This is a genomic window from Mesorhizobium sp. BHscii (assembly GCF_053848065.1).
In genome coordinates this window covers 107587-200131 of record NZ_JBSPKW010000013.1, presented here as the reverse complement: position 1 = coordinate 200131, position 92545 = coordinate 107587, and the positions used below count along the sequence as shown (strand labels likewise).

Below are 92545 nucleotides of genomic sequence, written 5' to 3'. Positions count from 1 at the left end.
CAGCAACTGCAAAACGCTCAAATAAACCCTTGCCAACGGAGAGCCGTCCATACACGGCCCCATCAACGACGTTCGAGACCTTGATGCTAGGCGAGGGGGAGGCGGGTCCCCCATCACCCCCCAGCCAACCTTGGCAGCAGAAAAATCTCCGCCCCCTCGGGTAGTTCCTTCGACCACGTATCGCGATAAATCGTCCCGTCGATAGCGACTGCGATGCCGCGGTCGATGTAGGGCTCGAAGCCGGGATACTGCTCAGCCAGCTTCCTGAACAGCTCCCTTATGTCCTTGGCCTCGATCTCGATCTTGCTCGTTGCCTCCGGCGATTGCGCCGAGCGATCCCCAGAGCGTTACTTCGACCATCAGCCTCCCCGTTCCGCCTCGATCGCCGCGAGAATCCGCGGCGGCGACATCGGGATATGCGTCATGCGCACGCCCGCGGCGTTCGACACCGCATTGGCGATCGCCGCCAGCGGCGGCACGATCGAGGTCTCGCCGACGCCGCGCACCCCGTAAGGATGGTTGGGATTGGGGATCTCGAGGATCTGCGTGTCGATCATCGGCAGGTCCGAGCAGACCGGGATCCGGTAGTCGAGGAAGCCGGGGTTCTGCAGCCGCCCGTCCTTGCCGTAGATGTACTCCTCATTGAGCGCCCAGCCGATGCCTTGCGCAGCGCCCCCCTGGTACTGCCCCTCGACATAGGTCGGGTGCACCGCCTTGCCGGCATCTTGCACGACTGTGTAGCGCAGGACCCTCGTGGTGCCGGTCTCCGGATCGACCTCGATATCGCAGATATGGGTGGCGAAGGAGACGCCGGCGCCGTCGGCGACGAGCTCGCTGTGGCCGGCGATCGGCCCGCCCGTTTTTCCTGACGCCGCCGCGATCTCCTTCAGCGACAGCGCCGCAAGGTTGCCGTACTTCTCGCCTTTGGCGATGGCGTGGCCCTTTTCCCAGACCACGTCGTCGACGGGAATGTCCCACATCTGCGCGGCGCGTTCCCGCAGGATCTTGATGGTGTTGCGGGCGGCCGAGATTGTCGCCATCGAGGAGGAGAAGGTGCCGCGGCTGCCGTCCGTCATGTCGTTGTAGCCGAGGCTGGATGTGTCAGCCACCACCGCCTTGACCTGCTCATAGGCGATGCCGAGTTCCTCCGCCGCCACCAGCGACAGCGACGCGCGGGAACCACCCACATCGACCGTGCCGACGGCAAGCGAAACCGAGCCGTCCATGCCGATGTTGAGGTCGGTGCAGGTCTGGCCGCCGAAGTTGAACCAGAAGCCGCAAGCCATGCCACGGCCCTGGTTCTTGCCCAGCGGAGCCTTCATGTGCGGATGGTTCTTCGCCGCTTCCAGCGTCGGGCCGATGCCGATCGGGCCATATACCGGGCCGTAGGAAGATCTGGTGCCTTCCTGTGCGGCGTTTCTGATCCGGAATTCGACCGGGTCCATGCCGATCTCCTTGGCCAGTTCGTCGATCGCACTTTCCACCGCAAACGCCGCCATCGGCGCCGACGGCGCCCGATAGGCGGCGGTCTTCGGCCGGTTGACCAGAACTTCGTAGCCAACCGTCCTGACGTTATCGAGCCTGTAGCAGGCGAACGCCGTCATGGCGCCCATCTCGGCCCACATGCCGGCATAGGGGCCGCAGGAATAGCGCAGCGTCGCCTCGGCCGCGGTGATCGTGCCGTCCTTGCGGGCGCCGATCTTGACGTCGATCGAGGTGGCGCTGGTTGGGCCGGAGGCGCGGAACACCTCGTCACGCGTCATCACCAGCTTGACCGGCCGTCCGGCCTTGCGCGACAGCGCCAGCGCCACCGGCTCGGCCCAGACATGGGTCTTGCCGCCGAAACCGCCGCCGATCTCCGACGAGGTGACGCGCAGCTTCGAGGCTTCCATGCCAAGCAGTTGGGCGCAGTGCTGGCGGTAGACGAAATGGCCTTGCGTGCAGACCCAAAGGTCGGCGGTGCCGTCGGAGCTGACGCTCGCCACGCAGGCATGCGGCTCGATATAGCCCTGGTGCGTCTGCTCGGTCTTGAAGGAGCGTTCGACGACGAAGTCGGCCTGGCCGAAACCTTCATGGATGTCGCCATGCCCAAACTGCGTGCGCTTGGTGACGTTGGAAGGCTTGACGGGCTTTTCCTCGAGGCCCTCGGTGAAGATGGCGTCGTTAAGTAGGGGTGCCGTGTGCTTCATCGCCTCGTCGACATCGGTCACATGCGGCAGCACCTCATAGTCGACCTCGATCAGCTTCAGCGCCTGCCTCGCCGTGCGGGCGTCGACAGCGGCGACCGCGGCCACGGCATGGCCGTCATAGAGAGCCTTCTTGCGCGCCATGCAATTGTCGAGGATGTCGTACATGGCAGCATCGCCGTCGGTGAGGTCGGGCAGGTCGGCCGCGGTGATCACCGCCTTCACGCCGGCGAGCTTCTCCGCCTTCGATGTGTCGATCTTCCTGATCGTGGCGTGGGGGTGCGGGCTTCTCAGAACACGCCCGACCAATTGGCCGGCCATGTTGAAGTCCGCGCCGTAGCGGGCGCGGCCCGTCACCTTGTCGACGCCGTCGGGGCGGATGGGACGCGTGCCGACGGAGGTGAAACTGCGATTGGAGTAACGCGGATCGAAATTCATCGTCACGCTCCCTTCATCACGCTGGCGGCGTCCTGGACGGCGCGCACGATCTTGTCATAGCCGGTACAGCGGCAGAGGTTCCCGGCGAGGCCGAAGCGGATTTCCTCCTCGGTCGGGTCGGGGTTCTTGGCCAAAAGGTCCTTCGCCGCGATCAGGAAGCCCGGCGTGCAGATGCCGCATTGCAGAGCTGCGTGCTCGAGGAACTTCTGCTGCAGCGGATGCAGCCTGTCGCCATGCGCCATGCCCTCGATGGTCTCGACACGCCGGCCTTCAGCCTCCGCGCCAAGCACCAGGCACGAGCACACCAGCCGGTCGTCGAGGATGACGCTGCAGGCGCCGCAGTCGCCGGTGCCGCAGCCTTCCTTGGCGCCCGTCAGCCCGAGGCGGTCGCGCAACACGTCGAGCAGCGTCTCGTCCGGTTGGCAAAGGTACTCGACATTGTCGCCGTTGATTGTGGTTGAGACTGCCACACCAGCCATCATTTGCCTCCTGCACGTGCATAGGCGGTCGTGGCGGCCCGCCTGGCCAGCACGCCCGCAACTTTTCTTCTGAACTCGACGGTGCCCCGCTTGTCGTCGATGGGACGGCAGGCCCCGGAGCAGACCTTGGCGAGCCGCTCCAGCGCGGCTTCGTCCAGCTTCCTGCCGATGAGGGCCTCGGTGGCCTCTTCCACCAGCAGCACCGTCGGCGCCACGGCGCCCAGTGCCACGCGGGCCGATTTGACGACACCTTGTCCATCGAGCGTCAGGTTCACCCCGGCGCTGACCACGGCGATGTCCATCTCCGTGCGTGGAATGAAACGCAGATAGGCATCGCCGGAGCGCGGCGCGCGCCTGTCGAGCAGGATCGCCTCGATGATCTCGCCCTTGGCGAGCGACGTCTTGCCCGGCCCGGTCGGCACTGCCTCTACCGCGACGGTGCGCCTGCCTGCTGGCCCGGCTATCAATGCCCTGGCGCCGGCGGCTACCAGCGCCGGCACGCTGTCGGCTGCCGGCGAGGCGTTGCAAAGATTGCCGACGATGGTGCAGCGTCCCTGCACCTGTTTCGAGCCGATCAGCTTGGCCGCTTCGACGACGCCCGGCCATTCCCCCTTCAAGGCCGCGCTCTCCCCCATCAAGGCGCAGGAGACCGCCGCACCGATGCTGAAGCCCTCCGCCGTTTCCCTGATTTCGCTGAGCCCATCGATTGCCTTGATGTCGAGGATCAGGTCGGGCTCGATAAAGCCGCCTTTCATCCTCACTAGGAGGTCGCTGCCTCCGGCGAGAATGGCGGCCGTGCCAGACGAGCCGGCCAACTGGCCAACGGCGTCTTCCATTGAAAGCGGACGTATGTAGCGCATCGTCTCCCCTTGATCATCGCAATTCTGTCGGCCTGTTATAGAGCCTTGAATCGGAATGGTCATCCGGTTCCGCATCAGCAGCGATTAGGCCAGGCGCCGCAAAACCGAGTCCCGAATCTACCCGAACTGGCGTGCGCCCGTGTCGGGATACTCTTGCAGTTCCGTCCGGATCAACCACTTTATCGTTCCCGATCGACGAGACGAATGGCAACATTCCACCCATAACGACCATCGGCGGTAGCCATTTGACGGAGTCTGAGTCCTGAAGCCGCAGGGCGGCGGGCCTTTTGCCGGCGCGTTCTCGACTCAGGGCGCCGGGCTGAACTGGAGCAATTTGAAACAATCGCCGCTTCCAGACTTCAACTGCGTCAGGAAGCGTTTCGACCGATCGATCCATTCCTGGTGCGACCTGGCATCGGCCTCGATCTCGTTGACCGGTCCAAGGTTGACGAAGCTGCGCCCCTTGCTGAAAAGCCAGCACGCACGGCCGAGAAGTCTCCTGCTGCGCTGGCGCAAGAGGTCGGCATCATAAAAAATGTCGAGCACCTCCTGCTTGATCTTTGCCTCCTTTTCAGGATTTGCGATCGCAACCGCGATCGAGTCTCCGCCGATCGCACCCTGCAGGTCCTTGTAGTCGAGGGCAAGCTGAGTGGTGGCATATTTGATCTCGCTCTCATCTCGGACGATGTTGAACCACAGCGCGGGATCGAGTTCGTTGACGACGAACGATGCTTCGAAATCGCGCGATAGGTTCAGGATCTCGAACGCTTGAACCTCGACGTCGCGCTCTACCAAAAGGATCTCGGCGACCTGCTTGCCGAGTTCCGCCCCGTGGGCGCTGATCGCGGCATTCGTTCCACCGAGTTCGGGGCTGATATAAGGCCCGCCATCATCCAGCAGCGCATCGAATTCGCCAAGGTATTCGACGACGGCGGCGCCGCGAGCAATACGCGCAGCCAGTTTGGCGAGAACCAGCTGCAGCTCCGTTTCGCGTTTGCGCTGGTCCTGGTAATTCTGCTGGAAAAAGAAGATGAAAAGAGAAACGCCAATACCGATCAGGATCACCCCGAGCTGGGAAAAGATGTTGCGATAATATTCCAGCAGCTTTTCACGATGGCGTATGTCGTGGCGGACATTGTGTGCCACACGAGCATTGACGATCAGCGAAAGGATCAGAAGCCCGGCACCGACCAGGATGAGGCTGCCGATGAGGAAATAGCCTTGCCCTGAGAAGGTGCTGAAATCCATGCGTTTGCCAGTTCGCTGAAGCCCCAGACCGCGCAGATTAATACCATTCGGCTTCAACACCTACATGTTCGTTGCGGGCGTCAACATCCGAGCCTTCATTGGTCGCGGTGATTTCTGGCAACGTTGCCACCTCCCGTAAGCCATCTTGCATCGAACCAGCGGTCTGCCGGCCCGTCATAGGGCAGCCGGGTGACATCCCAATGGCTGACGAAGCGCGCGTAGGCGTCCCACACCGGTGGACCGCCGCCGATGAAGACGATACGGCCGGCAAAGCGCCGGAGCGTGTCCTCCGGATCCATGCTGGAGCGAACGACGACAAGTTCCCGATCCGGGCGAGCAAAATCCGGAATGCTTGCGATCGTCTTGGGACCGGCGAGCAAGACGTGCCCTCTGGTGAGGTCGAAAAATCGTGCAACGTCAGCGATAAACTCCGGGGACCGGTTGCCTTCCCACGGAAGGCGACCATTGAGGCCGAGCTGCCCCGCTTGGCCGATTGCACAGACAACCCTAACGACAGTCTTCTTCACGAGTACTCCACCGATAGCCGGTCTGATTCCATTAGCGACGTTTGCACGTCATACGGCGCAACGTATTTCAGTAAGGGGTTGCGGCAACCGCCTCAACGCTAATATTTGCCTTCATCTCTCAATCGATCGCGCTGCTCGTTCGCTATCGCCCGTGCATCTTCACGTGATTTGGAGGGGCCAAGGGCGCGCCTATCGCGACGCTCGACGTTTACTTTAATGTACCAGCGACCGTCCATTTCCTCGACGTCGATCGTTGTCTGCGCACGCTTCGGCAATGAGATGGCACCACTTCTGTCTGCCCGACGTGAGAAAAGCATTTCGCGGCACTTCGGGCAAATGCGGCATAGCAAGGTTGCAGCGGTGGTCGGGTGTCGAACGGCCTCCGAAGCGGTCGCCTAATACTTTAGTTGTAATCTCTCGCGTGTTTGATATCGTGACGGCGGGAGGAATTCTGATGGTGGTGGAGTGCACATCCGCGCCCCATATGGGCGTCTTTTCACCCATTGAACTGGATCTCTTGAGGGGTGTGGTTCGGGAAATTTTGCGGTCCGGCGGAGCGGAGCTTGACAACGAGGACGCCCAAATGATCGCGCGCGTGGTCATCGCAACCTACAAGGACGGCGCCTCGTGTCGCGAGGAATTGCTTGAAGCCGCCCGGGTTGCCGCCAGGCGCTGCGCTCTCGACCATTTTTACGATCGAGCAGTCGGCTTATTCGCATAGGATTTCGCATCTGACGCAATTCAGGGCGGAGTTACTCGTTTCTTGCTCCGCTGGCATTCCGCGCACCGGTGCGGAGTCAGGTGCCGGACTTCTGATCAGAGGGCCCGAAGCTCATCGGCCGATCGATCGTCATTGTCTGCTTTCCGGCGCGTAGTGGAGAATGACAACACCTGACTTGAGGGTCCTCGTCTCCAGATGCTTCAGGGGTATCCGGTTCGGGCCGCCCTTGAAGAGCGGCGTGCCTCTCCCGAGAATGACGGGGTTGATCCCGAGGTGATACTCGTCGATCAGGCCGTGCTCCATCAGGGTCGCGGTGAGGTCGGCGCTGCCGAACACGAAGATGTCTCCGCCGTCCCTGGTCTTCAGCTTGGAGACTTCTTCCGCGACATTGCCGTTGAAGAGCTTCGTGTTATTCCAGTCGGCGCTTTTCAGCGTGCGCGAGAAGACCACCTTCTCGATCTTGTTCATGAAGTTCGCGATCCAGCCTTGCTCGGACGGCCAATAGGCTGCCATGAGCTCGTAGGTCACGCGGCCGAAGATCAGCGTGTCGGCCTTTTCCTGGGTCTCACGAATGTAGTTCTCGAGTTCTTCTTCGAAGACGAACCAGCTGATGTCCCTGTCCGGACCTTCGAAGAAGCCGTCGACGGTCACCAGGTCCCATATGATCAGTTTTCTCATAGAACCCGCCTCTTCGTGTATCCCCTTTGTGAATTCTCGGCCCTATCCCGTGAAGCGGAAGCGCATGTTGGTGATCCGCCCCGGTTCCGGGACCTCGGTCTCCTTCAGCCTGACCGGCTCCATGCCGTTCTGGCTGAAGAGGCGGATGCCGTCGCCGATGAGAACGGGCGCGACATGGATGAGGACCTCGTCCACAACCCCTAATTCGAGCCGACGGGAAGTCGCAGCATTTCAGCGGGATGCGACGAAGCGTTCCAGTTTGCCCAGAGTTTGCAATCCCAGTTCCACGGCACCGAAGCCCTTCGCCTCCTGGAACTCGGCAGCCGTGCTGAATACCATGCCCAGCGTTACCTTTGTTGCCCCATCCTGATCCTCGAACGAGGCCCAGGCGTCGGCATGTTTGGGCCCGTTCTCGCCCCAATGCAGCGTATAGCCGATCCTCTCCTCGGGCCGGACCTCGTTATAGAGATGGTGGTTCGGGAAGACCGTGCCATCAGGCGCGATCATGTCGAAAACCCATTCGCCGCCCGTTCGCAAGTCGATCCTCTTCGTTCGACAGGAGAAGCCTTCCGGCCCCCACCATTGCGGCAGCGTTTCAGGGTTCATCCACGCGCCCCACACGATGGATCGCGGCGCCCGGATTACCCGCTGCAGCACCATGGTTCGTTCGGCCGCGCCCGCGAGGTTGTCCAGACCGGCGGAGAAGCCTTCCCGATAGCCTGCCTCCATGTCCTGCGCCAGCGATGAAAGTTGCACCGTCACGATCAGCCGGCTGCGCCCGTGCGTCCCTGAAAGATTTGCCGTCACCAGCGCTGCTGATTGCGTCACGCCTTCGCACGAGATCACCTCATAGTTCACACTGCACACCGCTGGCTGCAACACCAGCCAGCCATTCTCGCAGCGGATGTCCGGCTTGCCCTCTGCCTTGCAGAGCGAGATCTCGCGTCCACCCACCCTGGTGTCGGCCTCCAAGAACTCCACGGTAACCGAGGCTGATGGCGCAGCCCAGATCGCGCGCGCGGCCGGGGCGGTCCATGCCTCCCACAGCACGGCCAATGGCGCGGCCACGTCCCGTTCGAAGGTGAGCGTCGCAACGCGGCTTTTCCTATCATCAGGCACCGCACGGGTCGCGCTGTTTGTAGCGACGTTCTGAGTCATTCTTCGCTTTCCTTCATCACATTCATCACAAATGCGTCCAACCGGTCGAGCCGAGCTTCCCAGATGGCCCGCTGCTCATCGAGCCATGTCCGCACCGGGTCCAGAGCCTCGGGCACGATGGCGCAGGTGCGTATCCGCCCGTCCTTGGAGGTGGAGATCAACCCTGCCTCCTCCAGTACGGAAAGGTGCCGCATCACCGTGGGCAGTCGCAGTCCCGTGGGACCAGCGAGATCCGTCACCTGCGCAGGTGTTTCGGCAAGCCGGGTCAGGATCGACCGGCGGGTCGGATCAGCGAGCGCGTGGAAGAGCAGCGATAGATCAGGATCATGCTTAGCCATGTCGCTAACTATCGCCCAATTTGCCGGTGGCGCAAGCGAAAACTTCGTCAAGTCGCTAAGTTTTTTTCCGCCCAACGCGCCGAGTTCCTGGAGCAGGCGGCTTCGTTGCCGAGTCCGCTGAGTAGTTGCTCGCATCGGTGCGAGTGCACCCCAATGCCGGCAATCGAAGACAAATTCCTGAAGCCGCCGTTCCGCTTCCCACCAATTTCGGTCAATCCTGGTTTATGGGTTCACGTCCTAACCATTCCGCTTCAACACCTAGATGCTCGTAGGAAGCGTCAACATCGGAAATGACCCAACGCGAACTTCATCTCGCGGCGTGGACCGGGCGCGCATTGCCGAACCCTGGCGTGCGATGCAGTTGAAGGCACTCGCGGGAAAATCCAGTTCTCCCGCACGCCAGGAATCAGCGTTTGGCAATGGGCTTGGCAGCCAATCCAAATCGTTGATCGAGATCCGGCGGAACCAGATCGCTTTCGGATCCTCCACGCCAGTTGAGAGAGCATGGAGGTTCGACTGCAGCCCAGCCTTCACCCGCCACCCTTCGCCGACCTGCCCGCCCCAAACCTCAACCCGTCCATCAGCAGCGATACCAGCCGGCGCGAGCGGTCGCGCCAGTCCTTGGTGTCGGGCGCTGAATAGATGCCGCCCAGCGCGTGCAGAACGTCCGATGCGTCGACGTCGCTGCGGATCGAGCCGTCGGCCACCGCCGCTTCGATCAGCCGCCGCAAGGCAAGTGTCACCCTGCCCGAAACGTCGGAGAACAATGTGGAGTTCGTCGTGAGCAGGATGCGCAGGCTTGTCGCCAGTCCGCGCTTGGTGGCGATGTAGTCGACGAAGCGCTGCATCCATTGTTCGAGCGCGACGTCCGGCGAATGGTGAAGGGCGAGCTCGTCGGCGGCCTGGCACAGGCCTTCCACTTCGCGCCGGTAGACCACCTCGACCAGATGCTCGCGCGTCGGAAAGTGCCGGTAGAGCGTGCCGATGCCGACGCCGGCCTGGCGCGCGATCTCCTCCAGCGAGGCATCAACGCCATGTGCGGCAAAGGCCACTGCTGCGACCTCAACCAGCATGTCGCGGTTGCGCTGCGCATCGGCGCGCAACGGTTTTGCCGCTGTCGCGGAGGGCTTGTCTTTGGCGGTTGCAGGCGGCGGCGAAGCCAATTTTTTCTCCACTGCGAATACGGGGCTTGAACTCGCCGGTTCAGCCCCCACGTAATAAACGGAGGCGCCTCCGTTTTAGTGGAGCACCTTTATCATATAATCAGGGGACCGGTATGTCACGTGTTGAGAGCTTGCAAGTCGGAGAGAGCGTGATCTCCCCCCTTGAGGGGGAGATGCCCGGAAGGGCAGAGGGGGTCGGTTCGACCGGGCGCGGCCTCCTCCCTTGCGACAGTGCAGGACACGAGGCGACCCCCTCTGGCCTGCCGGCCATCTCCCCCTCAAGGGGGAGATTAGCCCCTCACCATCCCTTGGTGCTCTTGCCGCACCGCGTCAGCAACTGGAGCCAGACGCCCCCATGACAAGCAAAACCCGAATTCCCATCCACCTTCAAATCAACGGACATCGCCATGAACTGGAGGTCGAGCCGCGCGTCACGCTGCTCGACGCCCTGCGCGACCATCTCGGCCTGACTGGGACCAAGAAGGGCTGCGACCAGGGCCAATGCGGCGCCTGCACAGTGCATGTCAACGGCCAGCGCGTGCTGGCCTGCCTGACGCTCGCTGCCCAGGCTGAGGGCAGGGCGGTCAGCACCATCGAAGGGCTTGCCGAGGGCGACGGCACGCTGCACGCGGTGCAGGCCGCCTTTCTCGAACAGGACGCCTTCCAGTGCGGTTACTGCACGCCGGGCCAGATCATGTCGGCGGTCGCCTGCATCAGCGAAGGCCATGCCGGTTCGGATGACGAGATCCGCGAATATATGGCCGGCAATCTCTGCCGCTGCGGAGCCTATCCGCACATCGTCGCCGCCGTGCGCCAGGCGGCACTGGAGGTTGCGTCATCCATGGAGACCGCGTCATGAGGGATTTTTCGTATCTGCGCGCCAATTCCGTCGATGCGGCACGCCAGGCGGCGGCGCTGCCCGGCGCCATGCTGCTGGCCGGCGGCACGACGCTCGTCGATCTCGCCAAATGCGGCGTCGCCGAACCCGACACCGTGGTCGACATCACTCATCTCAAGGGACTGGATAGGATCACGGTCGACGACCGGGGCGCCATTATCGGCGCGCTGGCAAAGATGAGCAGCGTCGCCGACCATGCCGCCATCAAGAGCCGGTTCCCCGCCGTTTCGGAGGCGCTGTGGCAGGCGGCCTCGGCGCAGCTCCGCAACATGGCGACCATCGGCGGCAATCTGATGCAGCGCACGCGCTGTCCGTATTTCCGCGATCCGGCGAATTTTCCCGCCTGTAACAAGCGCACGCCCGGCAGCGGCTGCTCGGCGATCGGCGGCGTCACCCGTGGCCATGCCGTGCTCGGCACCAGCGAGACCTGCATCGCCACCTATCCGGGCGATCTGGCGACGGCGTTGGTCGCCTTCGACGCAACAGTCCACCTCGGCGACCGGCAGGTCGCGGTCGACGACTTTTTTCTGTTGCCCGGCGCCACGCCCGACAGGGAGCATGCGATCGCGCCAGGTGAGGTGATCACCGCGATCAGCATTCCTGCTTTCCCTGCCGCCCAGCGCTCGACCTATCTGAAAATCCGCGACCGGCAATCCTACGAATTCGCTGCCGCAAGTGCCGCCGTCGGCATCGAGTTCGAGGCCGACGGAAGGACGATCAAGGATTTGCGCGTGGCGCTCGGCGGCGTTGCCACCAAGCCATGGCGCGCACGCGCCGTCGAAGAGGCGCTGAAAGGCAAGGTTCTGGAGTCTGATACGGTCCGGCGCGCCAGCCTGCTCGCCATCGAGGGCGCCGTCGACCATGGCGCCAACCATTACAAGATCGAACTGGCGCCGCGCGTCGTCGCCCGCGCCATCCTCAAGATGGGAGAAACGGCATGACCGTTCACGAGATCAGAACCCGACAAAGTGACCCGAAGAGGGGCGACTCTTCTGACGGCGCTATCTTCGCGGAGGCAGTGGGCGGGCGGCTGTCGCGCGTCGATGGCCCGGCCAAGATCACCGGGGCTGCAAAATACGCCGTCGAGCAGCAGCTTGACGGACTCACCCACGCCGTTCTCGTCGAGAGCACGATTGCGGCCGGCAAGGTGCGTTCGATCGACGCGGCTGCGGCCGAGGCAGCGCCGGGCGTGGTTCTGGTGCTGACGCCGGACAATGCGTTGCGCCTCAACACCGCAACGGACTGGCTGGGCACGCCGCCGCCGGATGTTCCCTATTGTCCGCTGGCGCGCGACATCACTTTCAGTGGCCAGCATGTCGCGGCGGTGGTGGCCGAGAGTTTCGAGCAGGCCGTCGCGGCCGCAGCGCTGGTCAAGGTCGCCTATGACGAGACGCCGGCCATCGTCGACCTTAGCGATGCGAAGGCCGGCGACGGCATTCCGATCGACGCGATGACGAAGGAGTGGGGCGATGCGCAGGCGGCTTTCGCCGCCGCCCCGGTGCGGATCTGCGCCGCCTACAACACGCCGCGCGAATACCAGGCGCCGATGGAACCGCATGGGCTGATCGCGCACTGGCAGGGCGACCGGCTGACGGTGTGGGAGCCCAGCCAATGGCTCGACGGCATGGCGCGGACCTATGCCGAATGGTTCGGCTTGCCGTTCGAGAATGTGCGCCTGGTCTCGCCCTATATCGGCGGCGGCTTCGGCTCCAAGGCGTTCGCCTACGGCTATGGCGCGGTGGCGGCGATGGCCGCGAAAATGCTGGGACGGCCGGTGAAGCTCGCGGTCACCAGGCCGCAGACCTTCACCGCCTATGGCGGACGGGCGGCGACACGTCAGACGGTGGCGCTCGGCGCCGACGCCGAGGGAAAGATCCAGTCGATCGTCCATCGCGGGGTCAACGAGACCTCGGTCGACGGTATGTGGGTCGAGCCGCTCGGTTCGGTCACCTCGATCATGTATGCGGCGCCTAATTTCTCGTCGCGGCAGAATGTCGTGCGGGTCAACACCGTGGTGCCGGGCGCGTTGCGCGCGCCGGGCGAGAACCCGAGCGCCTTCGGCATCGAAAGCGCGATCGACGAGCTGGCTTACGAGGTCGGCATCGATCCGCTGGAAATCCGGCTCAGGAACTACGCCGAGCAGGATCCAGAGGCGAAAAAGCAATGGTCGACACGACAACTGCGCGAGGCCTACGCTGCCGGTGCCGAGGCCTTCGGCTGGTCGAAGCGCAGCCCAGAGCCACGCTCGATGCGCGACGGCAACCAGCTGATCGGCTGGGGCGTTGCCGCCGGCACCTATCCGGTGCGGCGCGCCTATGGCGAGGCGATGGTGCGCATCCTCGCCGACGGCTCGGTCGAGGTCGAAAGCTCGAGCATCGACATGGGGCAGGGCACTTATACGATTCTGGCGCAGACCGCCGCCGAAGTCGTGGGCGTGCCGGCTGAGAAAGTCGTGGTGAAGCTGGGCGACTCCCGCTATGCCCGCGCCGGCGTCACCGGCGGTTCGCGGCTGGCCGGCGTGATGACGGGCGCCGTGCACAAGGCGGCGACTGCCGCGCTCGACCAGCTGGTCGGGCTGGCGATCAGCGATCCAAATTCGCCGTTCCATGCACTGCAGGCCAACACGCTGGTCGTCGCTGAGGGCCGCATAAAGTCGCCGCGCGGCGAGGGACCTGATGTCTCCATCGCCGAGCTGCTCGCCAGCGTCGGACGCGAGCAGATTGAGGCGAAGGGCGACACCATGCCGGCCAACTCGACGGCGGAGGATCGCTACAAGAACTACACGACCATCGCGACGGCGCTGTCGCACACCGAGGGCGACTATTCCCGCCACAGCTGGTGCGCGCATTTCGTCGAGGTGCGCGTCGACCAGGACTTCGGCACGGTTCGCGTGTCGCGCGTGGTGTCGGCGCTGGATTCGGGCCGGCTCTACAATCCCAAGCTCGCCGAAAGCCAGTGGAAGGGCGGCATCATCATGGGCATCGGCCAGGCGCTGCTGGAGGAAGGCATCGTCGACCGCCGCCACGGCCGCATCGTCAACAACAATCTGGCCGACTATCTGATCGCGACCAATGCCGACATTCCCGACATCGAGGTGATCTCGGTCGGCATCCCCGACCCGCATTCTTCGGTGCTCGGCGGCAAGGGCGTTGGCGAGCTGGGCATCGTCGGCGTTGCCCCGGCGATCGCCAATGCGGTGTTCCACGCCACCGGCAAAAGGGTGCGGGACCTGCCGATCACGCTGGAGAAGCTGATTTAGAGGGGAGGGTCGTGCGAAGCGCCCCCCTCTGCCCTGCCGGGTATCTCCCCCTCAAGGGGGGAGATTACTCGCTCAACTGCTTTCGCCAACCACAAGCGATGGAAAGCTGACGGAGCGCCGAAGCTGCCAATCTCCTCCCTTGAGGGGGAGATGTCCGGCAGGACAGAGGGGTGCTGTCCCTCCAACTTGAGGAGCCAACTCATTTCTCCTCGCCGGGCGGCTTGATGAAATGACCGAGCAGGTCCATCGGCACCGGAAACACGACCGTCGACGAGCGCTCACCGGCGATGTCATGGAGAGCCTCGAAATAGCGCAGCTGCATGGCCTGCGGTGTCTCGGACAGCATCTTGCCGGCCTCGACGAGTTTTGCCGCCGCCTGCTGTTCGCCGTCGGCATTGATCACTTTGGCACGCCGCAGCCGTTCGGCCTCGGCTTGCTTGGCGATGGCGCGGACCATGTTCTCGTTGAGGTCGACATGCTTGATCTCGACGTCGGAGACCTTGATGCCCCAGGCATCCGTCCGCTGGTCGAGAATCTCCTGGATATCGCTGTTGAGCTTGTCGCGTTCGGCCAGCATTTCATCGAGCTCATGCTTGCCGAGCACCGAGCGCAAAGTGGTCTGTGCCAGCTGGTTGGTGGCGGTCATGAAGTCCTCGACCTGGATCACCGCCCGCTCGGCGTCGACGATACGAAAATACAGCACCGCGTTGACCTTCACCGAAACGTTGTCGCGCGAGATCACGTCCTGCGGCGGCACGTCCTGGACCACCACCCGCAGGTCGACCTTCACCATCTGCTGCACGAACGGGATCAGGATGATCAGGCCGGGGCCCTTGACCCCGGTGAAGCGGCCGAGCGTGAAGACCACGCCGCGCTGATATTCCCTCAGGATGCGAATGGCCGCGGACAGGAACATGACCACGACGAGCGCTGCTACCAGATAGGCAACATAACCGATGATCACTGCCTTGCTCCATCGCTTCTCACATTGCGACGCCGTATCGTCAGCACGAGACCGCTGACGTCAGCCACCTCGACGCTGTCGCCCACTGCAATGGGTTCGTCGGCCTTCGCCCGCCAGCGCTCGCCCCGGGCAAGCACGTGGCCCTCGCTGCCCGCCCAATCGAGGACCTTGGCCGGCAGGCCTTGCATGGCCTGTGCGCCAACACGCGGAAGGTTCTTGCGGGCCGCCCACAGATAGCTGCCGGTCAACAGCGCCAGGCCGAGCGTCAGGACGGCGGCGGTGCCGATGACGGCCCACGACATCTCGAAGCCGGGCCCCTCGATCCTGAGCAGCATGGCGGAGCCCAGCAGAAACGCAGCCACGCCTCCCAGCCCAAGGACGACTGTGGGATTAAAGACCTCGACGACGAGGAAGATGATGCCAAGCAGCATCAAGGCAAGGCCGGTATAGCTGATCGGCAGGAGATTGAGCGCATAGAGCCCGAGCAGCAGGCAGATCGTGCCGACCACGCCGGGCGCAACCGCACCCGGGCTGGTGAACTCGAAGACGAGGCCATAAACGCCGATCAGCATCAGGATGACGGCGATGTTCGGATCGGTGATGACGGCGAGAAGCCGGATGAGCCAGCCAGGCTCCAGCGTTTCAACCGGCAGCCCTTTGGTCGCCAACACCTCTTTCCTGCCGGCGATCTCGACCGTCCGGCCGTCGGCCAGCTGAAGCAGTTCGGTCGTGTCGCGGGCGACGAAGTCGACGACACGTTCCTGCAGCGCCGCGCTGGCCGACAGGCTGGCCGCCTCGCGCACGGCCTTTTCACCCCAATCGGCATTGCGCCCGCGCAGTTCAGCCAGGCTGCGGATCAGGGCAACCGCGTCGTTCGTCGCCTTGGCGATCATCGCATCGCCCGACGGTGGGTTCTTCGGGTCCTTGCCGGCTTCCGGGCCATTGTTCCTGTCGTCGCCGCCGGGAAAGGATGGCAGCGGCCCGCCCATCTCGATCGGCGTTGCCGCGCCCAGATTGGTGCCGGGCGCCATCGCCGCCACATGGGTTGCGTAGAGGATGTAGGTTCCGGCGCTCGCCGCATGCCCGCCGGCGGGCGCGACATAGCCGATGACGGGAACCGGCGAGGCGAGGATGTCGGCGATGATCTCACGCATGCTGGTGACCAACCCGCCGGGCGTGTTCATCTGCAGGATGAAAACCTCGGCGTTCCGTTCTGCGGCCACCGCCAGCGCTTCCTCGAACTGCATGGCGCTCGCCGGACCGATGGCGCCGTCTATCTCGATGCGCAGCGCAGTCCTCTCTCGGCCGTTCGCCTCTCCGGTTGCGGAAGAGGAACAAACAGCCACAGCGGCTACAAAAGCCGCGGCAATCAGGGCTACACGCGCGAGTTTCACGCTCAAAGCTCCCTATCAGGGATATGGGCCCGATTTTGCCGAAATCCATGCTGCGGCGCGCGCAGCGGCGCAATGGCGATCCCCCTCCGCTGGGTGACGAGGCAATCACATATCGGCAAGTGCCCCCCACCCGGATTGCCAACCGAATTGCGAAGGGCAATTCGGGGCAATCCGACCCTCTCTCCGAGGGGAGAGGAGATTGGCAGCGCCGGTGCTGCCTCCTCTCCCCGGCGGGGAGAAGGTGGCCGGGAAGCGGCCGGATGAGGGGGACCCCCATATGCGGGGGAGATCGGCAGCTTCACCCTGTGCCTAACCCGTTGGCATGAAACGGGTGGTTTGCGTGCGCTGCTTCACCCATCTGATTGCAGAAGCCGATGAAGCCAGAGGAGGCAAAGCCATGACCATTCATTCGATAGGTTCGAAAGCAGCGGTCCGATCGGCGGAAGCGCGGGTCGCCGGATATGATTGGCAGGCACTGGCCGAGGAGATGAGCGGCTACGGCTGCGCCGTGATGGAAAAGCTGCTGACACCGCAGGAGTGCCGAGAGATCGCCGGGCTCTATCCCGACGAAAGCCATTTCCGCAGCCATGTCCACATGGCGCGGCACGGCTTCGGCAAGGGCGAGTACCGCTATTTCCGCTACCCCTTGCCCGAGCTGATCGGCGGCTTGCGCACCGCGCTCTATCCGCGCCTTGCAGCGGTCGCCAACGAGTGGAACGACCGCATGGGCATCGCCCAGCGCTACCCGGACGAACACGCCGCGTTCCTTAAGCAATGCCACGAGCAGGGCCAGACGCGGCCGACGCCGCTTCTGCTGCAATACGTTGCCGGCGACTTCAACTGCCTGCATCAGGATCTCTACGGCGATATTGCCTTCCCGCTGCAGGTGGCGATTCTGCTGTCCGAACCCGGCGAGGACTTCACCGGCGGCGAGTTCGTGCTGACCGAACAGCGCCCGCGCATGCAGAGCCGCGCCGAGGTGGTGCCGCTACGCCAGGGCGATGCCGTCGCCTTCGCGGTCCACAATCGTCCGGTCCAGGGCAGCAAAGGCAGCTACCGCGTCAATCTCAGGCACGGCGTCAGCCGGCTTCGCTCCGGCCTGCGCCACACCGTCGGCATTATCTTCCACGACGCGAAGTAAAGGTGTTGTAGACTTCCTTCTCCCTTCTCCCCTTGTGGGAGAAGGTGGATTGGCGCGCAGCGCCAAGACGGTTGAGGGGTGTTGGACGGAGCGCCGTCGTTGCCAAGCTGGAACACCCCTCATCCGTCGCCTTCGGCGACACCTTCTCCCACGAGGGGAGAAGGGTGAGCCGCGCGAGGCGCAACGTTGGGTTCCAGTCCATCGAACCCCCAATTCTTCATAGGAGTCCGAGCGACCGGCACGACAAGCGATCGCAGAAAATCCAAAATAAAAAAGTTTCACCCACAAAGATCTTTGTCATTCAATCGTTAACCAAGGTTCATACGATGAGCGATGTTGTTTCTCGGCCGGCGTTCGCTCGCCGGGCGGATGACTGTTGATGTCTGCCAAGACTGAAAAGTAGCTATTCGTTTGCGCAGTATAGTCGGGGGTCGCCATGATGTTTGCAGCAAGCTTTGCGTTACTACGGCGCAAATGGGCGAAAATAACGGGATCAAGTGGCGCCATCACGCTCGCTGTTGCCTTGATGATCGGGGCCGCTGCACAGGCCGAGCCTATTCGCGGCGCCGGATCGACACTGGCTGCCCCGATCATCGGCAAATGGGCAACGGCCTACGAGAACGCCCGCGCGGATGGCGGCGACTATATCTCGCCCGACTGGAAGGTTGACTATGAAATCGTCGGCTCGCTCGCCGGCATCCTGCGTCTCGATCAGCCGGACATGGACTTTGCCGCGACGGATGCGCCGATCAACGCCGCCGAACTCAAGAAGGCCGGCCGCCAGCAGTTTCCGATCGTGATGGGCGCCATCGCCGTCGTCGTCAATCTCGACGGCATCGGCCCGGGAAGCCTTCGCCTGACGGGGCCGCTTCTGGCCGACATCTATCTGGGCAAGATCCAGTCATGGTCCGATCCCGCTATCAAGGCGGTGAATCCGGGTCTGGCGCTGCCCGATCTCAGGATCAGCGTCCTTCACCGCAAGGATGGCTCCGGCTCGACCTTTGTCTTCACGGAGTATCTGTCGGCGGTCAGCGACGAGTGGAAGACCAAATACGGCGCCAATACGCTGATCTCGTGGCCGCTCGGCGCCGATGCCGAAGGCGCACAGGACCTCATTCGAGCCGTGCATGACACGAAAGGCGCGATCGCCTATGCCGAATCCGGCCAGGCCCAGCGCGCAAGCCTTTCCTACGCGCTGATCGAGAACAAATCCGGCAAGTTCGTCAAGCCGGAGCCGGCGGGCGTGCAGGCTGCCGCGACATCCATCGACTGGGCGCAAACGACCGATTTCTTCGCTTCGCTGACCGATCGAGACGGCGACGCCGCCTATCCGATCAGCACCGCGGTGTTCGCGATCGTTCAGGTCTCGGGCCGTTCGGAACATCACTATCGCCGCGTGCACGACCTTTTCCGGCTCGCCTTCGCACAAGGTGCGGGCGATGCAGCAGGGCTCGGCTATGTGCCTCTGCCGAAGACGCTCGTCGACCAGATCGAACAGTACTGGGCAAGGCAGGAGCCCGTCGGAAACTGAGCGACAGAGCCAGGCTGCCTCGCGCAGCACCTGAACTGAACGTCATATCGCGCCGTGGAAACGGCTTGTTGGGGACTGCGTGACATGGACATCGATATTTTCAAGGACATCCTCGTGCCGGTGATCGGCGGGTTGGGCATCTTCATGCTCGGCCTCGATTTCATGGCAAACGGCATTCAGGCGCTTTCGGTCAATCGGATGCGCGCCTTTCTCGCCAAAGCCGCCGGAACGCCGATCAAGGGCGTGCTGGCAGGAACGCTGATCACCGGCGTCATCCAGTCGTCGACCGCGATGAGCGTCATGGTCGTCGGCCTGGTCAATGCCGGCGTCATCGCCTTGAGACCGGCGATCAGCGTGATCATGGGCGCCAATATCGGCACCACGCTCGGCAACGGGCTCATCGCCCTGCCGCTCGGTCCGCTCGGATTGATCCTGGCCGGCGTGTTCTCGCTGGTCTATTGCTTCTCCAAAAGCGAAAAGGTCAAGAACATAGCGCTCGCCGGCATGGGCTTCGCGCTGATCTTCTATGGCCTCAACCTGATGACCGGCGGCCTGCGTCCGCTACGCAACCTGCCCGAAGTCATGGCCCTGCTGCAAACCCTCACGGCCGACTCCTATCTCAACCTTCTCAAATGCGTGTTCATCGCCGCCGGCGTGACCGCCATGATCCATTCGTCCTCGGCGACGATCGGCATTGTGATGGGTCTTGGCGCCGCTGGCATTCTCGACTGGACCACCGCCGTCGCCTTTTCGCTCGGCGCCGATCTCGGCACCACGATCACCTCGTGGATGGCTTCGCTCAATCTTTCGAAGAACGCCAAGCGGACCGCTTACGCGCACATCTCGTTCAACATCATCGGCGTGTGCATCACCATCCCGCTGTTCTTCGTCTCCATGCAGGTCCTGGAATGGGCCATGCAGTTCTTCGGCGGCGATCCCGCCGTTCCGGTGATCGTCGACGGCAAGGAGACCTTTCCCCTGGTGCCGGTGGCGGTCGGCCTTTACTCGACCTTCTTCAACATCTTCAATACATTGTTGCTGTTCCCGTTCATCGGTGTGTTCGAGCGGGTTCTGTCGCGTGTCGGTCACACGGATGCCGACGACACGGAGGATTTCTCGACGCCGAGATTCCTCGACCGCAAGCTGGCCGGCGATTTTGCCAAGGCCGTTCCCGCCGTTCAGCAGGAGACGGCCCGCCACCTCCAGGCCGGCGCCATGTTCCTCGACATCGCACGCTCGTCCAAGAAGGCGCCGTCGGATCCGGGCGAGCACTATCTCGCAACCGACATCCTCAGCCGCGATATCCGTGCCTACACCGCCGAGCTGATGAAGGAGGATCTGCCTTACGACCAGCTTGATCTGATCGCCAGCCTGATCGAGGAAGCCGACTTCACGGCTGCCCTGACGGAATCGATGCATCAGGTGGCGCGCCGCGTCAGGCGTGAGAAGTTCAGCAGCCCGGCGCAGGCCATCGTCGACGTCGCGTTGAGCAAGCTCGATGCTTCGCTGCGGGAGATCTTGCCGACTTACGGCATCTCCGACCCGAATCTGCCGGCCGGCCATATCAATCTCCCGGAGGTCGAGGAACTGCGCGCCCGCACGCTGGCGCTCGGACCGAATGCGGGCGCCGCTGAACGCGGCACGATCCTTGCGCTGCTCGGTTCCATCGAACGCGCCGAAATCCTGATCCAACGCATCGATGCCGAGCGCAAATCGGTCAACCGGCAGAGCGTGCTCGCTCGTGCCTCGGCACGCAGGGAGGCCAAGCCGCACTCGATGGGCGATACCGGCCTCAGCCCGGTTCCGGCCGAGTAACGGTCAAGGCCGGGCGACAGGGCTGCCCCTTTCCCTTCTCCCACAAGGAGAGAAGGTGGAGCGATGCGTCTTCGCTCAGGCCTGAAACATCGCCAGCTCTTCCGCGGTGAGGTGGCGTGCCTTGCCCTTGGCAAGGTCGCCGAGCTGCAATGGGCCGATCGCCACCCGCACGAGGCGAAGCACTTCCACGTCATGCGCTCCGAGCAGCCGACGAATGTGGCGGTTGCGGCCCTCGTCGAGGGTGATTTCGAGCCATGCTGTGCTGGTGCCGCTGCGCAGGATGTCGATCGACCGCGCCGTCAAATCCTCGCCGTCGACCGTTGCGCCGGCGAGCAACTGCGCCAGCATGGCCTCGTCGGGCAGGGCGCCGATCTGCACGTGATAGATCTTGGCGACGTGGGAGGCGGGGTCGAGCAGGCGCTGCGCAAAGCGCGTGTCGTTGGTCATCAAAAGCAGGCCTTCGCTGGCCTTGTCGAGGCGGCCGACCGGCGACACGAAGGGCAGGTCGAGTTCTGCCAGGCAGTCATAGACGGTGCCGCGGTCCTGCGGGTCGTCGCGGGTGGTGACCAGGCCGCGCGGCTTGTTGATCATCAGATAGACCTTGCGCTCGGCGACGACCCGGCTGCCGTCGACCTCGATGCGGTCGCGGCCGGGATCGACGCGCATCGAGCCGTTGCGCACGACTTTGCCGGCGACCCGAACGCGCCCTTCGGCGACCAGCAGCTCCGCCTGCTTGCGCGAGCACAGGCCGAGTTTCGACAGCGCCCGGCAAAGGCTGACGCCCGCGGGTCTCAGTCCGGGAGGACTGGCCCCGGCGCTGGGCGAGGGGCGTTGCCGGCCGACGTTCGGTCGTGGCGTCATCGTTTTGCGTGAGCGTTCCGGCAAGGTCAGGACTTTCCCGCCAGCCCATCTCCAGCCTGGGCGAGCGTTTCCATGCGGTCGCTAAGATGCTTTCTCAGGACGCGAACGGCCGCCTCGGCATCGCGGTGGCGGCAGGTTGTCAACAGGTCGCGGTGTTCCGCCTGCGAGCGGCTGCGATAGTTAGGGTTGGACAAGAGAACGCGAACGTAGCGGTCGGCCGCATTGTGGTGGGCTTCGATGAGACCGAGCAGCCGGGCGTTGCCGCAGGCGCTGTAAAGCGCCAGGTGAAAGGCACGGTTCAGCGATCCCCAGCGGCCGACATTCGGCTCGGCATCGATCCGGTTGAGCACACAGCCGGCCTCGTCGAGCTTGTCGTTGCCGAGTTTCGGCACCGAGAGCCGCAGCGCTTCGCCTTCGAGCAGGGCGCGGACCGCAAAGATCTCCCTGATCTCGGCAGCGTCCATCCTGGCGACATGCGCGCCCTTGGTCGGATGGATCGACACGATGCCTTCGGCTTCGAGTTGGCGATGCGCGTCGCGGACCGGCATGCGGCTGAAGCCAAACCGCTCGGCCAGATCGTCCTGGCGCAGCGGCGTGCCGGCCGCCAGGCTGCCCTCGGCAATCGATTCGCGCAGCACATTCGCCACTTGCTCCGCCACCGTCAGCGGCTTCTGCATCAAGCCGTCTTCAAGTCCGCGCAAACCATTCTCCCTGCTATCCTGCGGGCCTTGCCTAACAGAAAGCAGCTAGGGTGGATATGTGGATTCTCGTATACGAGTATCCCAGCGTGTATGGACGGGTGCCGGTGATGCCGCGTCACGCGCATGGGCCTGCCGGCCGGCGAGCCCTGCTGCGCGGCTTCGGTTCCGCTGCCATCCGCGTGTTTGAAAATTCCTGGCGCTCTACCGGACGGAACCCCGTCTCGGTAGCCGAGCGCCAGGAGATTTTGCGGTCAGGAAAGCGGTCGCCTGCCTCGGACGCGCCGCTTCCCTGGCTCCGACGTGGTGCCTGGCTGATCGCCGAGGCACCACGATCGTCAATTCGACCTGGGGTCGTCCAGCGTCTCGACGACGAAAGACGCGGCAATCAGGTCGTCGGCATCGAGCCGCAGGGAGCCTTCACCTCCTCCCATGACGGCGGCGACCTTCTGAAAGGTTTTCATCTCGTGCCCGGTAATTCGGGCGCTTTGCATCCTGGCTTTGAGGTCAGCGACACGCAGCCCCAATGTGTGGGACGTTCCAATTTCACGGTTCGACATGACAATATGCTCCTCCCCAACCCATGCTTTTGCCTCCCCGCCGGTATTCGCCGTCGCCTTGCCTAAATATAAGGCATCGCGAATACAGCGCCCCGAACGCGTGGTGCGAGGGAAGGTTCCAGCGCAACACGGTCACGAAATAATACGGGCCAGCCGACCCGGCGGGCTAACCGCAGGAGGGTGGCAGGCGCGGTGGATCGGTCACAAGCTGCACGCCGACATTGCCGTCGCCGTAGAAGAAAACCTGCCGGTCTGCGAAGCGAAGAAGATCACCGCAGCGCTCGAGCACCAGCTGTTCGAGCACATGCCGGCGCTTGCGGCGGCGAATATTAGATTGGCGAGCGCGGTTTCCGATCATCGCCACGGCGAGCACGGCAGGCACTAACAATCGCTTCGACCGGCTCGTTTCCGTTCGTTTAGCGAAAGATGTTGAGACCGCCGCGTCTTGGTCCATTATCCCTGGGTCCATTATCTCTGGCTCGCGCAAGGCTTGACCCGAGCGCCAAGCGTGGCCGGAAACCGGATTGGGAAGATGCCTCAGGCGCCACTTATCGCAACCCTTGTCGCCGGCCTCGGACTCGCCTTTATTCTCGGCACGTTGGCGAACCGACTTCGCCTGTCGCCACTGGTCGGCTACCTCGTGGCTGGAGTCTTGATTGGCCCGTTCACGCCCGGCTTCGTTGCCGACCAAGCGCTGGCGCGCCAACTCGCCGAACTCGGCGTGATCCTGCTGATGTTTGGCATAGGGCTGCATTTTTCGCTGAACGATCTGCTGTCGGTAAGAAAGATCGCGCTTCCCGGCGCTGTCGGTCAAATGGCTCTGGTGACCATCCTCGGGCTCCTGGTGACGCAGGCGATCGGCTGGCCGATCGGAGCCGGAGTGGTGTTTGGGCTGGCCCTGTCGGTTGCAAGCACAGTCGTGGTTCTACGGGCGCTGCAGGAAATGCGGCAGCTTGAAACCGATGGCGGACGCATCGCAGTCGGCTGGCTGGTCGTAGAGGACCTCGCCATGATCCTCGCGCTCGTGCTGTTGCCGGCCTTCGCCGGCGTGCTCGGTGGCAATGTCAACGGGGCAAACCTTAACGGCAATGACCTGTTCAAATTGTTTGAGCCGCAGACAATCTGGAGTGCGCTCGGGCTTACGCTGGGCAAATTGGCGGCTTTCTTCGCGATCATGGTTGTCGTCGGACGACGTGTCATTCCGCCGATCCTTCACTACGTCGCTCACACCGGCTCGCGAGAACTTTTCCGTTTGGCCGTGCTGGCAATTGCCCTTGGTGTCGCTTTCGGGGCAGCCGAGCTCTTCGGCGTCTCGTTCGCTCTTGGGGCGTTTTTCGCTGGAATGATCCTTGCCGAATCCCAGTTGAGCCAAAGGGCCGCTCAGGAAACGCTGCCGTTGCGCGACGCATTCGCCGTGCTTTTCTTCGTCTCCGTCGGCATGCTGTTCAACCCGATGATCCTGGTCGAGCAGCCGCTGCTCGTCGGCGTGACATTTTTTATCATCGTCATCGGCAATGCCACGGCCGCATCGGCCATCGCATTGATGTTCGGCTATCCGTCCTACGTGGCCCTGACACTCGGCCTAAGCCTGGCACAGATCGGCGAGTTCTCCTTCATCCTTGCGGGGTTGGGTGTCGACCTCGCGCTTCTTCCAGAGGCGGGACGTGACCTGGTGCTTGCCGGAGCAATCCTTTCGATCCTCGTCAACCCGCTGCTATTTGCGGCGTTGGATCGGCTGACGCCGTGGCTGAAAGCGCGAGAGCGAACCCTCGCCACGCAAGAAGGCAGAGCCGAACCGCCCGAACTCGCGGCTACCAGCCTGACAGACCACGCGGTGCTTGTCGGCCATGGACGGGTCGGAAGCCTTGTCGCGGAGACGTTGCAAAAGGCAAGGCAGCCTTACCTGGTGATCGAGGAACGACAAGTGATAGTAGAACAGCTGCGCGCCCGCGGCGTTGATGTCATTGCGGGAAATGCCGCCCAGCCGGGCCTGCTTGAGGCGGCCAACGTTGCGTCAGCCCGGTGGTTGATCAGCGCCATTCCCAATCCGTTCGAGAGCGGCAATCTCATCGAGCAAGCCCATGCCATCAATCCAAAGCTCGAGATCATCGCCCGTGCGCATTCCGATGCCGAAGTGGATTACCTGAAGAAGTTCGGCGCCGATCTGATCATCATGGGCGAGCGGGAGATCGCGCGCGGCATCTCGGATCACATTCTGAGCCGGATCGATGCCCCAGCCGCCCCCGTCGCCGACCAGAACCAAAACGCACGCCAGGTCGACTCAAAACCGATGGCCGGGTGATGGCGGCAGCTGCGCGAACAGCATCTCCAGCTTCTTCCGCTGATGGCGTGAGGTCTGGCAGGCGTCGGTCTTTGAAGCAACGCCGGGTTCCGGCACCTGCAATCACGGCCGGCCGACCTATATCCAACTGAAGCTTGCCGATATCGAGCGGCTGCGTCGACGCGCGGTAGCGCCGAAAACGTCGTTTGCAACGGCAATAGTTTGTTCGCATCACTCTCAGGGAGATAAGGAGCCATGATTTCCGGCGCGCACATGATCATCTACAGCACGGATGCCGAGGCAGACCGCGCATTTTTTCGCAATGTTCTACGTTTTCCAGCAGTCGATGCTGGCGAAGGCTGGTTGATCTTCGCATTGCCGCCGGCCGAGATTGCCGTTCACCCGGCCGCCGAAGTCGACAGCCACGAAGTCTATCTCATGTGCGAAGACATCAATGCCACAATCCAAGAGCTGAAATCGCACGATGTTGAATGCGCTTCGGTCACCGATGAAGGCTGGGGCCTGCTCACGCATGTCTCGCTTCCCAGTGGCGGCTCGCTTGGCCTCTACCAGCCGAGGCATGCTTTGGCGCACAAGGCCGGGGCTGCTTAAGTGCCCGTTTTCCGCCCGGACGCCCGACCAGGTAGAGGCTTTGGAGCGGGATGGAGATTCGAAGGCAAATCATCCTGCTCTGCCGGACTTTTTCAACACTATCCACCTTCCCCAGCCGTTCATGGGCTCGTCAAAATTCAGATGCCCGCTCTCCGGCTGCACCCGCTCATTGGCTGCCGATCACCATGTGGTTGCCCTCGCTGTCGCGAAATTCCGCCACTGTGCGGCCTGGCTGCCAGGGCGCCTCCTGCGGCTCGGTGATGATCTCGACGCCGCCCGCCTTCAATGCGGCGATCGTGGCCTCGACATCGTCGTCGACCAGCACCAGCACCGGCTCCGCGCCTGGCGTGGCGTCGGCGCGTCTCACGAAATGCAGGTTCGTGACGGCGCCGGGAAATTTCAGCTCGATCCAGCGCTCCTCGATGGCTGCTGCGTAGCCGTCCACAGGTGGAAGACGATCCAGGCGGCCGAAGAGATTTATAGCGTGCGAGAATCTTTTCGGGAACGCGAAACGTCTTCTGCTCAGACCAACCATTCAGGAGACGAACCATGGGCTACAAACTCATTCGCTACAGTGTGAAAGACACCGAACTGGAAGAGAACCGCGCGCTGGTGGCTAAGGTGTTCGAGGCGCTGGATGAGACGGCGCCAAAGAGCGTGCGCTACCTCGTGCTCGAACTCGACGACGGCGAGTTCATCCACGTCGTCGGCGAGGGAAATGACACATCTGCGCTGACCGGGCTTGCGGCCTTCGAGGCGTTCACGCAAGACCATGCGGAACGGCGCTCGACCCCGGTGAAGCGATCGCCTGCCAGAATCATCGGCAACTACCGTGTGCTTGAGGACGGCATAGCCGGATAGAGCGAGCGCGCCAGGGCCGAAAGAACGCCATGAGCATACGGAAATTCGATCGGACGGCGCTGGAGGCGATGCTCTCCGGCTCGCGCCCCAAACTGCACCGCTACTGCGCCCGCATGGCCGGCTCGGTGATCGACGGCGAGGACATCGTGCAGGAAACGCTCATCAAGGCGCTGCAGGCGGTCGACGGCAGCATGACGGTCGAGCGGCCCGAGCAATGGCTGTTTCGCATCGCTCATAATGCTGCGCAGGACCATTTGCGCCGGCGCCATCGGGAAAGGTCGCGCATGACCGAGACCGACGTGACCACGATCGAGGATCCTTCCGGCAGCGCCGACGCAAGGCTCGCCGCTGCGGCGGCCTGCGCAGCTTCATGCAGCTTTCGGTGGCGCAGCGCAGCGCCGTGATCCTGGTCGACGTGCTAGGCCTTTCCCTGCACGAAACCTGCGAGGTGACCGGCGCGACGCTGGCCGCCACCAAGGCGGCGCTGCATCGCGGGCGGGCGCAGCTGCGCCTGCTGGCGTCGCAGCCTGAGCACGTCGCCGCGCCCCGGCTCGACGCCGATGACGAGCGACGGCTGCGCCGCTATGTCGATCTGTTCAACGCGCGCGACTTCGACGCGGTCAGGGCGCTGATCGCCGAGGATGTCCAGCTCGAATTGGTCAGCCGGCTCCGCATGCGCGGCAAGGCCGAAGTGTCGACCTATTTCGGCAATTACGACCGCATCAGCGACTGGGCGCTGTCGCTGGGCTTCGTCGATAGAAGGCCGGCGATCCTGATCCGCAACCCGCAGGAGCCGGACGGCGCCGTGCGCGGCTTCATGCTGGTCGAATGGCAGGACGAGCGGGTCGTCCAGATCCGCGATTTCCGCTACGCACCCTGGTGCCTGGTCGATGCGGAGATCAGCATCGTGGACGGGTGAGGAATCTACGACCCACACCGGTCCGCTCGATATGGAGTCGGTGCAGCTTTCGGATCAAGCAGCCTTGACTCCCTGGTGACCCGAACGAAATTGCCACATGGCTGCAAGTGTCTAGAGCGGTTCCGGTTCTCTTGGAACCGGTAACTCGCTCTAACTAGATGTTTTGCGGCATTTATGCCGACGCCAAATGATCCCATTTGGCTGCAAAATGCTCTAGCCGACACGGACGCGGCGCGTCACCTGGCCATTGCTTTCCCAGTATGTGTGTTTCTTGGCAATCAAGGGATCGTCCATTGCCGGTTGAACTTGTCCCGTGGTGCTGACCGCGCGCGAGGTCACCGTGTGTTCTCCAGGAGCGGGACTTGCCCAGTCCAGGGACCAGATCTTCCAGGCGTGCTCGGCCTCCTCACTGTGGTCAATGGTCGCTGGTGCCCAAGGCCCTTGATCGATTTGCACTTCGACCCGCTCGATCGGCGCCCCCCAGGCTGCCCCAATGACGCGGTAGTCCGAGTCTTTCCGGGTAACCTTCGCAGGCGCGGACTTTATCAGCGCTCGGCCAACCGAGTTCTCGGTCCACACGCTCTCGCCGTTGTGCTCTTCCTCCCGGATGGTGACATAGTCACGGGCCATCAGAAGGTTCATGAAGCGGGTGTCGCGAACGTCGATGCGCTCCAGCCACTTGACGTTGGCGATACCGTACCAACCTGGAGCAATCAGCCGCAGCGGAAAACCATTGGGCGCCGGCAAGGCGGCTCCGTTCATTTCATAGCAGAGGAGATTGTCGCGGTTCATCGCGTCGGCGAGCGACATGCTGCGAGCGAAGTTCTGCTGCATCTTGATATCGCGTATTGCGACCTCGCCTTTGTCAGTGCCGAAAAAGACAACCTCGATGCCATTTTCCAGAACGCCGGCCTCCTCGAGGATCGGGGCGAGCGGCGTCCCAGCCCAGCGCGCATTGCCGATGCCGCCAGTGAAAAAGGGAAACCCGTGGTTGCCCGAGCATTCCACTGTGAAAACGACCTCCTGCCGCGGTCGCGCCCTGATGTCGGCGAGCGTTAATTTTAAAGGCTTCTTCACCAGGCCTCCGATCTCCATCGACCATGTCTTCTCGTCGATCGTTGGTCGATTGAAATGCGAGATGCTGAAGAACTTGTCGTTTGGAGTTATCCAGCTATCCAAATCCTCCCAGACAAGCTGCTTCTGGATACCGACCGGATCGGGATTTTCGGTCGGCTGATCCAGCCACGGAATAACTTCCTCGCTCGGCCGTGTTGGAAAAGCGTAAGCCCGACGCGAGGTATAGAGAGCAGCAATTGCGGCAAGAGCCGCGCTTCCTTGAACAAGGAGTTCTCTGCGCTGAAAATCAGGCATGTTGTTTACCTCCCAATTGATCCGGAACGGGCTGCAACGTGCCTTAGGCCGTAGCCTGATCACGGATAGGCGACACAATGTGAGGTCTGCCGACCCGGAAGTATCCGGACAGGTCAGACAATCACCCGACGCAAGTCAAGCATGTGAAGCATTGGACGAAACACCAGCTCGCGTTTCGCACGCTAAGAGTGCGCCTTTGAGAAGGACGTGTCCACAACCTGGACGGGACATGTGATGATTGCAGCATTCGAGACCGATTTTTCCAGTCCTGCCAAAACCGTTTGCTGCTCGGGTTGCTATCGGAAACGACCGCTTTCGGGGTCGTTTCCGGACCTTCGCGGGTGCGGTCGGAAAGGCCCGGTCCGACCGCATTTCTGCCGTTCCGATGTCGGCCTCACGATCTCCAAGGCGCACGTTCCACCATTATCCAGCGAGAAGGCGGGATGGGCTGCCGTCTTCCATGGCGCGACAGGATGGCGGTGCGGCCGGCGCAGGTGTATGTTGATGGTCTAATATTTCGATATCAGGGAGGACAGCATGACGTCTTGGGAAATCAAGGGACGCGAACTCGTCAATTGTACCTGCGAATATGGCTGCAACTGTCAATTCAATGCGCTGCCCGACAAAGGCCATTGCCATGCGGTGGCGGGCATCCAGATCGACGAAGGTCATCATGGCGAGACCGCCCTCGACGGCCTTCGGATCGCCGCGATCTTCAAATGGCCTGGCGCGATCCACGAAGGCAATGGCGAAGCCATCGCCTTCGTCGACGAGAATGCAACCGACCGGCAGCGTCAAGCGCTGCTGCGCATCATGACCGGCCAGGACACCGACCCGTTCGCGACGATGTTCGCCGTCTACGCCTCAACCGTAACAAAAATGAATGAGCCGGTTTTCACCAAGATCGATCTCGACCTCGATATCGACGGCCGCAGGGGCCGCATCTTCGTCAAGGACTACATCGAAACCGTCGGCGAACCGATCCGCAACAAGGTGACGGGCGCGGACTCGCGCGCTCAGATCGTGTTGCCGAACGGCTTCGAATATGCAGTCGCGGAGATCGGCAGCGCTTCGAGCACAACCAGCGGGCCGGTTCAGGTGAACATGAAGGACAGTTACGGCCAGTTCGCCCGGCTGCATCTCAACAATCACGGGGTGGTGCGGGCCTGAGGCGCCACATGGACGGCGGGTCGCCACTGGAACGGCTGCTCAGACGCGACCGCGTCATCACGATTGCGGGCGTGGTGGCGCTGTGCCTGCTGGCCTGGCTTTATATCGTCGCGGGTGCAGGGCTCGGCATGAATGCGTGGGAGATGACGAGGCTCGCGCTATTCCCCCACCAGCAAACTGCCGACCTGACCTCCGATATGTCTGGCATGGATATGCCCGGCATGGACATGAGCGCGATGGCCATGGCAGCCGAACCGCGGGCCTGGGGGCCGGCGATCTGGGCGCTGATGATCGCCATGTGGTGGGTCATGATGGTTGCCATGATGTCCCCGAGTGCGGCGCCGACTATCCTGCTCTATGCGCGCGTGCATCGCCATGCGCTCGCACAGGGTCAGATCCAGGACAAGCTCGCGCCCACCGGCGTATTTATGGCAGGCTACCTCCTGGTTTGGCTAGGGTTTGCCGTCGTGGCCACCGCGTTGCATTGGCTGCTCGAACGCGAGGCGTTCGTTTCCGCGACGATGATGAGTTCGCAGAGCCGCTGGCTTTCCGGCATCGTCCTGATCGCCGCGGGCCTGTATCAGCTCTCGCCGCTCAAGAACGCCTGCCTGTCGCATTGCCGGGCACCGACCGCGTTCCTTGCCCGACACTGGCGTCCCCACGCAGTTGGCGCGCTGCGTTTGGGCGCGTTGCACGGGGCGTTTTGTGTCGGATGCTGCTGGATGCTGATGGCGTTGTTGTTCGTGGGCGGCATCATGAATCTGGTGTGGGTTGCCGGGCTCGCTATTCTGGTGCTGGCTGAAAAGCTGTTTCCTGCCGGCCAGTGGGTTGGCCGGGCAGCCGGCATCGCCCTGATCGCCTGGGGCAGCGCAACGCTTTTGGTCTGACGACCAGGGCCGCCTATGTCGGCATTCAAAGGCTTGAGGAACTTTGACTCCTCGCATCCGTTTACCCGAATGTTGGGGATGGGAGGTTCCGCCAATGAATGTCAGCGACGAAAGGACTGTATCCCTCTGGGCGGCGACCGAAGTAGCGCCCGACGCGGTCGCGCTCGGGCAGAGCGCACAGGTCGATGTCGTGGTCGTCGGGTCTGGAATTGCCGGACTGTCGGTCGCGTACGAACTGGCCGTCGCCGGGCAAAAGGTGGCGGTCCTCGATCGCGGCCGGATCGGAAGCGGCATGACGGCTCGCACTACCGCGCACCTGTCATCCATTTGCGACGACTACTTTTCGGAACTGACCAAATTGCGCGGTGAGGACCTGGCGCGGATGTATTACCAAAGCCAGTCGGCCGCTATCGACCGTATCCAATCAATCCAGGAGAGCGAGAGTATCGCGTGCGATTTCCGACGCCTCGATGGCTTTCTCTTTCCGGCTTCCGGCAGGCAGCAATCCGACATCAAGCGCCAGCTGGACGCCGGTCTGAAAATCGGTGTCGACGTCGAGAAGATCAGGGGTGTGCCGTTTGCAGGCTTTTCGGATGCGCAGGCCCTTCGATACGCCAATCAGGCGACCTTCCACCCGCTCAAATATCTCCGCGGGCTGGCCGCAGGCATCCGCTCGCGCGGCGGCGCGCTTTATGCCGATACCGTTGTCGAAAAGGTCGAGGAGACTGACCCCGGCGTGCGCGCAACCACGGTTTCAGACTTTACCGTGTCCGCCAAATCGGCCGTTGTCGCCACCAACTCGCCGATCAACGATCGGGTCGCCCTCCACACCAAGCAAGCGCCGTATCGGACCTACGCGATGTCGTTCGAGATCGCGCGCGATACCATACCGGATGCCCTGTATTGGGATACTGAAGACCCTTACCACTACGTTCGGCTTCAGCCTGGCGAAGATCGGACCGACTTCCTGATCGTCGGAGGTGAAGACCACAAAACAGGGCAGGCCGATGATGCCGGTGACCGCTTCGCGGCCCTGGCGGCCTGGACCAAAAGGCTGGTGCCCGATGTCGGCATGGAAACCAACCGGTGGTCCGGGCAGGTTATGGAGACCGTCGATTATGCGGGGTTCATCGGCCGCAATCCTGGCAACCGCCGCGTCTTTGTCGCGACTGGGGATTCCGGCCAGGGCATTACCCATGGCGTCGTCGCCGGCCTGTTGATTTCCGACCTGATTCTGAAGGGCGAAAGCCGCTGGCGCGAACTTTACGAGCCGTCTCGCAAGACGGCAGGCGCGATCGGCGATTATCTGTCGGAGAATGCGACAGCGCTCAAGAGTTTTGCCGAGTATATCGCGCCTGGCGAAATCGATTCCGTCGACAAGCTGCGACCGGGAGAAGGTGCCATCGTCCGCGAAGGGCTCACCAAAATCGCCGCGTTTCGCGATGACGACGGCACGCTCTACAAGCGCTCGGCCGCATGCACGCATATCGGCTGCCATGTCCATTGGAACTCGCTCGAGCGCTGCTGGGACTGCCCCTGCCACGGCTCGCATTTTGCTATCGACGGCACGGCTTTGAACGGACCGGCCGTGTCGCCCCTGGCTTCGCTTGACTAGCCCTCTTCGAGACAAATATTCGCCTCGGCTGACTGGGACGCTTGCGCTCAAGTGGTCCTGCGCGGCGCAATGGCGAAGGCTCAAGAGGGCGCGAATTGGAATTTCTGCATCGCATCGGTCCGGCCAAACCGGCTCACAACTCCTTTTCGGCCAGCTCGCGAAAGGCATCGGGAATCGTCCGCGACAGTCCGAGCGCGACCGAGGCATAGCCGACCGCCTCCCAGCCGAAGCGGTCGCGGATCTTATCGACGGCGCGGTCGGCGGTCCAGCGCGCCACGCCCTTCCTTGTGCCGGGGCGGCGGCGGTCGTCATCGAGGCCGAGCGGCAATTCCAGCTGCAGGCCCGGTTGCTTTTCCAGATGCGAGACAGCGATCGCCAGCAGCGAAATGGTCTTTTCGTGCGGATGATCGACAAGCACCTTGCGCACCAGCGCCGCGGCGATCTCGGCCAGCATCGCGGTTGCCGAAATCGGCTGGTCGAGCGTGATCGAGCGCGTCACCGAGCGCAGGTCGGCGAAGCGGACACGGACCGTCACCGTACGGCCGGGCCGCGATTTCGCCCGCAGCCTGGTGGCGACCCTGTCGGCCAGATGCAGCAGGGTCGGCACGAAGACTTCCTCCTCGGCCGGTTTCCTGCCGAGCGCCGACTGCGCGCCGGCCGATCGCGCCCGGCGCTGCGTCTCGAGCTTGCGCGGATCGCGGTTCCAGGCCAGCGCGTTAAGCTTTTCGCCCGCCGCCGGGCCGAGCAGGCGCTCCAGCGACCCACCGTTGGTCTTCGCCAGTTCGCCGATGGTGTTGACGCCGATGCCGGCCAGCCGCTCCCTGGTGACCGGACCGACGCCCCACATCAGCTCAACCGGCAGATCGTGCAGGAACTCGAGCTCGTGGCGCGGATCGACCACCACCAGCCCGTCGGGCTTGGCCACTTGCGAGGCGATCTTGGCCAGATGCTTGGTGCGCGCCACGCCAACCGAGATCGGCAGGCCGAGTTCGGCGCGCACGCGGCGGCGGATGGTTGTGGCGATCTCGGCCGGCGGGCCGAACAGACGGGTGCAGCCGGTGACGTCTGCGAAGGCCTCGTCGATGGAAATCCGCTCGACCACCGGCGTGAAATCGCCAAGCACTTTGATGGCCGCGTCGCCGAGCCGCTGGTAATCCTTGAAATGACCGCCGACGAAAATCAGCCCGGGGCAGAGTTCCCGCGCGCGCCGCCCCGGCATGCCGCCACGTACGCCGAAGGCCTTGGCCTCGTAGGACGCGGCCAGCACGACGCCGCCGCCGACGGCGATCGGCTTGCCGCGCAGGGCCGGGTCGAGCAATTGTTCGACCGAGGCATAAAAGGCGTCCAGATCAGCGTGGAGGATGTTGGCTTCCATCCGGCCCGTTCGCCCGCGGAGGTTCGAACGCCGCATTGTCTCGAGGGTGGTTTGGTTTGGAACATAGAGAGAACATTGTACGTGGATTGTCAAGGAGCGTGGACCGGCAGGTGGAAGGCAATCGCTTCAGGTTTGCGCTGCCCCTCATCGCTTTGCTAGGCACTTCTCCCTGTAGGGACGGGAGAAGGACGCTCTCGTCGATGGTTTCGCCAATCACCAACGTTGCAGGAACTGCCGATGTTGCGGACAGCCCCCTTCGCCCCGTCACCATACGGGGAGAAGGTGCCGGCAGGCGGATGAGGGGCGGCGCCGACTCGGCAATCAGCCGATCGAGCGCTACAACCCCATCTTGTAGCCGAGATGGCTGGCGATGAAACCGTGGCGCTCGTAGAACGCGTGCGCCTCTTGTCGACTCTTATCGGTCGTGAGCTGAACGAAGCTGCAGTTGCGCGAGCGGCACTCTTCAACCGCCCATTCGATCATGCGTTTGCCGACGCCGCCAGACCAGCGGTGCCGGGCAACGCGAACGCCTTCGATTTGCCCGCGCCAGGCGCCTTTCCTCGAAATGCCCGGAATGAAGCTGAGCTGCAGGGTTCCAACCACTTGCCCGGCTTCGACGGCCACCGCCAGCAGCTGGTTGGGATCGGCATCGATTGCCCTGAAGGCATCGAGATAGGAGGGGGCGAGCGGCGTCGACGCGTCTTCCCGACCAGCGCCAAGCGCATCGTCGGCTAGCAATGCGACAATCGCCGGCAGATCGGCCGCTTGCGCGCGACGGAAATCAATTTCGCTCATCGAGGGACGACATACGGCGCGGGCTTGGCGACGGCAAGTGCGGTCCAGCCATTCGCGGCCGATGGCGTCGACGACCTCCGGCTTACGCGGCCTGCCGTGCCCAGAGGCGGTGGCCATAGCGGCGGAAGAAGCGCGCCAGGAGCCGCTGCTGCCTGGCGCGGGCGAGATCGGCGCCGCGTCTTTCCTGGCGCCAGCGCGGCATGTTGCGGAACAGCGCAATGAAGAGGGCGGCGTCCTCGAGCGCCTCCTCGGCCGACTGCGCCGGGCGGATCGCCGCCAGGAACAAGGCCTCGCCGTGCTTCAGCCGGTCGACCACCGCCTTGCGCTGGTCATGGCCCAGGCGGGCCTTGGCTATGCCGTCGAGGCGGATGGCGGCGAAGGCTGCCAGCATGGCCGGGCTGTCGCCGGTATAGCCGCAATCACGGGCGAATTGAGCGTTGGAGAGGGCGTCCATGCTGGTTTCCTTGGCTGAGCGGCCGCGACGGGTGCCCGGTCTTGGCGCCCATGCGTACGTCACGGCGCTAACTCATCATCGGTATATCATATACAAGCATAACTCAAAAATATGCGCAAGTTAAACTTTTACGCAGGTTGGGCAGATCCGACTCGACTCTTCGGAAAAAACCCGTAATGTTGCGAACAAAACAGGAACATGAGGCATCAGGAACAATGGCATTGCCGGGCAAGCAAGCGACGATCGCCGAGGTTGTCTCGATTGCGGTCGAGTGTATCGATTGCGGCCGCAACAGATGGTGGAAGCCGGCTGAGCTCAGGCGCTTCGGGGTAACTGCGCAGACGCCGCTGGCGTCCCTTTCGGGGCGCCTCATTTGCTCGGCCTGCCGCGCGGATGGCCTGCCTGGCGCAGCGGTCGTGATCCAGGCGGCATTCGTCGACGAGCAGCAGCGGCGCCGCGCCGAGGCGCGGATGCTCAGCGAGCGCGAGGTTCCGCTGGAGAGATCCAGGCGGGCTTGAGTGGCGCGCCGATCCACCTTCTGCCACAGGGGAGAAGGGAGCGCGCGAACCCGCCACCCCTAATACCCCAGCAGTTCCTTGAGCGGGATGACGCGGAAGACGGCCTTGATCGCGTAGCGGTTGAAGGTCAGCGTCTTCGGCGGATTGTACTGCTCGACGACCAGCTCGGCAGCGGTGCGCTTGACAAGCTTCTTGATGAAGGCCTTGCCGTTGCGTTCGTTTTCTTCGGGGAACATCTCGATCACCACATGGTCGCCTGGCACGGCGTCGCGGCCGCCGCAATAAAGCATCTCGCCGGGCTCGTAGCGCGGCACCATCGAGTCGGAGAGCACATGCAGCGCAAACACCTTGCGCAGATGGGCGATGCCGGGCGGGCGCTGGACGTAGCCGGCGACCTCGCCGTTGAAGGTGAAGTCGCCGTCGTCGCCGCCAACCGCAGCACCCAGAAGCTCGATGTCCATAGGGCCGGCGGGCAAAGGGGCGGCGTCGGTGACGATCTCGGCGTCGGCGACATTGTCGGCGTCGTCGAGGAAGACGACCTCGCCCTTGCCGAGCGCCACCGGGTCGACGCGCAGGAAGGCGGCGGTCTTCAAAAGGTTCTCGGTTTTTGGCAGGTTGCGGCCGGTTTCCCAATTGCCGACGGCGGCGACATCGGTGTCGTTGTGCTCGGCAATGTGGCGCATCACCAGGCCACGCTGCTTGCGCGCCTTGCGGATCGCCGCTCCGACTTTGATCGACAATGAGGTTTTCGCCATGGCGCCATCTGAACATAAGAATAGGTTTCGTCCATGAAAGAATGGCTTGCGTAATTTTTTGAGTTATGCTTTTATGCAGTCATGCACAAGCCCCGTTGCCCCATCTCGTTTTCCCATCCGTCCCGGCTGTCCTCCTCCCCGGCCGGGACGAAGCCCGAGGCTAGCGCCTCGGCTCCTGTCGCCCTGCCGTCATCGCAGGCGACCGGAACGGCCGGAGCCGTTCCCCTCACGGCTCCGGCCACGAACTTACGCGAGTGCCGCGCCGGCCTTTCGCGCATCCGCACCGAGGATGGCACGGTCATTGTCTTCGACCGGCGCACGGGCAGGGCGGTTTCCGGCGCCACCCGCGAGGCAGCCGAGGCGAAGCTTGGCCGCCGGTGGTGATCTCCCCTTCTCCCTGTGAACGGGGAGAGGGGCAGCTTCGGCATCTACGCAACCCTTTCAATGGAAGAACACCATGCCCGCCTATACCGACACAGAATTGCAAAGCATCGCCCGCACGCCGGCCAGGCTGGCGCCGCCGGTCTGGCTGCCGCAGCGCCAGACCGTGCGCGAGATCCACGGGCCCGACGGCGAGGCCTTCAAGCTGCCGGCGCCGCGCCCCGTTGCCGCCGGGCGCCAGCCGCACGTCGCGGCCATGCGCTTCATCGACTGCCTGTTCAACCGCTGCCGCGCACCGCTCGATCTGACGCTGGAGGAAGATCCCGAGAACGACGCGCCCGGCAGCCGGCCGGCACTGGACATGCTGTGCTGCGGCCTGCGCACGCGGCCGCTGAAAAGCTACTGCGCCTATCACGCGGCGCGCTTCTGCGACCATCGCCCTACGGCTCTGGCGGATGCGGCGTGAACTCGGTCTTGCGATCCTCGCCCCGCTACGTGGGGCGAGGACCCCAGGTTCTGCGAAGGCAGCCAATCAAACGAGGAGACTGTCCATGAGCAAGAAGACCGCCAAGGTCAAGGCGCCGAAGGCGCCCAAACTGGCAAAGGGCGAGGCCGAGCAGGTGCGCATCCGCAAGGAGGTCGGTCATGATTTCGCGCTGAAGGACGACGCCTTCGGCCGCAAGCGGCTGGCGACCGGCACGCTGGAGGCGAGGCGCATCTATGAGGTTTCCAATGACGGCCACACCTCGACCGGCGGCATCGTGCGGGTGCGCAACGTCGACCCGCTGACCGGCATCACCTCGCTGTCGCGCCAGCAGCGCGAGGCGGGTATGCGCTACCGCGAGGATTTTCGCGTCTCGGCACAGGACGGCGTCAAGCCGATGGCGCTGACCGAGCGCGTCGACGGCGGCCGCATCGGCGGCGGCGTTGCCGACCGCATCCTGTCGGCCGGCCGCGCCTATGCCGACGCCACCAAGGCGCTTTCGCATTGGGAGGTGTCTGGCGTGGTGCAAAAAGTCTGCTGCCATGGCGAAACGGTGAAGAGCCTCGCCGAACAGACGGGCGAGCCGCGGGACGTTGTGTCTAAGCTGCTCAAGGTCGGGCTGGATTTGTGGGCGGTGCATTACGGGATGATGCTGATGCGGCGGCCGCGGGGGTAGGGCGCGACCGGACGGCGGGACCGAACCGATGGGTGATCAGGCAAGAGGCGAACCTCGATCCGCCAGCGTCCTCCAATTGAAGGGCGCGGGATTCTCGACGGCCTGTTACGGTGCGCCATTGCTGGTAGATCGCAATGCCAAAGCCACCGTTAGACCCTCATTTCGCAGACGTGGCGCCGACGTCTTCGGTGCTGACCGCCTATGACGAGCACTGCATGCTGACTTACATCCGGCTGCTCGATGCTTCGGCGGACGGGGCCGATTGGCGTGAGGTCGCCTACACCGTACTGCACATTGACCCGGAGCAGGAGCCGGAACGGGCATTCCGGGCTTGGGCGACGCATCTGGCGCGCGCTCGCTGGATGACCGGGAATGAGGGTTGGCGCCGATCGGCACGATGAGCGGCGTGGATGACGCCGGGCATTTCCGTGGAACTGCCGTCCCGGTTTGCCCGTTTAGACAGGAATCCAACTGGGAAGCGCCCGATGAACTCTTGGCAAATCAACACTTTGGAGGCGTGCTGCCTTCTTGCCGTTCCGCTGTCGATGATCCTTACGGTTCTGATAGCGGGTCTTATCCTTGGCTGAATCCCCGCTACACTGTCCAGTGACGAAGGCTCTTCCCGGCCCGCATCGTAGTACGGGGCAATCGTGGGTTGCGCCTCTACGTCGGCATTTTGCGACGACCAGGCGCCGTAGCGAGCGCTCACCATATACGTTGGGGGTTGTTAAGAGACAGGATTAAGGCGTATTAGCGAGTTAGGGTTAACAAAGGGTTTTCAGGTGACGCTGCTTCAAATCTCCTCGATCGTGGCTGAACTCGCGGTCTCCTACGTCACGATTGCACTCACATATCTGGCAGCTGTGTACGCGATTTGCTCCCGCTACTAGCCGCCGCGCGTCCAGTCGGCTTCCAGCACGCGACGCCTGTCGCCCGCCTGGCGGCAAATTTCATCACGGGCGCCCATCGCGACAGCGTCATCTTGGACGCGCATTGCCCAACCTCTCAATCCTTCGCGCGTTCCACGTATGCGCCGTCGGCCGTCATGACCACCACGCGGGTGCCGGCGCTGATGTGCGGCGGTACCAGCGTGCGCACGCCGTTGGACAGCGTCGCCGGCTTGTAGGACGAGGATGCCGTCTGGCCCTTGGTCACCGGCTCGGTCTCGACCACCTCGAAAGTGGCGCGCTGCGGCAGCACCAGCGAGATGGCAATGCCGTTGTGCTGCGAGATCTGCACCGCCATGCCTTCCGTGAGATAGGGCGCCATCTCGCCGACCACGCTTTCCGACACCGCGACCTGGTCGTAGCTCTCCGGGTTCATGAAATGAAAGCCCTCGCCATCGCGGTAGAGGAAGGTGTGCTCGCGCTCCTCGACATAGGCGCGCTCGACCTGCTCGGTGGTGCGGTAGCGCTCCGAAACCTTCACTCCATCGGAGATGCGGCGCATGTCGAGCTGGGTCACCGGCGTGCCCTTGCCGGGATGGATGTTTTCGGCAAAGAGGATCACATAGAGCTTGCCGTCCTTTTCGACGACATTGCCTTTGCGTAGGGAACTGGCGATGACCTTCACGGGCTTCATTCCTAAGAGTGTTGACTGGCCTGGGAGCGCCGACTGGCGCAAATCGGCTGCGGGAGCCGTCCGGTGCGGCCTAGCGCATCTTGGCTGCAATCGCCAGTCCTCGATGCGAATCCTTCTGTCATGACCGCCGCCTCGCCCTGGTGGACGCCTGATGTTCACGCCGACCGCCGGCCGCGGCTGATCCTGCGCAATGCCATCACTGCAGCCCTGCGCGACTGGTTTGCCCGCCGCGATTTCGTCGAAGTCGAGACAGCGGCACTGCAGATTTCGCCCGGCAATGAGGCGCATCTGTCGGCCTTCGCCACCGAGGCGATCGGCCCCGACGGGCAGCATCAGCCGCTCTATTTGCACACATCGCCGGAATTCGCCTGCAAGAAGCTGCTCACAGCCGGCGAGAAGCGCATCTTCAGCCTGAGCGCCGTCTATCGCAACCGCGAGCGCGGCCCCTTGCACCATCCGTCCTTCACAATGCTCGAATGGTACCGGGCTGATGAAACCTATAAGCGCCTGATGGAGGATTGCGCCGGGCTTGTCGCGCTGGCCGCCGAGCGGGCCGGCACAAAACGTTTCTCCTTTCGCGGCCGCGAGGCCGATCCGTTCGCCGAGCCGGAACGGTTGAGCGTCGCCGAAGCCTTCACGCGCCATGCCGGCATCGACCTGCTGGCCACGGTAGCCGCTGACGGCAGCACCGATCGCGAAGCGCTGCGCGCAGCTCTGGTCAAGGCGGGCTTACGCACGGCGCCCGACGACAATTGGGCCGATCTGTTCAGCCGGGTGATGGTGGAAAAGATCGAGCCGGCGCTGGGGCAGGGGCGCGCCACCATTCTTTACGGCTATCCGATTTCGGAGGCAGCGCTCGCCCGGCCGAGCGCGGATGACCCGCGGGTCGCCGAGCGGTTCGAGCTCTATTGCTGCGGCGTCGAGCTGGCCAACGCCTTCGGCGAGCTGACCGACGCCGTCGAGCAGCGCCGGCGCTTCATCCTCGAGATGGACGAGAAGGAGCGCATCTATGGCGAACGCTATCCGATCGACGAGGATTTCCTCGCCGCACTCGCCATCATGCCGCAGGCAAGCGGCGCCGCACTCGGCTTCGACCGGCTGGTGATGCTGGCGACGGGGGCGATGCGGGTTGAGGATGTGATGTGGACGCCGGTGGCGGGGTGAGGGGAGCGCGGTAGCGAGTTGGCTGAGGCGGACTCTGCCGCTATGCCAAGGGAAAAGATCAGCGCCTGTCCAGCCCGGCCTCGATGACGATATGCTGGCAGACGTTGTCAATGTCACGAATGACGTCATCGTTCCAGAAGCGCAGGATGGTCCAGCCGTCTTGTTCCAGACGCTTTGTCCTCGCCTCATCGCCTTCATTGGCATCGGCATGCTGCGAACCATCGACTTCGACGACAAGTTCCTTTTCCGGGCAAGCAAAGTCGACGATGTAACCAGCGATCGGAAATTGTCTCCGGAACCCGAGCCCATCAGCTGATGGGCGCGAAGCTCATTCCAGAGCTTCAATTCGGCGTCGGTCATGACTTTGCGCATCGACTTGGCATTGGCGCGATTTCGTGGGGCAACCGCGTGTGAGGCATTGTCAGTGCTCGGTTGCTTTTGAGATTGGCGCTCTACGGCGCGCCCCTCTGTCCTGCCGGACATCTCCCCACAAGTGGGGAGATTGGCAGTTCCGCCGACAGCGCCTCTTTTACGAGGTTGGCGATTGGCGAAATCAAAGATGACGGCCGATCTCCCACCAATGGGGAGATGTCCGGCAGGACCAGAGGGGGCGCTGTCCCGCCAACCTTGCCTTGATTTCGAGCTCCATCCTCACTGCTTCTCCTCCCGGTGGGATTTCACATTTCCTACCGCCCCATTAGCAAAGCGACGATGAGCTGCTGCAGATTGCCGCGCGGGGCGAATTCTACCCGGTCGAAATCGCGGCTTGCCTGCCGCTGTGCCTGGGAGAGTTCGGCGAGCCGCCTGGTCATTTCGGTCCTGATCTTTTCGCACCCGGGATCGTCGGGGACGGACAGGCCGATGGTGGCCGTCTCGATCTTGCGGACCATATCGACGATGATGTCGCCATGCACCTTTTCGTGGGCGGCGAGGCCGGCGGCAAAAACGTCCCAACTTTTCTGCACGGCGGCCGGCACCGGCCCGGACGTTTTGGGCAAGGTGTAGGTTATGATGAGCTTCGGCCGCGCCGATACCAGCACGCAGGCATTGCCTCGTCGCTGATAGTCCCTGACCCAGGTCAGCTTGAAATTGGTGTAGGCCATGGCGCGGACCTTGCTTTTGCCGATCATCGGCCCCCGCTCGCCCATCGAGGCATGGAGCTGGGGACCGGTCTGCCCTGAAACGGCGTAGGTCTCGACCTTCTCGACCGGCTTCCATCCCGCCTGCGCCGGCGATGCCAGCAAACAGGCCAGGAGCAGAGACTTCAGAACGAATGTTTTCATGCGAATCCCCCGGGCCGATGGCTTTGGTGCGCTTGAGATCATCAACGCGTGGCAGGAATGCGGTCAAGGCGCCCTTGCCAAACTCGGCGTTCGCGTTCGCGTCGAAAGGACCAATCGACGGCGATGCGCCGCAAACTCAATCCGCTTGGCGGGCCCGTTTTGAAATCTTCTTTCTCACTAATCTCTATAAACTTACTAAAGTTAAGCCACACAAGCGCTTTGCGAGGAGCCCAAATGTCGAAAAAGCTGGTGGTGGGGCTGTCAGGCAACCTGACCCGTCCGTCGAAGACCAAGGCGTTTATCAGCCACATCGTCGCGGAGGTGGCGAGCAGCACCGGTGCAGCCTCGACCGTTTTCGACCTAGAGGATCTCGGTCAGTCCTTCCCGCTGGCAAAGCGCATTGGCGATCTGGATCCGTTGGCCAGAAACATCGTCGAGCGATTGCTGGGGGCCGATGTCTTGGTGGTTGGCTCGCCGACCTTCAAAGGCAGCTACACCGGGCTGTTCAAGCATTTCTTCGACCTGCTCGACCCGTCATCCCTGAGGGGAAAGCCGGTCATCCTTGCTGCGACCGGCGGCGGCGATCGTCATTCGCTGGTGGTCGAACATCAGCTGCGGCCGCTGTTCGGCTTCTTCGAGGCGCTGACCCTGCCGACCGCGATTTACGCCTCCGACAAGGACTTCGCCAACGGCGTGCTGGTGTCCGAAGCCATCCATGCTCGCGCCAGGCAAGCGGTCGCCGAAGCTTGCCGGGCGGTGCCACGCAGCGTCGGTCTTGCCGCTTGAACACCGGCCAGTGACCCTCAATCCCTTTCCGCACAGTCAGAAGGAACCCGCAATGACCAGACCCAGCAAGTCCAGGCAGATCAAGCTTGGTGCTTTCCTGCCCGGTGGCGGACAGCATATCGCAGCCTGGCGCCACCCTGACGCGCCGGCGGACGGCGCGACGAATTTCGAGTTCCACAGGCAGCTCGCGCTTACCGCCGAGCGCGGCCTGTTCGATGCCTATTTCCTCGCCGACAATCTGACCGTCGGCCTCGGCGCCCGCGAAGGCGGCAATGCCAAGATCGCCGGGTTCGAGCCGGTGACGCTGTTTGCCGCATTGGCGCCGCTCACCACACATCTGGGCTTCATCGCCACCGCCTCCACCACCTATGAGGAGCCGTATACGCTCGCCCGCAAGTTCGCCTCGCTCGATCTTCTGTCGAATGGCCGGGCCGGCTGGAATGTCGTGACCTCGGCGGGCGACGAAACCGCGCGTAACTTCAATCGCGAGACGCAGCCTGCCCACGCCGAGCGCTATGCCCGCGCGCATGAGCATGTCGAGACGGTCAAGGCGCTGTGGGATAGCTGGGAAGATGATGCCTTCATCCGCGACAAGAAGTCGGGGCGCTTCTACGATAAGGACAAGCTTCACGACATCGACCACAAGGGCCCGCATTTCAGTGTCAAAGGTCCGCTCAATGTGCCGCGCCCGGTGCAGGGCCACCCGGTGGTGGTGCAGGCCGGGCAGTCGGAGGACGGCCGCAAGCTCGCCGCCCAATCGGCTGAAGTCATCTTCACCGCCCATCAGAATCTAGCCTCGGCGCAAGAATTCTACCGCGACCTCAAGGCGCGCGTGAAGGCTGCCGGCCGCGATCCCGGACAGGTGCTGATCATGCCGGGCGTGGCACCCTTCGTCGGCCGCACCGAAGAGGAAGCCCGCGCCAAATACCAGCAGCTGAACGATCTGATCCTGCCCGAAGATGGCGTGGCGCTGCTCAACGGGTTGGCCGGCCAGACGCTCGACATCAGGGGTTATCCGCTCGACGGACCGCTGCCGCCGAGCAAGGAAACCGAAGGCATGAAGAGCCGCCAGGCGCTGATCCGCCAGATCGCCGACGAGCACAACTTCACCATCCGCCAGCTCTACCAGTGGGTGGCGACGGCCCGCGGCCACTACACTGTCATCGGCAGCGCGGTGCAGGTCGCCGATCAGCTGGAGGAATGGTTCGGCAACGAGGCCGCCGACGGCTTCAACATCCTGCCGCCCTGGTTGCCCGGCGCGCTCGACGATTTCGTCGACCTGGTGATCCCCGAGCTGCAGCGCCGCGGCCTGTTCCGCACCGCCTACGAAGGCAGGACGCTGCGCGAGAATCTCGGCCTCAGGCGGCCGGAAAACCCCTGGACCGCCGCCCGCTCGAAGGTGCTGGCCGCCGAAAAATTCTCTTAGAGCAAAGGGCAAGACGATGAGTTTGCAACACATCGAGCAGCCGGTCACGATCGCTGCACATGACGGCAGAACCAGCCTCGGCGCCGATCTTCCGCGCCTGGCCAACCGGGCTGTCGTCCGCTTCCTGTCCCGTTACGGCATCCTGATCGCCTTCCTCGCGATCTGGCAGGTCTCGAGCAGCGCGGGATGGGTCAACGCCGCGGTGCTGCCGCCGATCGACACGATCGTCTCCGCATTGTGGAATGGTCTGGCCGGCGGCACCTTGCTTGGTGACATCGCCATCAGCCTGCAGCGCGCCGGCCTCGCCTTCGCAGCGGCGGTGGCGGTTGCCATCCCGCTTGGTCTGTTCATGGGCCAGGTGCGCGCCGTCGAAACCGCGCTTGATCCGATCCTGCAGGTTTTCCGGCAGACCTCGGCGCTGGCGCTCTACCCGGTGTTCATCCTGCTGCTCGGGCTGGGGGAGGCCTCAAAGGTCTTCGTCATCTTCTGGGCGACGCTGTTTCCGCTGCTGCTCAACACCATCAGCGGCGTCAAGCAAGTCGATCCGAAACTGCTCGAAATGGCCCGGGTCTATGGCGCGACGCGGCTCACCGCGTTTCGTCGGGTCGTGCTTCCGGGGGCCGTCCCGTCGATCTTCGTGGGCTTAAGGCTGAGTGCGACCACGGCGCTCTTGCTGCTGATCGCCTCCGAAATGATCGGCGCCAACAAGGGCATCGGCTTCCAGGTGATGAACGCGCAGTATAACTTCCAGATCCCGCTGATGTTTGCGGCGATCGTCATCCTCGCCGGCCTCGGCCTGATCGCCAACCAGGCGCTGGTCAGCCTTCAGCGGCGGCTCTGCCGCTGGAGCAATCCCATCGACTGACCAGCCTTTCACCATCCTCTCCAACAGGCACCATCCTCCAACAGGAAAGACCGGACCATGCCAATCACTCGCCGTTCCCTGCTTGCGGGCGCTCCCTTTGCCGCCGGCGTCATCGCCACCGGCCTGCCTCGCTTTGCCGCTGCGCAAGCTGCGCCGGTCACGTTTCGCTACCTCGCCAGCCGCGGCAGCATCTCGCCGCATGAGCTGGCGGACGAGCTCGGCTATTTCAACGACCTCGGCGTCAAGCTGGAGAATGTCGGCTACTCGGGCGGCGGCCCGGAATCGCTGTTCGCGCTCGCCTCCGGCAGCGTCGATCTCGGCTCGGCCGCAACCGCTGCGGTGATCAATTCGATCTCCGGAGGCAACGACTTCGTCGCCGCCTATCCAAGCAACGGCATCAACAGGCAAGTGCACAGCGTCTTCTACGTGCTGGAAGACAGTCCGATCAAATCGATTGCCGACGTCGCCGGCAAGACCATTGCGGTCAACACGCTTGGTGCCCATCTCGACTACACCGTGCGCGAGGCGCTGCACGGCGTCGGCCTGCCGCCGGATGCGGCCAAGCTCGTCGTGGTGCCCGGGCCGCAGCTTGAACAGACCCTGCGGTCGCGCCAAGTCGACATCGCGGCACTGGGCTATTGGCAGGCGACGTTTGCCGGCGCGCTGCTGGACAAGGGCGGCGTGCGGGGTGTGTTCAACGACACCGACGTGCTGGGCGAACTGGCCGGCGGCTTCATCGTCCTGCGGCGCGACTTCATCACGGCGCATCCGGATGGCGCCCGCAATTTCGTCGAACAGTCGGCCCGCGCCGCCGACTGGTCGCGCCAGAACCCGGACGAGGCGCGCAAAGTGCTCGCGGACATCCTCGACAAGCGCGGCGAAAATGGCGAGCTGGCACGCTACTGGACCGGCTTCGGCCTGCGTGAAGGGGCCAAGGCTGACGACCGCGACATCGACTTCTGGGTTAGCGTGCTCGAGCGCGACGGCCGCCTGCCCAAGGGCAGGCTGAAAGCCGCGGATATCCTTTACCGGCGCGGCGAAACGAAAACCCACTGACCGGGAGAGGCGCAATGGCCACCACAAGCGGCGGCGAGGTCACGATCCGCGACCTGTCCAAATCCTTCAGCCTCGGCGGGCGTCCGCTTGCCGTGCTGAGGGCTCTCAACCTCGATATCCGCTCCGGCGAATGTCTCGTCATTGTCGGCGCCAGCGGATCGGGCAAGACCACGCTGCTGCGCATTCTTGCCGGGCTGGAGGCCTCCGACAGCGGCGGTGTCGCGATCGACGGCAAGCCGGTCCATGGCGTCGGCGCTGAACGCGCGGTGATTTTCCAGGAACCGCGCCTGCTGCCCTGGCTGACGGTACTCGGCAACGTCGCCTTTGGCCTCGAAGTGCGGGGCGTGCCCAAGGCGGAGGCCGAGGACAAGGCCCGCTTCTATACCGAGCTCGTTGGTCTGGCCGAATTCAGCGATGCCTATCCCAGGCAGCTTTCGGGCGGCATGGCGCAGCGCGTCGGCATCGCCCGGGCCTTGACCGTGCAGCCTGAAATCCTGCTGCTCGATGAGCCGCTGGGCGCGCTCGACGCCATGACCAAGATCGGCATGCAAGAGGAACTGGCGCGCATCTGGAGCGAGGAGAACGTCACCATGGTCATGGTCACCCATGATCTGGAAGAAGCGATCTATCTCGCGGACAGGGTGCTGATCCTGCCCAGGGAGAAGGGCGGCACAGCGCGGCTGGTCGAGGTTGAATTGCCGCGCCCCCGCGATCGCAGCGAAGGCCGGTTCGTGCGCTATCGCGAAGAACTGCTGCGCGAGTTTGGCTTGCACTGAGACGCGGTGACAGCGCGTCTTGCGCTGCCTTATTTCGCCGCCCCCGACGAAAACAGCGCGCGCTCGACGGGCGGCTCCAGCGTTTGCGCAAAGGGCGTCGCCAAGTGGTGGCGGTCGCGGTAGGCCAGCTTGCCGTCGATGAAGACATGGCAGGTCTTGGCGTCGCAGAACCGGTCGGTCATGTCGATATAGGTCGCGTTGGGGACGGTGCGCACGATGTCGCGCTCCACCGCGGCCACGGCGTCGTTGGCGGCGTCGGTTCGCGGCGCATCACATACCGACGGCGTCTGTCCCCGCCACAGCGCGCGGGCCACGCACGTGTCGGCGAACATGCCGTTGAACGGGACATCGCGGATAAAGGCAACTTTCAGTCCGGCCTGGCTGAACGCTTCCAGCGTTGCACGCAGGCCGGCCTGCCAGTCCCGGTCCTGGCTTTCGGATACCTTCACGTCGGGCGACAATTTGCGCGAGCTCGTCAGCGAGATCTCCGAGATCACCACCAGGCTCGGGCGCAGGGCGATGATCTCCTTGATCGATTGCTCGCGCCATCGATCGCACTCGGTGTAGTCGCGCTTCAGCTTCGAGCTCCAGACCGTCAGCCGCGACGCCCGGCAGGCGGATTTGAGCCAGGTGACGACCTTGTAGTTGTTCTTCTTCGCCGCCTCGATCAGCGGCGTCGACCAGTGGTCGGCATGCGAATCGCCGAACAGCGCGATCGAGTGCTCGGCATTCTTGGCGCCGAACACGCAGGGCTTCGGCGTGACGGTTTCGTAGTCGAGAACGCAGCCGTCCTTGGCGCGCGCGGTGGAGGGCTGTGCGGCAGTTTCGGCAATGATGCGTTGTGAGGGGTCGAGATCGTGCACGGCAAGGCGCGCATTGGCGTAAGTTGCCACAACGCCGGCGCCGGTCAGCATTGCGGCGGGAATAAGCGCGCGCGCCGCGTTCGCCATCAGCCAGACGTTGCGGCGGATCGGGTTCTCGATGAAACTATAGGTGAAGATCGACAGAGCCAGCGTCAATGCTGCGCAGGCAAGCCGCCCGGGCCAGGAGAGGTCGGGAACCATCATCGTCGCATAGACGATGACCGGCCAGTGCCAGAGATAAAGCGAGTAGGAAAGTTTCCCCACCCATTGCAAGGGCGGCAGCGCCAGCATGGCGCTGGGCCCTCTTTGGACATTGCCGGAGCCGCTGAGCAGCAGCAGCACGGTGCCGGCCACCGGCACCACCGCCGCGACGCCGGGGAAGGGGGTGGCCTGTTCGCTGAAGGTCAGATAGGCCCCGGCGATCAGCGCCAGGCCAAGCCATGCCAGTGCTGCGCCCAGTTGCGGGCGCTCGCGCCAGAATTTTGCCGGCGCCATCGTCGCCAGGCCGCCGGCGGCGAATTCCCAGGCCCTGAGCGGCGAGAAATAGAAGGCCCAGGGCTGCGCCACGGTGGTGAGCCAGGCGCAGACGGCGAACGACACCGCGCCGGCGAGGCCGATCACCAGGATCGCCGTGCGCTTGCCCGGGCGCAGCCATGCCGCCAGCAGAAGCAGCGCCGGCCATACGAGGTAGAACTGCTCCTCGACGGAGAGCGACCAGAAGTGGATGAAGGGGTTGTTCGCCGCATCGGGTGCGAAATAGTCGAACGACCAGCGGATCAGCCATAAATTGATCGCATAGGCCGAGGCGAACATGGCGCCTTTCGAATAGAGCGCCTGTTCGTCCGGCGACAGGATGAAGTAACCCGCGACAAGCGTGGCGAAGATGACGAACAGCGAGGCCGGCAGCAGGCGCCGGGCGCGTCTTGCGTAGAACCGCCACAGGTTCAGCCTGCCGCACTCGGCCATTTCCCGCAGCAGCTGGCCGGTGATCAGATAGCCGGAGATGACGAAGAAGATGTCGACGCCGGTGAAGCCGCCCGGCAGGTCCGACAGACCGAAATGGAACGCGACGACGCCCGACACCGCCAGTGCACGCAGCCCTTCGATATCAGGCCGAAACGATGCTGACACGGCAAAACCTCGTGTGGTCGTTGAAAAAGCCACCCGTTGCGAAGACTCGACGCGATGTATTGATATTGCAAGGCAACAAATCTAACGCAGTGCAACACAAGTGCAGTTGGCGGAGTGCAGCGCGGGTGTGCTCGTCGGCGTCAAAGCGCTGGGGCGGCGCTGACATATGCACCGGCGCGGCGGGGTGTTTTTTGAGCACAAGGAAGACAATTGGCCCGGCTAGCGGGCCTGCGTACCGATCTCAGGCTTAGAAGGAGCCCGCCGCTCGCGCGCCGGGCTCCTCCCCTTGGTCGTCACCAATCACGCATGCGCTGGCGGATGATGACGAGAGTCCCAGACCGCCCAGGCCGATGCCGCAACCACCAGCACGCCGAGGACAACATGGGTCGCCATCGCGTTGGCGTTCGCCACGAAGCCGAGCAGCCAGGGCGAGGCGATCAGCCAGAGCCCGACGACAAGGTTCACCCACTCTTCCCATTCGGCGAATACCGAAAGCGCCGCGAGAGCCAGGGCGCCGAGCACGACTGCGGCAATCCAGGCGTTCCACGCAGGAGCGGTTTCAGCAGCGAAGCCGATGACCCAAGGTGAGATGAACAGGCATGCCGCAAGGATCAGATTGATCCAATCCTGGGGCTTCTTTCCTTCCATCAGATTGTTTGCCATGACAACCTCCACAGATGAAGCTTGACCAAAGCACTACGTCGCGTGCAACGCACGCTTAGTCATTGATATATCGTACTTTCGACGGCTTTCAAGGAGTGGCCCCGGAGGGCCGGCCCTAGCGTCGGTTCCGTACCGCGGCGATGCCGCGTCTGCCATCCGCCTGCGCAATTCAGAAGCGCCGGTTCCCGGAGGCTTCGGCTGCTCGGGAGGATGAGGGCAACGTCAAGCGTAGCGGCACGTGGCAAACCGTGCCATTGCTGCTGATAATGCGGGCAGGCCCGCGTTGCTCATGTCAGGTGCTTCGGCTATTGACCGGCAGCCAATGCCGGCACAGTTCCAAACGGAGCCCGACCATGACAGAGAAGACCATCCTCAAATTCGGCGCGGTCGAAAACGCCGAGGCGGGCGATCTCGCGGGCTGGGTCGTGGTCGACGGCAACCCAACCATGAAGACCGCCGTCCAGCACACCACAGAGGACGGCAAGGTCATGTCGGGAACATGGCAGGCTACTCCCGGCACCTATCACGCGACCTACAGCGACTATGAATTCGTGCACATGATATCAGGCCGCATCGTCATCACGCCCGATGGCGGCGCGCCCGTCGAAGTCGGTCCCGGCGATGCCTTCGTGGTCGAGGCCGATTTCAAGGGAACGTGGAAGATCATCGAGCCGGTGACGAAGCATTTCGTCGTCAGGGTCGCTGAGGCCGGAGGCGAACCTATCGCGGCTTGGCGCGCCGCCGCCAGGTCTATTGATCCCGGGGCCTGTCGATCCTTAGGGCCTGTCGATCCCGGCCGCCGCAAGCGTGGTGCGGTCGAAATAAAAGGATAGAGTCCCTCCATTAGGGGATGGATGAAACTCTAGAAATCGAAATAGATCGCCGGCGGATACGGACTGGACGCATTTTTGTCGGCCGGCGCCGCCATCGCACCGGACGAGGCGTTGATCCCGCCGGTGGACTTTTTGTCGAGCGGCGGCCGGGTTTTCTCGGCTGTGGCCGCTTTCGCATCTGTCGCAACGACTTTCGTTTTAGCCTCCACGGTTTGCGAAAGTGCGAGGACGGCGAGAAGTGCAGACACGGCAAGTTTCATGACGGCGTCCCTCAATGGTTAACGTAAGGTTAACCCCAGCCGCCGGCCCGAACACCGCCGCTGTGTGGAATGGCGTGGAATTCTCCGGAATTCCTGGAATATGGCTTGTGGAAAGGCGCGGCTGCAAGGAACCGGCGCGAGTTAGGCTTACGCAGCCGCGCCGACCGTAAGTTCAATCCTTGAAGCCGGTCGAGTCTAGCAGGGCGACCTGCTTGCCGTCGATGTAAAAGCGTATCACGTGCGCGCCGCCGTCGACTTCAATGCGCGTCGGCTCGATGGCCGGCGACGCAGGAGCCGCCTTGCCATATGTCGCTGCCGCGCGCGAGCCGGCAGCAGCACGCGACGGTCCATCCGGCCCGAAAGTCAGCAGCAGCAGTGCGGCGGATCCACCCGCAACCGCGGTGAAGGGGATTTTGGGGGAGGCAATCCAGGACATCGAATTATTCCTTCCTTTGTTGCGGCGGCATCTACGCTGGTTTGTGGTGGTTGCGAGAGCTCGGCTTCGCCGTCGTTCAAATGACTGAGGAAGGGGATTGGTATTCAAGCCTAGATAGCGTGAGTTTCATAACTTGCCCTTGCCCTGCGCGACCTTAGTGCCGCCCGGCAGGGCGAAAAGGGTAGGCGCGTGGAGCGGCGTGGAATTCTGCGGATTTCCTGGAATATGGGACTTTAGGAGAAGTCCGGCCCGCAATGAATGCGGTGGGAGCAAGTTCTGGCACATGTTATGCCTCGCGGTGGCATTAAGGGGCGGGTGGGATGGCACAGCATATCGCGCAGAAATTACGGTTGACTGCGGCCCTGCTGGGAACCGTCGCTCGCAAGGATTTGGCGGCGGCGTTCCGAGGCGTCAACCCGAAGACGGCGTTCGATCTCGGCCGTGCCGACAAATGGCTGCAGGGCCGCGCCCAGCCGCGCGAGCTCAGCGTCTACGACGACTGGTCGAAGCTTCTCAAGCTGGAGCAGCCCGGCACCTGGATCGCAGAGAGCGACCTGCCAGGCTTCACGGCGGCGATCTGCGCCCGCCACGGCATCGAGAGGGCCGAACTGGAACGCCGCGTCGGCGCGCAGTTCGAGACGGCGTCCGGGCATGAAGAGCGAAGCCTTGGATTGGCCCTTGCCGGAACCTATGCATGTTATTCGCGCGCCTTGTCGCCCTATTATCGCGGCCAGTTGATCAGGGGCAGTCTTTCGATAGAGACCGGGCCGGGGGCGCACGGCCTGACTGCCGCCTATCGCGAGGCATTGCCGACCGGGCAGCTGCTGCTCGGTGGGCTGATGACGTCGGCAAAACGCGGCCTCTATGCGCATCTGAAGGAAACCAGCGGCGAAGCCCAATTCTTCCTCTGCCTGTTTCCGCACTCGCGGCCCGGAAGCGTGCTTGGCGGCTATCTATGCGGCACCACCATCATCGGCCCGGAGCCGCAGCCGTCCCTGACCAGGATCCTGATGATCCGCTTGCGCAATCGGGGGCCCCAGGGATGGGGCGGATATCTGCCGCCCGACGGGTCGATCGCCGATGATCTGGCTTCGCTCGGCGTGGCAATTGAGCAGCCGGAAATGGTCGACCGGCAGCTGGCGCAATTCCTCGCCGGAGACAGCAAGGACGGCGGTGCTAGCCAGATCCCGCCGGCCGAGTTCCGAGGCATCCTCGACGTGTTCGACCGTCATTGGCTGCGTCATTCGGATTAAGCCTGACCTCGTCTTCTGCCTGTGCGGAACCGATCACCACGTCAGTTGTTTTGTCCGGCGACCGAAGCGCCCGTCCGGCTGTCCAGTTGGGCCGCAAAGCGCCGCCCTTGCCGATCGCGTCTTCGAACTCGCCGGCGCGAAGAAGCGAAAGTTGCACGCCGGCTCAATATGCCTGATCATGGCTATGGCAGGGCGGAGGTATCAAGTGGCGGCCAATCGTCGAAACGGCATGCACCCCGCCGAGCCCGGGGTGATGGGCGTTGTTTCCTCTGCCAGAACCCTACCGCGGATGTCATTGCCCACCGTCGCAACAGTCGTGGCGGCGGTTGCGGCCCTGTACTTCGGGCGCGAGGTTTTCCTGCCGATCGCAATCGCTCTGCTGCTTACCTTTGCGCTCGCACCCATAGTTTCCGGACTCAAGCGAGTCGGCCTTCCCCGTCTCCCGGCCGTCATCGCCAGCGTGCTGAGTGCATTCACGGTCCTCGCGCTGTTCTCCTTCATTGTCGCCACGCAGGTGAGCGAACTGGCGCAGAACATCCCGCTTTACCAGTCGAATATCCTGACCAAGGTCCGATCCCTGAAGGAGACCGGCGTCGGCGGAGGCATCATCGCCAGGCTGAGTGGGGTGATCGAACGCATTGGTCAGGAACTCGACCGGCAGGAAACCTCACCGCCTACCGCAGGTGAGCCAGAGCGCGAGCCGGTGCCTGTCGAGATCATCGCGCGCGAAAGGCCGCTCCAGGTTCTCCAGAACCTGATCGGCCCGCTGATCAGCCCGCTGGCGTCGGCCGGCCTGATCATCGTCGTCGTCATCTTCATGCTGCTCGAGCGCGAGGACCTGCGCGACCGTTTCATACGCCTCGTCGGGTACGGCGATCTTCATCGGACCACCGAGGCGCTCCAGGAAGCGGGCAAGCGGGTCGGCCGATATCTGCTCATGCAATTGGTGGTGAACATCGTCTATGCCGTGCCGATTGCATTCGGGCTTTGGGTTCTCGGCATACCCAATGCACTGCTGTGGGGTTTGCTGGCGTTGGCGCTGCGCTTTGTTCCCTATATCGGCCCGATCATTGGTGCGTTGCTGCCTTTGTTCCTGGCGCTTGCCGTGGCTCCCGGCTGGTCGCTCGTGCTATGGACCGCCGGGCTGTTCGTGGCCATGGAAATGATAACCGGCAACGTCGTCGAACCGTGGCTCTACGGTTCACGAACCGGGCTTTCACCATTGGCCATCATCGTTGCGGCTATCTTCTGGACCTGGCTCTGGGGGCCGTTGGGCCTGGTTCTGTCGACGCCGCTCACTGTCTGTCTCGTCGTGCTCGGCAGGCACGTGCCGCAGTTCGAATTCCTCGACGTTCTGTTCGGCAACGAACCGGTGCTCGAACCGCATGCTCGGCTCTACCAACGGCTGTTGGCCGGTGATCCAGAGGAAGCCACAGATCACGCCGAGGAGATCCTGGAGGAAAGATATCTGTTCGAATTCTATGACAAAGTCGCCATTCCCGCACTTCTGCTCGGCGAACAGGATCGGGTGCGGGGTGTCATGGGCGATGAGCAAAGACGACAGGTGGCGGCCAGTGCGCAGACGCTGGTGGCGAACCTCGACGATAGCGCACGGGAGGAAGCAGAGGAGGACGATGATCCGGCGGCGGCCGAGCCTGCCACGGCAGATGAGGACAAGCAGGCTCAAGGGGTGAGCGAGGACGACATCGAACTCCCGGATGGCACGGACATCTCAGTGCTTTGTGCCGGCGGCCGCGGGGAACTCGACGATGCCGCCGCCGCGATGCTGGCGCAGGTGCTGGAAGTGCAAGGGGCGACGGTCTCGAAGGCGAGCTTTGCCGACATGGAACCGGCGAGCATTCGCCGGCTCGAACTCGACGCTGTCGACACCGTTGTGGTCGGATTCCTGAACCGCGACTCCGTCAAACATGCCCGTTTCCTGGTTCGTCGGCTGAAACGTGTCAAAAGGGCGCTGCGGGTGGGGATCGTGTTCTGGTCGGAGGACGGCGACGACAAAAACACAGCCGTCGAATTGGCCAATGACATCAACGCCGATTTTGTGGCGTATGGCATGGTCGAAGCCGTTCTCGGCGCGTTGTCGAGCGATCCGCCGGTTGCGCTGAAGATCGCTGCCAAGCGCCGCATGCGCCGCCGGTTGCGTCCTGCCAAGAAGGCGCCGCTTGCCGCTGCAAAATGAGCGCGGGACAGGGCGGCGAGGGCGTGGGCTCATAATCATGTCTGGCGCATTCCTGACGTCTGCCGCCGACCTGGTGTCCGCGATCACGCCAAGCAAATCAGTCAGTAAGCGTAGGCGAGGGCTGGAGTCGCGTGGGGCGTCAAAGGTACAGAGCAGAAATGCCAAGTTGGCGGGTCGCCCGCCCAACCAGAAATATTTCAACCGAAGGGGAACCTCACGGTCGCAGGCAAGTTCGGTACGCGATGTGGGGGAGATTGCTTTATCGTTGTCGTGCTTGCGATCTTCTCCTTCCTCGGATTCCATTAGGAGGGACTATGGAGCGCGACTACGATCAACGAGGCTGGGCTTGAGAGCGCCAGTCTGTCATCCTGAGGTCGACCTCTGCTCACCGACAACACCTGGACTCGCCCCCGCTCGCGCTCGCTTGGTCAACATTCGACGCTTGCACCCGTACCACTCAGAGGCGACGCGATGGCGGCCCGAATGAAATTGTGGTGGGGGTCGGAACTGGCAACGGTCGATCGCCTAGCGGGAGCGCTGGCGCGAGCCTTGGCCGACGGGTCGCACGCATGAGCGACGAGCCGGCGCGTCCGCCGGGCGAATATCCGTCCGAGTTTGCCAGCTTCTTCATGGCTGGCTTCGAATGTTCCTCGCATCGGCGCGGCGACGGAGTGCGCCTCGATTTGATTCGCGCAACCGCACACGACAAACACGCTCTCGCCGACTATCGCAGCTGTGCTGCCCTTGGGCTTCGCACGATCCGCGACGGCTTGCGCTGGCACCTGATTGAAACTGCGCCAGGCGTCTTCGACTGGTCGGGTTGGATCTCAATGATCGAAGCGGCTCACGCGGCGGGGGTGCAGGTCGTCTGGGATATATTCCACTATGGCTCACCAGATCACGTAGACCAAGGCGCCCCAGACTTTACAGAAGCCTATGTCCGCTTCGCCGCTGAAGCTGTCCGGGTCCATCGCTCCATCACAGGAGTAGCTCCCTTGGTGTGCCCGATCAATGAGATCTCATTTTTCGCATGGGCGATAGAGGTCGGCTATTTCCCACGCGTGGGGCCGAAGAAGCGGGGATGGTTCAAGCGACAGCTTGTGAGGGCAGCGGTTGCGGGCGTCAAGGCGATGCGCGATGCCGAACCTGATTGCCGGTTCATATGGGCTGAACCGCTAATCCATGTTGCTCCCCGTGACCGTAGTCGTGCCGAGCAGCGGCGCGCGGAAAATGTTCGTCAGGGCCAGTTTGAAGCCTATGACATGCTGACGGGCCGTGCCGAGCCCGAATTGGGCGGCACCGAGGACTGTGTCGACGTCATCGGACTTAACTTTTATCCGCACAACCAATGGTACTTTCAGGGGCCAACGATACCGATGGGCCACCACGAATATCGGGCGCTTTCCGACATGTTGGTCGAAGTCGCAGAGCGCTACAGAAAGCCCATGTTCATCGCCGAGACAGGCGCTGAAGGATCAGGCCGGCCGGCATGGCTCCATTATGTTTGCGATGAGGTCCGCGACGCAATGAGCCGTGGTGCCCCGATTCAGGGTATATGTCTGTACCCGGTGACTGCGTATCCCGGCTGGGACAATTCGCGCCACGCGGAAGTCGGCTTATTCTCCACGATTCATGCCGACGGTTCGCGCAGTCTTCGCCAGCCGGTTGCAAATGAATTGGAGCGCCAGCGCACACTGTTCGCGGCCGGTGTTTCGTAGCGGTCGAAGAAGGGGCGGGCCACGTCAGTAGGTGGGGAACTGCTCCGAATGTTGGCCGAGCATCGTCCGCTGCGTAAGCATCTGCACCGTGCCGTTTGCCGGCAGGCTCTGTTGAATGCGCGCGAACGTCGCCAGAGCCTGACCGACAACCTGATCCATATTGTAGTAGCGGTACGTGGCCAGGCGCCCGACGAACCACACTTCGGGGCACGCCGCTGCCAGTGCTTCATAGCGTTTGTACAGCGCCTCGTTTTCCGCCCGTGGCACCGGGTAATAGGGATCGCCGATATCGGTTGGATATTCGTAAGTCAGGCTGGTCTTCGGACTCTGCTGTCCGGTCAGATGCTTGTACTCGGTAATGCGGGTATAGTTTTCCGTCTGCGGATAGTTGACAACGGCGACCGGCTGAAACTGCTCGCAATCAAGCGTCACGTGCTCGAACCGAAGTGACCGATAAGGCAGACGACCAAGGCTCCAGTCGAAATATTCATCGACCGGCCCAGTGTAGATCATCCGCTGAAAGGGAATCTTCTCGCGAATTTCGCGATAATCGGTCTGCAGCATGATCTTGATCCTTGGGTTGTCCAGCATGCGCTGGAACATGCGTGTATACCCGCCAGCCGGCATATTCTGGAAAGTGTCGCCAAAGTAGCGATCATCGCGGTTGATCCGCGTTGGGACCCGCGCAGTCACGGACTTGCTTAGTTGGGCCGGATCGACACCCCACTGCTTCCTTGTATAGCCGCGAAAGAATTTTTCGTAGAGTTCCCTGCCAACGGTGCTCACAACTACGTCTTCAGCTGTCCGGACTTCCTCGACCGTTTCTCGCCGGGATGCGAAGAACTCCTCCAACTGCTCGGGCGTCAATTCAAGATCGTACAGACGATTGATCGTGTCGAGGTTGATCGGTATCGGCAGCAGTTTTCCGTCGACCGAAGACAGTACGCGATGTTCGTAAGGCCTCCATTCGGTGAACTGCGAGAGGTAGTCTATGATCGATTGGGCGTTGGTGTGGAATATATGCGGCCCATAGCGGTGGACCAGAATTCCAGCTTCGTCGTAACAGTCATAAGCGTTGCCGCCGATGTGATTTCGCCGGTCGATGAGCAGGACTCTTTCCTGCCGTTGCGATGCGATGCGTTCGGCGAGCACGCTGCCAGCGAAGCCGGCGCCGACAATCAACCAATCGAACATGGTCAGGCTCCCCGGCGCAAAGGCACAATGCTTTTCATTGCATAGGCGCGCTGGATATGGGCAGCCATTGCGTCCCACGTTCGTTCCCAGGACATGTTGGCGAGGTAGGCATCGACTTCCTTCAACAGGAAATTCCGGGGACGTGACAGCAGGGACCGAAGCTTGGTTTCGATGTCTTCGGCGTCAACAATGTCGACCAGGCCTTCGGCGCCATAGGTGCGCACGACGTCCACAATCGCCGTGGAGACCACCGGCAGTCCGGCGGCCAGGAACTCAGGGGTTTTGGTCGGGCTGATATAGCGTGTCGCCTCGTTGAGCGCGAAGGGCATCCAGCCGGCGCTCCAGTGCCTGAGATAGCGAGGCAGGTCGGCGTAGGGCTTGGCACCCAGCCAATGTAAGTTACTTGCGCGCGGCAAGCTTAGCGGGTCGATCTTGACCACCGGGCCGAGCATGACGAAATGCACTTCGGGCATTGCCGCAGCCGCCTGTGCGATCATTTCAACGTCGAGCCGTTCGTCGATCACGCCGAAGAAGCCCACTCTCGGGTGAGGTATGTCTGCCTGGTCTACAGGGTCATCGCCGGGCTCTCTTGCCTTGTGGAAATGCGCAACGTCGATGCTGCTGGGGAAGGGAAAAATCGACTTGTGGAGGCTTCGTTTGGCCTCGTACAGACTCTGCCCGCCCGTGAACACGACATCAGCGCGCTGGAACAGCGCCTTTTCCATCTGCGTCAACTCTGCCGGCGCGTTCTTGAAGGCGGAGAGTTCATCCATGCAGTCGTAGACGCACACGTCGTAGCGGAGATGATCGCTGAAACGCAGCGCCATCGGCGTGTAGTACCATACAGTCAGCCGGTCATGCGGCGCTGAGGTGAGGATCTGGTCGACGAACCTGCGCTGGATGGCGTCCGCCTTTGTTGCGGAAATGCCGGCCGGAAGAACCGGGGTTACGATTGTGATCATTGCAGATCGATCGTTCACCCGGATCGAAGGATAGCGTATTTCCTCGTAGACCGGCTCCTCAAAGTAAATTAGCTGCTGCTGTTTTGAGGCGTGCGTCAGAATATGCTGCGGGCGTTGGTGTACGAAATCCCACCTGAGGTGAGAAAAGCAAAGTAGAATAGACGATTTTATGGGCATATTTGATTTATTTTTTTTGCCACCCGCTATTTTCATGTAAGATTCCTCTGAACTATAGTTTGTAATTCTCCAGATTAACATATGTTAATCGAAGCACGCTCCTGATGAATCCTTTATCCTTTTATCTAACTTTCATTTGAGTAAGTTGTTCCATGGATTTTAATTGGCTGTAGCCGCCGAGCCGGCCACTTGCGCAATTGTTCGAAGAGAAGCGGCGCTGCTACCAACACCCGACTGACATGTCGCCTCGGCCAAGGCGGAGGCGCTTGCAGCTTCATATCTCGCCAAATGTGGCGCATTGCCACAGAACGGCTGAAATCCGCTCAATCGTTCAACAACCATTCATGAGCGCAGGTATAAGAGTTAATGAGCCGCGCATGATTCGTTTTGGTCGCCACAGATGGCCGAAGAGGGCAGCCACCGTGAGAGAGCCGCAAGGAATGAAGTTCAACTTTGAAACCAACGTCTTTCCGTTGTTTCACCCGCAGTCCGTGGATGATCTGAAGGATCCTTGTCCGGTGTTCGACGGCGAGATTTGGCACGTCTTCGGTTCCAGCGGCACTGTCACGACCGAGAGCTGGAAAATACTACATGCCACGGCTCCGGATCTTTATGGGCCGTGGACTGAGCATGAGGCGCTCGACTTGCCGGTAACCGGATCGGGCATAGCGGCGCCCGGCGTCATTCATGAATGCGGCGTCTTCCATATGTTTATCCAGACCGAATTCATGAAGTCGGGCGGACGTTGCGAACATGCGGTTTCCAATGATGGCTTCAACTGGGTGGTGCTGAAACCGGCGATATCGTCCCTGCCGGGCACCGATGAGGACGGGATCTATGATCCCCATCCGGCGATCATCGGCGGCAAGCGCTACATCGTCTATTCAGGCATGCCTAAATTCACCAGGGTGCCGCAGCCTGACGTTTATCTGGCGCGCAGCCAATCCGATTCCTGGTTCGGGCCGTGGAAACGTCTCGGCAAGATATTGGACCATCTCGACGTTCCCCATCACAATGCGCGCGAGCATCCGGACTACGAATGGGGGATCGAGGGCGCCCAACTGGTCGAACTGCCCGACGGTCGCGTGCTTCTCAACGCCACCTGCTTCCTTCCCGAGGGTCCGCGCGGAAGTCGTCAGCGCGTATTCTTCGCCATCGCCGGCGACGTCCAGGGTCCCTACGTGTCGGTCGGCCCCGTGCTGGATCCTGGTGAGCCTGGGGAGAACGGCCATTCGACGGTAATGATCGAGGGCGGGAAACTGACCTTGTTTTACCAGAGCAGACGTGAGGCAACGAACCATCGCTGGCGTTTCGGACTGGCTAGGTGCGACCTGGATCAGCAAGTCCTTTCACGAGTCGCGTAACAGGGACGACCGGGGCCGAGGCGTCGTGGCTGTGTCATGACTATTTCATTCGCGTTCCTGCGATCGTCCATAGCGATAGTCCATAACGTAACGGTGATCGCAAGGCCGGCTCTGCCGCAAGGGCGCAGCAAACTACGGGCCATGATCGCGTCCTGGCTGGTTCTTCGTCAGGATCGACCGAGACCTGGATTACCTTGGGATCAACCACGTCGAGGGAGCCTTAGCAACTCATGACTGCCCAAGGAGGGGCCTGAGTGGAAGAAAGCGATCCAGTTCCTGCATAGATGGGTTTGGGACGGGGTAACCCCACCGGAGGTGCGTCAGGCCTTCGAGGCCGTCGCTTAGGAGAAGGAGATGTTCCTTCCCTGCGACTAGGGCAGGGCATCCTTGCACTGCAAATAGATGAGAGTCCGTTGGCCTGCCAACCCGGCGAAACATTTTGCCACCGCGGCAGTTATACCGCTCCGGGGACGAAATTCGGGGCATGCCTTTGAACGATATTAGATTGGCGATACCGCTGGTCGGGGAAGTGGAAGACTCTGCGCCGAGATCGGCTGCCGGCCTGCCTTGGATCAAGTTAGCCGGTTCCTATTTCGCAACCGAGGACGGTGAGGCATGGACGCCGATCGGGCACAATGATGCGGTAAGCTGGCCCGAACTCAATGGCCTGTTCCGGCGCGCCGATATGGCCGGCGTGGAAAATCATCTCCGTTGGCTGAAGGAAAGCGGCGTCACCTGCCTCAGGCTGATGCTGGAATATGCCCAGGTTCGCCACCGCTACTTCGAGAAGCCGCAGGGCCGCTTCGTGCCGGCAATGGTGCAATTGTGGGACGACCTCTTTCGTCTTTGCGAAAAACAGGGCTTAAGAATCCTGCTCACCCCCTTTGATACGTTCTGGCAGTGGCTGCACTGGCGCCACCACCCCTACAACCGCAATAACGGAGGCGTGCTGGACCACCCGTCGCGATTCCTGATCTGCGTCGAGACGCGCCGCGCGATCAAGGCAAGGCTGGAATTCGTGGTTCGCAGATGGAGCGGCAGCGGAGCCTTCTTCGCATGGGACCTCTGGAACGAGATCCATCCCGAGCAGGCTCAGGGCAGCGCGGATGGCTTCGGCGCCTTCATCCATGATCTCAGCGATTTTGTGCGCCGGCTGGAAACGTCACTTTACGGCCGCTCTCACCCGCAGACCGTCTCGCTGTTCGGACCTGAGCTTCGCTGGCGGCCCCACATGCCGCTGCCCGGGCCGATCTTCCGCCACCCAGACCTCGACTTCGCCTCCCTCCATCTCTACGAGGAGGGCACGATCGATGACCCCAGTGACACGGTCGCGCCGGCGCTCGGCATGGCGCGGATCGTCGGAGAGGCGCTCGGCGAAATCCGTGACGGCCGCCCTTTTCTCGATTCCGAACACGGCCCGATCCACTCATTCAAGGACAAGAAAATCACGCTTCCGGAACCTTTCGATGATGAATATTTCCGCCATTTGCAATGGGCTCACCTGGCGGCGGGGGGCGCGGGTGGCGGCATGCGGTGGCCAAACCGCACCCCGCACGTGCTCACCCCCGGCATGCGGCGGGCGCAGCGTTCGCTGGCCGATTTCCTCCCTCTGATCGACTGGGTTTCGTTCCGGCGTGCCCATCTCGGCAACAGGATGCGGGTTTCCGGTCCCGACGCCGCGGCTGTTGCCTGCGGTGACGACTCCCAGGCAGTGGTCTGGCTGGTTCGCCGCGACACGATCGGGGGGAACGGTATGCTTCGCGCCGGCGCTGCGCCGGTTCCAGTCGCTTTGGAGCTGCCCGGGTTGGCTCGTGGCACCTATCGCGTCATCGCCTGGGATACCACTGCCGGCAGGCAAACGGCGGATTGGCAAGCGAATTCGGACGGCTGTCTGAAGCTTGATGTGCCGCCGTTCTCCGCCGATGTCGCCCTTGCCATCCGCCGAGGCGTTCTGGCTGCGCCATAACTATTTCATCCGCGGTCCCGTTGGTCCAAGCAGAGCCGCGGGAAATATCTCTCACGACCTGCGGCAGGACTCGAAGGGGTAGCGTGGTCGAGGGATCCGTAGGTTGCGCTCAAGGTCGCTGGCAGGCGCCGCATTCGCCGCCGGCTGTCAATTAAGCGCCGCTTGCGGCTGCAACAAATAACGCTGTAGTTCGCTGTCACGTCCAGAAATAGCGCACGGTGTGGAAGAAAACCGGGGCGGCGAAGACCAGGCTGTCGGCGCGGTCCATCATGCCGCCATGGCCCTCGATCAGATGGCCCCAGTCCTTCACCCCCTGATCGCGCTTGATGGCGGAGGCGACCAGTCCGCCGAGGAATCCCATCAAGCAGGCGATGAAAGCGACGCCCGCCGCCTGGAGCGGCGAAAACGGTGTCAGGAACGACAGCAGCGCGCCAAGCAGGCTCGACGTCGCCAGCCCGCCGACCAGCCCTTCCCAGGTCTTCGACGGCGAAACCTTCGGCGACATCAAGTGCCTGCCGAACAGCTTGCCGAAGATGTATTGCAGCACGTCGCTGCCTTGCACGGTGATGATCAGAAATGCGATCAGCAACAAATTGCGGCCCTCGAAGCCGGGCACCTCGAGCGTCAGCAGCGCCGGCACGTGGCTGACGCAGTAGACCGAGATCATGACGGCCCATTGCTGTGCCGAGACGCGCTCGAGAAAGCGCTCGGTGTCGCCATGAAGCGCGGTGATCGCCGGCATCAGCAGGAAACAGTAGACCGGGATGAAGATGGTGAAGAGGCCGTACCACGCGGTCCACACCAGCCAGTACTGGAACGGTATGATGATGCCGAACATGCCGAGCAGCACCCAATGGTCGCTGCGGCGGCTGTGCGTCAGCGTCACGAATTCACGCAAGGCCGCAAACGAGATCAGCGCGAACAGGATGGTCATGCCGGAGCGGCCGAAGAAGAAGGCGACGGTGATCGCCACGACCATAACCCACCAGGCGTTGATGCGCTGGTTGAGGTTGACCAGCGTCGAGGACAGCGGCTTCGGCGCGCGCCACGACAGGATGCCGGCAACCAGGCTTGCGGTGGTCAGCACCGCAGTGAGGCCGACAACTAGAATGAGGGTCTCGTGCATTGGCATGTTGTTCTAGTCGTCTTTTAGCGGGCGGGGATTGAGCGCTAGCAGCGCCTTGCGGGCGCGGTCGAGAAAGGCCCGGCGTTCCTCGCCGGGCGCAATGGCGATCGGCGCGCCGAAGACCACGCGGCAGAGCAGCGGCACCGGCACGAATTGGCCCTTGGGCAGCACCCGCGACATGTTCTCGATCCAGCACGGGATGAGTTCGACGTCGGGCCGCGCCATCGAGAGATTATAGAGGCCGGAGCGGAACGGCAGCAGTGGCTCGTCTGTCATGTTGCGCGTGCCTTCGGGGAAGATGATCAGCGAATGGCCCTCGTCGAGCACCGACAGCATGATCGAGATCGGATTCTGAGCCTCATCGATCCACTGCCGGTGGATGAGCACCGAGGACAGCATGTCCTGCGCGATGAACCGGCGCAGCCGTGATTTTCCCCAATAGTCGGCGGCGGCGACGGCATGGGTGCGGGCGCGCTCCTTCTCGCTGAGGCAGGCAGACAGCAGGATGAAATCGCCGTGGCTGGCATGGTTGGCGAAGTAGATGCGCTGCCGGTCCGACGGCTTGCTGCCGTTCCAGATCGGCCGCACCCCGGTCACCGCCCAGGCCAGCGCCGATAGGCCGACCGAGGTCACGGTCTGCAGCAGGGTGAAAGTCCTTGTGCCGAGCTTGCTCATCGTCCGGCTCAGAAAGACAAGGCGACAGCGGATGCCGCCACGAACAGGCCGAGCGCGATGCGCTGCTTCATCAGCAGGCGCTGCGCGCCCGCGATGCGCCGGTCGAGCGAGCGGATGCCGGCAGCGGCCGGTTTGACGCGCATGCGCGCCAGCACGTCGTCGACCGAGGCACCGCCGGCGGCTTCGCTGATGTGGCTCGCCATCAGCCAGAACAGCAGCGCGTCGAAGACAAGCAGGGCCGAGACGGCGAGGGTGACCATGCCGCTCGCTGCCGCGACCAGCCAGGCCGCCGACGCCAGCGTCGTCGTCTGCGGCTGCGCTGCCACGGCAATGAACGGCGCGGCCACCAACGCGGCCAGCACCAGCAGCAGCGGCCACACCGCCTGCGTCATCAGGCTGGCGGCGAAGGCCTCGGCTTTGTCTCGATGGGCACTCATGCCGGCTCGTCCGCCGCTATCCGAAGATGCACCGGACGGCCCGATGCCGTTAGTCGCTTATGCGCCTGCGCCGGCGTTGGCGAGCGACCGCTGGCAACCAGCCAGTTGGCGATGATGGCGGCGCTGCGCTGGAAGCCGAGCGCGCAGCAGACTAGCACGGTGCCGTGGCCGCGGGCCGCCTCGATCGCCGCCACCGCTTGCGTTTGCGCCGCTTGCGAGGGCGGCAAAAGATCGACCATGGCGACAGCCGTCCAGCGGCAGGTGACGCCGCGCGGGCTTTCCAACTCGCCGGCAAGGTCGATTACCGTGCCGAAAGCGTCGGCCTCGGCGGCGGTGGGAAAGCGGCCGAGGAAGACGCCGTCGGCGATCGCGACATGCGGCGGCAGCTTGCGCGTCCACGCCCACACATTGATCTTGGCGCCAAGCCGGTAAGGCAGCAGCAAAACACGGCTGGCCAGCGAGACGCTGCCATCGGCCGCTTTCTGGAACACTTTGGCGCCGGCTCCGACATAGGCGAAGGCGACGATGGCCAGCGCCAGCGCCGGCCACAGCAGGATGAGCCACAGCGCCGAGACGAAGGCGCCGGCAACGGCGCCGGCCAGTGCCAGCGCTGCGACGAGCGCGTAGAACAGCGACAGCCGCCGTGCCTTGGGATCGGCGGTCAGCCGGAAGCCGGCGAACGGCAATTCGCCGTCGCGCGGGAACAGCCACAGGGCGAAGAAGCCGAGCAAAGCGCCGGTCGGGATATCGATGACATGGTGCTGCCATGTCGTCAGCACCGAGGCGCCGATCAGGAAACACCAGACGTGCCAGACGATGGCGGCCAGGCCTTTGAGCCGACAGCGCCAATGATCCCAAATGATGACAAGCAGCGCGATGTGCAGCGACGGCGCCTGGTTGAACGGCTTGTCGAAGCCGCCGAGCACCGCGAACATGAACCCCGGCAGGCCTGATGTCTGCGGCCGCATGAAGGTCGCCGTCAGCGGGAACAGGATGAAACAGGCGACGGCGATGATCTGCGCCGTGAGGTAACGGCCGGCGAGCCGGCCGACGCCGCGCTTGGTATCGTTCAACAGCAGCGACAGGCCGTAGAACAGGTTGATCGACCAATAGGGCACGATCGTCCAGGCGATGAACGGGATGCCGCGCTCCCAGGCAAAGACGATGCTGCCGACATCGTCGCGCTGCGACGCCAGCCAGTTGGCGAAGCCGTAGGTCACGTAGAAGAACGGCGCCAGAAACGCCAGCCACAACGCAGCGCGCAGCACGATTCCGGCGTACGGCTCGCGCGCGGAGGCAGAAAGGGCAGGGGCCGCGGCAACGGCGGCGCCAAGGACTGGCAAGACCATGCTCAGACGCGCCGCGCGATCGAGACGGTGAAGATGCCCCACTGGTCGATGCGCTGGTCGAGCTTTTCGAAGCCGGCCGCCGCCACCAGCTGGTCCATCTCGCCTTGCGTGCGCCGACGCATCACCCAGGCCTGGCCGCCGCGATGCGAGGTCAGGCTGCGCGCGATCATTTCGAGCTGCGGATGCCAGGGCTGGTTGGTGTAGAGAAGCAGGCTGCCGGGTTGCATCGCCTTGGCCAGCCCGCCGAGCGAGCGGGCGATCATGGCGTTGTCGGCAAACAATTCGTAAAGTCCCGAGACGATGGCCAGGTCCGGCGCCGGATCGAGCCCGGCCAGCATTTGGGCGTCGAATGCGTCGGCCTGGTGGAACGAGACGCTGGTCGGCAGGTGCCGCTCGGCGATCAGCTTGCGGCCGAGCGAAACGTTGAGGTCGGAAAAATCCTGCAGCCGCACGCTGGCCGGCGGCTCAGTGCATTTGGCGACGGCGTCGAGCACGTAGCGGCCGTGGCCGGCGGCGATATCGACGATATGGACCGGCCGGCCGGCCTTCAGCGTCCGAGTGGCGCTGCCGATCAGCTCTTCCAGGTGCAGCTTGCGCTGGCGGATGCCACGCCAGCCGATGGCGTCGAGAAAGGTGCGGTCGATCATGCGGCCGAGCGGACCGTGGCCCCGCGCCTCGTTCTCGTAGACATAGTCGAGAGTCGAGCCGGAATCGAAGCCGGTGGCAATTCCCGTCTTCATGCCTGACGACAGCCAGGCGCCCATGCGGATCGAGGCGCGGCTCATTGCCCAGTAGAGGCCCCTCGGCGACAGCAGGGCGAGCGGCGAGGCGAGCCGGTCGGCCTCGTCGCGTGTGAAGCCGGCGCGGTCGGCCGCGGTCAGGTCGACCGGCTTCTCCGGGGTCGCGAACTGTCTTTCGAGGAACGGCTTGATCAGATCGAGTGCCTTGCGGCGTTCGCGTTCGCCGAGCGTGTCGTGGAAGAAGCCGGGCAGCACATGCCGCTCCTTGGCCGGGCTGGCGAGATTGACGAAGAACTCGTGCTGAGGTCTATGCCGCACCACCCAGTCGCTGCCGGAGATCAGCAATTGCGTCGGCACGGTGATGGCGCGGGCGTCGGCGACGATACGCGCGGCGTGATCGTAGAGCTCGACCAGGATGTTGGACGCGATCGGCCGCGTGATCAGCGGATCGGCCTCGAAGGAGACGATGCGCTCGGGGTCATGCGTCAGGAACTTGGCCTTGACGTAGGAATTGACGAAGAAGCGGCCCTTGATCTTCTGCCACAGCGCAATGCCTTGCTTGGCGAAGGGCACGTAGAGCTTGACCGAAAAGGCCGGCGAGGCCAGCACCACAGCGCGAATCTGCGGTGCATAATCATGCACCCAGGCGGCGGCGAGCACCGCGCCGAACGATTGGGCGATCAGCGCGATGTCGCGCTGGCCGAACCCGTCTCTGCCGATCTCGCGCACGAAACAATCGATGTCGCGCACCAGCGCGGCAAAGGACGGCGCATAGCCGCGTTCGCCGGCCGAGCGGCCATTGCCGCGCGCGTCCCAGGCATAAAAGGCATGGTCGGGCATGTCGAGTTCGTCGACCAGATGCGCCATGCGGCCGCCATGCTCGTGGCCGCGGTGGAACAGCAGGACCGCGCCCTTGGCAGGTCGCCCGACCGCCGGCCAGTAGCGGTAGAAGATCTCGGTGCCGTCATGCGTGCGGAAGGTGCGCTCCTGCGCCACCCGCTGCTCACTTGCGGAAGCGGCAATCGTTGGTTCATGAAGCATGTTGTTCCCCTGGCGGATGCGACCGGAATTTCAGCCACCGCTCCCGTTAAGGCCGCTGCGTATCCGGTTGATGGCGGTCACCAGCGAGAGTGTAGCCATTGCCGGAAACACAAACGGCGTGATCGCTTCCACCCATAGGCCGCAGGCGATGAGGAAGGCGACGATGCCGAGCGCCAGCGCCCGATCGCTCTTGCCGAACGGCCCGGCATAATTGCGCCCCGTGCCCGCAGCGATGCCGAGCACACCGGCGAATTCCACAAGCACTGCCGTGATGACAAAGGCGACGACGCCCCAGGCGGGGAAGAGAGCGGCAAAGGCCAGGATCAGCGCGAGGTCTGAGACGACGTCGCAGAGTTCGTTGAGGTACATGCCAAGCTTCGAGGCCTGACCATGTTCCCGCGCGAGTATGCCGTCGATGGCGTTGAGCGCCATGCGCGCAAACAGCACCACCGGCATCAGGATGAAGATCGCGCGATGGCCGGCAAGGGCCGCGACCAGAATGCCGGTGGCGACCGACAGGGCGGCAGCCAGTAGCGTGATCTGGTTGGCGGTGACGCCGGCTCCGGCCAGCCGGTCGGCGAGCGGCCGCAGCTTCGCCTGGAAGGCCGGTTTGAGCGCATAAAGCGTCGGCATGTGCGAACCCCCCGGCCGCGGTGCAACTAACGTCTGCGAGGATGGTCAATTGGCGCGCAAGACGCAAGGGCGGCGAGCGGTTGTACATGGTTACGATCAGCAGCGCTGGCCGAGGCAACAAGCGACCGCTGTGCAAGCTCGGAATAGAGCGCCTGGCATGTGCGGGGAATCCGCTGCACGTGCGTTGTTACCGTTTCGCGAAAGCGGCAACAACTCCGCTTAAAGCTGCGTGGACGCGGGCCGAAACCAGTTTATTGGCAGTCCGCTCTCTTCCTGGTGCACGCTCTGCGGCCGCCATCATGCCGGATCGAAACAGCTGCCGCCGTTTGGTGGGCATGGCTCACCTCTCAAATGGCTACTTTACAAATATTCGTGCATATGTGAAGTTATGTCCACCGAAGGATCATCCATGACAGCCAATCGTTTCGCCACACGCCTCAATTCCTTTGCCTCGCGGCCACAGGCCGAATGGCCGGATCTTATCGGCAAGCCGTCCATGCTGCAGATGGCGGCGCGTGCTGCGAAGGTTGCGGGGCTGACCGACCTCGACCTCAACTTTCCCGATCATGTCGATGAAAAACCTGCGGAAATGGCGCGAAAGCTCGGCGACATCGGCCTTTCCGTCAATGGTTTTGCCATGCGCTACTACTCCAATCCGGCCTTCAAGCTCGGCGCCTTCACCAATCCTGATCCCGCGGTTCGCCGCGAAGCCATCGACCTGACCAAGGCTGGCATCGATGCCGCTCGTGAGGCCGGCACCAATCTGATGACGCTGTGGCTCGGGCAGGACGGCTTCGATTATGCCTTCCAGGCCGATTACGCCGCGCTCTGGCAACACGAGATTGATGGGATTCGTGAAGTTGCAGCGCACGACCCCGATTGCCAGATCAGCCTGGAATACAAGCCCAATGAGCCGCGCTCCTACAGCCTGATGCCCGACGCGGCGACGACATTGCTGGCCATCCGCGAGATCGCCCTGCCCAATCTCGGCGTGACGCTTGATTTCGCCCATGTGCTCTATGCCGACGAGCAGCCGGCCTTTGCCGCAGCACTCGTCGCGCGCCACAGCAAGCTGCTCGGCGTCCATCTCAACGACGGCTACGCCAAGCGCGACGACGGCCTGATGGTCGGCGCGGTGCATACGCTGCAGACGATCGAGCTGCTCAGGCAGATCCGCCGCGACGGCTACGCCGGCGCCATCTACTTCGACACGTTTCCCGACATGACCGGGCTCGATCCGGTCCACGAATGCGAAGTCAACATCGCGACCGTCAAGCGCATGCTGCGCGTCGTTGATCGGCTGGAAAAGGACAACCGCCTGTCCACCGCCGTCGAGCGTCAGGACGCGGTCGCATCGCAGGCCATCATCCAGGAAGCCATGCTCGGACCGGACAGCTGAGGCCGGCGCCGTTTTCAACAAGGGAGGAAGACCATGAAATTTCTGCTTGCCACCGCTGCCGCTGCCCTGATGGCGCTGTCCATCGGCTCGGCTTTTTCCGCGGACCTTGCGCCGCTCAATTCCGACACCGAGAAGGATCGGATCGACTGGTCGCAGCTCGAGGCCAAGTTCGGTGCGTTCCCCAAGCTGCCCGACGGCACCAGGGCCGGCGCAGTCTCCAAGACGCTGACCAACGAATACTGGCGCTCGCTGGGTGAGGGCTACAAGTCGTTCGGCGACCGCGTCGCTGTTCCCGTCGTCTACCAGGCGGCGCAGAGCGAGGGCGACCAGCTCGGCCAACTCACAATCGCCGAAGGCCTGGTCACGCAAGGCTACAACGTGCTGCTCGTCTCGCCGCAGACCGACTCCAACCTGCAGCCGATCATGGAACAGGCCAAGGCCGCCAACGTGCCGGTGGTCAACGTCAATGACGCGGTCATCCCGCAGGCCGAGCACTATGTCGGCAATGTCCAGCGCGACAATGGCGTGCGCGTCGCCAGATGGTTCATCAAGAACCGGCCGGATGGCGGCAAGGTCGCCATCGTCGAAGGCCAGGCCGGCGTCTATGCCGCCGTCCAGCGCACCCACGGCTTCAAGACCACGATCACCGAGGCCGGCAAGTTCGAGGTCGTCGCCAGCGTCCCCGGCAACTGGGATCGCCAGACCTCCTACGACGCGGCCACCAACATCCTGCAACAGCACCCCGACCTGATCGGCTTCTATGCCAACAATGACGGCATGGCGCTGGGCATCGTTGAGGCGGTCAAGGCCGCCGGGCTGCAGGACAAGGTCGCCGTCTTCGGCACCGACGGCATCTCCGACGCCTATGCCTCGATCCGCGCCGGGGAGCTGACCGGCACCGTCGATAGCTTCCCGGTGCTGACCGGCGAGGTGGCGCTGGAATCGGCGCTGCGACTGGTGGCCGGGCAGAAGCTGCCGCGTGTCGTCGCCACGCCGCAGGCGCTGATCACCAGGGACAATGCCGACCGTTATTCCGGCGCCGGCGACGCCGTGCGCAAGGCGCTGCTCGAGGACGCGGCAGCGGGCAATTAAGGGGCAGGACTACGGGTGCCGGCCCTTCGGCTGGCGCCCTTTGCCTGGAGAATAGAACCAATGTCCGTGATCCCCCGGCTGCAATTCGAGGGCATTTCCAAGATGTTTCCGGCCGTGCGGGCGCTTGGCGATGTGTCTTTTTCGGTCGGCGGCGGCGAAATCCATGGCCTGCTCGGTGAGAACGGCGCCGGCAAATCGACGCTGCTGCGCATCCTGTCGGGGGTCTACAGGCCGACAGCCGGAAGCGTGCTGATCGACGGCAGACCGGTAGCGCTGAACAACCCGGTCGCGGCGCGCGCAGCGGGCGTCGCCATGATCCATCAGGAATTGCAGCAGGTGCCGCACCTCAGCGTCGCCCAGAACATGTTCCTCGGCCATCCGCTGACGCGCGGCGGCATCTTCGTCGCACGGCGCGAGCAGGAACGCCGCGCCGCGGAAGCCCTTGCCGCCATAGACCCGACGATCGATCCGGCAGCTCCGCTCGGCAGCCTGAAAGTCGCGCAGCGGCAGATCGTCGAGATCGCCCGGGCGCTGCTCGATCGTGCGCGCATCGTGGCGATGGACGAGCCAACATCGAGCCTGACGCCGAGCGAGTTCGAGCGACTGGCCGAAGTCATTGCCGGCCTGGCCCGCGACGGTGTCGCGGTCGTCTATGTCTCGCACAAGCTGGACGAGGTGTTCGGCATCTGCCAACGCGCCACCATCATGCGCGACGGCGTCGTGGTCGATTCGGTCAATCTCGCGCAGGTGTCGGAAAAGGCCGTCGTTTCGATGATGGTCGGCCGCGAGCTTGCCCAGGAACAGCACCGCTCGCACGCATCCAGCGAGGTCAGGCTGAGCGTGCGTTGCCTCGCCTCGGCAACCAAGGTCCATGACGTCTCGTTCGATCTGCATCGCGGCGAGGTGCTGGGCATTGCCGGCCTGGTCGGCTCGGGCCGCACCGAACTGCTGCGGCTGCTGGCCGGCGCCGACCGCGCCTCATCAGGCACGGTCGAGATCGACGGCAAGGCGATCAAACTTTCCAATCCGCGCGACGCCATCGCCGCCGGTATCGGCCTGGTGCCGGAGGAGCGCAAGCGCGAAGGCATCGTGCCGTTGCGGTCGATCTCCAGCAATATGGCGCTGGCGTCGATGGGCGTGTTCGCACCGCGCGGCATCATCGATCACACCAGGCTGAAGCGGATCGCGGCTGAGAAGATGAAGCGGGTCAATCTCAGGCCATTCCTGCTCGACCGGCCGATCCGGCTGTTCAGCGGCGGCAACCAGCAGAAGGCGATCATCGGGCGCTGGTTGGCGGCGGGAACGCGCATCCTTTTGTTCGATGAGCCGACGCGCGGCATCGATGTCGGCGCCAAGGCGGAGATCTATCATTTGATCGAGGAGCTCGCCGCCGAAGGCCATTCGGTCGTCGTCGTGTCGTCCGAGCTTCCCGAGGTGATCCGGCTCGCCGACCGCGTGCTGGTCATGCGCGACGGCACGGTTGCCGCCGAACTCGGCCGGGCTGATCTCAGCGAACAGGCAATCGCGGCGCATGCCATACCCCAATCGGAAGCGAGGGCCGGCACGGCGCGCCACGTCGGCGTAACAGACAGGACCAGCGGATGACTGATGTAACGGAACATACAGCAGCCCGGCCACGGGCGGATTTCCTGCACCGGTTTTCCGTGCGCGACGCCGGCACGCTGATCGGCCTGGTGGTGATCCTCGCCGTCTTCGGTGCGCTGGTCCCGGGCTTCTTTGCTGAGCGCAATCTGATCAACATCCTGCAGCAGTCGAGCATTAACGCCTGCCTGGCGTTGGGCATGACGCTGGTGATTATCTCGGGCGGCATCGATTTGTCGGTCGGACCGACGGCGGCTCTTTCGGCCGTCATCTCGGCGTCTATGCTGGTTGCCGGCGTGCCGTTTCCGCTGGCCATCGCCGCCGGCTTCGCCATCGGCCTCGTCTGCGGGCTGCTCAACGGCGTGCTGGTCGCCTATGTCGGGCTGCAACCTTTCATCGTCACGCTGGGAACGCTCAGCACCTACCGGGCGCTGGCGCTGATCTATACCGGCGGCAACCCGGTGCTCGGCCTGCCTGCCGGCTTCCGCGCCATCTTCAACGGATCTTTGTTCGGATTGCCATTGGCGGTCATCATCGTTGCCGTGGTCGCGCTGATCGCCTGGATCATCCTCAAGAAGACGCCGTTCGGCGAATATCTGCTCGCCGTCGGCGGCAACGAGGAGGCCGCCTACATAGCCGGCGTGCCGATCGCCCGCACCAAGATCGCCGCCTACATGATCTCGGGCCTGCTGGCGGCCCTTGCCGCGCAGATCCTGATTGGCCGGCTGGGTGCTGCTGAGCCCATTCTCGGCAATCTCTGGGAGCTCGATGCGATTGCCGCGGCGGCCATCGGCGGCGCCTCGCTGATGGGCGGCAAGGGCAGCGTGGTCGGCACCATTCTGGGCGCCGTCATCCTCGGCTCCATGCGCAACGGCCTGACGCTGATGAATGTCCAGTCCTTCTATCAGCTCCTGGCAACTGGCCTTATAATCCTCGCCGCGATGCTCATCGATCGCGTGACGAGGGGACGTGGATGACCTTGACCAGCCTGGATCTGAAAGCAGTAGGACCGCGGATTCGCATGATGATGCCGCATCTGACGCCGCTCGAGGCCAAGGTGGTGGAAACCGTGTTCGGGCGGCGCGGCTTCGACGAGAGCATTCCGCTCAAGCAGATCGCCGAGGAGGCCGGCGTGTCGGAAGCGATGGTCGTCAAGATCGCCAAGAAGCTGGGTTTTTCCGGCTATCGCGACTTCCGCACCGCGGTCTATGAGTACAGCCGCCTGCCGACCGCCGAAATGCACCAGGAGCTGTCGGTCGACGACAGTTCGGCCGAGATCGTACAGAAGGTATTCCGCACCTCCATCCAGGCGTTGGAGGAAACGCTGGCCATCCTGGACATGGACGATTTCGACCGCGCCGCCAATCTTCTCTACCGCGCCAAGAACCGTGATTTCTATGGCGTCGGCGGCTCGGCGCAGATCGCGCGCGACGTCTCGCACAAATTCCTGCGCATCGGCATCCGCGCATCAGTCTACGACGATTCGCACATGATGCTGATGTCGGCATCGCTGCTTGGCGCCGACGACATCGCCGTCGGCTTCTCGCATTCCGGCAACACCAGCGCCGTCATCGACGCCATCCACCTCGCCCGCAAGAGCGGGGCGCGGACGCTGGCGATCACTAACTATGCCAACTCGCCGCTGGCCGCCGTCGCCGACATCGTGCTGTGCTCGACCGCGCAGGGCTCGCCATTGATGGGCGAGAACGCGGCGGCACGCATTGCCCAACTCAACATTCTCGACGCGCTGTTCGTCGCGGTGGCGCAGCGCGATTACCAAGCGGCGGAGCGCAATCTCGGCCGTACCATGTCGGCGGTGACGTCGAAACGCCGGGACAGGGGCACATGACGGCTTCCCCGCCGCTGGTCACCGTGTTCGGCAGCCTGCATTACGACATCATGGTCGAAGCCCCCGACCGCCCGCGCAAAGGCGAAACTGTGACCGGCCATGCCTGGCAGCCGAAATGTGGCGGCAAGGGCGGCAATCAGGCGGTGTCGGCCGCGCGGGCCGGCGTGCGCTCGGCGATGATCGGCGCCGTTGGCGATGACGATTTCGGCCGCGTGCTTCTCGGTAATCTCGAACGCAAAGGCGTCGACAGCCGCTTCGTGCGGGTCGCGCCTGGCGCCGGCTCCGGCATGAGCGTGGCGATCTTCGACGACGGCGGCGACTATGGCGCCGTGATCGTCTCAGGCAGCAATCTCACCTTGGGCGAGAAGGACATCGCCGCCGCGACCGAGATGGTTGCGCACACGGCGGTGCTGCTGCTGCAGAACGAGGTGCCTGAAGCCGCCAACATTGCCGCAGCGCGGGCGGTGAGGAGACACGGTGGTCGGATCGTGCTCAACGCCGCGCCCGCGCGAAAGCTGACCGGCGAACTGATCGCACTCACCGATATCGTTATCGTTAACGCCATCGAGGCGGAATTTCTGGCCGGCATTCCGGTCGTCGACACGCTCGAGGGGGCTGCCGAGGCGGCACGCATGCTGGTCGACTTCTACCCGGCCGCGATCGTCACGGCGGGCGGGGAGGGCGTTGCCTATTGCGACCGCGACGGCCAGGCGTTCGCGCTGGCGGCGATCCCGGTGAAGGTCGTCAGCACCCATGGCGCCGGCGACGAGTTCGTCGGCGCGTTCGCGGCAGGCCTTGCCCGCGGGCATCAGGTCGAGGCCGCCATCGCCGCCGCCAACGCCGCCGCGGCCTTGCTGGTCGCCACGCCGGAAACGGAAGCGCGAGGCGATCTGAGAAAAGGCGCTGAGAAGGGAGCGCTGAGAAGGGGGCGCTGAGAAGGGGGCGCTGAGAAGGGGGCGGGCCCATCTCAGCTATAGGGCGACCAGCACTGCTGGCGAGGGCCGGCGGCGCAACGACGCCCTCAGGATGGCAGCTCGGCATAGTCGGGCGGGGCTCATTGGGGATGATGCTTTGTTAGCATCGGACTGGCGAGCCACTTACGGCAACAAGGTTAGTTCGGTGCACCATCAGCAAGAAGGTATCGAAAGCCGTTCGTCGTCATCCAGCGGCACGCGCCAGATGCGTTGCCCACGCGCGGAATGGCTCCCGGTTCGGGGTCTATATGCGGCTTTAGCATCGCGACTTGCCAGCAATGGCGCCCGTGATAGGCGATAGAAAGGCCCGCGCCGTTTGATTGGAGGACGCGGGGCCGGGTATTGCGGCCCAGGATTGTTCACGCCTGGTCACACGACGACCGGGCCGGCCGCAAACGGCTGCACTTTAGTGGAACCTAATTTAAATGAGGCTATTATCGTGCATGGGGAAACGCGAGGTCCAGACCGTTACTGAATACCGAATAGCTGGAGATCAGCTGACCGATGATCCAGTGATCGCTCTCGATATCGCGGACCGGATATTGCAGGCAGCCGAGCACGACCGGATTGTCTATGTCGTCGCGACAGCAGAACCACCCCAAGCCGACCTTATCGAGAAAACAGAGCCTCAACAGATCAGGGCTTCCAGAACCTCTTTCCGCGACCTTGAAGTTTTGCTGCTTGTTCTCTATGCGGCCTATGCACTCGTCGTGCTGGGTGTCACCGCTTTCGTTGTGATGGAGTTAGGCCCTGTTCTGTAGACGTGCTTCAGCAGTTCGATAATCGAAACGAAAGCCCGCCACCCTTTCGGATGACGGGCTCCGTTGCCTGGATGCCAGGAACGCCACGGTAGCGACTTCTGCTACTAATGCTCCCGTAGATATTCAATATGCGGCCTCCGCGCCGCCTGGCGCATCGGCTGAACAAATGAAGCCCGCGCCTCTGGCGGAGAGCGCGGGCCCGATCGGGTTGCAGCCCGATCCGCAGCAGGAACCCGGAGGTTCCGCCGCTCGGGAGTAATTATTAGAACTTTCTAATATCCATGCATCCTCCGGATGAATGATGTAACCGCCCTCGTAAAGGAACACCTTGTCAGGAGATTCTTTTGCCTGAGTCATGTTTGCCCCCTCTCCGCCGGGCCTCAAGCAAACTTTTGAGACAAACGTTCGTATTGGTGGATGGGTGCGCTTTCAGGGAGAAAGCCGTGGGCAGACAGCAACGCACCGTCTTTTTGGGTCTTTGCGTGTGTCCTTGGCTTTGTGCTGTTGGTCCTAATCCTGCAAATCGTGAGTTTGCTTGACTAGATAAGACGCCGAAACCGGCTGCCGGTGTGAATTTTTCGCCGGCGCGCGTAGGGGGCTTCCTGCGTCTGGGTCGTTTCCGTGGCCGCTCGGCCCGCAGTTTCACCGGCCCGGACAGCAACACGGTTTTCGCCCGAGGTGAGGAAGGAATTCTCGCAGCATCCGCCTCGCAAATCGTCCGCGCACCTTGGCGGCATTGCGCGAGCTGCGCATGGCGCGGACCAATCTGGCGGCGGCGCAGCAGGCTTCGCCCTTCGACGAAGCGGCGGTGAAGGACGCGATGGCGGCAGTACGCACCGCCACGACAAACCTTCAGGCGACGATGCAGGACTATCTGTTGACCGCGCTGAAGAACGTCAAGGCAAGCCCGCTGCAGGAAGTTGATGCTGGTAGGGCTGTCGTTCTAAGGTGTCCGGCGCAGCCGGGCGCGTGCGCGTCCGGCTGCCGATGTCGTCAGTGCTTGCTTCCGCCAGAACTGACTTTGCTGCCACTGATGGCGATGCGCTTGGCCTTCGTCTGCGCGCGCTGGGTCTTGGGCAGGGTCACGCTGAGCACGCCGTTGTGGAAGGCGGCATTCACCTTGTCCTCCTCGACCTCGTAGCCGAGCGGGATGCGGCGCTCGAAGCGGCCGTAGAACCGCTCGGAGAAGTGCCTGTCCTTGTCCTCGGTCTCGGAGCGCTTCTCGCCGCGCAGCGTCAGCACGCCGTCATCGAGCAGCACCTCGACGTCCTTCTCGTCCATGCCGGGGATTTCGGCGGTCACGCGGATCTCCTTCTCGCTGTCTGAGATTTCAACACTCGGCCAGCTGGCGCGCGCCGACGAAAATCCGCTGAGCGACGGCATGCGCGTTTCGAAACCGCGGAACGCGTCGTCGATCATGCGGTTCATCTCGCGATGCAACGCCATGAACGGGTCCCGGTCATCGTCACGATAGAAGCTGGGAACCGGACTGTTCTCCCGGCCCCACGGAATGAGATCACGAATAGCCATTGATGTTCTCCTTTCTCGACTGGTTGTGCCAAAGGCGACGTCAGGGATCGCCTTCGCTTAGGCGGCCTGCTTCGGCTTCTCGACCTGCCCGGCCTTCGGCGCACCGCCTTGCTTGGCGATTGCAATGCGACGCGGCTTCATCTCCTCGGGCACTTCGCGCACAAGGTCGATCGTCAGCAGGCCGTTGTTGAGCGAGGCGCCGGTGACCGTCATGTGATCGGCAAGCTCAAAGCGCCGTGTGAACGGCCGCACCGGAAGGCCGCGATGCAGATATTCCACTGTGCCCAGTTCCTTGCGCTCGCCCGAGACGATCAGAAGGTTGGGCTCGTGGCTGATGTCGAGATCGTCTTCGGAGAAGCCGGCGACGGCGATCTTCACGCGGTAGGTGTTCTCGTCGCTTCGCTCGATGTCATAAGGCGGCCAGCTGTCGACTGCCTGAGGCGCGTTTTCCAGTAGGTTGAAGACGCGGTCGAAACCGATGCTCGACCGATAAAGCGGGGAAAAGTCGAATGCGGTTCTCATAGCTACATCCTCCATTGAGCAACATAGTACGAGGGGACGCCAAAGAGCTGGCGCTCCCTGGGTTCTGCCGGTCCCATTCGGCAACCGGCAATTTCGATTTGGTTATTGCCAGCCCGAAATCAAGACCCAGATTCTGTCCCGCTGCCAGATTTTTTGTTGCCACAGTGTGGCTGGTAATGGCGGTTTCAACCTTCATTTGAGGGTCGCGCCGGCACACCGCATGGAGGATACCATGACCATGACACGCGACGAGGTCATTTCGGTGCTGGGCCCGGTGGACGACGCCGTCATCGCCGACATTGTCTCGACCGGCGCGACGATCGAAGAGTTGCGCGAGGCCTTTGCCTGGGTCGGCGCCGATGAGGCGCTGGTGAACGAGGGCCGCCCCCTGCCGTCGGCTAGGGTGGCGACGCTGATCGGGCTTCTCGAGCCGCCGGACGACGACATGTAGACGGCCGTTGCGTCTGCGCGGGAGACAGGTCTGGCAGGAGGTCTTGAAGCGCGCAGGCAGACGAACCATCTCGTTTGCCGGCGCCGATCGGGCCGCCTCCTGCTTATTCGAGGATGTTACTTGCTCAAAAAAACAGAAAACAGAAAGAAGGAGGAAGTGATGAACGACGTCCCATTTTCCGAGCCGATCACGCTGAAGCTCCAATCCGTCGGAGAGCGCAAGGTCGCCAGCAGCTGGGAAGCCATCGAATGCATGCAGCAGTGGCCGGTCCGGGCACGCGGCCGGAGCTGGCGCGCAGCCTATCGCGCCTGCCGCGACGCGCTCGACGGCTGGCGCACCGCCCGCGAGGCTCGCACGGCGTTCGTCAAGGCGGCTCGCACGGCCGGACTGCTTGTCACGGGACGTAAATCCACCTGAGCATCAATCCACCTGAACGAATCCACCTGAGCGTCGGCGCGGACGCGCTATGCGGCAGAGGCGGGCGCCTTCATGAAAAGAGCGCCGCCTCTGCCTGTGTCACTGGAGCGTAATGACGCCACCCACCGCCCGCCATTCAGAGGGCTGGATCAGACGATGATGGGCGACGCGCACGGAATGCAGCGGGCCTTCGACCTCACGCTCCCAATATTCGAGGAAATGCTTCAGCGTCGGGAAATCCGGGGCGATGTCGTATTCCTGCCAGATGAAGAGCTGCAGCAGGTTCCGATAATCGGGAAGACGATAATGGATCTCGGCCGTCGTCAGGCCAAAACCCTGTATCTGGAGCCGGAACGCGTTGCTGACCTGGAATTCATTGCTGACCATGCCATCTCCTTTTCGATCGTTCAGGCGTCCATCCTGCGCATGGAAAAACGCCTCCGCTTCCTCATCGGTTCCGGCCGCCGGCAGGCGGTGCCGGGATCGACGACGAAGTCGGAAGGTTGCGCCGCGATTTCAAGCTGCGTCCGTCGTTTCAAGTCCTGGAATAGCGTTAATATTACAGTGCGTTGGCACTCGACCACGGCGAGTGCTAAAATTTTTTCGGCATCCTCTTGAATGCGTGGATCGGCAGACTAACTCGATATGCGCGCTGCCTGAACAGGAGTCGCGCACCGTCGCATCGGCCGGTGTACCGGTCGGCTGCGAAGGGAGGTCCAAGAAAATCTGTTTGTCCTATAAGGAGAACGACATGGCGTTCCGTCCATTGCATGACCGTATCCTGGTCCGCCGCATCGAGGTCGACGAGAAGACCGCGGGCGGCATCATCATTCCCGACACTGCCAAGGAGAAGCCGCAGGAAGGCGAGGTCATCGCCGCCGGTCCCGGCGCGCGCGACGATAGCGGGCAGTTGCAGCCGCTCGACGTCAAGGTCGGCGACCGTATCCTGTTCGGCAAATGGTCGGGCACTGAGATCAAGCTCAATGGCGAGGACCTGCTCATCATGAAAGAAAGCGACGTGTTGGGCGTAATCGAAGCCACCGACAAGATGCAGAAGGCCGCCTGAGCGGGCCTGGACGAGCAACCAGTCAACGAAAAGCTGCCTGTTTGAAGGAGTTATCCAATGGCTGCCAAGGAAGTGAAATTCCATACCGAAGCCCGCGAAAAGATGCTGCGCGGGGTCGATATCCTCGCCAATGCGGTGAAGGTGACGCTCGGTCCTAAGGGCCGCAACGTCGTCTTCGACAAGTCATTCGGCGCCCCCCGCATCACCAAGGATGGCGTGACCGTCGCCAAGGAAATCGAGCTTGAGGACAAGTTCGAGAACATGGGCGCGCAGATGGTGCGCGAGGTCGCCTCGAAGACCAGCGACACCGCCGGCGATGGCACCACGACCGCGACAATTCTTGCTCAGGCCATCGTCAGGGAAGGGGCCAAGGCGGTCGCCGCCGGCATGAACCCGATGGACCTGAAGCGCGGCATCGACAAGGCGGTCGACGCCATCGTCGCCGACCTCAAGTCCAATGCCCGCAAGGTGACCAGGAACGACGAAATCGCCCAGGTCGGCGCCATCTCGGCCAACGGCGATGCCGAGATCGGCCGCTTCCTCGCCGAGGCGATGGAAAAGGTCGGCAATGAGGGCGTCATCACCGTCGAGGAAGCCAAGACCGCCGAAACTGAGTTGGAAGTGGTCGAAGGCATGCAGTTCGACCGCGGCTATCTCAGCCCCTATTTCATCACCAACCAGGACAAGATGCGCGTCGAGCTCGAAGAACCGTATGTGCTGATCCACGAGAAGAAGCTGTCCAATCTGCAGGCCATGCTTCCCGTACTCGAAGCCGCCGTGCAATCCGGCAAGCCGCTGCTGATCATCGCCGAGGACGTCGAAGGGGAGGCGCTGGCGACGCTGGTCGTCAACAAGCTGCGCGGCGGCCTGAAGGTTGCAGCCGTCAAGGCGCCGGGCTTTGGTGACCGCCGCAAGGCTATGCTGGAAGACATTGCCATCCTGACCGGCGGCACGGCGATCTCGGAAGACCTCGGCATCAAGCTTGAGAACGTCACATTGGAGATGCTCGGCCGCGCCAAGAAGGTGCTGATCGAGAAGGAGAATACCACCATCGTCGACGGTGCGGGCCGCAAGGATGAAATCCAGGCGCGCATCAACCAGATCAAGGCGCAAATCGAGGAAACCACCTCCGACTACGACCGCGAGAAGCTGCAGGAGCGGCTGGCCAAGCTCGCCGGCGGTGTCGCCGTCATCCGCGTGGGCGGCTCGACCGAGATCGAGGTCAAGGAGCGCAAGGATCGCGTCGACGACGCCATGCACGCCACACGCGCGGCGGTCGAGGAGGGTATCCTGCCCGGCGGCGGCGTGGCGCTGCTCAGGGCGGCGAAGGCGCTCGATAAAGTCGCCGTTGACAATCCCGACCAGAAGACCGGTGTCGATATCGTGCGTCGCGCCATCGAAGCGCCGGTGCGCCAGATCGCCGAGAACGCCGGTGCGGAGGGTTCGATCATCGTCGGCAAGCTGCGCGAGACAACCGACTTCGGCTATGGCTGGAACGCGCAGACCGACGAGTTCGGCGACCTGTACGGACAGGGCGTCATCGATCCGGCCAAGGTCGTGCGCACCGCGCTGCAGGGCGCCGCCTCTGTTGCCGGCCTGCTGGTGACCACCGAGGCGATGGTGGCCGAGAAGCCGAAGAAGGAAGCGGCCGCTCCGGCGATGCCCGGCGGCGGCGGCATGGACTTCTGACGCCAGCTTCTAAGGACAAACGGCCGTGTCCGCCGACGCGAAGTCGGGCACGGCCTTGCCCGGATCATAAGCAGGTGTTGCCATGGACATGATGAACAGTTTTGGAAAGATCGCGGCGCCGACTCTTTCCAGGACCGATTTCAACTATGAAACGGAGTGCAAAACAGCGCTGGCGCCGCTAGTCGACGGATTGTTGGACGCGGTCGAGTCGGCCGGCTGGGATCGCCGCAAGGCAGCCTACACGCTGATGTTCCTGTCGGCCCAGCGATTGGGAGCCGACAAGGAGGAGCGCAAATGATTGCGGCGCGGATGCGTGAGTGCCTGCGCCTGCTGAGGTGGTCGGAAACCGATTTCGCCGAAGAGGCGGGCTATCCGGTCGCTAAGGCAAAGGCCTGGCTCTACGGGCGTGAACATCCGCCCCTTGTCGTAATGGCCTGGCTGGAGACGCTCGCCAAGGTGCACCGGCTGCTGCCACGGCCGAGCATGCCGCCGCAGCCGGCCGCGTTGCATTCGCAGATCGGCGCTGTCATCGCGCAGGCCGTTCTTGAGGATCGCAGCGGCCGGACAGTTGAGTCCCGAAAGGAGCCAGTTGAGCTTCCAAAGGAGAGTGTCATGGATCGTTCTTCTTTCGCAAAGCCGGTCACCATCCTCACCGGCCTCGGTAACCCGACCAAGATAGAAAGCGCGGCTGAGGCCTATGCGCTGCTGTCCGACTGGCCGTCGGCGAGCCGGACGGCCGCGCACGACATCGCCGCCAAAGCCTGCCGGGCCGCGATGGAGGGAGAGATCGACGCCGAGACGGCGCGGGCAACCTTCGTGGCGTTCGCCCGCCGCAACGATCTTCTCGCGCCGCAGACGAGCTCTACGGTTGCAGGCGGAACAGTCGCCGATTGGACGCGTTCGCAGCGTGTGAACGCGCCAGCGTGAACGCGCCTTTTCCTTCTCCCACAACAGGGGGGAAGGTAAGATCGCTTTGCGCCGGATCCTCAATCCTCACCGCCTTACCCGCGATTTCAGCCAGCGGTCGAAGGCCACGGCGAGGATCAGGATCAGGCCGATGACGATGCTTTGCGTGTAGGACGAGACGTTGTTGAACTGCAGCCCGTTCTGCAGCACGCCGATCAGTGCTGCACCCACCACCGTGCCGCCGACCGAGCCAATGCCGCCGAATAGCGAGGTGCCGCCGATGACGACCGCCGAGATCACCGTTAGCTCGTAGCCGATGCCGGCGACGGCTTCCGAGGAATTGAGCCTCGCCGACAGCACGAAGGCGGCAAGGCCGGCGAAGAAGCCGACGATGACATAGACCGAGATCAAAATGCGGTCGACGCGCAGGCCGGACAGCCGTGCCGCTTCGGCATTGCCGCCGACGGCGTAGACGGCGCGGCCGTAGCGCGTGTAGCGCAAGACGATGTGGCAGAGGATCGCCGCCGCGGCGAAGATGATCGCCGGCACAGGGACCGGGCCGATCAGGCCGGTGCCGAACCAGCGCATCGAGGCATCGAAGCCGGAGATCGGGCCGCCATTGGAGATCGTCAGCGTCAGGCCGCGAAAGACGGTGAGACCGCCGAGCGTGACGACGAAAGGCGGCACCTTCAGCCTGGTGATGGCAAAGCCCTGGACGCCGCCGGCCATGGCGCCGACGACGACGGCAGCCAGAAGGGCTGCGAACCAGCCATAGCCTTGCGTGCCGGACGTCGACAGCGACAGCGTGTTGGCGGTGCCGCCCTTGGCCACCACCGCCGCGACCATGCCGCAAAAGGCCAGCAGCGAACCGACCGACAGGTCGATGCCGGCGGTGAGGATGACGAAGGTCATGCCGAGCGCGATCAGGCCGGTGATCGAGATCTGCCGCATGATGTTGAAGATGTTGATGGGGTCGATGAAGCTCGGCTTCAGGACGGTAAAAACGACGATCAGCAGCGCCAGGAACATCAGCGGGCCAAAGCTCATCAGCAGGCGCGCGACATTGATGCCGCCGCGCTGGCTCGGTTCGGTCGTGCTGGTCATTGCGTCGCTTCCTGCGTTTGGTCGAGCGCCATCAGTTCCATCAGTTTTTCCTCTGTCGCCTCGATGCCGGGCATCTCGCCGGTGATGCGTCCGCGCCGCATGGTGACGATCCTGTCCGACACGGCAAGCACCTCGGGCAATTCGGACGAGATCATCATGATGGCTATGCCGCGCGCGGCGAGGTGCACCAGGATCTGGTGTACCTCGGCCTTGGCGCCGACATCGACGCCTCGCGTTGGTTCATCCACGATCAGCACCTTGGGGTCGCGCGCCAGCCAGCGGGCGAGGATGACCTTCTGCTGATTGCCGCCGGACAGCCCCTCTATGGGCTGCTCGGGCGAGGCCATGCGGATCGACAGCGTCTTTCTGTAGCTTGCCAGCGCCTCGCGTTCGCGCCTCTCGGCCATGAAGCCGGCCGTGTTGGAGTAGCGGCCGAGCGCGGCGATAGAAAAATTGGTCAGGATGCCGAGGGTGGCGAAGATCGCCTGGTGCTTGCGGTCTTCCGGCACCAGGCCAATGCCGAGCGCGATGGCGTCGGCGGGTGTTTCAGGTGCGATCGGCTTGCCGTCGAGCGTGATGGTGCCGGCGGCGATGCGGTCGGCGCCGAAGATGGCACGGGCGAGCTCAGTGCGGCCGGAGCCGACGAGGCCGGCGACCCCGAGAATCTCGCCTGCCTTGAGATCGAGGTCGACGCCTTCGAGCACGATGGCGTGCGGCGCCTGCGGATCGCGCACTGTGCGCAGGCCGCGCACGGAGAGCCTGACGTCGCCGGCGACGTCGCGCAGCGTCGGTCTGGCGTAAAGCTCGGATGCAGCGCGGCCGACCATCTTCTCGATGATTTTCGGCAGTTTGATCGGCCCGCCGTCGCGGTCGAGATGGCCGGCCAGCCTGCCGTCGCGCAGCACCGTCATGCGGTCGCAGATGGCAGAGGCCTCTTCCAGCCGGTGGGTGACGAACATGATGGCGACGCCGTCCTTGCGCAGCCGGCCCATGATCGACATCAGCTTCTGCACTTCGGTTTCGGTCAGCGCCGAGGTCGGCTCGTCCATGATGATGAGGCGGCTCTTCAGCGACAGCGCGCGGGCGATCTCGACCAGCTGCTGCTCGGCCACCGACAGTGCCGACACCGGTGTCGCCGGATCGATATTCAGGCCGACGCGGGCGATGATCGCGCGGGAGTCCTCCTCCATCTTCCGCCAGCTGACCAGGCCGAGCGGCCCGAGCGGCGCGCGGCCGATGAAGATGTTCTCCGCCACGGTGAGCGTCGGGATCAGGCTCAGTTCCTGGTAGATGGTGACGATGCCGAGGCGCTTGGCATCCTGCGGATTGTGCGGATTGAATTCGACGCCGTCGAAGACGATGCGGCCGCTGGAAGGCGGCATCACGCCGGACAGGATCTTGAGCAGCGTCGACTTGCCGGCGCCGTTCTCGCCGAGCAGGCCGAGGATTTCGCCGGGCCGAACCTCGAGCGAGACGTCGCTGAGCGCGGTGACGCCGGCAAAGCGCTTGGTCACGCCCTCGACGGCGAGGAGCGGGGGCGATGGCGACGGCGCTGCGGCTTCGGCTGGAGACAAAAAATCCTCCCTGAAAGATAAGATCGATCGTTCCGATTGTTACACAAGGTTGGCGGGACAGCGCCCCCTCTGTCCTGCCCTCTTGCCACCACTTGGCATCTCCCCCACAAAGGGGGAGATTGCGCCTTCATCACTGGTTTCGCCAATCACCAACGTTGCAGGGGGAGCGCCGGCGTCGAAGCTGCCAATCTCCCCCCAAGTGGGGGAGATGCCCGGCAGGGCAGAGGGGGGCGCGGCAGAACGCTACTTTTGCCGCTATGCGCGCCCTCGGCGTCTCCCTACTTCGTCTCACCCAGCCTTTCTGCCTTGTCGAGATTGTCCTTGCCGATGACGATCGGCGTCAGCAGTACGAGCTTTTCCTTGGGCTCGGTCTTGTCCCTGGCATAGGCGACGGCGATCTGCACCGCGGTGCGCGACTGCTCGCCGGGGAATTGTTCGACGGTGCCGGCCAGCTTGCCGTCGCGCACGGCGACCAGCGCTTCGGGAAGCGCATCGAAGCCGTAGATCTTGACGTCGGTGAAATTGCGCGCCGCGCAGGCTTCGACCGCGCCAAGCGCCATGTCATCATTGGCACAGATGATCGCATCGGGCTTGCCGTTGGCGGCAAGGCCGGCCTCGGTGACGGACAGCGCCTCGGCGCGGGCGAAGTTGGCGGTCTGCTCGAAGACGATCTGGAACTTGTCCTTCAGCGGATCGAGAACATTGTGCACGCCCTTGTTGCGGTCGATCGCGGGCCCAGCACCTGGCTGGCCCTGCAAATGGAAGATCTTGGCGCCGTTCGGGAACGCCGCCACCATGGCCTGCGCTTCGGCCTCGCCGCCCTTGACATTGTCGGCGCCGACATGGGCGAGGATGCCTTCGACGCCGTCGACGCGGCGGTCGATGGTGACGACCGGAATGCCGGCCTGGACCGCCTGCTCTATGGCCGGCGCCAGCGCGTTGACGTCGAGCGGCGAGATGACGATGGCGTCGACCTTCTGCACAAGTGCGGCCTCGATATCGGCGGTCTGCTTGGGCGCCGAATTCTGGCCGTCGCTCTCGGTCAGGTTGACGCCTTGCGCCTGCGCCTCCGCCTTGATCTGGTTCAGCATGTGAACGAAGAACGGAAAGCCGAGGCTCGGCACCGACCCTAGGATAGTCAGCTTGTCCTGGGCGAAAGCCAGTTGCGGCGCGGCCAGCGCCAATGTGCCCATCGCCACGGACGACAGTAGGAACTCACGTCTGTTCATCAATTTAGTCTCCTCCACATGCGCGCACGACCTCGAAAACCGGAATGGGTCTCCGGCAGGTTCATGCGTCGATCTAGAAATGGAGTGTCCTTTGAGCGCCCAAGGGGACGCAACGGCGCTCCAGCCGGTCCACCGCGACGTTCTCCTCCGCTCGGCGCCGGCGGGCGGATGCTAGCCAAGGCCGGAGGTTTGCGCAAGAACTGGGTGCTGTCCTTCCCCCTTGTGGGAAGGTCGATCGGCGCGCAGCGCCAAGCCGGATGAGGAGTGTTGGGAACGCGGCGTGAAAATATCGAAGAATTTAGGCGATTACGTCTCCAATGTGGCGATCCGTCCAGCATCCCTCATCCGACCGAGCTTCGCTCGGCCACCTTCTCCCACAGGGGAGAAGGGAAGATCAACGATCGATCGTGACCATCACGCGTTCGTTGTAGCGCTCACCCGAGACCTTGCCCGGCGCCAGCGCGTCGTCGAGCGCCTGCATTGCGACGGTGTCAAGCTGGAGGGAAGCAGCGGCGACGTTCTCCTCAAGGTATTTTCTGCGCTTGGTGCCGGGGATCGGCACGATGTCCAGCCCGAAATCGCCGCCCTTGTGCAGCAGCCAGGCCAGCGCGATCTGGCCCGGCTTCACGCCCTTGGCCGCCGCGATGTCGCGGACAACCGCGGCCGCCTGCACATTGGCTTCGTAGTTGGCGCCCTGATAGCGCGGGTCGCCGCGGCGGTAATCGCCTTCCGGATAATCCTCAGCGCGCTTGACGTCGCCGGTGAGGAAGCCGCGGCCAAGCGGCGCGAACGGCACCAGGCCGATGCCGAGTTCGCTCAGCAGCGGGATAATCTCCGGTTCGAGGTTGCGTTCCCACAGCGAATATTCGCTCTGCACCGCTGATACCGGAAGCACGGCGTGCGCGCGGCGGATGTTGGCCGCACCCGCTTCCGACAGGCCGAAGAAGCGCACCTTGCCTTCAGTGATTAGTTTGCCGACAGCACCCGCCACATCCTCGATCGGCACCGCTGGGTCGACGCGGTGCTGATAGAGCAGGTCGATATGGTCGGTTGCGAGCCGGCGGAGCGAACCGTCCACCGCCTCGCGGATATGCTCCGGCCGGCTGTCGCGGTCGGTGCCGATCTGCTTGCCGTTTTCGATACGGAAGCCGAACTTGGTGGCGATCGTCACCTCGTCGCGCCGGCCCTTCAGCGCGCGGCCGAGCAGTTCCTCATTGGTGTGCGGGCCATAGACTTCCGCCGTATCGAGGAAGGTGCAGCCGAGTTCGATGGCGCGGTGCAGGGTGGCGATCGATTCCGCCTCGTCGGCCGGGCCGTAGGACTGGCTCATGCCCATGCAGCCGAGGCCGATCACCGATACCTGCAGCCCCTGGCTGCCGAGCTTGCGTGTGCTCAAGGTCATGGATGAGATCTCCGGATAGTGTCGGGGTTCGTGTACGTCAGGACTATTGCGTCAGGACCATATAGAGCTCCCGCTCAGTTTCCACAGTCGCTCGGACTCTGGGCCGGGCGCACGATCGCGTGAGCGTCAGAGGAAGATGACCCGTTCCTCTTCGAAGGCCGGTTGCTGCAAATCTTCCGGGTCACGTCCACGCTGTCTCAGGATGGTACGGCGCGGACCTACGTCGGCTGACGACCCGCCGCCTTCGATTTCAAGGAAGCGCTTGAAAACGTGACAATCGACGTCAGCCTGCAAGTTGATGCAGCGCAGGAGCGAATGCAGGAATCGGTGCGGCTCGCCCGATCTATGCCGGCCGATCCAGCCTGAGTTTGCTTGCCATCATGTTCAACCGGGGCAGCAGCAACGATATCAAAGGCTTGCGTATTGGCTTTTCGATAAAGAATGAAATCACGAACGAGGCCGACAGCAATGCCGTCAGCACGATTGCGAGGGCGACCCACCGGCCGACCTCCGGCGACAGCGCGTTGAGCCAGAGCGTGCCGATTTTCTGATGCAGAAGGTAGAGTGGATAGGTGAGCCCGCCCAGCACAAGCACCAGTGGCGTCGGTGCGATGCGGCGACGCAACAGGAGAGCTCCGCCGAACAGGGCATAGACGATGACATTTGCGGCAAGCAGATTTGAAAGCGGCGGCGCAAATCCGAAATGAGCCTGCATCCAGTCGGCGCCGGCGGTCACTTCCTTGCATGACAGCAGGAACGCCGCGGCGAGCAGCAGCAGCGCCTCGGTGGACGAACCCTTGGCGACAATGTGCTGGGCGATGATGCCGCCGGCGAAATACGGCGCGTATTGCGTGATGAACACCATCTGCAGGGCTGTGCTGTGGACGACCGACTCGTTGAGGACGGACATCAGCAGCCATGCCGCCACGAGCTGCAGCTTCCATCGCGAGAAGACGCCGAAGAACAGAGCGATCGCGACCCAGCCATAGAAGACGATCTCAAGTACGATCGACCAGTAGACACCGTCCACGAAGGGCCCGGCCTTCGGCCGACCAGGCGATGACGAAACCGCTGATCAGAAAAAACAGATTGACGCCCATGTAGCCGTAGATGGCGAGGGAGCCGGCTTCGGGGTAGCCGTGCACCAGCAGTGGCGGCAGGTAGGATCCGTGGAAAAAATAGTGGAAGAATAGAACAGCCAAAGCGGCGACCAGCCGCAACAGATCCAGCGAGCCCATGCGCTCGGATTTGCGGCCTGTTGATCCAGGCGCCATTGCACCACCCGTCCGATTGCAGACACGCTAGGCGCGGGGGAAGCGGGAGGCAATTAAGCCGGATGGATTACACCACGGGACGGCGATCGCCGCGGTGAGTGTCAGGCGACCGGCACCGGCTCTGAGCGCGAGGTGCCGGACTTCGACGACCGGCGCATTCGAAAGCTGACGCGCCGGCTGCTGGGAAGGGTAGCCTGAACGCGAGGCGATCAAACCCCAAATTGACACGACACCCGGTCTCGGCCATCCTTATGCCAGCCGCCATCTCCTGCGGCGGCGTGTGTATGAGCGAGTCCATGGCCAGTTCCGTCACCAGCCAGAATTCCAAGCGTGCCGCGGTGCGCAAGGCGCTCGACCGCCACAAGGTCTATATCACCGCACAGAGCTTTTCCGCCGGCGCCTACAAAGCGCGTGTCCTCGTCGACGGCGAGGCCTATTGGGTCGACGAATTCCGGCTGAGCCAGCTCCAGCAGGGTCTGTCGCCGGCCGAGCTCGAATTGACGCCGGCCACCGACGATTGAGCTGTGCGAGGCACGACATCGGCCTGCCGCATGCTGACAAAATGGTTCAAGCGATGCGGGTCAAGTCCTTGTTTTTGCGCAGCCGCCGCATCCGGCTTGGCATGCGGAAATGACGCCGAAACTCAAGGCCTATCGCGCCAAGCGCGAATTCAGCAAGACGCCGGAACCCGTCGGCGGGCTGGTTGCCGGAGAAGGCAATCGCTTCGTCGTGCACAAACACCATGCTACATCAGACCATTATGATTTACGTCTGCAGGTCGGAGGTGTGCTGAAGAGCTGGGCGGTGCCTCGCGGCCCGTCGCTCAATCCCGCCGACAAGCGGCTGGCGGTCGAGACCGAGGACCATCCGCTTGAATATATCGACTTCGAAGGCGTCATTCCCGAGGGCGAATATGGCGGCGGGCCGATGATCGTCTGGGACACAGGCGTCTGGGCGCCGATGGACGACGTCGAAAAGAGTTTGCGCACCGGCTCGTTCAAATTCCGTCTCGCCGGCGAGAAGCTGAATGGCGGCTGGATGCTGGCGCGGCTGAAGGGGAGGCCGGGCGACGATGGGAAGAAAAACTGGCTGCTGTTCAAGGAGCGCGACCTCGCTGCCGATACAGCGCTCGACATTCTTGCCGCGCGGCCTGAAAGCGTCAAATCGGGAAGACGCATCGAGGAACTGGTGGAAAAATCGAAGCCGGCGGCCAAGCTTGCCAAGCCGGCGGCGCTGAACCCCGGTGCGCTGCCGGGCGCGGTCAAGGCGCCGGTGCCCGCCCGCATCGAACCGCAACTGGCGACGACCGTGGCAAAGCCGCCGGATGGAGTGGACACCCGGGAGGAGTGGCTGCACGAAATCAAGTTCGACGGTTATCGCACCATGGCGCATCTGGCTGAGGGCGAGGTGCGGCTGATCACACGCGCCGGTCTCGACTGGACCAGGCGCTATGGCGACCTGCCGCATGCCTTCGCCAGGCTGCCATGCCGTGAGGCTGTTATCGATGGCGAGATCGTCGTGCTCGACGCCAAGGGCATCAGCCGCTTCGCTCTTTTGCAGGACGCGCTGGCCGAAGGCGCCGGCAACAAGCTCCACTTCTACGCCTTCGATCTCTTGCATCTCGGCGGCTGGGACCTGAGAAAAGCGCCGCTCGGCCGGCGCAAGGCGCTGCTGTCGCAATTGCTGTCCGGCTTGGGCGCCAACTCCGCCATCCAGTTCAGCGACCACGTCGAAGGCGATGGCCAGGCGCTCTACGCCCAGGCTTCCGAGATGGGACTAGAAGGCGTCGTCTCCAAGCGCGCAACGGCCATCTACCAGAGCGGCCGCACCAAGACCTGGACCAAGATCAAGGCGCTGAAGAACGGCGACTTCATCATCGCCGGCTATACCACCTCCGATGCAGCCGAGGGATTGGCCGCACTCGGCCTGGGCGAATTCGAGGATGGCGAACTGCACTATCGCGGCAAGGTCGGCACCGGCTTCGACGCCGCCACCGCCGCCGACCTGCTGGCGCGGCTGGAGCCCTTGCGCGCCGGCGCGTCTGCACCCGAAGGGGTTCCGCGCGAGATCATGCGCGAGATGAACTGGGTGCGGCCACTGCTTTCGGCCCATATCCACTATGCCAACCGGACCACCGATAATGCGCTGCGCCATGCGGTGTTCCGCGGATTGCGCGACGTCGGCCTATCGACGCCGGTGTCGGCCAAGCGCAAGCGGCTGATTGCGGAAGCCGATCTCGCCACAATCTGGGTGACCAATCCGACGCGGCGCTTGTTCGGCAAAACCGGACCGACCAAGCTCGACATCGCCGTCTACTACGCGCTGGTCGGCGACTTCATGCTGCCGCACATCCTCGGCCGCCCGGTGTCGCTGGTGCGCTGCCCGACCGGCAAGCCGCAGGACTGTTTCTTCCAGCGCCATGCCTTCACCGGCATGCCTTCATCGGTGGCGACCTTCGAGACGACCAATTCCGAGGGCGAGACTAAATCCTATCTGTCGGTGGAAGATGCCAAGGGCTATCTGGCGCTGGCGCAGTTCGGCGTCGTCGAGTTCCACACCTGGGGCACTCACCGCACGCGGCTAGACAGACCGGACCTGATCGTTCTCGACCTCGACCCGGGCGAGGGGATTAGCTGGCGCGAGGTGGTCGAGGCGGCAGTGCATATCCGCGCCGAGCTGGAGGCGATGGGGCTGATGCCGTTCGCGAAAACGTCGGGCGGCAAGGGCATACACATCACCGTGCCGGTAACGCAAAAACAGAACTGGAAGAAACTGCACCAGGCGACCAGCGCCATTTCCTCGGCATTGGCCGCCTCCGCGCCCGACATCTTCACCACCACCATGGGCAAGGCCAACCGCAAACGGCGCATCTTCATCGATTATCATCGCAATGCTCGCGGCCACACCTCGGCGGCACCTTATTCGCTGCGCGCCCGCACCAACCTGCCGGCCTCCACGCCGGTGAGTTGGTCCGATCTGGAATCCATCGACGCTCCGGAAGATTTGAATTATTCTTCGCTGCCGGGCCTTCTGGCCACCTCCGGCGATCCCTGGGCCAACATGGAAGATTTCGCTAGGGATTTGCCGGTATTGTGAGGGCGAAGTAGGTTTTGCGCAGCGTCGTTCGTCCTTTGGACGAAGCGCTGCGAACATCTCGACAGTGCACGGCCGCGTAGGAGAGTTTCATGGCGCCCAGGGCAAGTTGGAAAGGTTACCTCAAGCTCAGTCTCGTCAGCTGCCCGGTCCGGCTGTATCCGGCGACGAGTGCCAGCGAGCGGATCAGCTTCAATCAGCTGCACAAGGACACCCACAACCGCATCAATATGAAGCCGGTCGATCCCGAGCTCGGGCTGGTCGAGCGCTCGGATCTGGTCAAGGGCTACGAATACGAAGATAAGCAGTACATCATCATCGATGATGCCGACCTCGAGGCGGTGCGCATCGAATCCAACCACACGATGAACATCGAAGCCTTCGTCGACGAGCATTCGGTCGACGTCATCTACCAGGACGCGCCCTATTATCTGGCGCCCGATGGCGCAATGGCGGAGGAAACCTTCGCCGTGCTCCGCGAAGCGATGCGCAAGTCGGGCAAGCTGGCGATCGCGCGGCTGGTGCTGTCCAGCCGCGAGCGCGTCGTGACGATCGGCGCGCGCGAGAACGGCATGTTCGTCTGCA

Annotated in this window: 88 protein-coding genes and 6 pseudogenes (1 of these 94 cut by a window edge); 48 read left to right on the top strand and 46 right to left on the bottom strand. The window is 63.3% G+C overall.

The annotated features are described in order from the left end of the window. Positions 1-113 precede the first annotated feature (113 nt). The 6 genes and pseudogenes from ACWTU7_RS19460 to ACWTU7_RS19435 form a co-directional block, all read right to left on the bottom strand. Positions 114-360, bottom strand: a pseudogene (locus ACWTU7_RS19460) (MoaD/ThiS family protein). Then, the gene (locus tag ACWTU7_RS19455) at positions 360-2624 is read right to left on the bottom strand and encodes a xanthine dehydrogenase family protein molybdopterin-binding subunit (RefSeq protein WP_455839598.1); all 2265 of its coding nucleotides are present in this window, start codon (positions 2622-2624) and stop codon (positions 360-362) included. Before ACWTU7_RS19455 ends, ACWTU7_RS19460 begins: the two are co-directional and overlap by 1 nt. A gap of 2 nt (positions 2625-2626) precedes the next feature. After that, a complete protein-coding gene (locus ACWTU7_RS19450) occupies positions 2627-3103 on the bottom strand; it encodes a (2Fe-2S)-binding protein (RefSeq protein WP_455839605.1) in 477 nt (158 codons plus the stop codon). Further along, positions 3103-3963 (bottom strand): FAD binding domain-containing protein, encoded by an 861-nt coding sequence (locus ACWTU7_RS19445; protein WP_455839597.1) that lies wholly within the window; start codon positions 3961-3963, stop codon positions 3103-3105. Before ACWTU7_RS19445 ends, ACWTU7_RS19450 begins: the two co-directional genes overlap by 1 nt. Positions 3964-4269: 306 nt before the next feature. After that, positions 4270-5211 carry a hypothetical protein gene (locus ACWTU7_RS19440; protein WP_455839596.1) on the bottom strand — a complete coding sequence of 314 codons (942 nt, stop codon included), beginning with the start codon at positions 5209-5211 and terminating at the stop codon, positions 4270-4272. Positions 5212-5306: 95 nt separating this feature from the next. Continuing rightward, positions 5307-5738: a dihydrofolate reductase gene (locus ACWTU7_RS19435; protein ID WP_455839595.1), complete on the bottom strand. Its 432-nt coding sequence runs from the start codon at positions 5736-5738 to the stop codon at positions 5307-5309. A 421-nt stretch (positions 5739-6159) separates the two neighbouring features. Here ACWTU7_RS19435 and ACWTU7_RS19430 point away from each other — a divergent pair, with 421 nt between their 5' ends. Further along, positions 6160-6459: a hypothetical protein gene (locus ACWTU7_RS19430; RefSeq protein ID WP_455839594.1), complete on the top strand. Its 300-nt coding sequence runs from the start codon at positions 6160-6162 to the stop codon at positions 6457-6459. Positions 6460-6588: 129 nt separating this feature from the next. Here the strand turns inward: ACWTU7_RS19430 and ACWTU7_RS19425 are convergent, their stop codons facing one another. The 5 genes and pseudogenes from ACWTU7_RS19425 to ACWTU7_RS19405 form a co-directional block, all read right to left on the bottom strand. Next, on the bottom strand, positions 6589-7137 hold the full coding sequence (locus ACWTU7_RS19425) for a dihydrofolate reductase family protein (RefSeq protein ID WP_455839593.1): 549 nt from the start codon (positions 7135-7137) through the stop codon (positions 6589-6591). 42 nt (positions 7138-7179) lie between these two features. Further along, positions 7180-7335: pseudogene (locus ACWTU7_RS19420) on the bottom strand (hypothetical protein); the annotation flags it as partial. A gap of 33 nt (positions 7336-7368) precedes the next feature. Continuing rightward, positions 7369-8295, bottom strand: a complete 927-nt coding sequence (locus ACWTU7_RS19415; RefSeq protein ID WP_455839592.1) for an SRPBCC family protein — start codon at positions 8293-8295, stop codon at positions 7369-7371. Continuing rightward, positions 8292-8633 (bottom strand): ArsR/SmtB family transcription factor, encoded by a 342-nt coding sequence (locus ACWTU7_RS19410; protein WP_127314750.1) that lies wholly within the window; start codon positions 8631-8633, stop codon positions 8292-8294. The genes ACWTU7_RS19415 and ACWTU7_RS19410 overlap by 4 nt, the downstream gene beginning before the upstream one ends. Before the next feature lie 530 nt (positions 8634-9163). Further along, a complete protein-coding gene (locus ACWTU7_RS19405; RefSeq protein WP_455839591.1) occupies positions 9164-9796 on the bottom strand; it encodes a TetR/AcrR family transcriptional regulator in 633 nt (210 codons plus the stop codon). Positions 9797-10151: 355 nt separating this feature from the next. Between ACWTU7_RS19405 and ACWTU7_RS19400 the strand changes: the two genes are divergently transcribed. From ACWTU7_RS19400 to ACWTU7_RS19390, 3 genes are read left to right on the top strand one after another with little or no spacing between them, the layout of a single operon-like run. Further along, the gene (locus tag ACWTU7_RS19400; protein ID WP_455839590.1) at positions 10152-10655 is read left to right on the top strand and encodes a (2Fe-2S)-binding protein; all 504 of its coding nucleotides are present in this window, start codon (positions 10152-10154) and stop codon (positions 10653-10655) included. Beyond that, complete coding sequence (locus tag ACWTU7_RS19395; protein ID WP_455839589.1) at positions 10652-11635, top strand: FAD binding domain-containing protein; 984 nt, start codon at positions 10652-10654, stop codon at positions 11633-11635. Before ACWTU7_RS19400 ends, ACWTU7_RS19395 begins: the two co-directional genes overlap by 4 nt. Then, positions 11632-13953 carry a xanthine dehydrogenase family protein molybdopterin-binding subunit gene (locus tag ACWTU7_RS19390; protein ID WP_455839588.1) on the top strand — a complete coding sequence of 774 codons (2322 nt, stop codon included), beginning with the start codon at positions 11632-11634 and terminating at the stop codon, positions 13951-13953. The genes ACWTU7_RS19395 and ACWTU7_RS19390 overlap by 4 nt, the downstream gene beginning before the upstream one ends. A gap of 199 nt (positions 13954-14152) precedes the next feature. On the opposite strand, the gene ACWTU7_RS19385 is transcribed toward ACWTU7_RS19390, so the two are convergent. Then, complete coding sequence (locus ACWTU7_RS19385) at positions 14153-14917, bottom strand: slipin family protein (RefSeq protein WP_029351147.1); 765 nt, start codon at positions 14915-14917, stop codon at positions 14153-14155. Then, on the bottom strand, positions 14914-16311 hold the full coding sequence (locus tag ACWTU7_RS19380) for an NfeD family protein (protein ID WP_455839587.1): 1398 nt from the start codon (positions 16309-16311) through the stop codon (positions 14914-14916). The genes ACWTU7_RS19385 and ACWTU7_RS19380 overlap by 4 nt, the downstream gene beginning before the upstream one ends. Positions 16312-16708: 397 nt before the next feature. Between ACWTU7_RS19380 and ACWTU7_RS19375 the strand changes: the two genes are divergently transcribed. The 3 genes from ACWTU7_RS19375 to ACWTU7_RS19365 all read left to right on the top strand — a co-directional run bounded on the left by ACWTU7_RS19375 (position 16709) and on the right by ACWTU7_RS19365 (position 20798). Then, on the top strand, positions 16709-17452 hold the full coding sequence (locus ACWTU7_RS19375) for a 2OG-Fe(II) oxygenase (protein WP_455839586.1): 744 nt from the start codon (positions 16709-16711) through the stop codon (positions 17450-17452). A gap of 436 nt (positions 17453-17888) precedes the next feature. Next, positions 17889-18983 carry a phosphate ABC transporter substrate-binding protein PstS gene (pstS, locus tag ACWTU7_RS19370; RefSeq protein ID WP_455839585.1) on the top strand — a complete coding sequence of 365 codons (1095 nt, stop codon included), beginning with the start codon at positions 17889-17891 and terminating at the stop codon, positions 18981-18983. Positions 18984-19067: 84 nt separating this feature from the next. Beyond that, positions 19068-20798 carry a Na/Pi cotransporter family protein gene (locus ACWTU7_RS19365; protein WP_455839584.1) on the top strand — a complete coding sequence of 577 codons (1731 nt, stop codon included), beginning with the start codon at positions 19068-19070 and terminating at the stop codon, positions 20796-20798. Between the two features lie 75 nt (positions 20799-20873). On the opposite strand, the gene ACWTU7_RS19360 is transcribed toward ACWTU7_RS19365, so the two are convergent. The 4 genes from ACWTU7_RS19360 to ACWTU7_RS19345 all read right to left on the bottom strand — a co-directional run bounded on the left by ACWTU7_RS19360 (position 20874) and on the right by ACWTU7_RS19345 (position 23371). Further along, positions 20874-21659, bottom strand: coding sequence for a pseudouridine synthase (locus tag ACWTU7_RS19360; protein ID WP_455839583.1), 786 nt, complete (start codon positions 21657-21659; stop codon positions 20874-20876). Positions 21660-21685: 26 nt separating this feature from the next. After that, positions 21686-22336, bottom strand: a complete 651-nt coding sequence (locus tag ACWTU7_RS19355) for a GntR family transcriptional regulator (RefSeq protein ID WP_455839604.1) — start codon at positions 22334-22336, stop codon at positions 21686-21688. 359 nt (positions 22337-22695) lie between these two features. Next, complete coding sequence (locus ACWTU7_RS19350; RefSeq protein ID WP_095520963.1) at positions 22696-22917, bottom strand: hypothetical protein; 222 nt, start codon at positions 22915-22917, stop codon at positions 22696-22698. A 166-nt stretch (positions 22918-23083) separates the two neighbouring features. After that, complete coding sequence (locus ACWTU7_RS19345; protein WP_455839582.1) at positions 23084-23371, bottom strand: hypothetical protein; 288 nt, start codon at positions 23369-23371, stop codon at positions 23084-23086. A gap of 78 nt (positions 23372-23449) precedes the next feature. Here ACWTU7_RS19345 and ybaL point away from each other — a divergent pair, with 78 nt between their 5' ends. Continuing rightward, positions 23450-25219, top strand: a complete 1770-nt coding sequence (gene ybaL / locus ACWTU7_RS19340; protein ID WP_455839581.1) for a YbaL family putative K(+) efflux transporter — start codon at positions 23450-23452, stop codon at positions 25217-25219. A 234-nt stretch (positions 25220-25453) separates the two neighbouring features. Continuing rightward, positions 25454-25810: a VOC family protein gene (locus tag ACWTU7_RS19335; RefSeq protein WP_287092712.1), complete on the top strand. Its 357-nt coding sequence runs from the start codon at positions 25454-25456 to the stop codon at positions 25808-25810. A 166-nt stretch (positions 25811-25976) separates the two neighbouring features. Here ACWTU7_RS19335 and ACWTU7_RS19330 read toward each other — a convergent pair whose 3' ends face one another. Then, a complete protein-coding gene (locus ACWTU7_RS19330; RefSeq protein ID WP_455839580.1) occupies positions 25977-26255 on the bottom strand; it encodes a VOC family protein in 279 nt (92 codons plus the stop codon). A 104-nt stretch (positions 26256-26359) separates the two neighbouring features. Here ACWTU7_RS19330 and ACWTU7_RS19325 point away from each other — a divergent pair, with 104 nt between their 5' ends. The 3 genes from ACWTU7_RS19325 to ACWTU7_RS19315 are packed head-to-tail and all read left to right on the top strand — an operon-like array spanning position 26360 to position 27590. After that, a complete protein-coding gene (locus ACWTU7_RS19325) occupies positions 26360-26671 on the top strand; it encodes a hypothetical protein (RefSeq protein WP_455839579.1) in 312 nt (103 codons plus the stop codon). Positions 26672-26700: 29 nt separating this feature from the next. After that, positions 26701-27075 (top strand): RNA polymerase sigma factor, encoded by a 375-nt coding sequence (locus ACWTU7_RS19320; protein WP_455839578.1) that lies wholly within the window; start codon positions 26701-26703, stop codon positions 27073-27075. Continuing rightward, positions 27042-27590 carry a sigma factor-like helix-turn-helix DNA-binding protein gene (locus tag ACWTU7_RS19315; RefSeq protein WP_455839577.1) on the top strand — a complete coding sequence of 183 codons (549 nt, stop codon included), beginning with the start codon at positions 27042-27044 and terminating at the stop codon, positions 27588-27590. Before ACWTU7_RS19320 ends, ACWTU7_RS19315 begins: the two co-directional genes overlap by 34 nt. 213 nt (positions 27591-27803) lie before the next feature. Here ACWTU7_RS19315 and ACWTU7_RS19310 read toward each other — a convergent pair whose 3' ends face one another. Next, the gene (locus tag ACWTU7_RS19310; protein ID WP_455839576.1) at positions 27804-28961 is read right to left on the bottom strand and encodes a sulfite oxidase; all 1158 of its coding nucleotides are present in this window, start codon (positions 28959-28961) and stop codon (positions 27804-27806) included. Between the two features lie 537 nt (positions 28962-29498). Here ACWTU7_RS19310 and ACWTU7_RS19305 point away from each other — a divergent pair. The 3 genes from ACWTU7_RS19305 (at position 29499) to ACWTU7_RS19295 (ending at position 32633) form a co-directional block, all read left to right on the top strand. Then, positions 29499-30131, top strand: a complete 633-nt coding sequence (locus ACWTU7_RS19305) for a DUF1326 domain-containing protein (RefSeq protein ID WP_029351172.1) — start codon at positions 29499-29501, stop codon at positions 30129-30131. Between the two features lie 8 nt (positions 30132-30139). Next, on the top strand, positions 30140-31018 hold the full coding sequence (locus ACWTU7_RS19300; RefSeq protein ID WP_455839575.1) for a DUF2182 domain-containing protein: 879 nt from the start codon (positions 30140-30142) through the stop codon (positions 31016-31018). 94 nt (positions 31019-31112) lie between these two features. After that, the gene (locus ACWTU7_RS19295; protein ID WP_455839574.1) at positions 31113-32633 is read left to right on the top strand and encodes an FAD-dependent oxidoreductase; all 1521 of its coding nucleotides are present in this window, start codon (positions 31113-31115) and stop codon (positions 32631-32633) included. A 133-nt stretch (positions 32634-32766) separates the two neighbouring features. Here ACWTU7_RS19295 and dinB read toward each other — a convergent pair whose 3' ends face one another. The 3 genes from dinB to ACWTU7_RS19280 form a co-directional block, all read right to left on the bottom strand. Continuing rightward, the gene (gene dinB / locus ACWTU7_RS19290) at positions 32767-34008 is read right to left on the bottom strand and encodes a DNA polymerase IV (RefSeq protein WP_455839573.1); all 1242 of its coding nucleotides are present in this window, start codon (positions 34006-34008) and stop codon (positions 32767-32769) included. A 336-nt stretch (positions 34009-34344) separates the two neighbouring features. After that, positions 34345-34803 (bottom strand): N-acetyltransferase family protein, encoded by a 459-nt coding sequence (locus tag ACWTU7_RS19285; protein WP_455839572.1) that lies wholly within the window; start codon positions 34801-34803, stop codon positions 34345-34347. Between the two features lie 82 nt (positions 34804-34885). After that, positions 34886-35257: a hypothetical protein gene (locus tag ACWTU7_RS19280; RefSeq protein WP_455839571.1), complete on the bottom strand. Its 372-nt coding sequence runs from the start codon at positions 35255-35257 to the stop codon at positions 34886-34888. 215 nt (positions 35258-35472) lie between these two features. On the opposite strand from ACWTU7_RS19280, the gene ACWTU7_RS19275 reads away from it, so the two are divergent. Next, positions 35473-35775, top strand: a complete 303-nt coding sequence (locus ACWTU7_RS19275; protein WP_455839570.1) for a hypothetical protein — start codon at positions 35473-35475, stop codon at positions 35773-35775. A 59-nt stretch (positions 35776-35834) separates the two neighbouring features. Here ACWTU7_RS19275 and ACWTU7_RS19270 read toward each other — a convergent pair whose 3' ends face one another. Then, a complete protein-coding gene (locus tag ACWTU7_RS19270) occupies positions 35835-36530 on the bottom strand; it encodes an XRE family transcriptional regulator (protein ID WP_029351184.1) in 696 nt (231 codons plus the stop codon). A gap of 457 nt (positions 36531-36987) precedes the next feature. On the opposite strand from ACWTU7_RS19270, the gene ACWTU7_RS19265 reads away from it, so the two are divergent. The 3 genes from ACWTU7_RS19265 (at position 36988) to ACWTU7_RS19255 (ending at position 38472) form a co-directional block, all read left to right on the top strand. Beyond that, positions 36988-37377 (top strand): hypothetical protein, encoded by a 390-nt coding sequence (locus tag ACWTU7_RS19265; protein ID WP_455839569.1) that lies wholly within the window; start codon positions 36988-36990, stop codon positions 37375-37377. A gap of 85 nt (positions 37378-37462) precedes the next feature. Further along, entirely contained in the window at positions 37463-38071 is a 609-nt protein-coding gene (locus ACWTU7_RS19260; protein ID WP_455839568.1) for a DUF6456 domain-containing protein, read from the top strand. Between the two features lie 134 nt (positions 38072-38205). Continuing rightward, the gene (locus tag ACWTU7_RS19255; RefSeq protein WP_455839567.1) at positions 38206-38472 is read left to right on the top strand and encodes a hypothetical protein; all 267 of its coding nucleotides are present in this window, start codon (positions 38206-38208) and stop codon (positions 38470-38472) included. 604 nt (positions 38473-39076) lie between these two features. Here the strand turns inward: ACWTU7_RS19255 and efp are convergent. Further along, positions 39077-39643: an elongation factor P gene (gene efp / locus ACWTU7_RS19250; protein WP_029351194.1), complete on the bottom strand. Its 567-nt coding sequence runs from the start codon at positions 39641-39643 to the stop codon at positions 39077-39079. Positions 39644-39772: 129 nt separating this feature from the next. On the opposite strand from efp, the gene epmA reads away from it, so the two are divergent. Next, positions 39773-40816 (top strand): EF-P lysine aminoacylase EpmA, encoded by a 1044-nt coding sequence (gene epmA / locus ACWTU7_RS19245; RefSeq protein ID WP_455839566.1) that lies wholly within the window; start codon positions 39773-39775, stop codon positions 40814-40816. Between the two features lie 58 nt (positions 40817-40874). Here the strand turns inward: epmA and ACWTU7_RS19240 are convergent. Together ACWTU7_RS19240 and ACWTU7_RS19235 are read right to left on the bottom strand one after the other, a co-directional pair. After that, positions 40875-41188: pseudogene (locus ACWTU7_RS19240) on the bottom strand (endonuclease domain-containing protein). A gap of 314 nt (positions 41189-41502) precedes the next feature. Continuing rightward, complete coding sequence (locus tag ACWTU7_RS19235) at positions 41503-42099, bottom strand: DUF922 domain-containing Zn-dependent protease (RefSeq protein WP_455839565.1); 597 nt, start codon at positions 42097-42099, stop codon at positions 41503-41505. A gap of 234 nt (positions 42100-42333) precedes the next feature. On the opposite strand from ACWTU7_RS19235, the gene msuE reads away from it, so the two are divergent. From msuE to ACWTU7_RS19210, 5 genes are read left to right on the top strand one after another with little or no spacing between them, the layout of a single operon-like run. Then, the gene (msuE, locus tag ACWTU7_RS19230; protein ID WP_065008644.1) at positions 42334-42885 is read left to right on the top strand and encodes an FMN reductase; all 552 of its coding nucleotides are present in this window, start codon (positions 42334-42336) and stop codon (positions 42883-42885) included. A 52-nt stretch (positions 42886-42937) separates the two neighbouring features. Then, entirely contained in the window at positions 42938-44311 is a 1374-nt protein-coding gene (locus tag ACWTU7_RS19225; RefSeq protein WP_455839564.1) for an LLM class flavin-dependent oxidoreductase, read from the top strand. Positions 44312-44327: 16 nt separating this feature from the next. Then, the gene (locus tag ACWTU7_RS19220; RefSeq protein WP_455839563.1) at positions 44328-45176 is read left to right on the top strand and encodes an ABC transporter permease; all 849 of its coding nucleotides are present in this window, start codon (positions 44328-44330) and stop codon (positions 45174-45176) included. A 57-nt stretch (positions 45177-45233) separates the two neighbouring features. Then, positions 45234-46232 (top strand): ABC transporter substrate-binding protein, encoded by a 999-nt coding sequence (locus ACWTU7_RS19215; protein ID WP_455839562.1) that lies wholly within the window; start codon positions 45234-45236, stop codon positions 46230-46232. A gap of 14 nt (positions 46233-46246) precedes the next feature. Beyond that, the gene (locus ACWTU7_RS19210) at positions 46247-47008 is read left to right on the top strand and encodes an ABC transporter ATP-binding protein (RefSeq protein ID WP_065008648.1); all 762 of its coding nucleotides are present in this window, start codon (positions 46247-46249) and stop codon (positions 47006-47008) included. A gap of 29 nt (positions 47009-47037) precedes the next feature. Here ACWTU7_RS19210 and ACWTU7_RS19205 read toward each other — a convergent pair whose 3' ends face one another. Beyond that, positions 47038-49002 carry an acyltransferase family protein gene (locus ACWTU7_RS19205; protein ID WP_455839561.1) on the bottom strand — a complete coding sequence of 655 codons (1965 nt, stop codon included), beginning with the start codon at positions 49000-49002 and terminating at the stop codon, positions 47038-47040. A gap of 300 nt (positions 49003-49302) precedes the next feature. After that, positions 49303-49665 carry an SPW repeat protein gene (locus tag ACWTU7_RS19200; protein ID WP_455839560.1) on the bottom strand — a complete coding sequence of 121 codons (363 nt, stop codon included), beginning with the start codon at positions 49663-49665 and terminating at the stop codon, positions 49303-49305. 353 nt (positions 49666-50018) lie between these two features. Here ACWTU7_RS19200 and ACWTU7_RS19195 point away from each other — a divergent pair. Continuing rightward, positions 50019-50366 (top strand): annotated as a pseudogene (locus ACWTU7_RS19195) (cupin domain-containing protein); the annotation flags it as partial. Positions 50367-50527: 161 nt separating this feature from the next. Here ACWTU7_RS19195 and ACWTU7_RS19190 read toward each other — a convergent pair. Both ACWTU7_RS19190 and ACWTU7_RS19185 read right to left on the bottom strand, forming a co-directional pair. Continuing rightward, positions 50528-50758, bottom strand: coding sequence for a hypothetical protein (locus tag ACWTU7_RS19190; protein ID WP_455839559.1), 231 nt, complete (start codon positions 50756-50758; stop codon positions 50528-50530). A 172-nt stretch (positions 50759-50930) separates the two neighbouring features. Beyond that, positions 50931-51194, bottom strand: a complete 264-nt coding sequence (locus ACWTU7_RS19185; protein ID WP_455839558.1) for a hypothetical protein — start codon at positions 51192-51194, stop codon at positions 50931-50933. Positions 51195-51514: 320 nt separating this feature from the next. Between ACWTU7_RS19185 and ACWTU7_RS19180 the strand changes: the two genes are divergently transcribed. The 3 genes from ACWTU7_RS19180 (at position 51515) to ACWTU7_RS19170 (ending at position 56362) form a co-directional block, all read left to right on the top strand. Then, on the top strand, positions 51515-52447 hold the full coding sequence (locus ACWTU7_RS19180; protein WP_455839557.1) for a hypothetical protein: 933 nt from the start codon (positions 51515-51517) through the stop codon (positions 52445-52447). A gap of 205 nt (positions 52448-52652) precedes the next feature. Next, positions 52653-54644 carry an AI-2E family transporter gene (locus ACWTU7_RS19175; protein ID WP_455839556.1) on the top strand — a complete coding sequence of 664 codons (1992 nt, stop codon included), beginning with the start codon at positions 52653-52655 and terminating at the stop codon, positions 54642-54644. 569 nt (positions 54645-55213) lie between these two features. Next, positions 55214-56362, top strand: a complete 1149-nt coding sequence (locus ACWTU7_RS19170) for a beta-glucosidase (protein WP_455839555.1) — start codon at positions 55214-55216, stop codon at positions 56360-56362. Positions 56363-56386: 24 nt separating this feature from the next. Here ACWTU7_RS19170 and glf read toward each other — a convergent pair whose 3' ends face one another. Further along, on the bottom strand, positions 56387-57556 hold the full coding sequence (glf, locus tag ACWTU7_RS19165) for a UDP-galactopyranose mutase (protein WP_455839554.1): 1170 nt from the start codon (positions 57554-57556) through the stop codon (positions 56387-56389). Between the two features lie 2 nt (positions 57557-57558). Continuing rightward, a complete protein-coding gene (locus ACWTU7_RS19160) occupies positions 57559-58731 on the bottom strand; it encodes a glycosyltransferase family 1 protein (RefSeq protein WP_455839553.1) in 1173 nt (390 codons plus the stop codon). A 404-nt stretch (positions 58732-59135) separates the two neighbouring features. On the opposite strand from ACWTU7_RS19160, the gene ACWTU7_RS19155 reads away from it, so the two are divergent. Continuing rightward, on the top strand, positions 59136-60059 hold the full coding sequence (locus ACWTU7_RS19155; RefSeq protein ID WP_455846535.1) for a hypothetical protein: 924 nt from the start codon (positions 59136-59138) through the stop codon (positions 60057-60059). Between the two features lie 484 nt (positions 60060-60543). Further along, positions 60544-62025 carry a hypothetical protein gene (locus ACWTU7_RS19150; protein WP_455839551.1) on the top strand — a complete coding sequence of 494 codons (1482 nt, stop codon included), beginning with the start codon at positions 60544-60546 and terminating at the stop codon, positions 62023-62025. Positions 62026-62221: 196 nt separating this feature from the next. On the opposite strand, the gene ACWTU7_RS19145 is transcribed toward ACWTU7_RS19150, so the two are convergent. Genes ACWTU7_RS19145 through ACWTU7_RS19120 form a run of 6 tightly spaced genes read right to left on the bottom strand, consistent with a single transcriptional unit; the run spans position 62222 to position 68026 of the window. Then, positions 62222-63151, bottom strand: coding sequence for a phosphatidate cytidylyltransferase (locus tag ACWTU7_RS19145; protein WP_065008658.1), 930 nt, complete (start codon positions 63149-63151; stop codon positions 62222-62224). A 12-nt stretch (positions 63152-63163) separates the two neighbouring features. Then, positions 63164-63826 (bottom strand): lysophospholipid acyltransferase family protein, encoded by a 663-nt coding sequence (locus ACWTU7_RS19140; RefSeq protein WP_065008659.1) that lies wholly within the window; start codon positions 63824-63826, stop codon positions 63164-63166. Between the two features lie 8 nt (positions 63827-63834). Continuing rightward, positions 63835-64263 carry a hypothetical protein gene (locus ACWTU7_RS19135; RefSeq protein WP_455839550.1) on the bottom strand — a complete coding sequence of 143 codons (429 nt, stop codon included), beginning with the start codon at positions 64261-64263 and terminating at the stop codon, positions 63835-63837. Continuing rightward, complete coding sequence (locus ACWTU7_RS19130; RefSeq protein ID WP_455839549.1) at positions 64260-65612, bottom strand: phosphatase PAP2/dual specificity phosphatase family protein; 1353 nt, start codon at positions 65610-65612, stop codon at positions 64260-64262. Before ACWTU7_RS19130 ends, ACWTU7_RS19135 begins: the two co-directional genes overlap by 4 nt. A 2-nt stretch (positions 65613-65614) precedes the next feature. After that, entirely contained in the window at positions 65615-67393 is a 1779-nt protein-coding gene (locus ACWTU7_RS19125; protein WP_455839548.1) for a bifunctional alpha/beta hydrolase/class I SAM-dependent methyltransferase, read from the bottom strand. A gap of 30 nt (positions 67394-67423) precedes the next feature. Continuing rightward, positions 67424-68026, bottom strand: a complete 603-nt coding sequence (locus ACWTU7_RS19120; RefSeq protein ID WP_455839547.1) for a CDP-alcohol phosphatidyltransferase family protein — start codon at positions 68024-68026, stop codon at positions 67424-67426. A gap of 409 nt (positions 68027-68435) precedes the next feature. On the opposite strand from ACWTU7_RS19120, the gene ACWTU7_RS19115 reads away from it, so the two are divergent. The 8 genes and pseudogenes from ACWTU7_RS19115 to ACWTU7_RS19080 form a co-directional block, all read left to right on the top strand. After that, complete coding sequence (locus ACWTU7_RS19115; protein ID WP_455839546.1) at positions 68436-69425, top strand: TIM barrel protein; 990 nt, start codon at positions 68436-68438, stop codon at positions 69423-69425. A gap of 33 nt (positions 69426-69458) precedes the next feature. Beyond that, positions 69459-70517, top strand: coding sequence for a sugar ABC transporter substrate-binding protein (locus ACWTU7_RS19110; RefSeq protein WP_455839545.1), 1059 nt, complete (start codon positions 69459-69461; stop codon positions 70515-70517). A gap of 60 nt (positions 70518-70577) precedes the next feature. Then, entirely contained in the window at positions 70578-72122 is a 1545-nt protein-coding gene (locus ACWTU7_RS19105; protein ID WP_455839544.1) for a sugar ABC transporter ATP-binding protein, read from the top strand. Then, positions 72119-73096, top strand: a complete 978-nt coding sequence (locus tag ACWTU7_RS19100; RefSeq protein ID WP_455839543.1) for an ABC transporter permease — start codon at positions 72119-72121, stop codon at positions 73094-73096. The genes ACWTU7_RS19105 and ACWTU7_RS19100 overlap by 4 nt, the downstream gene beginning before the upstream one ends. Continuing rightward, positions 73093-73968 carry a MurR/RpiR family transcriptional regulator gene (locus tag ACWTU7_RS19095; protein WP_455839542.1) on the top strand — a complete coding sequence of 292 codons (876 nt, stop codon included), beginning with the start codon at positions 73093-73095 and terminating at the stop codon, positions 73966-73968. The genes ACWTU7_RS19100 and ACWTU7_RS19095 overlap by 4 nt, the downstream gene beginning before the upstream one ends. Then, on the top strand, positions 73965-74903 hold the full coding sequence (locus ACWTU7_RS19090; RefSeq protein ID WP_455839541.1) for a ribokinase: 939 nt from the start codon (positions 73965-73967) through the stop codon (positions 74901-74903). The genes ACWTU7_RS19095 and ACWTU7_RS19090 overlap by 4 nt, the downstream gene beginning before the upstream one ends. Positions 74904-75385: 482 nt before the next feature. Beyond that, complete coding sequence (locus ACWTU7_RS19085) at positions 75386-75703, top strand: hypothetical protein (RefSeq protein WP_455839540.1); 318 nt, start codon at positions 75386-75388, stop codon at positions 75701-75703. Between the two features lie 751 nt (positions 75704-76454). Continuing rightward, a pseudogene (locus tag ACWTU7_RS19080) lies at positions 76455-76535 on the top strand (periplasmic heavy metal sensor); the annotation flags it as partial. Between the two features lie 161 nt (positions 76536-76696). On the opposite strand, the gene ACWTU7_RS19075 reads toward ACWTU7_RS19080, so the two are convergent. Next, on the bottom strand, positions 76697-77233 hold the full coding sequence (locus ACWTU7_RS19075; RefSeq protein WP_127208507.1) for an Hsp20/alpha crystallin family protein: 537 nt from the start codon (positions 77231-77233) through the stop codon (positions 76697-76699). Positions 77234-77290: 57 nt separating this feature from the next. Further along, positions 77291-77755, bottom strand: coding sequence for an Hsp20 family protein (locus ACWTU7_RS19070; protein WP_095520913.1), 465 nt, complete (start codon positions 77753-77755; stop codon positions 77291-77293). Between the two features lie 232 nt (positions 77756-77987). Here ACWTU7_RS19070 and ACWTU7_RS19065 point away from each other — a divergent pair, with 232 nt between their 5' ends. Next, positions 77988-78206 carry a hypothetical protein gene (locus ACWTU7_RS19065; protein ID WP_455839539.1) on the top strand — a complete coding sequence of 73 codons (219 nt, stop codon included), beginning with the start codon at positions 77988-77990 and terminating at the stop codon, positions 78204-78206. Between the two features lie 159 nt (positions 78207-78365). Further along, on the top strand, positions 78366-78623 hold the full coding sequence (locus ACWTU7_RS19060; RefSeq protein WP_455839538.1) for a DUF982 domain-containing protein: 258 nt from the start codon (positions 78366-78368) through the stop codon (positions 78621-78623). Positions 78624-78722: 99 nt separating this feature from the next. On the opposite strand, the gene ACWTU7_RS19055 is transcribed toward ACWTU7_RS19060, so the two are convergent. After that, on the bottom strand, positions 78723-79010 hold the full coding sequence (locus ACWTU7_RS19055) for an usg protein (protein WP_455839537.1): 288 nt from the start codon (positions 79008-79010) through the stop codon (positions 78723-78725). Positions 79011-79374: 364 nt separating this feature from the next. Between ACWTU7_RS19055 and ACWTU7_RS19050 the strand changes: the two genes are divergently transcribed. The 4 genes from ACWTU7_RS19050 (at position 79375) to ACWTU7_RS19035 (ending at position 82305) form a co-directional block, all read left to right on the top strand. Beyond that, positions 79375-79689, top strand: coding sequence for a co-chaperone GroES (locus ACWTU7_RS19050; protein ID WP_065009117.1), 315 nt, complete (start codon positions 79375-79377; stop codon positions 79687-79689). A 57-nt stretch (positions 79690-79746) separates the two neighbouring features. Continuing rightward, entirely contained in the window at positions 79747-81378 is a 1632-nt protein-coding gene (gene groL / locus ACWTU7_RS19045) for a chaperonin GroEL (RefSeq protein WP_455839536.1), read from the top strand. An 82-nt stretch (positions 81379-81460) separates the two neighbouring features. Then, positions 81461-81676, top strand: coding sequence for a hypothetical protein (locus ACWTU7_RS19040; protein WP_095520910.1), 216 nt, complete (start codon positions 81461-81463; stop codon positions 81674-81676). Next, entirely contained in the window at positions 81673-82305 is a 633-nt protein-coding gene (locus ACWTU7_RS19035; RefSeq protein ID WP_455839535.1) for a DUF982 domain-containing protein, read from the top strand. The genes ACWTU7_RS19040 and ACWTU7_RS19035 overlap by 4 nt, the downstream gene beginning before the upstream one ends. A gap of 66 nt (positions 82306-82371) precedes the next feature. On the opposite strand, the gene ACWTU7_RS19030 is transcribed toward ACWTU7_RS19035, so the two are convergent. The 5 genes and pseudogenes from ACWTU7_RS19030 to ACWTU7_RS19010 form a co-directional block, all read right to left on the bottom strand. Next, the gene (locus ACWTU7_RS19030) at positions 82372-83388 is read right to left on the bottom strand and encodes an ABC transporter permease (protein WP_095520909.1); all 1017 of its coding nucleotides are present in this window, start codon (positions 83386-83388) and stop codon (positions 82372-82374) included. Then, positions 83385-84962 (bottom strand): sugar ABC transporter ATP-binding protein, encoded by a 1578-nt coding sequence (locus tag ACWTU7_RS19025; protein ID WP_455839534.1) that lies wholly within the window; start codon positions 84960-84962, stop codon positions 83385-83387. The genes ACWTU7_RS19030 and ACWTU7_RS19025 overlap by 4 nt, the downstream gene beginning before the upstream one ends. Positions 84963-85240: 278 nt before the next feature. Then, on the bottom strand, positions 85241-86191 hold the full coding sequence (locus ACWTU7_RS19020) for a substrate-binding domain-containing protein (protein WP_029351280.1): 951 nt from the start codon (positions 86189-86191) through the stop codon (positions 85241-85243). A 394-nt stretch (positions 86192-86585) separates the two neighbouring features. After that, positions 86586-87593 (bottom strand): aldo/keto reductase, encoded by a 1008-nt coding sequence (locus tag ACWTU7_RS19015; protein ID WP_455839533.1) that lies wholly within the window; start codon positions 87591-87593, stop codon positions 86586-86588. A gap of 343 nt (positions 87594-87936) precedes the next feature. Beyond that, positions 87937-88831, bottom strand: a pseudogene (locus ACWTU7_RS19010) (acyltransferase family protein). 332 nt (positions 88832-89163) lie between these two features. On the opposite strand from ACWTU7_RS19010, the gene ACWTU7_RS19005 reads away from it, so the two are divergent. From ACWTU7_RS19005 to ku, 3 genes are all read left to right on the top strand, one after another. Continuing rightward, positions 89164-89388 carry a hypothetical protein gene (locus ACWTU7_RS19005; protein WP_029351283.1) on the top strand — a complete coding sequence of 75 codons (225 nt, stop codon included), beginning with the start codon at positions 89164-89166 and terminating at the stop codon, positions 89386-89388. A gap of 109 nt (positions 89389-89497) precedes the next feature. Beyond that, positions 89498-91963, top strand: a complete 2466-nt coding sequence (gene ligD / locus ACWTU7_RS19000) for a DNA ligase D (protein ID WP_455839532.1) — start codon at positions 89498-89500, stop codon at positions 91961-91963. Between the two features lie 89 nt (positions 91964-92052). Further along, positions 92053-92545: the 5' portion of a non-homologous end joining protein Ku gene (ku, locus tag ACWTU7_RS18995; protein ID WP_455839531.1), read on the top strand. Its footprint extends 410 nt past the window's final position; only the first 493 of its 903 coding nucleotides appear in the window; it begins with the start codon at positions 92053-92055; its stop codon lies beyond the right edge, outside the window.

Coding starts and splice junctions, on each gene's coding strand:
- ACWTU7_RS19015 (WP_455839533.1), bottom strand. CDS start 87,593: ATGACCTTGAGCACACGCAAGCTCGGCAGCCAGGGGCTGCAGGTATCG.
- ACWTU7_RS19090 (WP_455839541.1), top strand. CDS start 73,965: ATGACGGCTTCCCCGCCGCTGGTCACCGTGTTCGGCAGCCTGCATTAC.
- ACWTU7_RS19180 (WP_455839557.1), top strand. CDS start 51,515: ATGGCACAGCATATCGCGCAGAAATTACGGTTGACTGCGGCCCTGCTG.
- ACWTU7_RS19375 (WP_455839586.1), top strand. CDS start 16,709: ATGACCATTCATTCGATAGGTTCGAAAGCAGCGGTCCGATCGGCGGAA.
- ACWTU7_RS19170 (WP_455839555.1), top strand. CDS start 55,214: ATGAGCGACGAGCCGGCGCGTCCGCCGGGCGAATATCCGTCCGAGTTT.
- ACWTU7_RS19260 (WP_455839568.1), top strand. CDS start 37,463: ATGAGCAAGAAGACCGCCAAGGTCAAGGCGCCGAAGGCGCCCAAACTG.
- ACWTU7_RS19210 (WP_065008648.1), top strand. CDS start 46,247: ATGGCCACCACAAGCGGCGGCGAGGTCACGATCCGCGACCTGTCCAAA.
- ACWTU7_RS19455 (WP_455839598.1), bottom strand. CDS start 2,624: ATGAATTTCGATCCGCGTTACTCCAATCGCAGTTTCACCTCCGTCGGC.
- ACWTU7_RS19110 (WP_455839545.1), top strand. CDS start 69,459: ATGAAATTTCTGCTTGCCACCGCTGCCGCTGCCCTGATGGCGCTGTCC.
- ACWTU7_RS19300 (WP_455839575.1), top strand. CDS start 30,140: ATGGACGGCGGGTCGCCACTGGAACGGCTGCTCAGACGCGACCGCGTC.
- ligD (WP_455839532.1), top strand. CDS start 89,498: ATGACGCCGAAACTCAAGGCCTATCGCGCCAAGCGCGAATTCAGCAAG.
- ACWTU7_RS19150 (WP_455839551.1), top strand. CDS start 60,544: ATGCCTTTGAACGATATTAGATTGGCGATACCGCTGGTCGGGGAAGTG.
- ACWTU7_RS19105 (WP_455839544.1), top strand. CDS start 70,578: ATGTCCGTGATCCCCCGGCTGCAATTCGAGGGCATTTCCAAGATGTTT.
- ACWTU7_RS19275 (WP_455839570.1), top strand. CDS start 35,473: ATGGCATTGCCGGGCAAGCAAGCGACGATCGCCGAGGTTGTCTCGATT.
- ACWTU7_RS19335 (WP_287092712.1), top strand. CDS start 25,454: ATGATTTCCGGCGCGCACATGATCATCTACAGCACGGATGCCGAGGCA.
- ACWTU7_RS19395 (WP_455839589.1), top strand. CDS start 10,652: ATGAGGGATTTTTCGTATCTGCGCGCCAATTCCGTCGATGCGGCACGC.
- ACWTU7_RS19190 (WP_455839559.1), bottom strand. CDS start 50,758: ATGAAACTTGCCGTGTCTGCACTTCTCGCCGTCCTCGCACTTTCGCAA.
- ACWTU7_RS19100 (WP_455839543.1), top strand. CDS start 72,119: ATGACTGATGTAACGGAACATACAGCAGCCCGGCCACGGGCGGATTTC.
- ACWTU7_RS19055 (WP_455839537.1), bottom strand. CDS start 79,010: ATGGTCAGCAATGAATTCCAGGTCAGCAACGCGTTCCGGCTCCAGATA.
- ACWTU7_RS19030 (WP_095520909.1), bottom strand. CDS start 83,388: ATGACCAGCACGACCGAACCGAGCCAGCGCGGCGGCATCAATGTCGCG.
- ACWTU7_RS19265 (WP_455839569.1), top strand. CDS start 36,988: ATGCCCGCCTATACCGACACAGAATTGCAAAGCATCGCCCGCACGCCG.
- ACWTU7_RS19040 (WP_095520910.1), top strand. CDS start 81,461: ATGGACATGATGAACAGTTTTGGAAAGATCGCGGCGCCGACTCTTTCC.
- ACWTU7_RS19215 (WP_455839562.1), top strand. CDS start 45,234: ATGCCAATCACTCGCCGTTCCCTGCTTGCGGGCGCTCCCTTTGCCGCC.
- ACWTU7_RS19135 (WP_455839550.1), bottom strand. CDS start 64,263: ATGAGTGCCCATCGAGACAAAGCCGAGGCCTTCGCCGCCAGCCTGATG.
- ACWTU7_RS19345 (WP_455839582.1), bottom strand. CDS start 23,371: ATGGACCAAGACGCGGCGGTCTCAACATCTTTCGCTAAACGAACGGAA.
- dinB (WP_455839573.1), bottom strand. CDS start 34,008: ATGGAAGCCAACATCCTCCACGCTGATCTGGACGCCTTTTATGCCTCG.
- ACWTU7_RS19095 (WP_455839542.1), top strand. CDS start 73,093: ATGACCTTGACCAGCCTGGATCTGAAAGCAGTAGGACCGCGGATTCGC.
- ACWTU7_RS19390 (WP_455839588.1), top strand. CDS start 11,632: ATGACCGTTCACGAGATCAGAACCCGACAAAGTGACCCGAAGAGGGGC.
- ACWTU7_RS19065 (WP_455839539.1), top strand. CDS start 77,988: ATGACCATGACACGCGACGAGGTCATTTCGGTGCTGGGCCCGGTGGAC.
- ACWTU7_RS19255 (WP_455839567.1), top strand. CDS start 38,206: ATGCCAAAGCCACCGTTAGACCCTCATTTCGCAGACGTGGCGCCGACG.
- ACWTU7_RS19120 (WP_455839547.1), bottom strand. CDS start 68,026: ATGCCGACGCTTTATGCGCTCAAACCGGCCTTCCAGGCGAAGCTGCGG.
- ACWTU7_RS19270 (WP_029351184.1), bottom strand. CDS start 36,530: ATGGCGAAAACCTCATTGTCGATCAAAGTCGGAGCGGCGATCCGCAAG.
- ACWTU7_RS19325 (WP_455839579.1), top strand. CDS start 26,360: ATGGGCTACAAACTCATTCGCTACAGTGTGAAAGACACCGAACTGGAA.
- ACWTU7_RS19305 (WP_029351172.1), top strand. CDS start 29,499: ATGACGTCTTGGGAAATCAAGGGACGCGAACTCGTCAATTGTACCTGC.
- ACWTU7_RS19130 (WP_455839549.1), bottom strand. CDS start 65,612: ATGGTCTTGCCAGTCCTTGGCGCCGCCGTTGCCGCGGCCCCTGCCCTT.
- ACWTU7_RS19185 (WP_455839558.1), bottom strand. CDS start 51,194: ATGTCCTGGATTGCCTCCCCCAAAATCCCCTTCACCGCGGTTGCGGGT.
- ACWTU7_RS19140 (WP_065008659.1), bottom strand. CDS start 63,826: ATGAGCAAGCTCGGCACAAGGACTTTCACCCTGCTGCAGACCGTGACC.
- pstS (WP_455839585.1), top strand. CDS start 17,889: ATGATGTTTGCAGCAAGCTTTGCGTTACTACGGCGCAAATGGGCGAAA.
- ACWTU7_RS19115 (WP_455839546.1), top strand. CDS start 68,436: ATGACAGCCAATCGTTTCGCCACACGCCTCAATTCCTTTGCCTCGCGG.
- ACWTU7_RS19220 (WP_455839563.1), top strand. CDS start 44,328: ATGAGTTTGCAACACATCGAGCAGCCGGTCACGATCGCTGCACATGAC.
- ACWTU7_RS19440 (WP_455839596.1), bottom strand. CDS start 5,211: ATGGATTTCAGCACCTTCTCAGGGCAAGGCTATTTCCTCATCGGCAGC.
- ACWTU7_RS19285 (WP_455839572.1), bottom strand. CDS start 34,803: ATGAGCGAAATTGATTTCCGTCGCGCGCAAGCGGCCGATCTGCCGGCG.
- groL (WP_455839536.1), top strand. CDS start 79,747: ATGGCTGCCAAGGAAGTGAAATTCCATACCGAAGCCCGCGAAAAGATG.
- ACWTU7_RS19360 (WP_455839583.1), bottom strand. CDS start 21,659: ATGACGCCACGACCGAACGTCGGCCGGCAACGCCCCTCGCCCAGCGCC.
- ACWTU7_RS19315 (WP_455839577.1), top strand. CDS start 27,042: ATGCAGCTTTCGGTGGCGCAGCGCAGCGCCGTGATCCTGGTCGACGTG.
- ACWTU7_RS19310 (WP_455839576.1), bottom strand. CDS start 28,961: ATGCCTGATTTTCAGCGCAGAGAACTCCTTGTTCAAGGAAGCGCGGCT.
- epmA (WP_455839566.1), top strand. CDS start 39,773: ATGACCGCCGCCTCGCCCTGGTGGACGCCTGATGTTCACGCCGACCGC.
- ACWTU7_RS19085 (WP_455839540.1), top strand. CDS start 75,386: ATGGGGAAACGCGAGGTCCAGACCGTTACTGAATACCGAATAGCTGGA.
- ACWTU7_RS19160 (WP_455839553.1), bottom strand. CDS start 58,731: ATGAAAATAGCGGGTGGCAAAAAAAATAAATCAAATATGCCCATAAAA.
- ACWTU7_RS19355 (WP_455839604.1), bottom strand. CDS start 22,336: ATGCAGAAGCCGCTGACGGTGGCGGAGCAAGTGGCGAATGTGCTGCGC.
- ACWTU7_RS19365 (WP_455839584.1), top strand. CDS start 19,068: ATGGACATCGATATTTTCAAGGACATCCTCGTGCCGGTGATCGGCGGG.
- ACWTU7_RS19280 (WP_455839571.1), bottom strand. CDS start 35,257: ATGGACGCCCTCTCCAACGCTCAATTCGCCCGTGATTGCGGCTATACC.
- glf (WP_455839554.1), bottom strand. CDS start 57,556: ATGTTCGATTGGTTGATTGTCGGCGCCGGCTTCGCTGGCAGCGTGCTC.
- ACWTU7_RS19075 (WP_127208507.1), bottom strand. CDS start 77,233: ATGGCTATTCGTGATCTCATTCCGTGGGGCCGGGAGAACAGTCCGGTT.
- ACWTU7_RS19450 (WP_455839605.1), bottom strand. CDS start 3,103: ATGGCTGGTGTGGCAGTCTCAACCACAATCAACGGCGACAATGTCGAG.
- ACWTU7_RS19145 (WP_065008658.1), bottom strand. CDS start 63,151: ATGCACGAGACCCTCATTCTAGTTGTCGGCCTCACTGCGGTGCTGACC.
- ACWTU7_RS19125 (WP_455839548.1), bottom strand. CDS start 67,393: ATGCTTCATGAACCAACGATTGCCGCTTCCGCAAGTGAGCAGCGGGTG.
- ACWTU7_RS19020 (WP_029351280.1), bottom strand. CDS start 86,191: ATGAACAGACGTGAGTTCCTACTGTCGTCCGTGGCGATGGGCACATTG.
- ACWTU7_RS19200 (WP_455839560.1), bottom strand. CDS start 49,665: ATGGCAAACAATCTGATGGAAGGAAAGAAGCCCCAGGATTGGATCAAT.
- msuE (WP_065008644.1), top strand. CDS start 42,334: ATGTCGAAAAAGCTGGTGGTGGGGCTGTCAGGCAACCTGACCCGTCCG.
- ACWTU7_RS19035 (WP_455839535.1), top strand. CDS start 81,673: ATGATTGCGGCGCGGATGCGTGAGTGCCTGCGCCTGCTGAGGTGGTCG.
- ACWTU7_RS19425 (WP_455839593.1), bottom strand. CDS start 7,137: ATGAGAAAACTGATCATATGGGACCTGGTGACCGTCGACGGCTTCTTC.
- ybaL (WP_455839581.1), top strand. CDS start 23,450: ATGCCTCAGGCGCCACTTATCGCAACCCTTGTCGCCGGCCTCGGACTC.
- ACWTU7_RS19155 (WP_455846535.1), top strand. CDS start 59,136: ATGAAGTTCAACTTTGAAACCAACGTCTTTCCGTTGTTTCACCCGCAG.
- ACWTU7_RS19235 (WP_455839565.1), bottom strand. CDS start 42,099: ATGAAAACATTCGTTCTGAAGTCTCTGCTCCTGGCCTGTTTGCTGGCA.
- ACWTU7_RS19050 (WP_065009117.1), top strand. CDS start 79,375: ATGGCGTTCCGTCCATTGCATGACCGTATCCTGGTCCGCCGCATCGAG.
- ACWTU7_RS19070 (WP_095520913.1), bottom strand. CDS start 77,755: ATGAGAACCGCATTCGACTTTTCCCCGCTTTATCGGTCGAGCATCGGT.
- ACWTU7_RS19005 (WP_029351283.1), top strand. CDS start 89,164: ATGGCCAGTTCCGTCACCAGCCAGAATTCCAAGCGTGCCGCGGTGCGC.
- ACWTU7_RS19350 (WP_095520963.1), bottom strand. CDS start 22,917: ATGTCGAACCGTGAAATTGGAACGTCCCACACATTGGGGCTGCGTGTC.
- ACWTU7_RS19225 (WP_455839564.1), top strand. CDS start 42,938: ATGACCAGACCCAGCAAGTCCAGGCAGATCAAGCTTGGTGCTTTCCTG.
- ACWTU7_RS19400 (WP_455839590.1), top strand. CDS start 10,152: ATGACAAGCAAAACCCGAATTCCCATCCACCTTCAAATCAACGGACAT.
- ACWTU7_RS19060 (WP_455839538.1), top strand. CDS start 78,366: ATGAACGACGTCCCATTTTCCGAGCCGATCACGCTGAAGCTCCAATCC.
- ACWTU7_RS19295 (WP_455839574.1), top strand. CDS start 31,113: ATGAATGTCAGCGACGAAAGGACTGTATCCCTCTGGGCGGCGACCGAA.
- ACWTU7_RS19320 (WP_455839578.1), top strand. CDS start 26,701: ATGAGCATACGGAAATTCGATCGGACGGCGCTGGAGGCGATGCTCTCC.
- ACWTU7_RS19415 (WP_455839592.1), bottom strand. CDS start 8,295: ATGACTCAGAACGTCGCTACAAACAGCGCGACCCGTGCGGTGCCTGAT.
- ACWTU7_RS19445 (WP_455839597.1), bottom strand. CDS start 3,963: ATGCGCTACATACGTCCGCTTTCAATGGAAGACGCCGTTGGCCAGTTG.
- ACWTU7_RS19410 (WP_127314750.1), bottom strand. CDS start 8,633: ATGGCTAAGCATGATCCTGATCTATCGCTGCTCTTCCACGCGCTCGCT.